General features: G+C 47.1%; 50 protein-coding genes, 1 tRNA gene and 3 pseudogenes. 17 read left to right on the top strand and 37 right to left on the bottom strand.

Going from position 1 to position 86174, the window contains the following annotated elements; translation table 11 throughout:
* Window positions 1-498 precede the first annotated feature (498 nt).
* Complete coding sequence (locus QUB56_RS03915; protein ID WP_332953335.1) at window positions 499-2862, top strand: transglutaminaseTgpA domain-containing protein; 2364 nt, start codon at window positions 499-501, stop codon at window positions 2860-2862.
* Window positions 2863-3301: 439 nt separating this feature from the next.
* Here QUB56_RS03915 and QUB56_RS03910 read toward each other — a convergent pair whose 3' ends face one another.
* Entirely contained in the window at window positions 3302-6784 is a 3483-nt protein-coding gene (locus QUB56_RS03910) for a leucine-rich repeat domain-containing protein (protein WP_332953333.1), read from the bottom strand.
* 645 nt (window positions 6785-7429) lie between these two features.
* Here QUB56_RS03910 and QUB56_RS03905 point away from each other — a divergent pair.
* Both QUB56_RS03905 and QUB56_RS03900 read left to right on the top strand, forming a co-directional pair.
* Window positions 7430-7555: a hypothetical protein gene (locus QUB56_RS03905; RefSeq protein ID WP_332953332.1), complete on the top strand. Its 126-nt coding sequence runs from the start codon at window positions 7430-7432 to the stop codon at window positions 7553-7555.
* Window positions 7530-7676 carry a hypothetical protein gene (locus tag QUB56_RS03900; protein ID WP_332953330.1) on the top strand — a complete coding sequence of 49 codons (147 nt, stop codon included), beginning with the start codon at window positions 7530-7532 and terminating at the stop codon, window positions 7674-7676. The genes QUB56_RS03905 and QUB56_RS03900 overlap by 26 nt, the downstream gene beginning before the upstream one ends.
* 101 nt (window positions 7677-7777) lie before the next feature.
* Here the strand turns inward: QUB56_RS03900 and QUB56_RS03895 are convergent.
* Together QUB56_RS03895 and QUB56_RS03890 are read right to left on the bottom strand one after the other, a co-directional pair.
* A tRNA-Leu gene (locus tag QUB56_RS03895) sits at window positions 7778-7859 on the bottom strand.
* 425 nt (window positions 7860-8284) lie between these two features.
* Complete coding sequence (locus QUB56_RS03890) at window positions 8285-8995, bottom strand: peptidoglycan-binding protein (RefSeq protein ID WP_332953329.1); 711 nt, start codon at window positions 8993-8995, stop codon at window positions 8285-8287.
* A gap of 209 nt (window positions 8996-9204) precedes the next feature.
* Here QUB56_RS03890 and QUB56_RS03885 point away from each other — a divergent pair, with 209 nt between their 5' ends.
* A complete protein-coding gene (locus QUB56_RS03885; RefSeq protein WP_332953327.1) occupies window positions 9205-9366 on the top strand; it encodes a hypothetical protein in 162 nt (53 codons plus the stop codon).
* A gap of 425 nt (window positions 9367-9791) precedes the next feature.
* Here QUB56_RS03885 and QUB56_RS03880 read toward each other — a convergent pair whose 3' ends face one another.
* From QUB56_RS03880 to QUB56_RS03810, 15 genes and pseudogenes are all read right to left on the bottom strand, one after another.
* The gene (locus QUB56_RS03880) at window positions 9792-12212 is read right to left on the bottom strand and encodes a sucrose synthase (protein WP_332953325.1); all 2421 of its coding nucleotides are present in this window, start codon (window positions 12210-12212) and stop codon (window positions 9792-9794) included.
* A 132-nt stretch (window positions 12213-12344) separates the two neighbouring features.
* Entirely contained in the window at window positions 12345-13868 is a 1524-nt protein-coding gene (locus QUB56_RS03875; RefSeq protein ID WP_332953323.1) for a carboxypeptidase M32, read from the bottom strand.
* Between the two features lie 78 nt (window positions 13869-13946).
* Window positions 13947-15149: a tetratricopeptide repeat protein gene (locus QUB56_RS03870; RefSeq protein WP_332953322.1), complete on the bottom strand. Its 1203-nt coding sequence runs from the start codon at window positions 15147-15149 to the stop codon at window positions 13947-13949.
* Between the two features lie 433 nt (window positions 15150-15582).
* Window positions 15583-16143: a tetratricopeptide repeat protein gene (locus QUB56_RS03865; protein WP_332953320.1), complete on the bottom strand. Its 561-nt coding sequence runs from the start codon at window positions 16141-16143 to the stop codon at window positions 15583-15585.
* A 51-nt stretch (window positions 16144-16194) separates the two neighbouring features.
* Window positions 16195-16290, bottom strand: a pseudogene (locus QUB56_RS03860) (tetratricopeptide repeat protein); the annotation flags it as partial.
* A 49-nt stretch (window positions 16291-16339) separates the two neighbouring features.
* Window positions 16340-17875, bottom strand: a complete 1536-nt coding sequence (locus tag QUB56_RS03855; RefSeq protein ID WP_332953319.1) for a tetratricopeptide repeat protein — start codon at window positions 17873-17875, stop codon at window positions 16340-16342.
* Window positions 17872-19203 carry an ATP-binding protein gene (locus QUB56_RS03850; RefSeq protein WP_332953318.1) on the bottom strand — a complete coding sequence of 444 codons (1332 nt, stop codon included), beginning with the start codon at window positions 19201-19203 and terminating at the stop codon, window positions 17872-17874. The genes QUB56_RS03855 and QUB56_RS03850 overlap by 4 nt, the downstream gene beginning before the upstream one ends.
* Before the next feature lie 176 nt (window positions 19204-19379).
* Window positions 19380-19898, bottom strand: coding sequence for a Ycf51 family protein (locus tag QUB56_RS03845; protein ID WP_332953316.1), 519 nt, complete (start codon window positions 19896-19898; stop codon window positions 19380-19382).
* A complete protein-coding gene (locus tag QUB56_RS03840; protein WP_332953314.1) occupies window positions 19895-20068 on the bottom strand; it encodes a hypothetical protein in 174 nt (57 codons plus the stop codon). The genes QUB56_RS03845 and QUB56_RS03840 overlap by 4 nt, the downstream gene beginning before the upstream one ends.
* A gap of 14 nt (window positions 20069-20082) precedes the next feature.
* On the bottom strand, window positions 20083-21141 hold the full coding sequence (locus QUB56_RS03835) for an adenylate/guanylate cyclase domain-containing protein (protein ID WP_332953313.1): 1059 nt from the start codon (window positions 21139-21141) through the stop codon (window positions 20083-20085).
* Complete coding sequence (locus tag QUB56_RS03830; RefSeq protein ID WP_332953312.1) at window positions 21138-21512, bottom strand: response regulator; 375 nt, start codon at window positions 21510-21512, stop codon at window positions 21138-21140. Before QUB56_RS03830 ends, QUB56_RS03835 begins: the two co-directional genes overlap by 4 nt.
* Window positions 21505-25242, bottom strand: a complete 3738-nt coding sequence (locus QUB56_RS03825; protein WP_332953310.1) for a response regulator — start codon at window positions 25240-25242, stop codon at window positions 21505-21507. The genes QUB56_RS03830 and QUB56_RS03825 overlap by 8 nt, the downstream gene beginning before the upstream one ends.
* 1296 nt (window positions 25243-26538) lie before the next feature.
* Window positions 26539-28686, bottom strand: coding sequence for an MASE1 domain-containing protein (locus tag QUB56_RS03820; protein WP_332953309.1), 2148 nt, complete (start codon window positions 28684-28686; stop codon window positions 26539-26541).
* An 816-nt stretch (window positions 28687-29502) separates the two neighbouring features.
* Window positions 29503-30843 carry an ABC transporter substrate-binding protein gene (locus tag QUB56_RS03815; protein WP_332953307.1) on the bottom strand — a complete coding sequence of 447 codons (1341 nt, stop codon included), beginning with the start codon at window positions 30841-30843 and terminating at the stop codon, window positions 29503-29505.
* 65 nt (window positions 30844-30908) lie between these two features.
* Window positions 30909-31859 carry an RsmB/NOP family class I SAM-dependent RNA methyltransferase gene (locus tag QUB56_RS03810; RefSeq protein WP_332953304.1) on the bottom strand — a complete coding sequence of 317 codons (951 nt, stop codon included), beginning with the start codon at window positions 31857-31859 and terminating at the stop codon, window positions 30909-30911.
* A gap of 414 nt (window positions 31860-32273) precedes the next feature.
* Between QUB56_RS03810 and fmt the strand changes: the two genes are divergently transcribed.
* Window positions 32274-33272 carry a methionyl-tRNA formyltransferase gene (gene fmt, locus QUB56_RS03805; protein WP_332953303.1) on the top strand — a complete coding sequence of 333 codons (999 nt, stop codon included), beginning with the start codon at window positions 32274-32276 and terminating at the stop codon, window positions 33270-33272.
* Between the two features lie 200 nt (window positions 33273-33472).
* On the opposite strand, the gene QUB56_RS03800 is transcribed toward fmt, so the two are convergent.
* The 4 genes from QUB56_RS03800 to QUB56_RS03785 form a co-directional block, all read right to left on the bottom strand.
* The gene (locus QUB56_RS03800; RefSeq protein ID WP_332953300.1) at window positions 33473-34714 is read right to left on the bottom strand and encodes an exonuclease SbcCD subunit D; all 1242 of its coding nucleotides are present in this window, start codon (window positions 34712-34714) and stop codon (window positions 33473-33475) included.
* A 73-nt stretch (window positions 34715-34787) separates the two neighbouring features.
* The gene (locus QUB56_RS03795; RefSeq protein WP_332953298.1) at window positions 34788-35426 is read right to left on the bottom strand and encodes an SMI1/KNR4 family protein; all 639 of its coding nucleotides are present in this window, start codon (window positions 35424-35426) and stop codon (window positions 34788-34790) included.
* 3 nt (window positions 35427-35429) lie between these two features.
* The gene (locus QUB56_RS03790) at window positions 35430-36005 is read right to left on the bottom strand and encodes a Uma2 family endonuclease (protein WP_332953295.1); all 576 of its coding nucleotides are present in this window, start codon (window positions 36003-36005) and stop codon (window positions 35430-35432) included.
* Between the two features lie 967 nt (window positions 36006-36972).
* A complete protein-coding gene (locus tag QUB56_RS03785) occupies window positions 36973-38250 on the bottom strand; it encodes an ATP-dependent DNA ligase (RefSeq protein WP_332953292.1) in 1278 nt (425 codons plus the stop codon).
* Window positions 38251-38838: 588 nt separating this feature from the next.
* Between QUB56_RS03785 and QUB56_RS03780 the strand changes: the two genes are divergently transcribed.
* The 3 genes from QUB56_RS03780 to QUB56_RS03770 all read left to right on the top strand — a co-directional run bounded on the left by QUB56_RS03780 (window position 38839) and on the right by QUB56_RS03770 (window position 46688).
* A complete protein-coding gene (locus QUB56_RS03780) occupies window positions 38839-39144 on the top strand; it encodes a glutaredoxin family protein (protein WP_332953353.1) in 306 nt (101 codons plus the stop codon).
* A gap of 200 nt (window positions 39145-39344) precedes the next feature.
* Window positions 39345-40868, top strand: coding sequence for a UDP-N-acetylmuramoyl-L-alanyl-D-glutamate--2,6-diaminopimelate ligase (locus tag QUB56_RS03775; protein WP_332953290.1), 1524 nt, complete (start codon window positions 39345-39347; stop codon window positions 40866-40868).
* Window positions 40869-41297: 429 nt separating this feature from the next.
* On the top strand, window positions 41298-46688 hold the full coding sequence (locus QUB56_RS03770; protein ID WP_332953288.1) for an AAA family ATPase: 5391 nt from the start codon (window positions 41298-41300) through the stop codon (window positions 46686-46688).
* Between the two features lie 541 nt (window positions 46689-47229).
* On the opposite strand, the gene QUB56_RS03765 is transcribed toward QUB56_RS03770, so the two are convergent.
* Window positions 47230-48846, bottom strand: a complete 1617-nt coding sequence (locus QUB56_RS03765) for a HAMP domain-containing sensor histidine kinase (RefSeq protein WP_332953287.1) — start codon at window positions 48844-48846, stop codon at window positions 47230-47232.
* Window positions 48847-48873: 27 nt separating this feature from the next.
* Between QUB56_RS03765 and QUB56_RS03760 the strand changes: the two genes are divergently transcribed.
* Window positions 48874-49029, top strand: a complete 156-nt coding sequence (locus tag QUB56_RS03760; RefSeq protein ID WP_332953286.1) for a hypothetical protein — start codon at window positions 48874-48876, stop codon at window positions 49027-49029.
* A gap of 88 nt (window positions 49030-49117) precedes the next feature.
* Entirely contained in the window at window positions 49118-50524 is a 1407-nt protein-coding gene (locus tag QUB56_RS03755; protein ID WP_332953352.1) for a TldD/PmbA family protein, read from the top strand.
* Window positions 50525-50955: 431 nt separating this feature from the next.
* Here QUB56_RS03755 and patX read toward each other — a convergent pair whose 3' ends face one another.
* Both patX and coaE read right to left on the bottom strand, forming a co-directional pair.
* On the bottom strand, window positions 50956-51192 hold the full coding sequence (gene patX / locus QUB56_RS03750) for a heterocyst-inhibiting protein PatX (protein WP_332953284.1): 237 nt from the start codon (window positions 51190-51192) through the stop codon (window positions 50956-50958).
* Between the two features lie 865 nt (window positions 51193-52057).
* Window positions 52058-52795 carry a dephospho-CoA kinase gene (gene coaE / locus QUB56_RS03745; protein ID WP_332953282.1) on the bottom strand — a complete coding sequence of 246 codons (738 nt, stop codon included), beginning with the start codon at window positions 52793-52795 and terminating at the stop codon, window positions 52058-52060.
* A 205-nt stretch (window positions 52796-53000) separates the two neighbouring features.
* Between coaE and QUB56_RS03740 the strand changes: the two genes are divergently transcribed.
* Window positions 53001-58151: a CHAT domain-containing protein gene (locus QUB56_RS03740; protein ID WP_332953279.1), complete on the top strand. Its 5151-nt coding sequence runs from the start codon at window positions 53001-53003 to the stop codon at window positions 58149-58151.
* An 80-nt stretch (window positions 58152-58231) separates the two neighbouring features.
* On the opposite strand, the gene QUB56_RS03735 is transcribed toward QUB56_RS03740, so the two are convergent.
* The 7 genes and pseudogenes from QUB56_RS03735 to cobA all read right to left on the bottom strand — a co-directional run bounded on the left by QUB56_RS03735 (window position 58232) and on the right by cobA (window position 64403).
* Window positions 58232-58864, bottom strand: a complete 633-nt coding sequence (locus tag QUB56_RS03735; protein WP_332953278.1) for a restriction endonuclease subunit R — start codon at window positions 58862-58864, stop codon at window positions 58232-58234.
* Window positions 58865-59064: 200 nt separating this feature from the next.
* Window positions 59065-59647: pseudogene (locus QUB56_RS03730) on the bottom strand (Uma2 family endonuclease).
* A gap of 39 nt (window positions 59648-59686) precedes the next feature.
* Window positions 59687-60265, bottom strand: coding sequence for a Uma2 family endonuclease (locus QUB56_RS03725; RefSeq protein WP_332953277.1), 579 nt, complete (start codon window positions 60263-60265; stop codon window positions 59687-59689).
* 87 nt (window positions 60266-60352) lie between these two features.
* The gene (locus QUB56_RS03720; RefSeq protein WP_332953274.1) at window positions 60353-61543 is read right to left on the bottom strand and encodes a tetratricopeptide repeat-containing serine protease family protein; all 1191 of its coding nucleotides are present in this window, start codon (window positions 61541-61543) and stop codon (window positions 60353-60355) included.
* A 227-nt stretch (window positions 61544-61770) separates the two neighbouring features.
* Window positions 61771-62133 carry a type II toxin-antitoxin system death-on-curing family toxin gene (locus QUB56_RS03715; RefSeq protein WP_332953271.1) on the bottom strand — a complete coding sequence of 121 codons (363 nt, stop codon included), beginning with the start codon at window positions 62131-62133 and terminating at the stop codon, window positions 61771-61773.
* A 16-nt stretch (window positions 62134-62149) separates the two neighbouring features.
* A complete protein-coding gene (locus tag QUB56_RS03710; RefSeq protein ID WP_332953269.1) occupies window positions 62150-62623 on the bottom strand; it encodes a hypothetical protein in 474 nt (157 codons plus the stop codon).
* A 187-nt stretch (window positions 62624-62810) separates the two neighbouring features.
* The gene (cobA, locus tag QUB56_RS03705; RefSeq protein ID WP_332953267.1) at window positions 62811-64403 is read right to left on the bottom strand and encodes a uroporphyrinogen-III C-methyltransferase; all 1593 of its coding nucleotides are present in this window, start codon (window positions 64401-64403) and stop codon (window positions 62811-62813) included.
* A gap of 190 nt (window positions 64404-64593) precedes the next feature.
* Between cobA and QUB56_RS03700 the strand changes: the two genes are divergently transcribed.
* A complete protein-coding gene (locus tag QUB56_RS03700) occupies window positions 64594-67032 on the top strand; it encodes a TylF/MycF/NovP-related O-methyltransferase (RefSeq protein WP_332953264.1) in 2439 nt (812 codons plus the stop codon).
* Between the two features lie 130 nt (window positions 67033-67162).
* Here the strand turns inward: QUB56_RS03700 and QUB56_RS03695 are convergent, their stop codons facing one another.
* From QUB56_RS03695 to QUB56_RS03685, 3 genes are all read right to left on the bottom strand, one after another.
* Window positions 67163-76987 carry a tetratricopeptide repeat protein gene (locus QUB56_RS03695; RefSeq protein ID WP_332953262.1) on the bottom strand — a complete coding sequence of 3275 codons (9825 nt, stop codon included), beginning with the start codon at window positions 76985-76987 and terminating at the stop codon, window positions 67163-67165.
* Window positions 76988-77141: 154 nt separating this feature from the next.
* Window positions 77142-78137, bottom strand: a complete 996-nt coding sequence (locus QUB56_RS03690; RefSeq protein WP_332953261.1) for a homogentisate phytyltransferase — start codon at window positions 78135-78137, stop codon at window positions 77142-77144.
* 332 nt (window positions 78138-78469) lie between these two features.
* Window positions 78470-79423 carry a methyltransferase domain-containing protein gene (locus QUB56_RS03685; protein WP_332953260.1) on the bottom strand — a complete coding sequence of 318 codons (954 nt, stop codon included), beginning with the start codon at window positions 79421-79423 and terminating at the stop codon, window positions 78470-78472.
* A 185-nt stretch (window positions 79424-79608) separates the two neighbouring features.
* Here QUB56_RS03685 and QUB56_RS03680 point away from each other — a divergent pair, with 185 nt between their 5' ends.
* On the top strand, window positions 79609-80943 hold the full coding sequence (locus QUB56_RS03680) for a TrkH family potassium uptake protein (RefSeq protein WP_332953259.1): 1335 nt from the start codon (window positions 79609-79611) through the stop codon (window positions 80941-80943).
* Window positions 80944-81083: 140 nt separating this feature from the next.
* On the top strand, window positions 81084-81779 hold the full coding sequence (locus tag QUB56_RS03675; protein WP_332953257.1) for a TrkA family potassium uptake protein: 696 nt from the start codon (window positions 81084-81086) through the stop codon (window positions 81777-81779).
* A 148-nt stretch (window positions 81780-81927) separates the two neighbouring features.
* Here the strand turns inward: QUB56_RS03675 and QUB56_RS03670 are convergent, their stop codons facing one another.
* Window positions 81928-82161: a hypothetical protein gene (locus QUB56_RS03670; protein WP_332953255.1), complete on the bottom strand. Its 234-nt coding sequence runs from the start codon at window positions 82159-82161 to the stop codon at window positions 81928-81930.
* A 311-nt stretch (window positions 82162-82472) separates the two neighbouring features.
* On the opposite strand from QUB56_RS03670, the gene QUB56_RS03665 reads away from it, so the two are divergent.
* From QUB56_RS03665 to QUB56_RS03655, 3 genes are all read left to right on the top strand, one after another.
* Window positions 82473-83072, top strand: a complete 600-nt coding sequence (locus QUB56_RS03665; protein ID WP_332953254.1) for a sulfite oxidase-like oxidoreductase — start codon at window positions 82473-82475, stop codon at window positions 83070-83072.
* A gap of 623 nt (window positions 83073-83695) precedes the next feature.
* Window positions 83696-84406, top strand: coding sequence for a PEP-CTERM sorting domain-containing protein (locus QUB56_RS03660; RefSeq protein WP_332953253.1), 711 nt, complete (start codon window positions 83696-83698; stop codon window positions 84404-84406).
* Between the two features lie 203 nt (window positions 84407-84609).
* Complete coding sequence (locus tag QUB56_RS03655) at window positions 84610-85311, top strand: PEP-CTERM sorting domain-containing protein (protein ID WP_332953252.1); 702 nt, start codon at window positions 84610-84612, stop codon at window positions 85309-85311.
* Window positions 85312-85884: 573 nt separating this feature from the next.
* Here QUB56_RS03655 and QUB56_RS03650 read toward each other — a convergent pair.
* A pseudogene (locus QUB56_RS03650) lies at window positions 85885-86174 on the bottom strand (hypothetical protein); the annotation flags it as partial.

The raw sequence follows: 86174 nt of genomic DNA, 5'->3' as shown, positions 1-86174 counted from the left end.
AAGATTTAGATATTAGTGAAAACCCAGATTTATCTGTGGATAAAATCTAAAATCTAAAATCTAAAATCGTTTGACAGAGAAAGAAGATTTAGATATTAGTGAAAACCCAGATTTATCTGTGGATAAAATCTAAAATCTAAAATCTAAAATCGTTTGACAGGAAAAGAAGATTTAGATATTAGTGAAAACCCAGATTTATCTGTGGATAAAATCTAAAATCGTTTGACAGGAAAAGAAGATTTAGATATTAGTGAAAACCCAGATTTATCTGTGGATAAAATCTAAAATCTAAAATCTAAAATCTAAAATTGTTTGACAGGGAAAGAAGATTTAGATATTAGTGAAAACCCAGATTTATCTGTGGATAAAATCTAAAATCTAAAATCTAAAATTGTTTGACAGGGAAAGAAGATTTAGATATTAGTGAGAACCCAGATTTATCTGTGGGTAAAATCTAAAATCTAAAATCTAAAATCTAAAATCGTTGGATGGGTGCACATGACAACTGATAACCTGCGAAATGTACCTGTTTTGGGTAAACTGTGGCAGCAGATCGAGGCGATGCCTCCGCCGGTGGTTGAGGATTCTTTACTGCTGCGAATCCTAGTTCAGTTGTTGGTAATTGTGGGAATTGTAGCTACTGACGTTGCTGCTGAAGAACCCCTGAACCTGTGGGCTGTGCCTGTTAGTATTGTGGGAGCAACTTGGAGTTGGTACCGCCGCCGCGATCGCAATGTAGCTGCTAAGTTCTGCATAGCTATTGGAATGCTGGTGGCACTGTTCGGTTTTTTTAGTCGCTTAGTGGGAGAATTGAATGATACGCGGTTAGTTTTGGCGCAACTGTTAATCCAACTTCAAGTGCTGCACAGCTTCGATTTGCCCCGCCGCAAGGATTTGGGCTATTCGATAGTCATCGGGCTGATTCTGTTGAGCGTAGCAGCGACTCTCAGTCAAACCTTGACTTTTGGGCCGCTGCTGTTGGTGTTTTTGGCTTTAGTGCTTCCGACTTTGGTGTTGGATTATCGATCGCGCTTGGGACTCTCAAAGGTAGAAGATAGAAAGTATTCGGTAGAAGGTAAAGAGAAAAACAAGAACTGGTCGTTATTTAGGGCTACTTTGTCTCCTAAGTATTTTGGTTTTCTGCTGCTGATAACTGTCGGGTTGGGGCTGACTATTTTTGCGTTTTTGCCGCGCCTCCCTGGCTATCAGTTGCGGACTTTTCCGGTGAGTGCTCCTATTGAATATCAGGGGGAGTTTGACTCCCGCAGCATTCTGAATCCGGGGTATGTGAGAGGGGGAAATGAAAAAGGAACTGGCGGAGGAAGGGGGAGAAACCCAGACAAAGGGCCAGGAGAGGTGGACCCTACTTTTTATTACGGTTTCAACCAGCGCATCAATCAAAATTTGCGGGGGGAAATGAAACCTCAAGTGGTGATGCGGGTGCGATCGCAGGCTGCGGGTTTTTGGCGGGTGTTGGGCTTTGATAAATACACCGGTCAGGGTTGGGAAATTTCTCGCAACGAACAAGCTCAAAAGCTGACCCGACCTAGGTGGTCTTATCAATTTTATCTGAATCCTTTTCCCAATGCGCCTCGGACTCAAGAGGTGATTCAAACTTATAATATTGTTGCTCCAATGCCGAATTTGATTCCGGCTTTAAACAAGCCGAAGGAGCTTTATTTTCCGAGTCCAGAGGTGGCAATTGATGCGGAGGGGGGTTTGCGAGCGCCTACGGAATTGGGGGACGGGGTGACTTATACGGTGATTTCTAATGTGCCTTTTCGCGATCGCTCTTTGTTGGGAAAAGCTGGTACTAAGTACCCGAAAAATATTCGCAACTTCTATTTGGAGGTGCCGCCGGAAATTGCCCAGAAGGTGCGAGAAAAAACTGAAGAAATCTTGGCGGCAAGAACTAGAGTATCTCAGTCGGACAGACCGATCGATTCTCCCTACGAAAAAGCTTTGTATTTGGCCCAATATTTAAAGCAAAATCCGAATTACAAAATAGAAAAAGCTTTGCCTTACTTAGAAGAAGGTGAAGATTTAGTCCAGGCTTTTCTGTTTGGCTACAAAAACACCCAGGCGGTCAAAAAAGTTACAGGTGGATATCCCGACCACTTTTCGACGGTATTGACAATTATGCTGAGGTCGATCGGGATTCCGGCGCGGCTGGTGGGCGGTTTCGATACGGGAGAATTCAACCCGTTTACAGGTTACTATGTTGTGAAAAATACCGACGCTTTTTTGATGACGGAGGTATATTTTCCCAATAATGGCTGGTTTGCTTTTAATCCGATTCCCGGTTATCCGCTGATTCCGGCTTCGGTGGAAGACAACCAGACTTTTAGTGCGCTGGAATCGTTTTGGAAGTGGATCGCGGGTTGGTTACCGACTCCTGTCAGAAGCGGGCTCGATTCAGTTATAGGTTTTCTAATTAGCTGGATAAGTTTGATTGTGGGCTGGTTTCTGGGACAGTTTGCTAAGGGTTGGGTGGGGTTATTTACTGGTTTGATTGCTGCGATCGCCTTTGGTTTTATTGGCTGGTTAATTTGGCAAGTCTGGCGCAAGTGGCGCCTCCGCCGCTGGCTGGCGAAGTTGCCGCCGGTGGAGGGGGTTTATCAGGAAATGCTGAAGGATTTGGCGAGTAGGGGTTTTGCCAAGCAGAAAGCTCAAACGCCTTTGGAGTATGCTGAGGCTATGCGCGGGAATCATCCCACTGATGAAGCTGAGGTGATTGATGAGGTTTCGCAAGCTTACGTGCGCTGGAAGTATGGCGGCGAAGCGGGTAATTTGAGTCAGTTGCGGCGGTTGGTGGAAAATTTGAGGCGATCGCACTTGAAGAAACTCAAAAAGTTAAGATAAAAATCGGCGATCGAAATCGCTTCTACACAAGTAGGAGTTACGGATAAAAACCTTCATAACCGGGTTTTTTGCGCCGTTAAAGGCCTGCATGGCGTCTTCAGGGCAAAAACTCGGTTTCTGCGCTCCCATGCGTAATATCAATTCCGGTGGCATCGGAATTGATACAGCATTTTTTAGGTAAGTGAGGTACATAGCTTTCGATAGAGGACACGGCAGTGCCGTTTCCCTACAGCTTGCGCTTGACGGGTGTAATTTATCAACGTGGAATCTGCTGTATTACCCACAGTCAAGACACCGCGCCAGGCCGTTTCCCGAAAATTAATCGGGCGATGGTTACATCTCTCATCGAGGGCTATCGATTATTTTCGGGTAGGGAAACGGCATTGCCGTGTCCAGACTTGCTAAAGAAGTTGGGTATATAAGTATTCTGTTTTTTTATTTACTGTACCCAGTGAATCGGGATTTCGACACCGACTTTTTGAGCTAAATCGGTGACATTGTTGGTAAAATCTGCCATGTTTGCGATCGGAGAAGCAATAGTCCCCGCGATCGCTAAAATAGCCCCCAATTTTTTCGCAATGAGTTTCAGATTGCGCTTTTCTTCGGGTTTGTTTAGTTGTTCTTCCACGTTGCCAATTTCCATCAACACTTCTTCGCGTTCGTCTTCGGGGAATTGTGCCGCGGTTTCACGCATCGATGAAATCAGTTTCAGAAGTTCGGCGGTATTGGCGTTATTGGTTTGATTGAATGTATTGTTGCTAACTTCTAGGGCGCTGTCTGTTACTTCCTTAGCGAAGCTGCCGATTTGTGAGCCTTCAAAGTGGTTTTTTTGGGAATAATCTTGAGTCATTTTCTTAATAAAGGTTAAGGAAAGGTTTTGGGGAAAACTGGGATGCTCTCTAGAATAATCTACCGCATCCGATCGCTCCATTCCAGGCACTTTCTCTTGGGAATAGTCGGGAAAATCCTCGATTAAGCGCCGCACCTGGACCTCTTCATAGGATGGCGGTTTGCCACATTCCACTGTGTACTTGCGATTTGCCAAACGGTCGCGCAAAGCCTCAAAGTCATAGGAATAGGGATTTTGGCTACCTTTGCATTGGGAACAATTGCAGGGAATTAATTCTTCGTATTTGAGGCGCTTATCGTAATCATCATGAATTTCCCAGAGTTTGTGACGAATCCTATTTAGGAGATAGTTTTTCTGGGTTCCAGATACGCGGATGCTGATTTTTCGTTGATCATAATTCTCGATGACTTCGGCTTTGGCGTAGTTGTCGGCGAGGAGAACGCCCTCACGCCAGACAATATCCCCACTAGCGGCACCTGAAGAGGGAGCGAAATTCGGGCGGCAAATCAAGCCGTGCATCTCTACAATCAGCCTGGTGATGATGCCTTTGGGCATAAACAACTTATATTCGTAGCGCACAATCAGGTTGTCGGTGTCGTCCCAGTCGTAGTCTGGTGCTTCCCGGGGGAGCAGTTGCGGGGCGATGTAGTGTCCCCGTGGGCCGGGGATTCGGTAGCAAATTTTGAAGTTTTCCATGAGCTCAAGTAGCTCATCGTGGAGGCCTTGGTATTGTCTATCGATCCAGATTTCGCTGAGGTTTTCGTCGGTGAAGTATCCACAATTGGCGATGACTTGTTCGTTATCGGTGACTTTGTAGACGGCGTTGGTTGCCCATTCGGGACGCAGGATGACCCAGTTGAAGAGGATAGATTTTTTTTTGTCAGCATTTGTTTGGAAGTGGAGGATAATACCCAAGTCGTGCAAATACTTGCTCAGACTCAGCATGGCCTGTTTGTCGGATTTGTCGAAGCCGTGGGTGGCGCAGATGTCGTAGAACTCAGAGACTTCGATGTGGGTTTTGCGTCGGGCGTAGTTTTCCAGGACGTGGCGGACGTTTGCCGAGCGTTTGGGGATTCCGGTACTGATGTGATCGAGGGTGGTGATGCGGTGTTGTAGGGCGCGCTGGAGGGTTTCGAGTCCGCGATTGTCGGCGAGGTTGGTGGTGAGGCGTTTTTCTAGGTTTTCAAAGTCACCGCGCAGTTGGAAAAAGTTGATTTCGCAGCGGCGGTCTTGTTTTTCGTTCTGGACGAGGAAGACGGGACTGCTGTTGCTGAGGAGTTCGATGATGTTCAACCAGTAGCAGAGGTTGGGGTTTTCGCGGCGGTTATCGACGAGGAGGATATAGAGGGAACGTTCGGTGAGGAAAAATTGGTGCGTGGCGTGGTATATTTCCTGTCCGCCGAAGTCCCAGATGTGGACGCGGAATGGTTTGCCGTTGGCTTGTGTGAATTCCCAGCGGATGACATCGATGCCTTCGGTGCTGGGTTCTTGTTCTTTGAGTTCGTAGTCGGGGTTGAGGAGTTTGTTTGCTAGGGTAGTTTTTCCCGATCCGCCTTCGCCGACAATCAAAAGTTTGGCTTCGTTGAGTTCTTCGGTAGCGTCGGGGTCGCGGGTTTGGAAGTAGAAATCGAGAATGGCACGCAAATCGCCAGGTTGAGATGATTGTTTTCCGCCCAATATTTCCAGGGGAATTGGTATCGGATTACCTCGCAAATCCAGTTTTTCCAGCTTTTCCATGCTACGGATGGCTTCTGGGATAGATGTAATCTGATTGTTAATCAGGTCAAGGTGTGTCAGATTGGACAGTTGGCAGATCGCCTCTGGGATTTGGGTAATCTGATTTCTTCTAAGATCAAGGTGTGTCAGATTGGACAGTTGGCAGATCGCCTCTGGGATTTGGGCGATCTGATTGCTTCTGAAGTCAAGGTGTGTCAAATTGGACAGTTGGCAGATCGCATCTGATATTTGGGCGATCTGATTGTTAAAGAGGTAAAGCTGTGTCAGATGAGATAGTTGACCGATCGCATCTGGGAGTTGGGCAATCTGATTGCTGCGGAGGTAAAGCTGTGTCAGATTGGATAGTTTGCCGAGCGCTTCTGGAATTTCGGCGATCTGATTGTTATGGAGGACAAGTTGTGTCAGATTCGAGAGTTTGCCGAGCGCCTCTGGAATTTGTGTTATTTGATTGTGACTGAGGTTAAGCTCTGTCAGATTCGACAGTTGACCGAGCGCCTCTGGGATTTGTGTTATTTGATTGTGATTGAGGACAAGCTCTGTCAGATTCGACAGTTGACCGAGCGCCTCTGGGATTTGTGTTATTTGATTGTGACTGAGGACAAGCTCTTTCAGATTCGACAGTTGGGCGAGCGCTTCTGGGATTTGGGTAATCTGATTGTGCCAGAGGTGAAGCACTGTCAGATTCGATAGTTGGGCGAGCGCTTCTGGGATTTGGGTAATCTGATTGTGCCAGAGGTGAAGCACTGTCAGATTCGATAGCTGGGCGAGCGCTTTGGGGATTTGGGCAATCTGATTGCTGCTGAGGTAAAGCTCTGTCAGATTGGATAATTGAGCGAGCGCTTGTGGGATTTGAGCGATCTGATTGTTAAAGAGGTGAAGCACTGTCAGGTTCGACAGTTGGCCAAGCACTTCTGGGATTTGTATTATTTGATTGTAACGGAAATTAAGCTCTGTAAGATTGGACAGTTGGCCGATCTCTTTTGGAATTTCTTTTAAACCAATGCTGTTTAAATTTAAACTCTCTAATTGCTTAATTTCCAGCAGCAATTCTGGTATTTTTCCGAATGGATTGCCGCTGAGGTCGATCGAGCGCAAATTTACGAGCGATCGTAATTCCTCTGGCAGTGCGCTTAAGTGATTGGTGATTAATTTCGGAGTCAAGTTACCATCAACCCATTCCCCTTTCTCCAACTTCCCCAACACCAACGTCTCAAGCTGCGTGCACTTGCCAATCTCCGGCGGCAATTCCTCCAACCCCAACCCCGACAAATCCAGTTGGGTCAAATTTTCCTCGGCTGCCCGGTGAATTCGCCGCACTGCTTCCTCTCGCGTCATGCCCTTTGTCTCTCGGTAGGATTCATTTTATTGTGACAGGACTTTTTGTTGGGTGGGGGGGAATCACGACACGGCAGTGACCAAGGCGTGACAACTTAAGCTGTGAGTCCACCGAGCCTTCTGGCCCACCCGAGAGTCCGCCAGGGAATCAATTCCCTGTCTAATAGCGAAAGTCCTCTCCAAGAGGACTGAAAAACTCATTAGTCCTCTTTGAGAGGACTTTCGCTTTGAGGCAGGGGTTTCAACCCCTGCCGGATTGCTGTGAGTCCACCGAGCCTTCTGGCCCACCCGACAGTGCGCCAGGGAATCAATTCCCTAGTCCTCTTTAAGAGGACTTTCGCTTTGAGGCAGGGGTTGAAACCCCTGCCGGATTGCTGTGAGTCCACCGAGCCTTCTGGCCCACCCGAGAGTCCGCCAGGGAATCAATTCCCTGTCTAATAGGGAAAGTCCTCTCAAAGAGGACTGAAAAACTCATTAGTCCTCTTTGAGAGGACTTTCGCTTTGAGGCAGGGGTTTCAACCCCTGCCGGATTGCTGGAATGAGGGAAATATCCTGTTTGAGGAAAAAGGCTACGCAAACAATCGATCGTAACGAGCGCCAAATTTTCACTCTTAATAAAGCCTCACCCTTTCAATCATCCGCTTGATGAGCAACAATCAGGCGATCGATTTCTTGGTAGTGGCGATCGTAATAACGCCAAACATTCTCTCTTCTCGAAATCAGGCACAAGAAGCACTAGCTGACAGTGAAGCCGAAGGATTTGGACTGTGAAAAGATTGCTGAGAGCGAGGAAGTGCGAGGGATAAACTTTGAATTGCTGTTGTGCTGCATTAATCTGGTCGATCGTGTTGATGCTATCAAAACTTTTCAGCAAGCACTCAAGAACGATTAAAAAAAGTAAGGCTTTTCAACTCAGATTGAGTATCAACCCACATAAAATACACAACCCCGACCCTAGGCTGGGGTTGTGTATTTTACTATAAAAATTTTAAGTGCGGATAAAAGGACTTGAACCTTCACTCCTCTCGGAACCAGAACCTAAATCTGGCGCGTCTGCCAATTCCGCCATATCCGCATTTTGAGATTTAAACACTATAGCACACCACAGAGCGATCGGTCAATCGATTTTAGATTTTAGATTTTAGATTTTAGATTGAATTCGGCGACCTACCGATAAATCCGCAGGCTTAAGACCACATAGCTCGATCGAGCGATTTTAGATTTTAGATTTTAGATTTTAGATTGAATACGGCGACCCAGTGATCGATCAGGGGGATTTTACCCAGCCTGCTTTCCGTCAACAGTCAACACTCAACAGTCAACAGTCAACCGATTTTAGATTTTAGATTTTAGATTGAAGAAAGCGACCCACTGATAATTCCGCAGGCTGATGACTCAATTGCTCGATCGCTCAACATCGAGAAACCCGGTCATTTTTGGACACCGGGTTCAATGATGAGTTATAGCCACAACAATTTTCCGTATTTTTTCACTCGTCACTTACTTTTGGCCCAGGACTTTCCAGGTTGTTGCGTCCACCATACCGTTAGCAGTTAAACCCTTATCCTGCTGAAAGCTCTTGACAGCCGTAGCAGTGCGAGCGCCAAAAATACCGTCGATCGGGCCCGGATCGTAACCCTGTATGTCCAAACGCACCTGTAGCGTCTTCACCTTGGAACCGACAGCGCCTTTATTTAAAACAGTTGGAGGATTCGCCGGAACACCAGCATTGCTCACAATTGGAGCATTGCTCTGCACAGTTTCAGAAGCAGGCGCCGGATCTGCTGCCAAAGCTGTCCAAGTTTCTTTGTCCACAATGCCGTCTGGCTTCAACCCCTTAGACTGCTGAAAGGCACTCACAGCCGATGCGGTACGAGCTCCATAGGTACCGTCGATCGTCCCCACATTGAAACTGTGCACCTGCAAGCGCTGCTGTATCGCCGCAACTTCTGGCCCGTCAGCTCCCGCCGAGATAGTTTTTTCTTTTTTCACTGGCGCCTGCTCGCCCGCGTAAAAAGGCTTGTTAAACATATCTCCTTGGGAATTTCCCTCGGGCGATACTGACGCACCCGGATCGGCGGGATTCGTAAAGTCTCTGCGGTACTGTTCCTGCACAAAGGGTTTCGACTCGAAAGCAGCAGTTGCCTTTTTGGTCAACGCAGGAACGAGCAAAGCGATCAAGCTGAAAATCGTCACAGTAGTCACACGCATAAATTTCATCCGGTTAGTGAAGTTTGACAAGGTTTCCCTCTTTTCAAGTTTCTAAATCTTATTGTATTACCCGGACTGCTTTCTGAAACATATAGCAGAAGAAGAAAGTTCGGCAACGGATTCGCTCCACGGATGTAACGGATGTAACGGATGTCAGGAAGAAGGAAGTTCGGCAACGATCAATGTACGGGATTTAACGGATGTAACAGATGTCAGGAAGAAGGAATAAGGAAGAAGGAATAAAGCCCTTCGACGAAGCCGATCGGGTAACAAGAAGTCTGAGGGAAGAAGGAAGAAGCCGATCGGGTAACAAGAAGTCCGAGGGAAGGGGTAATAGACCGAATTGGTTTGGGCCATTAAGAACGTCCTAACCGTCTGGCGCGGTTGCTATATCTGCTGCTGCTTCTAGAAGTTCGGCAATGAGGACCGCCTCAGTCAGGAGTTGCGAGTTGGAAGTTACGAGTTAGATGAAGGGCCGGTTCGCACTATTTCTCCGAAATGCGGTTTTTTCCGAGATGTTTCGTTGCCAAAGCCAATTTTTTTGTAGAAACCGCGTTTTTTATCCTCAGTCCTATGGTACAAAACCTGCTGTCATTCACAAATCTTTACGGCCGGGTTTTGTACAAAGTTGATCCATGATGTCAATTCCGGTTGCATTGGAATTATTAAACCGCAGAGTACGCAGAGAACGCTGAGGAAGAGAACAGAGAGATGGATAATTCCGATGAAGGGCGGATTTGATATGAGAGCCCAAGTTTTTTCCTTCGACCCGCCCGTAAAAAGCCAAACTCGCCTTTTATCGATTTCCGTGTTCTGCCAATAAAGCCTTTGCTCTTGGCTTGTAAATCAGATAAAACAGCGCTTCTATGTAGCGGAGCATATCTTCGCGGTTTTCCTGGGACGAGTAGTTCCAGAAACCGTAAGTTCGGGCCAGCGTCAGCAGCTTGGTAGTGTGAATTTTCCAGGTATAGGTGCTGTAAACTCGGTCAATCCCTCGCGCTGAAATTTCCTGCCAATAGTTGGGATTTTGTTCGCATTCAGATAAAAAATTTAGAAGTTTTTGGGCTGTTTCCGGGTGGTTTGTCGGGTTGATATAAAACCCATTTACCCCATCTTGAATGATTTCCAGCGGGCCGCCAAACTGCGTGCCGAAAGTCGGAATGCCGGTAATCATTGCTTCGAGAATTGTCAAGCCGAAAGCTTCAAATAATGCTGGCTGCACAAATATACCTTGGCTGTCGCCGATTACCCGGTAGATTTCCCCGGACAGGCTTTTGGAAAGCCTCACTCCCAGCCAGCGAATTTTACCGTGGAGGTTGTATTGGTCGATAATTGCGTAGAGCTTTTTAATTTCTTCTGCTTCTTCGTAGTCGTCGGTTTCTTCGACCAGCAGCTTGCCAGCTACTAGAATTAAGTTGCATTTTTCTTGCAGTTCCTGGCTTTTTCCAAACAATTCTGCTAAGCCTGTCAGGTTTTTAATGCGATCGAGCCTGGCCATGGAAAACAAAGGGCGCTTTTGCGGGTCGTCGAGTTTTCCAAAGACTTGTTCCGGGTCTTCTAGGGTAAACAGCAGTTCCTTGAGCCGATCGCGATCGTCTTGCACCCGGTCTTCTATCCGCGTGTAGGGAAAGTACACGCTTTCGTTGACTCCCGGTGGCACGACGTTGAATTTAGGGCTGAACAGTTCAATCCCATTCACAACGTGGTACAAATCCGGCATCGTAAAACAATTGTAAGATTCGTACTGACCAAAACTATCGGGTTGACCGACAATCTCTTGATAGGTGCTGGTGACAATACAATTAGCTGCATTCATGGCAATGATATCTGCCGTAAATTGCAGCGCAAAATGGTATTTTTCCTCGGATTCTTGCCAGTAAAGATTGCTCAATAAATATTTAGACTTTTCCAGCGCATGGGCAATATTGCACTGAGTAGCTTTGAGTTTGCGAGACAGCAAAAACGCTACCAAGTTGCCGTCCGAATAGTTGCCGACAATTAAATCTGGCTTGCCCTGAAACTCAGCCAGCAATTCTTTTTCTGCATCGATCGCGTAAGTTTCCAAATAAGGCCAAATCTCGAATCTCGAAATCCAATTTTGAGTCAGTTTGGGATTGAACTCCCGGAAGGGAACCCGCAAAATCCAAGCATTTTCTGTGTCGTAAACTTTTTCTAAACGTTGGTTGCAGCGCGTACCATCGCTGTTAGGAATTAACCTGGTGAGAATAATTACTTTAGGTTTTACGCCTAAACTATCGAGACCGGCAAGATGAATGTCTTCTTGCAGTTGTTTCTCTAAACTCTTGGCTTGATCGAGGACATAAACTACCTGACCTCCCGTATCCGGTCGCCCCAAAACTCCTTCTTGGCCGAACCAGCCGTGAGGAGAAACTAGGACAATGTTGAAAATCATCGGGATGCGAGAAATAAATTGTTCTAGGGTTTGCGGCTCGGGGGCATCAATTAATTCGTCAAGAAGTCCTAGGGTTTCACGCACGCGGGCCGCAGTATTTCCCCAACCTGCCTCCAAACCCATCTTTTGCAGAACTAATCGAAATCTTTCGTAGGGTTCTTGTTCAGAAAGTTCGCTGACAAAGGTGAGGGCTTTTTTGACTTGTTCTGAAAGTTGTGCTTGGGATTTTATGCGATCGTTAATTAGTAATTGTACGCCGTTGCAGCGGTGAATGCCCAAGAAATTAAATAGTGTTTCCTGCGATTGTCTGGGGTTTTGAAACAGTTGGCCCGACAGGTATCGGTTGAGGAATTGCACTCCTTTGCCGATGTTTTTGGGGTCGCGAATTATGGGGGAATAGTCGTAAAACGGGCCGAAATCTAGTTCGAGGATGTCGCCTTCTTGGGGGTGAAAGTGGTTGACGAAGCGATCGCCCGCGTCCAGCAATTCTTGCACTGTCATCTGCTGGACCCTCAAGTCGTCTCCAAGTCGCACTATTTCTATACTAGCAATTTTTGGCCGCAGCAGGATGCAAAGGCTGTCATCTTCGAGAATAATTTCCTGAACGCAGTAAATCAGTTTGCTCAAATGAGAAGATTGATGGAACTGTTCCGGCTTTTCGTATTTGGTGCAGTAGGCGGCAAAAGCGTTAACTATGTCGTTTCTTAGCAAATATTTGTTGCCCAAAACCCGCAAATCGCTGACAAACTGACGCAAATCGGTTTGTTCGTCGCTAGCGATAACAGCCTGAAAGAGTTCAGACATAGATACTCCGTTATGTATGATTTTTGATTTTCCCTGTAAAAAAAGGGCGATACTTTTTGAGTATCGCCCTTTTTTTTAGGGGGCTACTTTTTTTACGTCATTTTAAAGTCTGCAATGTGAACTTGCTCTCCCTCAAATGACATAAAATTCTCCGTATTTGTGGCGGATGTAGCGGACAAAAGGATCGATAGTTAAAGGTGAACCAGTAACGCGATCGATCAATTCGACGGCGGTGTATTTGCGGCCGTGCTGGTAGATGTTTTGTTTTAGCCACTCGTGGAGTACAGTAAAATTGCCCCGTTCTATTTGTACGGGAATTTCAGGATTGATTTTTACTGCTGTTTCGTAGAATTGAGCGGCCATCAAGTTGCCGAGGGTGTAACCTTGGAACATTCCGCCGATCGTACCAACATACCAGTGAACATCTTGCATGGCGCCTTCGCCGTCGTTGGCGGGGACAACGCCGAGGTCGGTGTGATAGCGTTCGTTCCAGGCTTCGGGGAGGTCTCGCACTGCTAATTTTCCCTCTAGCATTGCCAATTCTAGGTCAAAACGGATGGCGACGTGGAGGTTGTAGGTTACTTCGTCGGCGTCGGTGCGGATGAGCGATCGCGAGACTTTGTTAATTGCCCGGTAAAATGCGTCAGTGGATACCTGTGCCAACTGTCGCAAAAATACGCCTTGGAGTTGTGGGTAGAAACATTCCCAAAAACCGCGGCTGCGCCCGACCATATTTTCCCACAGTCGCGACTGACTTTCGTGCAACCCGGAGGAGACGCCGCCTGCCAGAAGCGTGCCTTCAAATTCCGGCGAATTTCCGAGTTCGTAGAGGGCGTGTCCGGCTTCGTGGATGCTGCTGAAAAGTGCTTGATCCAGGTGGTCTTCATAGACGCGGGTGGTGATACGCACGTCGTCTATTGAGAAATTGGTCATGAATGGGTGCAGGGTGGTGTCTTGCCGTCCCCGCTGGAAGTCGAACCCCATGCGTTCTACGATTGTGCGGGTGAATTCTAGTTGCTGGGATTCGGGGAAGTTTTGGTGCAAGCAGGAGTCGTCGGCCGGAGGTTGGGAGGTGATGGCTTCGACTATCGGCACTAATTCTTGACGCAGTTTGGCGAAAAGCGGGCGCAGCAGGGATACTTTCATCCCGTAGTCGCTACGATCGATCAAAGGATCGGCGATGTGTTCGTATCCGGGGAAAAAGTCGGCGTACTGCCTGCTTAATTCTAGGGTTTTTTCGAGATAGGGCTCGACGGCTGCGAAGTTGTTGGCTGCTTTGGCTGTTGCCCAAGCTTCGTAGCAGTCGGCTTGGTGGCGGCAGAGTGCGGACATGAAGGCTGCAGGGACTCTGGCGGCGTGTTCGTAGTCTCTGCGGGCGATGCGAATCAGGCTGGCTGGGAGGGAGTCGTAGGGGAGGGTTTGTTCGTAGAAACGCAAGTCTTCTAGGAGTTCGCCTATTTTGGGGTCGGTAAATTTTTCATGGGATATTTGTTTGAGGGTGGCCAACTGGCGGGATCTGGCATTGGCACCTTTGGCGGGCATATAGGTTGCTTGATCCCAGTGCAGTAGCGACGAGGCTGATTCGATGTCGTTAACTTCTCTGAGGTGGGCTGCCAATTGAGCGAATTTTGCTTGAGTTTTGTTTAGGGTTTGCATGATTGGGTTTATGGTGATGTTGTGCCTACAAAGGTTGCAGTGCGGCATAGGTATCCATCAATCATTGCTACCCTGAAATCAAGCTAAAAACCGCACTTCTTCTCGTATTGTACGCAATTTTGAGTCATTTTTGTACAGTTTTCGGTATTTTTTCGGATTTAGTTCGATCGCTTTTGACAAGTTTTCGATCGCTTTGGCTGTGCTGGCGGTCACAAGTTCCTGGTTGTTTGTGAGCTCGCCTATTTCTTTTTCTAGGACGTAAAGGCAAGCTTTTTGATAGTAGAGGTTTGGATCGTCTGGTTTGAGTGCGATGATTTTATCGTAGGAGGCGATGGCTTCGGTAAATCGTTGAATTTTTTTGAGGGCGACGGCGCGGTTGTACCAGGCTTCGGTGTTTTCTGGCTGCAACTCTAGGGTTTTGTCCCAAGAGGCGACTGCTTCTTCAAAGCGTTCTAAGTTAGCCAAGGCTAAGCCGCGGTTGTACCAGGTTTCGCTGTTGTCTGGCTTCAGTGCCAGGGCTTTGTCCCAGGATGCGATCGCTGCTTCAAATTGTCCCATTTGTGCCAGCGCTGTGCCGCGTTTGTTCCAGGCTTCGGCGGACTTCGGCCACAGTTCCAGGGTTTTGTCGAAAGAGGCGACGGCTTCCGGGTAGAGTTTTTCATCCGTTAGGGCTAACCCGCGGTTGTACCAGGCTTGATGCAAGTCTGGTTTGAGTTCGATCGCTTTGTCGTAGCAGGCGATCGCGGCTTTATTTTCGTTGCATTTGCTGAGGGTAAATGCTTTGTTGTACCAAGCTTCGCAGTAGTCTGGTTTGAGTTCGATCGCTTTGTCGTAGGATGCGATCGCTTCTGATAATTTTTCTAAGCTGACGAGGGTGTTGCCGCGGTTCGTCCAAGCTTCGTGGTAGTCTGGCTTGAAATTTATCGCCTGTTCGTAGGAGGCGATCGCTTCTGAGAGTCTGTTGACTTTCCGCAAAACGTTGCCCCTATTATACCAAGCTTCTGGATTATTTGGTTTGATTTTTAGGGATTTGTTGTAGGCTGTCACAGCTTCTTCTAGCTGTCCCACTTTTCTGAGGGCTACGCCTTGGTTGTACCACGCTTCATAAAATTGTGGTTCTAGTTCGATCGCTTTTTCCCAAGATTCGATCGCTGCTGACAACCGTCCCATTGCTTCTAGGGCGTTGCCCCGATCGTACAATGTTTGAGCTTTTTGGGTGTTCTCTGCTGTGGATTTTTCCCCAAAGTCGATCGGCTTTTCTATGCTGGCTAATTTTTGCAAGGGGTCTCACCTCTTTATTTTCTATCTAATTGATACTTTTCTTTTTTTGATTATTTTTACCTTTGAGTGCTTTGGAGCGCTACTCTTTGGTTATTTATCGCCATTTTACTGGATTTTCGGATCTTTTTCAATATAACCCTCGATGGGGATTTGTATGTATAGATTTATACTACTTTTTTTAGATGACTGTGTATAACAGACAAAAAGGCAATCGCACTGAGGTGTGACAAGCCTCACCCAAGATATAATTTTTACCTAAGCCTCTGGATATATCGGCGGTTGAAACCGCGTCTTGTCAAGGGAAGTACGTCTTTAAGAGACTAAGAAATAATCCGAGTGTTTTTGATGCTGTAGGGGCGGGTTTTACCAACAATAATTGCCTAAAACCGACAATCTCATAAACCCGCCCCGCTCCCGCTTGGGCGGCAAATCCCTATTCTTGAATCAAGGCTTGAAACCGAGTATGCGATCGAATGCTGTCAAAATCCGAGTCACTTTTTGCCATTTCTCGGTATTCGTCAGGGTTCAGATCGATCGCTTGCTGCAAATTCTGAATCGCTTGGTCAATCTGACCGTTTAACGCATAGCTGCAAGCCTGATTATAAAATGTTGCGTCATCATCTGGTTTGATTTCTAAGGCTTTGTCGTAGGATGCGATCGCTGCTTCTAATCTTCCTAATTTACCAAGTGCCTTGCCCCGATTGTACCAGGCAACGTGATAATCTGGTTTGATTTTTAAGGCTTTGTCGTAGGAGGCGATCGCTTCTTCCCCTCTTCCTAAATCATCCAGTGCCTTGCCCCGATTGTACCAGGTAACGTGATAATCTGGTTTAATTTTTAAGGCTTTGTCGTAGGAGGCGATCGCTTCTTCCCCTCTTCCTAAATCATCCAGTGCCTTGCCCCGATTGTTCCAGGCAACGTGATAATCTGGTTTGATTTCTAAGGCTTTGTCGTAGGAGGCGATCGCTTCTTTCCCTCTTTCTAAATTACGCAATGCAGTGCCCCGATTGTTCCAGGCAACGTGATAATCTGGTTTGATTTCTAAGGCTTTGTCGTAGGAGGCGATCGCTTCTTCCCCTCTTCCTAAATTACGCAGTGCATTGCCCCGATTGTACCAGGCAACGTGATAATCTGGTTTGATTTCTAAGGCTTTGTCGTAGGAGGCGATCGCTTCTTCCCCTCTTTCTAAATTACAGTGCCAGGCCCCGATTGTACCAGGCTTCGTGATAATCTGGTTGGAATTCTAAGGCTTTGTCGAAGGAGGCTATCGCTTCTTCCCATCTTCCTAAATTACCCAGTGCAATGCCTCGATTGTTCCAGGCTGCGTCATCATCTGGTTGGAATTCTAAGGCTTTGTCGAAGGAGGCTATCGCTTCTTCCCATCTTCCTAAATTACCCAGTGCAATGCCCCGATTGTACCAGGCTTCGTATGAATCTGCTTTGAATTCTAAGGCTTTGTCGTAAGAGGCTATCGCTGCTTCCAATCTTCCTAAATTACCCAGTGCAATGCCCCGATTGTTCCAGGGTTCGTATGAATCTGCTTTGAATTCTAAGGCTTTGTCGTAAGAGGCTATCGCTGCTTCCAATCTTCCTAAATTACCCAGTGCAATGCCCCGATTGTTCCAGGCTTCGTGATAATCTGCTTTGAATTCTAAGGCTTTCTCGAAGGAGGCTATCGCTGCTTCCAATCTTCCTAAATTACCCAGTGCAATGCCCCGATTGTTCCAGGCTTCGTGATAATCGGGTTTGAATTCTAAGGCTTTCTCGAAGGAGGTGACCGCATCTTCCAATCTTCCTAAATTATACAGTGCATTGCCCCGATTGTTCCAGGCTTCGTGATAATCTGCTTTGAATTCTAAGGCTTTGTCGTAGGAGGCGATCGCATCTTCTAATCTTCCTAAATTACCCAGTGCATAGCCCCTATTTTTCCAGGCTGCGGGATAATCGGGTTTGAATTCTAAGGCTTTGTCGTAGGAGGCGATCGCCTTTGCATATTCTTCAGTATAGCCATACAATAAACCTTGTTCATAAAACAATTCTGCTTGTTGTTCGGGTGTTTGCCCATCCTCATGAATTAAAGATTGAATCCTCACCAATTCCCGTTTCCGTTCTTGGGGAGTCAAAGCTAGATAATCTTCTCGCTTCCATCTTTCGGAACAAGCCTGCCTTGATTCTAGTTGCAGCAGTTCTTTATCAATTGACAACTTAAATAAACTCGATCGCCAATCAAAGAAATCCGGAGCCCGCTGGATAAAATAATTAACTGCAAAACGAGGCAAAATGAACACAAAACACATCTTAAAATCATCTCTAAACCTTTCCCGCTGCTGGTTTAAATTAATTAAAACAGGCGGCACACCCCGCCAACTATAAGAATAAATATCCTTGCTTTCCCATCCTATCTCTTTTTTTTCTTTCTCATATTCATAAAGTGAATATTCTAAGCCTTTCACAAACAGAATATTAATTGCATCTCTGTCTGCCAAATTTTTAATTATGTTATAAAAATTATAAACCGACTCATCCAGCGACAACACCTCAATCTTTTTCTGCGGCACATCTGCTTGAACTTTCGCAATCAAGCGTTCCCCTACCGCCGGCGAGCACTCAACAAACAACAACTGGAAACCATCTGTCCGTTTGAGAGTTCGTACCATAGTTTGATATTCTTCCTCTGGTTCTGCTGGCGGTAAATCGGCATCCCAATCAATTATTTCTGCTGTCATGGCTGAAGTTGTGCAAGACAATCTTTAAATTGCTTAATTCCTTTAATCAGCGGGTGAACATCATACCAAGGCTGCATTTCTCCTTCTTCATCATAGAATCGGTATTCCAAAATACAGCGGCTAAACAATAAATTGCGGTGCTGTTCATCGTTCAGTATGCGCTGAGTTTGGGAGACTTTAGCTAAAATTTGCCATTCGCCTTCTTCAGGAGTTCTGCGGTAGACATCCCGCGCTTGAGTAATTGCCCTTTGCGCTGCTTTTGCAGTAATTGGCAAATCTTCGGTACGAGTTATTGCTTCTTGCATCATCAACAGCAAATTTCTGACGTGACCCCCACTCATCAAACACAGGCGTTCTAGAGTTTCTCGACTCTCAAACACTCCTGTTTCTAAACATTGATTCGGATTGACTTGTTTTACCCGCTTTTCAATCAACTCTTTGATTTTAGCCAGTCCCGCTTCGTTGGTGCTGCCGTCTGGATTCTGCACCATAATCATCGGCAACACTTGCGGGTCGTTATAATTATTGATTAACTCAGTAGCGCGGTTAGAATACACCATAGAAATCGGTATGGTGTAAATGACATGACAATCTAAAGCTTTGAGTTGTTCGGTGCGGTCTAAAAAGATTTCGTCGAGATTGCTGCGTTTCCCGTCCGGGGAAAACGGCACAATTCGGTCTAAATTATCGGCAATCACTGCAAGTTGCGAAGATTTATCCGGCAAGTTTTTTTTAGCATCAACAATAAACTCATTCAGCGCATCCATCAGCGTCGTCGTGTGGGGATTAATTTTATCTCGAATTTGTTGGCGCAGACTCGGTACGGTTCTGACATTCGCGGTCAGTTTGGCAAACTGAGCAATTTGCGACTCTAAGCTCAATGTTTCAAAAGACACTTCGGTTAGGGCTAAATCTTTCACATCTTCCCACCTATCTCGCATCCAATCGCGTAAAGGTTTAGAGTTAGCATTTCTAAGTGATTCTAACAAATGTCTGGTGCAAGCTAGCAAAATATCAGTATATTCAGTATCTTCGGGATTAATATCTTCGTCGTCAGCCGCGAAATAGACTACAAAGCAGCCTTGATTTTGCAAATATTCCTGAAGTCGCAGCAATTCTGTTGACTTTCCCGCACCGCGATGTCCAGCATACAACTGACAAGTCATTCGCTGCGATAGCTTAATCTTTCTGCCCAAATCTTCGATAATATCGCCATCTCCTCGCACTTCCCGACAGTCAACATACTGCGGATCTCCTGCTGGTAAAGGATAGAATGGGTCAAAAGCATTGTAGAGGTTTGTTAGTAATTTTTCTGACTCTTGAGTCATAATTTTATATTATTTTTTTTAAGTTAAAATAAAATTATTTTTTTAGAACTTACGCACTACCACCAAAGAAACCGGGTTTTTTACCGAATCTGCCCGTTACAACGAATAATTTTCGTAAAAAACCCGGTTTCTGGACTCCCATGCCTAAGTCCTAAGAATGCTGCTGCACCCTACTTTTAGGCTTGATACTTTTTCAGAATTGCAACTTTTTCGGGGAAGATTTCGATCGCCATTTTGTCATCATAACGAGTCGCGAGCGATCGCCTCACCTCGCCCAAAAACAGCGGCTGCGACACTCCCGGCTCTGGATGTACAATTGTACGAACCCGGATTGTCATGTAGTCTCTGCCCGGTCCCGATCGCCCTGGAGAGTACAAATCCGCAGCCGCTTGCTGCATCGTTGCTTCTAATTCCGATTCGGTGATCGAAGGCGGCACAGTAACTACTGTTTGAGCGCCGCCAGTATCGTAAACTAAAGAATACCGCACCGCACCAGGAATTTCTGTACGGGAAAACAGTCCTAAACCCAGACCGAATATACCCGCAGCAATTACGCCCATAAAGCTTGTCACTCCTACCAATCGGAAGCGAAAACCCCATTTGAAGATAAATGCTATAACTGTTAAAATAGCTAAAGCTACAGTCAGAATTCCCGCCCATTGGGCGTACATTAAAAGGCTAGAATTTACGTTCATTTGATAATTTGTTGACTGTTGACTGTTGACTGTTGACTGTTGACTGTTGACTGTTGACTGTTGACTGTTGACTGTTGACTGTTAACTGTTGACTGTTGACTGTTGACTGTTGACTGTTGACTGTTGATATTAGTTACCGATACCCGATGCCCAATGCCCTGTTTGCCCAATGCCCAATGATTAATTAAGCGTTTCGGCCCACAAGCAGATAAGTCATCATATCGCCTTTGCCTTTCACCGGAATCACGCCCCGCTCCTGAAAAACGTACTTATCCCGCAGGCGCTCGTAGGTAGCAACTGTCACCTGAATGGCGCCGGAGACGCCTTGAGATTCCATCCGGGAAGCTGTATTTACCGTATCTCCCCACAAATCGTAAGTAAATTTTTTAGTACCGATTACCCCAGCTTCCACCGGGCCTGTGTGGATGCCGATGCGGATGCTGAGCGGCTGGCCTCCCTTGGTATGTATCTTAGTCATGGCTGCTTGAATGTCCAGCGCCATTTCGGCGATCGAGTCGGCGTGGTTGTCGCAGGGCGTCGGCAAACCGCCCACTACCATATAAGCATCGCCGATCGTCTTAATTTTCTCAAGTCCGTAGCGATCGGCCAACTCGTCAAAAGCCGAAAAAATCTCGTTGAGCAACTCCACCAACTGGGCAGGCAACAAATGAGCCGAAAGCTTTGTAAAACCGACCAAATCGGCAAACATCACTGTTACCTCAGCGAAACTGTCTGCGATCGTACTTTCCCCCTGTTTGAGGCGCTGCGCGATCGCCTTCGGTAAAATATTTAACAGCAAACGCTCGGACTTTTCCTTTTCCAGGCCCAACTCCTGTAAATAGGCCTGCTCCTTATCCCGCAGCCGCTTCTTTTCCAGACAAGCGCTAATCCGAGCCTTGAGCAATACCGGATTGAACGGTTTAGAAAGATAATCCTCTGCCCCCAACTCTATACACCGGACGACACTATCGATATCGTCTACCGCCGAAATCATCACCACCGGGATATGGCGCAACTTTTCGTCCGCCTTCAGATTTTCCAGCACTTGATAGCCGTTCATTTGCGGCATCATAATGTCTAGGAGAACCAAATCAAAAGGATCTCTTCGCAACATTTCCAGAGCTTGGAGACCATCTTCAGCAACAGTCACGAGGTGCCCTTGACGCTGAAGTCGGCGGGCGAGCAAATCGCGGTTTACCTCATTGTCGTCAACAACCAGTACGCTGCCCTCGTCAGCTTTCATGTCATAGCCTCTTTCAGAAGCATTTCAATTTTACCCAAAAGTCGGGGAAACTCGACCGGTTTGGTGTCGTAGTCGTTGCAGCCGGCGGCCAAACATTTTTCGCGGTCGCCCGCCATGGCGTGAGCCGTCAGCGCAATCACCGGAATCCTGCTAGTTTCAGGAGTCGCCTTAATTTGCTGGGTTGCTTGCCACCCGTCTAGCACTGGCAGACTCATATCCATCAGAATCAAATCTGGTACTTTGGCGAGCGCCATCGACACTCCCTCAGCACCGTCAACAGCAATAAATACCTCGTGTCCCTTGCGGGCCAGACGCCTAGAAAGCATATCCCTATTCATTTCGTTATCTTCGACCAACAGGATTTTAGCCATTGGTTTTCTCCTTGCCTTTCGAGTCGTACCTGCGATCGAACCTGTCATTCACTATAGAGCGAACATCGCGCAACAAAGTATCGCAACTGTAGACTCCCTTTTGTAGTACCCGAGCGACGTAGCCGTTTAGCTGCTGGCTTTCGGCTGAAGTTAGGTCTTTACCCGTGATCGCTACTATGGGTATAGGATCTCGAGAATGCGATTTGCGAAGTTCGCCGATCAACTCAAAGCCATCCATGTCTGGTAGCATCAAATCCAGCAGAATCAAATGTGGCCGGGCAATTTCTAGCTTCTCGAGAGCAGTGCGCCCACTATCAGCTTCCGTTACTGCCCAGCCTTGTTTTTCTAGTATGCGTCGCAGTATTTTGCGGGTGGCAACGTCGTCTTCCACAATTAAAATCTGACCGGTCAACTTCTTACTTGCAACGCCGTCTTGGTCGCGTCGGTACTTGTTCAACAAAGCAGCCAGCCGTTTGCCGTCCACTGGTTTGGTGAGGTAGTCCGAGGCGCCCAATGCAAAGCCGAGGCTTTTGTTGCCCACAAAGGATAGCAGGATTACCGGAATCGAGGCAAGCTCAGGATCTGCCTTCAGGGCCGAGAGCACAGTCCAGCCGTCCATTCCCGGCATGATCACGTCGAGGGTAATGACATCAGGCCGCAGTTGTTTAGCGAGTCTGAGGGCTTGCTCGCCGCCGTCGGCGACTTCTATGTGCAGTCCTTGACGAGAGAGGGCGCGCTCGATCAAATCCCGCGAGAGTGGGTCGTCGTCAACTACCAGCACCGTGCCGACAGTGGGGGCCCCCGGAGAACTCCTAGCGCTGTCGCTGACTTTGTTGGCGATTTCCGGCTGTTGGATGGCCCTGGGCAAGAGTACGGTGAAGGTGCTGCCGGAGCCCAAGGTGCTGCTGGCCTCAATGGTGCCGCCCATCATCTGACAGAAGCGCTGGCTGATAGCTAGTCCCAAACCGGTGCCGCCGTACTTGCGGGTAGTCGAGGCGTCAGCTTGGGTGAAAGGTTGGAAAACTCGCTGCAATTGCTCTTTTGTCATGCCAATACCGGTGTCGGCGACGCGGAAACTTAAAAACTCGGAGTTGGAAATTAAAATTTGGGAAGATTCCTCTTGATTTATCATTTTTAATTGTTCATTTTTAATTCTTTCCACTCCGATCGCAATTTTCCCATTGTGCGTAAACTTGGCAGCGTTGCTGAGCAGGTTCAGCAGCACTTGCCGGACTTTGGTCATGTCGGCGTGCATGGTGTCGAGGTTGTCTGGACAGTTCACTTCTACGGTGTTGCCGTTTTTCTCGACCAGCGGCCTCGCCGTGGCGACAGCGCTTTCTATTAAGGCATGGATGTCGAAGGTTTCTAAGTAGAGATCCATTCGACCTGCTTCAATTTTAGAGATATCTAGGATGTCGTCGATCATCGACAGCAGGTGTTTGCCGGCGCTGCGGATTTTTTCGAGGTCCGGGACGAAAGCTTCATCGCCCAATTCTTCGGCTTCTTCTGTGAGCATTTCGCTGTAGCCGATAATGGCGTTGAGGGGTGTGCGCAGTTCGTGGCTCATGTTGGCCAGAAATGTGCTTTTTGCCCGGTTGGCTGATTCTGCTGCTTCTAGAGCCTGATGCAAGGCGGATTCTGCAAGTTTGCCAGCGGTGATGTCTTGGACTGTGCCTTCGTAGTACAAAACCCTGCCGCTTTCGTCGCAGATGCTGCGGGCGTTTTCAGAAATCCAGATCGTGCTGCCGTCTCGGCGGTATACTTGGGATTCAAATTTTGACACTTGGCGAACCGCGCCCAATTGGGCCATAAACTCGGCGCGGCGATTGGGGTCAACGTAAATTTGGCGGTTGATATCTGTGACTTCGGCTAGCATTTGGGCAGAGGATTCGTAGCCGTAAATCTCGGCTAGTGCGCGATTGGCGCGGAGGTACCGGCCTGAAGGCGTTGTCTGGAATATGCCTTCGACTGCGTTTTCAAAGATGCTGCGGTAGCTTGATTTCTCTTGGAGCGAGGCAATTTCTGCTCGCTTGCGCTCTAGGGCATTGGCGAGCATTTCTCCTACCATTTTTAGCTGTGTGGATATTTCGGGCGATTGACCTGCGTTTTGCTTTAAGGCATCGAATCCGAGAAATCCTACTAAAATTTTACTCCAAATTAGGGGAATTATTATCAGCGATTGGATATTTTCTTGCGGTTTTTTTGATTCTACATTATTGACGGAATCGCCAATCGAAGGTATGGAGGGGATTGCTGTTTGATTGGCTGTTTGGGATGGGGAGTCTGTCTGGAATTCTGCTGGATTTTGACCGCTCAAATAGGCAACTTCGGCGATTGCTGGGGGTGTGAGTTTGCTGATTTCTGGAATATAGATGCATTCGCCGCGATCGAGTTTTTCTGCGATCCAAGGGATTTGTGCGATGTCTATTTGTTTGTGGGTGCTGTTTTTTATTGCCGGAATGCCGGCGGCGCACCACTCGTAGGTTTTGTCGGCGCGGGTTTTGTCTAAAGATAACAGGTAGATGTAACTGCGGTCAAACTCGATCGAGGTGGCGACCGCTTCCAGAGTTCGAGCGATGCCTTTGTCTATTTCTGATAATGACCCGCTGATGAAATGAGTTGACAAGCTGGCAATCAACTGAGCTAATTCTACTCTATACTGCAATGATTGTTCTACTTTTTTGCGCTCGGTAACGTCTCGAAATATCCAGACTCTCCCGACTCTGTTCGAGCCGACTTTTTTTGATGGTAACGAATTTAATTCGATAATTTTTCCGTCTTTAAATTCTAATAATTCGCTGATTTTAGTATCTGGATCTGCCGACACTTCCAGCACGTTTTCGATAAATCTTTGGGGGTCTTTTAATTGTTCCCGGGCGAAGGGTAATTCTGTGAAGATAGTTTTTTTGATACGGTCGAAGGTCGATCTGCTCAAGTTTCCTTGGCTGGCGGACAAACCCCACATCTCGATAAATTTCTGATTAAAATTGCATATATTGCCGTTGCTGTCAACCGCCATAATTCTCGCATCTGTAGATTCTAGAACTGCTTGCAGCATCGAGAGCAATTGCTTGTTTTCTCTAATAATGTTAATGTCAAAAATGTCAAAAAACACCAAGAATGAGATTTCGCCGCCTTCAACAGCAGGATAAAAAAAATAGGAAACTGGTAAAATCTTGCCGTCGCGGCTTTGAAACAGATCCTCCCAATTGCTGCTTGGTTGACCGGAGGCTCTCGCCTCTTGTAAACCTAGTGTAGGTGCGATCGCTGCATCTTCACTTTTGCTTGGCGACTGTTTCGGAGCCGTCACAACTTGGGATTTCTTGCTGTGATTTTGCTGACTGGCGATGCCTTCTAGCAGGGAAACACCTGCCTGTTCCGACTCTCCAAACCCGAGCAAGCCTTCGACCTCTGGATTCACCGATATGACAAACCCCTTCGCGTCAATGATACACAATCGGGCCCCCAAACTGTTGACAGTCGCCCGCAGTCGATCGATGGATGAAGCTGTTGGAGAGTCTTGAGGCGACTGGGGCGAGGGGGCAATATCCTGTAGCGCCACCGGCTCGGAGAGCAAACAAACCTGCAGCAGCGGTTTCTGCTGGCTCCCTGCGCAGTCATAGCTACAACTTACCTGCTCTAACAATAGCTGCCACTGCTCGGCAGTGGGAGGGGGGGACTCGCCGACTAAACCGAGCTGTTCGAGTTGGCGCTGGAGGTGGGGGTGCATAATTTCTGGCGCTTTGTAGGCAACTTTCTACAGTATATCTTTTTAATTAATATTATATATACCCAGCTATACAGTTAGTGCAAAGGTACGCGAGTCGCGAGCAAATCATAGGTTTTATGGAGAAGCCGATCGACCATCTCTGCTATCGACAATCTTTCAAACTGCGCTGATTATATTTATAGCAAAAGGAAGAAGACCCGGCAGCACCCTTAGGCTTCGTTCGCTGGCTTGTCGCGAGCGGGTAACAAGAAGCAACACATAAAGAAAAAACAATCGAACGCAAGAATTTTAGCAATTAAGAACGTCCTCACCCTGTTGGTGGTTGGTATATTCTCAACAATTTTTCGATTGTCAACAAACTAATGCTCTGAATGTAGATTGCACCCTGACAAAGGATATCATCTTATGATACTGAACTTACGCTCAAAAACCCGGTTTCTGCCAAAATTCGCTTTTTTGACTGCCCGACTGAGGTGAAGAAACCGGGTGTCGGGAGCGAGAGTGCTGAGCGTCATGACAAAATTAGTGGACGGTTTTAGCTGGGTTTTGACAGTCGAACTCCCGATGGGCCCTGTTGCTTGATTAAGCTGGGATCTCGACACTCAGCATGAGAGTACCTGCTTTATTGTTACCGATAGGTCGCTTGGAGAGTACGCGCGTGCGTAGCTATCCCGTAGGGAATCGCACTTTTTTAAGACGCGCTTCAAAAAAGAATGCAACTGTAGACCCCTGCTGCCAACCCATATCCAGTCAGTCATTCCCAATTCTTTAATCTACAATCCTTCGAGCGATCGCTCGCGCCGAAGTCTAAAATCAAAAATGGTATAACTTATTTTAACTAATTTTCCAGCCATCAACCAGGGAATCCGAATGATATCGTGTGGGAGCATCTCTGTTGTGCTTTTTACTCGGAGCAGAGATGCTCACGATCGTGTTCGGTAAAATAACCTATTTTATTGTTACCGTTCCCAGACAATAGAGGAATCTGCGTCCCCTGGGAGAAACTATTTTATTAGCGCCGTTCGCGCCCCAACCATATATTTTCTAACTTTTTATTAAGGACTAAAGCGCTATTTCTCTCTCGATAACTTAGGATTTCGTAGTTACTGCGAAGTTAATTAGGTTAGATAACTAAATATCCTATTATACATCGAGAATACCCAAACAACCACAAATCAATCAGTTGAGCCAATCGATAAATTATGTTGAAAATCTTTCTAGATGCTAGGGAAAAAATCAGCAAATTGCCGAGGCTAATAAAATTGCCAGCGAGCGAAAGTAACTGTCAACAAATTATTATTTATCAGACTTTTCGGTTGATTGCGAAAAGTCGTTCAAAATAGCTGGCAGCCGAATTGTAAAAGTAGAACCTTTGTCCAACTCGCTGCAGGCGGTAATGTCTCCGCCCATCATGGAGCAGAATTCCTTAGTAATAGTCAGACCCAAACCAGTGCCGCCGTACTTTTTAGTACTTGAGGAATCGACTTGCATGAAAGGCTCGAAGATTCTGGCTAACTGTTCGGGACTCATGCCAATGCCGGTATCTTTGATTGTAAAAACGATCCATTCTTGAGAGGAAGACAAGAGAGACAAGGTATTTTCAGCTTGGCCATCTCCTCTATATCCTCCCAGTCTTTTGCCTCCCTTAGCAACCTCGGAGGGGGTTTCGAGGGAGCGGCTAACGGCGAAAGTAATCGTGCCCTGGTAAGTAAACTTAGAGGCATTGCTCAGGAGGTTGACCAGAGACTGCCGGAGTTTAGTTTTGTCGGTGTGCATCGAGCCAATATCCTCAGGGCATTGTATTTCTAGGATATTCTTTTTTCTTTCTGCGATCGGCTCGATCGTGGCGACTACTTCCTCAACCACATTTAAAATGGTGAAGGTTTCCAGGCGTAATTCGATGTCGCCTGCTTCAATGTTAGTCAAGTCGAGAATACCTTTAATCAGGGTTAGTAAGTCCAGGCCGGCCGTGTTAATAGCCTTGAGGTCGTCTATTAACTCTTCGGCACCGAGGTCTCGGGCCTCCTCTTGCAGGATCTGACTGAAGCCGATAATGTGGTTCAGGGGGGTTCTGAGTTCGTGACTCATGTTGGCGAGAAAAATGCTTTTCGATCGATTTGCAGCTTCGGCTACTAATGCGGCCCGGCGGAATTCTTCGGAACGCAAGCGTTCGGTGATGTCGCTGGTCATGATTAAAACACACTCAGTGCTGCCGAGGTCGATGAGTTCCTCTGACAGCAGCCAGTCGCGCACTTCGCCGGCGTGGGTGCGAATTTTGATTTCTTGGTTGCCTATCGAATTTTGTGCTTGCAAAATCTGGGCGAGCCGCGGCTCGTCTTCTGAATTGACCCACATTCCTAAGTCCCTGGCGGTGCGGCCGATAAATTCGTGCCGCTCCCAGCCTAATGAGCGCAAAAAGCTTTCGTTGGCATCGAGGAAGCATCCGTCTGTGAGGGTGCAGATGCTGATGCCTACCGGGGAGGCGTGAAAGGCCTTGGAAAATCTTTCTTCAGAAGAACGCAGGGCGGCTTCGGCTTGGTGGCGTTCGGCGACGGTGGCGGCTAAGACTAAGCCGGTGACGGCGATGACTGCGATGAAGGCTTGCAGGGATAACAGTGCTTGGGGGATGCTGCTGGCGTGTTTGAGAAAGGGACCGCTGCCTCGGGCTATGCCCCAGATGGCGAAGCCGCAGAGGACGAAGTTGGAGAGGGCCGTGTAACGCTGGCCGAATCGAAAGGCAGCCCAAACTACTAGGGGAAATGGTAAGTATTCGAGGGGATAGCGGGCGTAGGCGGCGCGGGTGCGGGAGCAGAAGACGAGCCAGCCGACTGCTAGCAGCAGCAGCAGCCAAATCGCTCGTTCAGCTATCTTTTTGCGATGGGTGGGGACTTTGGGCAATTGTTGCCACGTCAGCAGCAGCGGGGCGACGAGCAAAATTCCCATAGCGTCTCCCACCCACCAAGTCCCCCAAATCCTGACAAAATTGCTCCAGTTAGATAAATCGGTCAGGCATACGACGATGCTGCCGATGGTGGAGTTGATCAGGCTAGATCCCAAGGCTGCTAGTCCGACTATTCCTAAAACGTCTTTGAGCCTATCGAACGTGGCGCTAAAGTTAATGCGCTGCAGAAGATAAGTTCCCGTCCACGCTTGCAGGGTTCTGGCGGCCGCCGAGATCAATGCCGTGGCGATGTTGGCCGACGGTACGCTCATGCTGAACAGAAAGCCTCCGATGGCGATTCCCGGCCACAGTTGCCGCCCGAACACCAGCAGGGCGGCTTGGGCAATTCCTGCTGCCGGCCACATGGGGTAGATTTCTGAACTCAGGGTGAGGGTGGAAATTGCGAATTGCGACGCCGAATAGTAGGTCAGGGCGATTGTGCCTACGGCGAGGAAGTACCGCCAGGAATGCCCTTTGATGGCATTAAGGAACTTTGTCTGCATTGTCGTTGGGGGAAAAGGTGGACGGTTGTTAAGGTTTTAGTAGATGGCACGGGACGGACACAGGGTAGTGAAAATGTTTCTATTAAGTGATGGTAGGTCATGGGTGGTAGGTAGGGAGAGAACATTTTGACCTAACTTTTTGTAGCGCCGTTGAAGGTTCGGTTTTTTTTGCTGTTCCCTCGACGAATCTACACATAAATTTCGGGAGGACCAATTTTTTGCCAATATATAGCGGTTCTCAAGCGTGGTGAGGTATGGGGGCAAGTCCTATGCCCATGCCCTATGCCCGTCGGCCCTATGCCCGTGGGCCCTATGCTCGCGAGAGCACCTCATGTTACTGAGAAAGGCTATATCTCTAATGCCTAACCATTTGATTTGTAAATTTTTGGTTTTTGTTAATAATTTATTACCGAGCGACAGCGGGCATCTTTTCGTGCCGGGCGATCGCAACTCGATTTAACCTAAAATCTTGCACCCTTCTCAATAATATCATTTCGGGTTACACCGTCCGTGATGTTGACGGTTGACGGTTGACGGTTGGCTGTTCACGGCGTCAACAGTCAACAGTCAACCGTCAACTCGAATTTACTATTCCGATGCTAACGGATTTGATATAATACCTAAGGAACCCATAACAGCGACACAAAATATGAGCTTTCAGGTAAGCCCGGGGCAAAAAAACTCGGTTTCTGACTAGAATTGCTGGCAGAATTGATTTTCACTCTCATTTTAAACCCATTAATGGAGGCTTCAAGTCTTTCGATCGAATACAGTAGAAGTGGATAATTTACAGCACAAAAAAATATTTTCTCTTCTCTATTTGATTTTCGCTGTTGCAATATCTAAGGTTAGTCTCAGACGCTCTTGAGATTCTTTAAGGGCGTCTTGGGGGTTGCGGCCCAGAAGGGTTGCCTCTATGGCGCGACCGAGGTTTTCTGACAGGCGGGAGTAACCTGAAATAATGGGTCGCGCTCTGGCTGAGTTCATTTGCTCTAAAAATACTCGCAAAACAGGGTTTTTTTCCACAAAGCTTTGATAAGTTTGGCTCTGTCTCGATTTTAAGTTAATTGGCAAGTAACCTGTCCCCAATGCCCATGCTGTTTGGAATTCTTCACCTATAACGTATTCTAAGAATACTAGGGCTGCTCGCTCTCGTTCTGGCGACGTTTTCATTAAAAATAGGTTTTCACCCCCTACGACGGCTGCGGGGCGTTTGAGGAGCGGTAAAGGCATGGCTGCGTAGTCGATACCGCTTTGCTGCAACTGTGCTAGCGTCCACGGACCGGTGATTTGCATGGCGACTTTGCCTGCAATGAAGTTGTCGATCTCGTAACCGCGTTCGGGTGCTGACAGTATTGCTGAACCTTCTTTTAACAAGTCTCTCCACAATTCTAAGGCGGCGCGAGAGCCCGGATTGTCTATTTGGGGTACGGAAGTTTGAGGTGTTTCGGGCATAAGTTCGCCGCCTGCGCTGAACATGAATGGCAGCCAAGTAAATACTGTCCATTCTCCTTTGCCTAGGGAGAGCACTATGCCGTGTTGGTCTGTGCGGCCGTCTCCGTTGGTGTCTCGCGTGAGCGATCGGGCTACTTGCTTTAATTGCGCCCAATTCTGCGGCACTTTTTTGATTCCTGCTGCTGCAAATAAGCTGGGACGGTAAAATATGGCGGCGTTATTTGTGGCTAGGGGAACTGACCAAGTGTGTCCCCCGAGTTCCATTGACTCGAAGAGTGCCTGGTAGATTTCGGCTTTCCGGGGCGATTTGTCGAGCCAGTTTTCTAAGGGGACAATTGCGTTGAGTTCTGCTAGTTTTCCGGAAATTGTGGCAATATTCCACAGCAAATCCGGCGGTGCATTTCCCACTATTGCTGTTAGTATTTTTGGTAGTTGTTGGTCTGGCTGGCCGATGTAAATTGGTTTAATCTGGATGTTGGGATGTGTTTTGTTGAATTTGTCTGTGAGGGTTTGAAATACGTCGCGATTTGGCGGGGGATTGATGCCGTGCCACAGTGTGAGTTCGATCGGTTCGCCGTTTTTGGATGCGGGTGTTGTGCTGTTTTGGCAGCCGCTTAATATTAGCAGATTTAAGGTAAGTAAAATGCCGACAGCTAGTTTGAGTGGCTTTTTAATTGCTTTTGATAATTGGGAGGAAATCATTTTTTAGTTATGTTCTGGAAAGAAGATTTTTTTAACCGCAGATGAACGCGGATGGACGCGGATAGTTAGAGGGTGGTAAAACGAGCTAAATCTAGAAAATCTGCTGGTAGCTGGTTTGTCTCTCCATCCGAGGTGTTTTGAAACAAAACGGTGAAAGCTCCTGCTCCTAGTCTATCTTGCGGCCACATCCGATAGCAAGGAATTTCTGTCAGGTGCGATCGATATTTTTCTAAATGAGGAACAGTGACTGGCCGAAATTCGGGGAATTTGCTTAACAGCCATTCGCTGACTTGTTCGTTTTCTGCGGTTGAATAAGTGCAGGTCATGTATGCAAGATAACCTTGCGGCCCTACAATTTGAGCAGAATTGGCTAATATTCTTTTTTGGCGGTTGGCATTGCTGTTGATGGTGACATGATGAAAGCAGCCGGGTGCTTTGTCTCCTTTTGCTAAGAGTGATTGACCGCTACAAGGAGCATCTACTATTACTAAATTAGCAGTTTGTGGTATTTTTTCGGCAAGTATTTTTGAATCGACGTTAGCGGCGGCGGATGGTTGAATCTGGCAGCGTCTTAAATTCGAGATCAGCATTCCCATGCGTTTGCCTATGGCTTCGTTGCACAACAGCAATTCTGGGTTTAAGGTTTTCCAGGAAAATACACTTTTACCTCCCGGGGCGGCGCACATATCTAAGATTAGTTTGATGGGCTGCGGTATTGTTAATAAGGTGGAGGCGGCGAAGATTGAGGAAAAGTCGAGACAGTAGTAATGTCCTGCTTGATGTAAGGGATGTTTTCCCGGCTTGGATTCTAAGGCCAGTCTATCTACAAATTCCGGTTGCCAAGAGATGGGAATTTCGACAGTAAATGGGTTTTCTGTGGGTTTGGGTTGCAGCCACAAGATGGCAGGATTAAAAGCTTGGGGATTGATAACTGCCTGAATAAATTTTTCTTGTTCGGCGGTGTCTGCAAATAAGCTGCGGCTGAGTTTAAGCAGGAGATTCGACGATTTTTCCATGTCCGGGGAGATATGATAAGATTGAGATTAGCAGTAACCAAGGTAAATGGGATGATAATTCCTAGTGTAGAACAGTTAGAGTTAAGTTGGAAAGAAGGGAGGCAAATGTTGTTGCTTCTATCAAACCCATTGCTTTTGAGCGTTTGAGTCGGGCTGCACCTGAGTGTGAATCGAGATCCTTTTTGCCGATCGCACAACTCGGAACTCTTATCGAAGTGTATAATCTAGGAGCAAACTACCATTATTTGAGCTGACAAATAAAGATTGCATGAGTCCGGCTCGTGAAAATACTCATAAACTCGCTTGTCTCATAACTCCTACCCGTTTAAGAGTCTCTACAATATACTATGGTTTTTTGCTATTACCTACTTGATGACTGATGACAGATAACTACTTACTAATAACGAACAATCTATGAAAATTGTGTTTTTTGGCACTCCCGATTTTGCTGTTCCTACTTTATCCAGTTTGCTAAGTCACCCAGAATTTGAGGTGGTGGGTGTGGTGACTCAGCCGGACAAACGCCGGGGAAGGGGCAATAAATTGATGCCTCCACCTGTAAAAGAAGTGGCTTTAAATCACAGTCTCCCGGTTTGGCAGCCGCCCCGAATTAAGAAGGATGCGGAAACGCTTGCTAAGTTGCGGGAAGCCGAGGCGGATGTGTTTGTGGTGGTGGCTTACGGCCAAATTCTTTCTCAAGAAATTCTGGATATTCCTAGTTTGGCTTGCGTTAACGTTCACGGTTCAATTTTGCCGAAGTATCGCGGTGCGGCGCCGATTCAGCGCTGTCTTTTTGACGGGGAAAAGACAACAGGAATTACTACTATGCTGATGGATGCTGGGATGGATACTGGGGCGATGCTGTTGAAGGCTTTTGCTGGTATTTCGCTGTTGGATAATGCTGATTCTTTGGCGGATAGGTTGGCGGAAATTGGGGCGGATTTGTTGGTGGAAACTTTGGTAAAATTGAGGGACGATCAGCTTAAACCTGTTGTTCAAGATGATGCTGAGGCGACTTACGCGCCGATGATTAAGAGTGCCGATTATGTGCTGGATTGGTCGAAAAGTGCGAGATCCCTTCACAATCAAGTTAGGGGCTTTTTCCCGGATTGCACGACTACTTTTCGCGGCAATTCTTTGAAGGTGATGGCGACAGTACCCGTCGGGCCGGAATATTGGCTGCAATTACCGCCGGATTTGAGAGTTTTGGAACGCGAATGGCCTGTTTTGTCGGAGTTATCGGGCGCAAATGGGGAAGTTGTTAAGGTTGTGAAGGGCTTGGGGGCGATCGTCCAAACCGGTGATGGTTTATTATTGTTGCGGGAGGTGCAGTTACCGGGGAAAAAGGTGCAGTCTGGGGTGGATTTTGCCAATGGAACTCGGTTGGCTGCGGGTGAGGTTTTTGGGGGTTAAATTGTATAACCGGTTGTAGATTTAAATTGCATATTTCGGGTGGCATCGGAGCAACAGTCCATTCCTGGTTGGATTATTTATTGACACACAATTTAAATGCTGAGCGAGCTTATTTACGTTGTATGTTTAGGCCGTGCAGGATGCCCACCCACCATATTTGGAAGCAAAATCATCCTATAATTAGATGGGCGACTGTTGACCTAAAATTCTACTAAAACTTCCTCGGCGCCGCCCAACAAACCCTGCGCCGCCTCCAACATACTCTCTGCAACATCTTTCAAATCTTCGCGACTTGCTAAATAAGTTTTCAAAGCTTCTAAGGGTTCTATACTATTATTAGTATTCAATTCTGGCAACCGCGGCCTCGCTAGCTGACTGACTAATTCCGGTTGGATTGTGTAGCTGTGCGCTGCGCCGAGAAGTGCGTGCAATTCTCCGTTGTCGATTAAATCTAATTGTTCCGATCGCAATTGGTAAATTAATCTCACCACCGCGTCTTGGATTTCCTTCTTGCCAATAGCTTTAACTAACTCTGCTTGCGGGTTTTCCGATTCGGAAACATTCACTTTAATAGTCTGAAACACCCGCACGGGCAAAGGACAAAATTCCCACTCAGCTTTCCCCCGTTCCAAATTAACTAACACAAAACCTTTATCTTCTTTCTCTTCGCTAAAATCAACTCGTTCGATACTTCCGGGATAAATTACGGGCGGATTGTTGGAAGCGTTGAGATTTTGGTGTTTGTGCACGTGCCCGAGAGCAACGTAATCAAAACAAGGGCGAGTTAGCATCGAAACGGGTATGTTAAAACCTTTACCAACTGCTAAAAAACGCTCGGCACCCAGACTTGCTTTATCTGCCATTAAGTGCGCTAAAAGTACGGTTGGTATGTCGGGGTTGAGGCGGCGAATTTCCCCTTCCATGGCGATCGTCAGTTTTTCGGTTAATAATTGGTTAACATCGCCCATAGACAGGCTTTCAGTCTCGGATCGCGTCATTAAGGTCGATCGAGTCAACCAAGGCAATGTTACCACCTGCACGGGCCCGCTGCGGGTTTGAATGAGGTGAGTGTCCAGGCGATCGCCTACAATAAACTTAGGTATCCCCAAAGTCCGGTAAATTCCCAAACTCGCGCCGCCTTGTCCCTGAGAATGTTGGTCGTGATTTCCTACTAGCAAAACCGTCGGAATTTGCGCGTCAACCAAGCGGCTGAATTGGCGAGCAAAAGCCTCTTTCACAAACGGTGGAGGCGTCGAATCCGGGAAAGCATCGCCGCCGAATATGACTAAATCTACGGGTTCAGAAATTGCTCTATCCATACATTTACTCAGCGTCGCCGCGAAGTCTTCCAGCCGCGTATTTAAACCGGTTTCTGGATTAATGCGGCCGTGAGAAAAGCCGCTTCCCATGTGAATGTCTGAAAGGTGAAGAATTTTAATCATTGTTCTTTTTTTGGTGAGTTGTTATACCTGAACATCTGTACCGACACGGCAAAGCGCTGTCCGTAGCCGTGCCTCAACGTAGTGCTAATTCGACGCTGCGCCGATTGGGATTGATGCGTTTCTCGATCGCAAATATTTGCTTCTCTTCCTCAAAGCCGAGTTCGTTAAACTCTTTAAATAAACATTCTACCTCAATTTTTGCAATAACAGTTTCCAGCCACTTATCAAATGAATCGCATTCAATACTTCTCAAAGGTTCGCTTTTGCAGTCGAAACTGATAATTTGTCCCGGAATACCGCCGAAACAGCCTTTTGTATCCACAACCCGCAGCCACACATCATCTACTTTCATAAACGGAATCCATGCTTCGTTCCAATATTCTCCTTGCTGCCATTCTTGAAAATAAATTTTGCTCTGGGCGTCCCAAAAATCTTTCTCCTTCGCAATAGATTCCAAAGGTAAAATACTCCTGCCGTGTTCAAAAGGAAACAGCCAGTTATCCTCTAAACTCTCATAAGCCGAACCGTTACACCAGCGATAAAAATCATAAAATGTTTCTGGAAGCGATTGTTTGTAACGATTTTTGAATAAATTTATTTCCGGTTCGGCTACACCGGGATTGAGCAAATTTAGAGCGTCAGGATAGCAGCGTTCTAAGGTTTGGGCGAAGGTGCGGACGAGAGGAGTTAGGGGGTGAGAGTGTAGTTTCATACATCACAAGATAAGGCCGGGGACTTTTTGATAAACTTGTGCGATCGGGCAGCGAAAGTCTATACTCATTAACTCTAATTCATCTCCTTGTCGGTAAGTTTGAGAAACCCAATTTCCTTCAGTATTCACTCGAAAACATTCAATTTTGCTTTCGGATTGAGTGATGAGTACGTATTCCTGCAAACTCGGAGAAGTTTGGTAATCGGCAAATTTATTGCCTCTGTCGAAAGCTGCTGTTGAGGGCGACAATACCTCAACTACTAAAGATGGATAGAGAATGAAATCTTCATTAGAACCTGTATCCCTTTCGTCGCAAGTCACCGCTACATCAGGGTAGTAATAACAATTAGCCTCTTCCAGTCGGACTTTTATATCTGAGGAAAGAACTAAGCATGGCGTATTCAGAAGATGATTTCCCAGCAGCATAACTAAATTACTACCAATAATAATGTGAGGCTTTTTGGCCCCAGTCATTGCATAAACGTGTCCGCGCCTGTACTCGTGTTTGATGGGGCTTACTCGTTCGCCTTCTAGGTAATCTTCTGGGGAGATGTAGAAATTGTTTTTGCTGACAAACATTGATGTTTCCTCCGCTGATTTTATCTGATACTATTTGAAAGTAGCATATTTGGGTAGGAAACGGGACTGCCCATTGGTGTCAACTTAAGTTGTTAGCCCGCCCACCCGTTAGTCCGCCATTCCGCCAGGGGTTGAAACCCCTGTCTAATAGCTAAAGTCCTCTAAAGAGGACTCAGAAGAAGAATTTTTGACGTTGCTGATTCACGGTAGGAATCAACTTTTATCGAAAGTTACAAAACTCACCATACTTGTTTTATAGCAATTGGGAAATCTGAATTCCTACCTGTATTCAGCAACGCCCAGCAACGCCGAATTTTTCAACTCATTAGTCCTCATAGCGAGGACTTTAGCTATAAGCCCCGTGGAATTCATTCCCTGTCGGACTGTCGGACTGTCGGACTGTCGGACTATTGGACTATCGGACAATCGGACTGTCGGACTGTCGGACTATCGGACTGTCGGACTGTCGGACTGTCGGACTACCGATTAAACGTTAAGTTGACACCAATGGGGACTGCCGTTTCCCTCCACCCGTTAGTCCGCCATTCCGCCAGGGGTTGAAACCCCTGTCTAATAGCTAAAGTCCTCTAAAGAGGACTCAGAAGAAGAATTTTTGACGTTGCTGATTCACGGTAGGAATCAACTTTTATCGAAAGTTACAAAACTCACCATACTTGTTTTATAGCAATTGGGAAATCTGAATTCCTACCTGTATTCAGCAACGCCCAGCAACGCCGAATTTTTCAACTCATTAGTCCTCATAGCGAGGACTTTAGCTATAAGCCCCGTGGAATTCATTCCCTGTCGGACTGTCGGACTGTCGGACTGTCGGACTATTGGACTATCGGACAATCGGACTGTCGGACTGTCGGACTATCGGACTGTCGGATTATTGGACTATCGGACTGTCGGACTACCGATTAAACGTTAAGTTGACACCAATGGGGACTGCCGTTTCCCTACAGATTCAACCAAGTTCCAAAAATCGGGCGTGCCACAATTTGCCACTTTCTGTCAAACCCTGCGATCGCACTTTAATTTTGACTCCCCGAGGGTTAGCCTCGTAGAGTCGGGCAATTTCCTGCATTTCCCCGCTGCTAAAACCCGTTCCCACTGTTCCTACTGGCACTAATTTGCCCTCAATTTCTTGCGCGACTTCGATCGCGCTGAAAGGCCGCCCCGCAACTTTTGTCGGCGTCAGCCCAACAATAAACAAATCGTTTTCCTGACAGTATTTAGTCCTCACCATCGGGTATTTCTTAATATCTTTGCCGCCGACATAGCGGCAGTCGTGCAGTACCCAAACTTCTCCTTCTCTGTTTTCAGCTTCCTGCTTCTGCGCTAGTAAAAGTTTTTCTGCTGCGGTGCGATAGGTAGGTATAATTTCAAATTCTTCCGACAAAAGAGCCAGCATTTCGCCAACGGCTGCTCCCCCTGCAATGCGTTCTGATTCTGCGATTTGAGTGAGGTCTTTGCCGTGGCAAAACAAACATTTAAAAATGCCATAAACTGCGGTTGGCTGGGTTGTCGGAAAACCGCTTTCAATATTAACTGTAGCAGCTTGGGCCCCGGTGCGGTGTTCGCTGCCCGTACAGCTTTTGTAATACAGTTCGCCGTCTAAAACAAAGGTGCCAATTTTAGCGGCTGTGTCGATTAATGCGCGATCGATCTCAACCGATGCCTGTTGCCGCAGGTTAGTCGATCGCGATTGGTAGTATACTTTATCTGGCGTGGCAATGACAACTACTCGATTGCCGTCGCGTTTTGGCTGTCCCCAATAATCTGGATTTTCGATGTAATAAGAACGTTCACTCGGCGCGTCCACTGGCTGCATCGTGACAATCTTTCCCGGCTGCAAATGCGGTGGTAATTCGGGAACAATCGGAGTGTAAACAGTCTCTATTTTGGTAGCCGTCGTTGATTTTGCAGCAGGAGCAAGATTGGTGCTAGATTTGTGTGGAGGATTCAGGGCGATCGGCTTTTCTCCGGTTTCCAATTCAAACGCTCTTTTCCAAAAGCCGATCGCCATTTCGGGGTATCCTTCCGACTCCGCGCACAGTGCAAAACCAATAACTTTGGCCGTACCGATGCCGCGGCCGTAATCAGCTAAATACTGCACGGCCCCCGCTTCACCCATCAAGTGCAATCCTCGCGTGATGATGCGATTGTTCCAGCGTTCTCGAATGTCGGCGCTAATTTTCTTAGCTGCTTTTCGCTTTGCGTCGGCGTATTCGGTGCAGTCCATACTGCCTCCTTGCTATAGGGCTATTTTGATAATATACTTTAACTTGATTTATTAGTCAAGTTAATTAAAACTAAGTTTACAACTAGGGGTTGTGCATAAATTTACATATTTCATTTGTGAAGTAGATTTAGTTTTTTACCGCAGAGGCGCAGAGGACACAGAGGAAGAGAAGAAAGAGATTAATCTCAAATCTCTAATTCCCAATCTTAAATTGATACCACTTCGCCAAAGAAAATTCTATTGTAGGTAAGAGCCAAACCATGAGAGTCATCCCTTCCCCATCTAACATCTAAAATCTAAAATCTAACTAGGTGGTTGTGCATAAACCTAAATATTTCATTTGTGAACTAGATTTATTTTTTTACCGCAAAGGCGCAGAGGACGCAGAGGAAGAGAAGAAAGAGAGGAACCGGGTTGTAGTGGTGTTTTGATGGGCAAGCGCAGTAATCTGTTCGCCGCAAATGCTAAGATAACCTCGATCGCGCGTTGAGGTCAATTATGCCACGGCTTGCTTCTTGCGAAGTCTGGTTCGCTAACTTGCGATCGCACGTTCGAGAATTTAAGATCGAGTTTAATCTTACTGTTATGATGCGATTGATTTTGTACAGCAAACCCGGATGCCACTTGTGCCAAGGGTTGCAAGAAAAACTCGAACAGATTGAAAGCCTCAAGTTTCAACTCGAAGTCAGAGATATTACCGAACGCGATGACTGGTTTCAAGCTTATCAGTACGAAGTTCCAGTTTTGTTTAAAGTGCAGCCCCAGCCAATAAATTCTGCTGGCGAAGCTGCATTCTCCCCTGAAGAACTTTTACCCCGCCCTTCCCCCCGCTGCAGTGTCGCCCAATTGGAGCAAATGTTACAGAAATATTTGCAAATCGATCCGTCACAATAATACGATTTACGCAAAAACTCAGGTCTTAATCCTGGTTTCGGGGTGCGCGGCGCGCACTTTACTCTAGGGCCTGCGGGTGCGCACCGCGCACAGCAAAACCCATAGGGTTTGCACCGCGCACAGCAAAGACTTGTAGATGGCGGCTCAAACAATGTGTTGCGCCAGTCATATTCAAGACATCCAAGTGAGGAGTTTTTTAGATGAAATTGAGAGAATTATTAGCAGCAGTTCCCAGCATTTCCTTTGACGCCAAACATCCCGCCCTCGATGCCGAAGTCAAGGGTTTATCCACTAATTCCCACGCTTGTAAGTCGGGGGATTTATTTTTGGGAATGCCGGGAACGCGGGTAGACGGCGGAGATTTTTGGCAAAGTGCGATCGAATCTGGTGCAGTTGCCGCCATAATTTCCACCCAAGCAGCCGAGAAAACACCCGCCCAACCCCCCCTTAGCAAGGGGCTAGAAGAGGTTCCCTGCGTCATCGCAGCAGCCGATATGGCTCAAGTTTGCGGTCAGATAGCAACCGCATTTTACGACAATCCAGCTAGCAAATTAAAACTTGTCGGCGTTACCGGGACTAACGGCAAAACTACCACAACTCATTTAATCGAATTTCTGCTCAATCAAATGCAGTTGCCCACGGCGATTTTCGGCACGCTTTATACTCGCTGGCCGGGCTTCCAACAAACTGCACTTTACACCACACCTTTTGCGATTGACCTGCAAAAGCAATTAGCAGACGCTGTAGTCGCCGGATGCAAATATGGCGTGATGGAAGTCAGTTCCCACGCATTAGCACAGCAGCGAGTTTTGGGCTGTAATTTTGAAGTGGCTGTCTTTACGAATTTGACTCAAGACCATCTCGATTATCACCGCGATATGGAAGATTATTTTGAGGCAAAATCGCTTTTGTTCGGTTCGGATTACCTCCAAAATCGTGCTGTAATTAATATTGACGACCCCTACGGGCAGCGGATAGTTGAAACTTTAAATCCCGACCGAGTTTGGAGTTACAGCACTGTTCTGACAACGGCAGATTTGTATGCTTTTGATTTGGAGTATCAGCCTAATGGAGTTAAGGGAATGCTGCACACCCCGAAGGGCGAAACAGCTTTTTCTTTGCCTTTAGTCGGTCAGTTCAATTTATCAAATATGTTGGCTGCTGTCGGTGCTGTTTTAGGATTGGGTTTAGATTTGTCCGCAATTGTGGAGAAATTATCTCAGTTTTCGGGAGTTCCGGGACGCATGGAACGGGTGCAAATTAGTCCCGACCAAGATATTAGCGTCATTGTCGATTACGCCCACACTCCAGATAGTTTGGAGAACTTGTTGAAGGCGTCGCGGCCGTTTATTCCGGGTCAGATGATTTGCGTGTTTGGCTGCGGCGGCGATCGCGATCGCACTAAGCGCCCGATCATGGGTAAAATCGTTGCAGAATTAGCCGATTTAACTGTTGTTACTTCCGACAATCCGCGCACGGAAAATCCCGATCGCATTTTGGACGACATTTTAGCAGGAATTCCCCCTGCTGTAAAGCCGATCGTGATGTGCGATCGAGCCGCTGCAATTCGCGCTGCTATTATGGACGCTAAACCGGGAGATGGCGTGCTGATTGCCGGAAAGGGACACGAAGATTATCAAATTTTGGGCACCGAAAAAGTCCATTTTGACGATCGAGAACAAGCGCGAGATGCCTTGAAAGCCAGAATGAATTCTGTTAACTGAATTCGGTTAACTGTTAACGGTTAACCAAATTCGGTTAACTGTTAACGGTTAGCTGTTCGCGGGCTGCGATTTTTGCGGTATTTTTAAGTATTTATACCGGGTACAATCGGATTTGCACCCTTGTAAAGCGCCGCGAAAAAACAATAATATATTTTAGGGGTGGATCGATCGGGAATCTCTACTAGCAGCCAGTTTCTTACTGTAAAACCCGCCCGACCCTTAACTTTATTTCCACCTCCCTACTTAGATTCTAATAGTAATAGAAAATAAATTAATAAATAAATAACTATCGCGATGATAGAACTAAATGGCTATGAAATTATCGAGCGAATTTACTCCGGTACTCGCACTATATTCGAGCGCGGAATTCGCTCTTAGATTATAATAGTAATAGCAAATAAATTAATAAATAAATAAATAACTATCGCGATGATAGAACTAAATGGCTATGAAATTATCGAGCGAATTTACTCAGGAACTCGCACTATAGTCGATCGCGGAATTCGCCTGTGCGACCAAAAACCTGTCGCCATCAAAGTCTTGCGGAACGAGTATCCCAGCTTCAGCGAACTTGTGCAATTTCGCAATCAGTACACGATCGTCAAAAACCTGAATTTGCCCGGAATCCTCCAAACCTACAGCTTGGAAGCTTACCGGAATGGCTATGCGCTGATTGTTGAAGACTTCGGGGGAATTTCTCTCCTGGAATGGACGGGGAAAGGGAAAACCGTTCCCTCTCTGGTTGAGTTTTTCCAAATTGCGATCGACCTAAGCAATACATTAGATATGCTTTACCGCCACCGCATCATTCACAAAGACATTAAACCCGCCAACATTCTGATTAATCCTGAGACGAAACAAGTCAAACTCATTGACTTTAGTATTGCATCTTTGCTGCCGCGAGAAACTCAAACCCTGATGAGTCCCAACGTGCTCGAAGGGACACTAAGCTATTTGTCTCCCGAACAAACGGGAAGGATGAATCGCGGCATTGACTACCGCACTGATTTTTATTCTCTTGGTGTCACCTTTTACGAGTTGCTGACGGGAGAATTGCCGTTTCAGTCTAACGATCCGATGGAATTGGTATACTCTCATATTGCCAAACAACCGCCGCTGCTTGGCGAAAACAGAAGCGAAGAACTTCCCCACGTTCTGTGCGACATCGTGATGAAATTGATGGCGAAAAATGCCGAAAACCGTTATCAGAGTGCCTTAGGGCTGAAATTTGATTTAGAATTTTGTTGGCGTCAACTAAAAGAAAGCGGTAAAATAGAAAGCTTTGCGATCGCGCGGCGGGATGTGTGCGATCGGTTCATCATACCAGAAAAACTCTACGGCAGAGAAACCGAAGTTGCCCAATTATTGGCAGCGTTCGATCGCATCTCTGGTTCCGAGACTCTTGCGGGGAATGAGGGAAGACGCGAGTTAATGTTGGTGGCGGGTTTTTCCGGTATTGGCAAAACTGCCATTGTTAACGAAATTCACAAACCCATTGTTCGCCAGCGCGGCTACTTCATCAAAGGCAAATTTGACCAATTTAATCGCAATATTCCATTCTCAGCTTTTGTGCAAGCATTTCGAGAATTCATGGGGCAATTGCTGAGTGAAAGCGAGGCTCAATTAGCAACTTGGAAAACCAAAATTTTAGCTGCGCTTGGTGACAGCGCGCAAGTAATTATTGAAGTAATTCCTGAACTCGAGCAAATTATCTCCCAACAGCCAACCGCAGCAGAACTGTCTGGGACGGCGGCACAGAACCGCTTTAATTTACTATTTCAAAAATTTCTGCAAGTATTCACCACAAAAGAACATCCCTTAGTAATTTTTCTCGATGATTTGCAGTGGGCAGATTCGGCATCTTTGAAATTGATGCAGTTGCTGATGAGCGAGTCAGACGGCAGATATCTATTATTAATTGGAGCTTATCGCGACAATGAAGTCTCCGCCGCTCATCCTTTGATATTGGCGCTAGAGGAGATTGGGAAAGCACAAGCTGCAATCACAACGATTACATTAGCCGCCCTGACTGAAACGAGTTTAAATCAACTCGTTGCCGATACTCTTAGCTGTTCGCCCGAAATCGCACAACCATTAACTCAACTAATTTATCAAAAAACCCAAGGCAATCCATTTTTTAGCGTGCAATTCCTGAAAATGCTGCACGATGATGGGCTGATTCAGTTTGACTTTGATGGGGGCAATTGGCACTGCGACCTTGCCAAAGTAAAAGCATTAGCAGTGACGGATGATATCGTTGAGTTTATGGCGTGGCAGTTGCAGAAATTGCCCGAAAGCACCCAATATCAGTTAAAATTAGCAGCCTGTATTGGCAACTATTTTGACTTAGAAACATTGGCGACAGTCACCGAGGAATCGCCAATAGAAACAGCAATAAATTTGTGGAAAGCATTGCAAGAAGGCTTAATTTTGCCGACGAGTGAAGTGTACAAGTTCTATGTCGGGCGACCAACAGAAGATGCGGCGCTGACTTCGGAAATTGTCAGCTACAAATTTCTCCACGATCGCGTCCAGCAAGCTGCCTATTCATTGATTCCCGAAAACCAGAAACAAGGCACTCACCTCAACATCGGTCAACTATTGCTGAAGCAAACCTCACCTGAACACCTTGATGAAAAAATCTTTGCCATTGTCAGCCAGTTCAACCAGGCCACAGAACAAATTTCATCGCCAGAACAGCGAGACCAAATTGCCCATCTCAACCTGATTGCGGCTCGCAAGGCTCGGCTTTCGGCAGCCTATGCCGCAGCGGCACAGTATTGTGAAACAGGGTTGCACCTCGCGGAGGATATATGGTCTCGACAACCTGCTTTCGCCTTATCACTATACGTTGAAGCTGCGAATTCAGCCTGTCTAATTGGCGCCTTCGATCGAGTAGATACCTATGTTGAATCCGTGTTGAAGCATACATCCCGCCCATTGGATCGTGTCAACGCCTTAGACGTGCAGATTCAGTCGTTGATTGCTCGCAATCAATTATCCGAGGCGATTCAGGTGGCGCAGAAAATTCTCAAGCCCTTGGGAGTGGAGTTGCCAGAGCATCCCACCACAGAAATGATGCTTCCAGCCCAGGAGTCCATCCGCCAAAAACTCTCGGAAATTGAGGGTGTGACTAATTTACCGCTCATGAGCGATCCTGAAAAACTGGCGGCGATGAATATTCTCAGCACTATGGCTTCGGCAGCTTATATTGGTTTGCCAGCACTCTATCCGTTAATTGTGCTCAAGCAAATTGAACTTTCGCTGCAGTTTGGAAATGCTATCGAAACGCCCTATGCCTATTCCACCTATGGACTGATTCTTTGTGCTTTTGGTGGCGAAATTGCTGCGGGCAATCGATCGGCTGATATTGCATTCACGTTATTGGAAAAGCTCCAAGCCTTCCGCTTTAAGGCAAAAATCCTCAACCTGGTATATCCCTTTATCCGCATCTGGCAAGAACCTATTGGCAATACACTGGCACCTTTAACAGAAGGATATCAAGCAGGTCTGGAGTCGGGAGATTTAGAGTTTGCCGCCTACTGCGCCTACAATCGTTGTAAGCTTGCCTATGCCTCAGGCGCGGAACTTATGCAACTACGCACTGAGATGCAAATCTACGGAGATGCGATCGCCCAACTCAAACAAACCACAGCACTAAACTTTCATCAAATTGGACAACAGGCTGTCTTAAATTGGCTGGGTGAAACAGAAAATCCTCAAGATTTGATCGGAGCAGCCTATGATGAAACAATCCGCTTATCTCAGCATCAAGCAGCAGGAGATGTGTACTCGATCGGCACGTTTTATGCCCACAAACTAATCCTGACTTATCATTTTGGGCAATCACAAGATGCACTGGCGATCGCGCACAAGGCCGAGCCCGCGATCGGTGGCATCATTGGGACTGTCTTCTATGCCATCTTTTACTTTTACCATGCGCTCACACTACTGGCGAACTGCCCTCAGATCGAGCATGGCAGAGACGGAATTCCAGAAGCAGTGACAACGGATCTCGATCGCCTGACGAATTGGGCAACCCACGCGCCCATGAACTTTGCCCACAAATGCGATTTAATTCGAGCCGAACAGCAGCGAGTTTTAGGAAACAAAGCAGACGCAATAGACCTCTACGATAGCGCCATCTCCCTCGCCAAAGAGAACGAATACCTGCAAGAAGCAGCCTTAGCAAACGAACTGGCCGCTAAATTCTACCTCGACTGGGGCAGAGAAAAAGTCGCCGCAGACTATATGCAGGAAGCCTACTATTGTTACGCCCGCTGGGGAGCAAAAGCGAAAACCGATGACCTAGAAAAACGTTATCCCGATCTGCTCGGCCCCATCTTACAACAGGCAGACCAACCCCTCACTATTTTAGAAACCCTATCCACGCTCACCAATCTCACCTACTCGATTCATTCGAGCACTCACCACACTACCTCAAGCACCTCCATCAACCATGCTCTAGATTTTTTGACCCTGCTGCAAATTTCTCAAGTCATCTCCAGCACGATCGACCTCGATGAGTTGCTGCAAATTCTGACCCAAACCATGCTACAAAACTCTGGAGCCGATCGCTGTGTACTGATGCTCTGCCAAGATGAACAATGGCAAGTGCGGGCGATGGCTACCGGAGAACACATTAGCCTGCAAACAGAACCCCTAGAGAACAATCCCACGGTTCCGGTTAAATTAATCCAGTATGTCAAAAACACCCTAGCAGCAGTTGTCATCGATCGCCTCAAAACCGATCTGCCTGTGATTGACGATTATTTAGAGTACCACCAACCGGAGAGTTTGCTGGGTTTGCCCATTCTAAATCAGGGGAAGTTGGTCGGTATTTTGTATCTAGAAAATCGGCTCACGAGTGGGGTGTTTAATCGCCATCGCCTCCTAGTGCTGATTTTTCTCTCTAGTCAAGCGGCGATCGCTCTGGAGAATGCCCGCCTCTATCACCAACTGCAGCAGACTTTTAATGAACTGCAGCAAGCTCAGATGCAAATGATCCAAAGTGAAAAGATGTCAGCATTAGGTAATCTAGTGGCAGGGGTTGCCCATGAAATCAACAACCCCGTGGGTTTTATTGCCGGGAACCTTAGTGAAGCTAATGCTGGAGTCCAAGATTTAATTGATTATTTGCGCCTCTATCAAGAAAAGTTTCCTCAACCGGGAGCAGAATTGATTGAGAAAGCAGAGGAAATAGATTTAGATTATCTAGTAGAAGATTTACCCAAGATGTTGACCTCCATGAAAATAGGGTGCGATCGCATCAAAAACATCAGCACCTCCCTCCGCACTTTCTCCCGCGCCGATACGGCAAATAAAGTTGAGGCCAATATCCACGAAGGACTCAACAGCACTTTGATGATTTTACGCCATCGCCTGAAAGCTAACGAAAAGCATCCTGAAATTCAAATCATAAAAGAGTACGGCAAAATTCCTAAAGTAAAATGTTATTTGGGACAATTAAACCAGGTATTTATGAATCTGCTAGCGAATGCGATCGATGCCTTAGAAGAATCCAATCAAGGACGAAATTTTGCCGAGATTTTCGCCCATCCCAATCAAATCACTATTCGCACGAAACTGGAAGGTAAAAAAGTAAAAATTGCCATCGCCGATAACGGAAACGGAATGTCGGAAGAGGTGAAAAATAGGATTTTTGACCATCTCTTTACAACTAAAGACGTGGGCAAAGGGACTGGGTTGGGACTGGCGATCGCGCGTCAAATTGTAGAAGAAAAACACGGCGGCAAACTGAGTTGTATTTCTGCAGTGGGAGAAGGAACGGAGTTTGTCATTGAAATTTTCATTGATTAATGCGATCGGGCTGTAGGGGCGGGTTTTACCAACAATATTTGAGGCTCACAAACAATCTATAAAAACCGGCCCCCACCCCACTAATAACCCAGATTAACATGAAGTTCGATGCCATTCAAAAAATATCAATTCGGATTTGCAGCCCAAGCTGGAGCGGGTTTATTATATTGTTCGTTTCTAACATATAGAGGTTCTCAAGCGTGGTGCCCCATGCCCCATGCCCCATGCCCCATGCCCCATGCCCCATGCTCACAGTCAGGACACGGCAATGCCGTGTCCCTACAATTAATGGGGGTAGGGACACGGCAGTGCCGTGTCCTCTATATCATTTCGATGCAACCGGAAACAATATTACTGAGAAAGGCTATAGATGGTTGGTTAAACCTGCCACAGATTTTGCCAATAATTAGGATCGCGAATTAAATAACTTACAATTTTAATGGTTATTGTGGGATGGGCGTCCCGCCCGTCCAAAAAGGACGGGCGAGACGCCCATCCCACTTTCAAGAGTGGAAGTTATTTAATTCTCATTCCTTAATAACTATTGCAGCGGCAAAAATACTGTCATCACCTCGCCCTTTTGGGGCCGCTGGCGAATTACCAACTTCCCGCCAGCAGCCCGAAATAAATTCTTAGTGACGCTCAAATTTAAACTCAAACTTCCCGTCTCCGGCTGCACCATCAACAAAGGCCCGATCGATCGCAAAGGACCATTCGCCTTAGCTGCAAAAGTCGATGGGCCATTACCTTCCGGTAGGTGTTCCGATTCCAACTGCAATTTTAACTGATCGCCTGCCAATGTCACTTCTACCTGAATGCGACTCCCCGAGGGCAAAGTTCGAGTAAAATTCTCAATCAAATTAGTTAAAACCTGATCCAACATCGTCGGATCGCTGACTACTGCAGGCAATTTTTTCGGCACAATAACTTCCAAAGTGTGGTTGCGCACACCCGCCTGTTTTTGCCAGCGGGGAATGCTATTTTGCAGCACTTCGCCGAGAGACATGGCTGTTAGCTGCACCCCGGAATTTTTAGCTTGCGACATTTCCAATTCTACAGCGCGGAAAATTAAACCGAAGCGATCGATCTGAGCGGTACACTCAGCATCAATCATTTCCAAACGCTTGACCACCACCGGATCGAGTTTGGGACGTTTCAGCAACAATCGAGTCAGGGTGCGAATGGTAGCCAAAGGTGTGCGGACTTCGTGGGCGATCGCCTGTAGCAATTCCACCTCTTTAGTAGCCAGAGGAATTGGAGATTTGCAGTTGATATCTGTAGCTGATAACTTTTGATGCTTCTGGTTCAAACCATCATCAATTCTTTCATCTTTCACGCGAGCGGATTCCTCGCTCCTGAGCGGCAAATTATGCAACAGCAAGCGGCTGAACTGCATCACTGTTTGATAGTTGGGAGCCACAGGCGAAAACTGCTGGAACAGCGCGTCTAATTTAGTAGAATTATTAGTTAATTGGCTAACGGGCAAATTGAAGCCGCCGTCAGAATTTGCAAGCAAACAGTCGCTTTCAGTCACCCGGCGCCGCAAAACTTCCCAAGCTTTGGCGACTACTTGCGGGTCGAAAGAAAATAGAAAAGCCGGAATTCCTGCCGAATTTTCACCCAAAACCATCACCAGGCTAAAATTAGCAGTTAAAACCAAACAAAACTGCTCGTTCGCCAAAGGATCGCCGATCGCCAAAGCCAAAGCCGGGACCGCCGCAGGCGCTGATGCTTGCACCTGGGCCGCCGGCAGTAAAGCTAAAGTTTGTCTAGCACGAAAAGACCACAAAGCTGCATCATTGTCGGGAATACTGGTAAAAATCCAATTGGCAAAGCCGTTGGCTAAAGCAGGGTCAGTCAAAACTGAAGATGGGCCCGACAACACCAATCCCTGACAGGAATTGGGGATTGTCGATCGACAATTTGCTCGCTCGGCATCTGTTTTTTGTCCGCGTTTTTGCCGGTCGAGCATTTGATTCAAAGTTGCGATCGCCCCGTACCATTCCTGTTCAGCTTTCAGCCGAGAAGCCCCACGGCTCCCAGGGCACCTCGGGCGGTTGTTTTCTCCGGCCAACTTAGCATCAAAGAGACTGAGGTCATTTTCTTGGCCTTCGGAGGCTAAAATGTCGCTTATTGTCGGTAGAAAGTAAGTATTCATAGTAGTTATAAACCCACCTTCACAGCCATGAAGGATGAAGTATTTATGTATAGGAAAGTTCAGGAGTTAGGAGTCAAGCACCGCCAAGATGAAAAAATCCCGCATAATTTCTTGCGCCTTCCTGCTAACTCACAGGATATCCACATTTGTCAACTAACGATATTGGCAGAACCGTACCAATAAGTCGCAATCTCCGCGCTTGGGGCGATATTTTACACGATCGCCCTGACAAAAGTGCAAAATGAAGTCAGTTAAACACCGTGCTTTCCTTATGCCTACCTCGATCGCCGACTCGAAAAATCTGCTGTCAGACTTAATGGCACGCTATCGCAACCAAGTAGATTATCTGGCAATTCGACTCGAAGAAGCCGAAGGCACCGACATCCTGCTGCGAGGCGAAAAAATTGAAACCCTCAGCGAAGGAGTCTCAATTGGTGGCCAAGTCCGAGCTTGTCACAAAGGCGGCTGGGGCTTTGCCAGCTTTAACCGACTTTCCACCCTCGCCGAAAGAATCGAAGAAGCCATCGCCGCGGCTAAACTCATTGGCGAAGAAGAAACGATTCTGGCACCTGTTACCCCAGTACAAGACATTTGCTTGCTGCCGCTGACAGGAACGGACCCGCGTCTGGTTCCCCTAATTGACAAAAAGCAATTGTGCGATCGCTACGCGGCCATTCTCCGCAGCATTGACCCCCGCATCGCCACCATCTCCGTGCGCTACGGCGACAGCACCCAGCGCATCATCCTCGCCACCTCCGAAGGCACCATGCTCGAACAAGGTTGGGCAGACATGGAAATGCGCTTTGCGGCGACAGCCCGCAGCGGAGAAACCGTACAAACCGGCCGCGAAACCACCGGTTCGCGCAAAGCCTACGAAGACTTAACCGAGCTCGATGTTCAAGTTCGCAGCGCCGCCCAGCGCGCCGTAGATTCCTTAGCCTTACCCCCCGTCCAAGGAAACACCTACACCGTCGTCATCGACCCAATTCTGACCGGATTGTTCGTCCACGAAGCCTTCGGGCATCTTTCCGAAGCCGACATGGCCTACGAAAATCCCGACATTTTGGAAATTATGACCCTCGGCCGCCAGTTCGGCCCAGAAAACTTGCAAATTTTCGACGGTGCAGCGCCCGAGGGACACCGGGGCAGTTATTTCTACGACGACGAAGGTACTCCCGCGACTACTACTCAGTTAATTAAAGACGGCGCTTTAGTCGGGCGGCTGCACTCGCGGGAAACTGCGGGCAAATTGGGAGAAACGCCTACTGGCAATGCTCGCTGTTTGAATTATCACTATCCGCCCATTGTCCGCATGACGAATACTTGGATCGAACGGGGTGACACGCCAGTTGCTGACCTATTTTCTGGTATCAAAGAAGGAGTTTATGCGCGCAATTGGCAAGGCGGCATGACTAACGGCGAAATGTTTACTTTCAGTGCCGGCGAAGCTTGGATGATCCGCGACGGAAAACTAGACAATCCCGTGCGGGATGTTACTCTTTCGGGTAATGTTTTCAGCACTTTAGCCGATATTGAGGCGATCGGCGACGATTTCTACTGGGATGAATCCGGCGGCTGTGGCAAGGCAGGACAAAGCGGTTTGCCCGTGGGCTGTGGCGGCCCGAGTTTGCGGATTCGCGATGTCGTTGTTGGCGGTGAAGCTGCGGAAGAAGATTAAAGCTGCAAAAGTTTAAAAAATCAAGGTAAAGCGCTAGATTCCTACTCGCGCTTTACCTTGATTTTTTGAGTGCAACATAGAGCGCCCGTTGGTGGCATCTGATATCAAATCCCTTAGCATCGGAATAGTAAATTCGAGTTCACTGTTGGCTGTTGACGGTTGACGGTTGACTGTTCACGGCGTCAACCGTCAACCGTCAACATCACGGACGGTGTAACCGGAAACGATCTGATATCTTGAGGACCTTTGGCAAAAAAACTCCAATAGCCAAAAATTATGTGTTGAGTCGTCCCATACCGCTAAAAAATCGGTTTTTTGGTACGAAGTACATAAGTCCCCCATTAATGGATCGAAATCTTCAATTTTTCTCCTCCTATCACCATTTTGGATTTTTCCATTCTCCCACCCTCCCCCTAATTCGCAACAGACAACTATCGATTTTTTAGGCTTAATCTTCCGCTACCTCGTTCTGGCGCTGTATCTTTATCTTTATCTTGCTCTTTATCGTTATCTGCGTACAAGCTCTGAGTGTCAGCTAGAACTGTTAAAAATTCTGGATTAGGGTTGTCTCGAGCAAAAAATGTCGATCGAGTTTCTAAGCTTTGAGTGTTAACTGCGGTGGCGCTCAGTAACAGGCTTGACATCAGGAGAGAAGAGTAAACGCGCATAATAAAATTTGGTGTTTGTATTTTCCACTTCTTGATACGCAGCCTGTACTCTGCTATCCGGGTAAAAAAAAATGAATTGCGGCCAAAACACCAATTACTAATTGATGGCATCGGCAATTTTTTTGAGTTTTCGTTAAAAGCGAATAAAACCCCTCATTTAGCTCGCCCGTTCGCTTGTAAGCTCGAGTTGCCTGCTGCTTGCGGGCAACCAGCAGAATTCAACCGCTGGCATTTTCTTGAAACACTCTTCAAACAAGGAAACTAAAACCGCAAATTGTAAATTTTTACTACTTTTATGATTGACTTCATAATTTATTCATCTGAAGCTGCAACCCAGGGATTAAAGACTAATTAGGAGAGTACCCAGGCGCGCCATCAGCACCCTACATATAAATATCTGGGTGAATGAGATTCCTTAAGGCGGACGATGCCTAATTTTTTACATTAACTTTATAAATAGTGGCTATTATATTTTTAAATGAATTGTGATTTTTTTATCTTTTCTTTGCTTCTCTTATTTTTTATTCTCTTGGTTGATGACAAGAGCGCTGACGCCCCACTTTGAAGGACGAGTCGAAAGCGGTTCGTTAAAAAAAAGCTCCTTCACCAATCCGAAAAGGTTGCTATAGGGTGTTTTTGAATGAAATGTGAACGTATATTTTGTAGTCTAAGCGGTGCGCGAGCCAGGGTTTAAGAAACCCTATGGGTGACATAAGTTCATCGCCGCACCTCACACACCCTACAAAAAGAAACCGGGTTTTTAAACCGATATGGCGGAGTCCATCTCATATCAATTCCGGTGGCACCGTCCGTTATTGTTGACGGTTGACTATAATTCCGGTGCAACCGGAATTGATATCAAATCTCAAATCTCAAATCGACTGACTTGCGCATCTACCTGTAAGAACAGCGAGTCGAGGGTTGACGAGTTGTCCAAAACAACATCAGCTTGTTGACACTTTTGAGCTAGCGATAACTGGGCCCTAATGCGGGCATTAGCTCGATCGAAACTCAGCCCGTCTCGCTGCATCAGCCGTTCTAACTGCACTCGGGGCGAACAGTACACCACCCAAATTTCGGTACACAAGTCAGTCATGTTAGCTTCAAACAGCAGCGGCACTACCAAAACCAAAGTCAAGGTGTCACCCCTGGCGCAGAAACTGGCTTTTTTTTCAACAATACTTCGTTCTAGCTTTTGATGACGGTGAAAAAAACCGGTTTCTTGAGTCTTTGTACCTAAATCCTCTGTGCCTTGGGATACCGGACTCAATGCAGCAATGCAGCTTTGAGTTTCCTCAACTAATCGGCGGCGGACGTAAGGGTGAATCTGTTGTTCTAACCACTGCCGTTCGAGAGCGTTACAAAAAATAATATTTCCCAACTCTGCCCGATTTAAATTGCCGTCGGGGAGCACAATACCAGCGCCGTATCGTTCTACAATAGACTCGAGTATTGGCGAACCTGGATGCACAGCTTCGCGGGCGTAAATATCGGCATCTAAAATCGGAAATCCACAGGCATCTGCCAGATAATTAGATATAGCGGTTTTACCGGTGGCGATGCCCCCAGTTAAACCGATCAGACGGATAATTCGATCGCTCATAATTTTCTCTGTTTAAACTTCTTGTGTTTCGACACTTAGTGTCAGTCTTTGCTATGTTGGTCACACAATCAAAATTAGACTGAAAATTTGAAATTTGCGATCGAGAGTTGGCGTTAGGAAGTATGAGCATTGGGGTGCGATCGACTGTTTTTTACGCAAAATCTCCATTTTTCACTCGAATCAAGGTCTAGACCGAGGCAAACTTATGAATGCTCAACGTGCTGTGCGATCGATTCTGGCAGCAATTCCCCTTGCTGGATTTTTGATATTAGATTTTTTCCCCAACCTGGTTTTCCTCAAAGAAAATAGCAGCGGATGGGTGATTGTGGCAATTTATCCCCAATCTCAAATTGCTGCTGCAGAACCTATTCCAGCATCAGACGGCACGGGAACCTCGGTCATCACTCCCGCCCAGGGTACAGGGTCGCCCACTCGCTACGACATTACAGGCGGCACACCCTCCAGAGACGGAGCAAATGTATTCCACAGTTTTACTCGATTCGGTCTGAATTCTGGCGAAACTGCCAATTTCATCTCCAACCCAACCATAAAAAATATCCTCGGCCGCGTTGTCGGGGGCGACGCTTCCTTAATTAACGGTCTAATTCAAGTTAGTGGCGGCAATTCTAACTTGTTGCTGATGAATCCCGCAGGCATCATCTTTGGAACGAATGCCCGACTCGATGTGTCCGGGTCTTTTTTGGCTACCACCGCTAGCGGTATCGGTTTTGACAACGGCTGGTTCAACGGGACAGGGGCGAACGACTACCCGGCCCTAGTCGGAGCGCCGAATGTTTTTGCTTTTGGCGCACAGCCGGGGAATATTGTCAATGCCGGTAACTTGGTTGTCGGCACGGGGCAAAATTTGACTTTGCTCGGCGGTACGGTCATCAGTACAGGGCAACTTTCTGCCCCGGGCGGTCAAATTACTGTGGCGGCTGTTCCGGGGGAAAATCTGGTGCGGTTGAGTCAAGAGGGACTTTTGCTGAATTTAGAAGTTTCCCCAGCAGCCGGAGTGTCGGGTTCGCAAGTTCTTCCCTTCTCTGCGCTGACTTTACCTCGGCTGCTCTCGGGCCCTGGTGCTGCTGAGGCTACGGGTATAACTACGAACGATCGCGGTGAAGTCGTGCTCGCGGGCGGGCAAACAGTGCCTGCAGGTGCTGGAACTGCTCTGGTATCGGGTGCTGCGGACGTGTCTGCCAGGAGGGGCGCGGGAGGAAGCGTGAATGTGTTGGGCGACAAGGTAGGGCTATTGTCCGCGAAGATTGAGGCTTCCGGGCCCGGCGGCGGAGGAACTGTGCGGCTCGGGGGAGATTACCGAGGCGAGGGAACTGTGCCGAATGCAACAATGACTTACGTGGATGGCAACAGCTCGATCGCTGCCAACGCAACTGCCTCCGGCAACGGTGGCAGAGTTTTTGTCTGGGCGGACAACACAACAGCATTTTTGGGCAGCATCAGCGCCAAAGGCGTTTCTGCAACTGACACCGCAGGTGTTGGCGGGTTTGTAGAAGTTTCGGGCAAGCAAAGATTGATTTTTAAGGGTACTGTCGAGACGGACGGGACAAACGGTTTGGGGACTTTGCTGTTAGATCCAGAGAATATCTTAATTACAGATTCTGCAGAAGGTACGGGCGATGCGGCAATTATTGCCAACAATAATATTTTGGCCACAGGAACGCTACCAGGACAGCCAAATAATTCTGAGCCTTCGCTGACAATTTCGGCTAGAGCTTTGGAAAGTATTTCGGCTAGGTCAAATGTGGTTCTCGAAGCGCTCAATAATATTACAATTGCTGATTTGGCGGACAATCAGTTGAGCTTTCAAGCAACTACTGGATCGGTGACATTGAGAGCAGATGCCGATCGCAGTGGGGCGGGCGTTTTTTCGATGAATGCGGTCGATACAATTAGCACGGCTGGCGGCTCGATCGCCATTTCAGGAAATCAAATTACTGCGGGCAATTTGTCGAGCAACGGCGGAAATATTAGTTTGATTAGTCCGGGTTCGACCGTTGCTAACAATATTTCTTCATCCAATCCTAAGACTGGCAGCAGCGGAAATATTTTGCTCGAAGGCCTGAACGTAACGGCCCAAAGACTTGATGCCAGCGGCCCGGAAGCGGCGGGAAATGTAACTGTGACGGCTCAGAATGTTCTGGGAGTGAGCTCGATCGCAGGGGGCTCGGGAAACATTACTTTGACTGGTAATGAAATAAATTTTAAAGGCGACAAAAATTCAGTCAGCGGCACTGGCTTTTTGGTACTACAACCTTGGAGTCCAGGTCAAAATATTGCGATCGGCGGTTCTGGAGATGTCGGCACTAATATTTATTTGAATCTCACGGCAAAGGACCTCGGAAGTTTGCAAAATGGGTTTGCTGGAATTACGATCGGTCGCAGCAACGGTATGGGTTCGATTCTGATTGCCAACGATTTCACATTTTATGACTCGCTAATTATTCAATCGCCGGCGGGTTTGGGAACAATCACTACCACAAGTTCCTTGACAGGGGCCGACAATGCCTCAATTACTCTCAAAGCTGACGGGAATATCAGAACCGGCAATATTTCTACCAACGGTGAGGAAATTCGCCTCGCCAGCACAACGGGCAATGTCACAACTGGTCAGCTACTTACTGTTGGAACCCGCACCATCAACACGAATGTCAATTCTTCCCAAGAGATGCGCAATTCGGCGGGAGATGTGACCGTTACCGCAGAGGGCACGGTGACTGTGGGTGCGATCGACACTAGGGGCGATCGCGCGGGGAATGTGACGCTGACCGGACCCAAGGTCGTCACTGCGGGGGCGATCGAATCTAGTGGCTCGAAAACACCGGGAAATATTACTTTAACCGGCAGCGAGATTGACTTGACGGGTGACAAAAATTCGATCGCCAGCAATGGCAATTTGGTGCTGCAACCGGCCGATCCAAGTCAAAATATTATAATTGCAGGCTCGAGCGATACAAAAGCTCTGAACTTGACTGCGGCTGACTTGAACACTTTTCGGAATGGGTTTGCTTCGATCGCGATCGGACGTTCTGACGGTAGCGGTGCGATCTCGATTGCTTCTGGAGGGCCAAATTCAACGCCGAATTCAACGCCAGTGCCGGTGATATTTCAAGACCCGACGACGATTCAATCGCCCAATGGCACCGGCGCGATCGTGGGAACGCGTGCGATCGTCGGAACTGATAACGCCACGATCGCTCTGTTCGGCGGTACTGTAACTGTTGGGGACGTTACCTCGAAAGCGGGGATTAATATCATTAGCAATCAAGGCAATGTGACTGCTGGTACGGTTTCATCTCGATCGGCTTCCGGGACAGCGGGCCCTATCAACATCCGCAGCGCCGGTGCGGTACAAACGGGCAACATCGATGCTTTCGGTTCCATCCGCGGGGGAGATATTTCGATTGCAGCGCCGGGGCGGATCGTTACAGGGGTGATCAATTCGAGTTCGCAGCTGGGAAGTGCCGGTTCGAGCAAGATTACCGGCCAGAAAGATGTTGAAGTTGTTTCGATCAAAGCTCGCGGCAATACGGGCGGCGATGTGGAAATCGAGGCTGGGGGAGCGTTTCGGGCTCCGGGAACAGGAACGGCCCCCGAGCGCGCCGAGGTCAGCATTTCTACAGACGGGCTGGCTCGATCGGGTTCACAGACTCTGCTGCAAAGCACTTGCTCGTCGGGAACCTGTACGGCGGCGACTGTTGGAACGGGAAACTCCAAGTCGAACACTGCCACTTCCTCAACTGCTATCGGGGCGCTGGCGATCGTGCCGACTCCGGCACCAACTAGCAGCGTGGCACTAGAAACTACAGGCAATTCTCCACAAATTGTGACTCAGGTGAGTCTCGTCCCCGCAGCGCCGGTGCCAAAGAGCAGTAACGCCAATGTCTCGCCAGAACCCGCTGCTGCGCCTGTTGAGGCGGCATCGAACGAGACGGAGGGTGGCTCGGTACTGCTGTCGCCGTCGGTGTTAAAAGACAATTTGGCTGCGCCGGAGAGGACAGAAAACGGCAGCTTGCAGGCAAGTGCACAGAAGCCGGCAAGTGCGGTAACAGCAAAAAGTATCGGGAATGTGAGGGTTCCAGAGAGTTCTCGATCGAGTTCGATCGGGCAAATAAATCCGATCGACGCAGTGCAGCAAAGGGATATAACTCAGGGCCGGGAATTTGAACGTTACTTTGGCGGCAATCTGGGTCAAAAGTCTGTCACCCAGCAAAGTATTCGAGATACTCTCAGCAGCGTCAATCGGCTGACTGGGGTTAAGCCCGCTATCCTTTACGTGTGGGCGAAAGACAAACATTTAGAACTTGTGTTGTTATTGCCCGACGGCAAAAATGTTTTTAAAAGCGTGCCTGCAAGCCGCGAGACAGTGCTGCAAGTTGCTAAAGAATTCACTAATGCTATCAGAACTCCCAGGAGATTTAATGCTGCTGATTACAAGCAACCTGCCGAGGAACTTTACGAGTGGCTAATTGCACCCCTGCAACCGGAATTGGATGCTAACAAGATTGACACCTTGGTGTTTTCGATGGATGCCGGTTTGCGAACTTTGCCTTTGGCTGCTCTTTACGACGGCAAGCAGTTTTTGGTAGAAAAGTACAGTTTGGGGCTGATTCCGAGTTTGAGTTTAACTGATACTCGCTATGCCGATGTTAAGGCTTCTGAAGTTTTAGCGATGGGTGCGTCGAATTTTCCTGCCAAATACGACCAAAATCCTTTGCCTGCGGTGCCGCTGGAAATATCGACAATTGTGGGCAAGATTTGGCCCGGTTCGTCTTTTCTCAATGAAGCTTTTACTTTGGCAAATTTGAAGGGTAAGCGCAATCAACCGCAATACAAAATTATTCATTTAGCTACTCACGGCGATTTTCAGCCTGGGGGGGCCGAAAATTCTTACATTCAGTTTTGGGATACTAAGTTGCGGTTGAATCAGTTGGAGGAGTTGAAGTTATCTAACCCGCAGGTGGAGTTGTTGGTTTTGAGTGCTTGTACTACGGCGGTGGGAGACGAACAAGCTGAGTTGGGGTTTGCGGGGTTGGCGGTACACGCGGGGGTAAAATCGGCTTTGGCGAGTTTGTGGTATGTCAGCGATGTCGGTACTTTAGGGCTGATGACTGAGTTTTACCAGCAGTTGCGTACAGCGCCGATTAAGGCTGAGGCTTTGCGGCAAGCGCAGTTGGCGATGTTGCGGGGAGAAGTGCGGTTGCAAGATGGTTATTTGGTGCGATCGGGCAACAATCAAGCTCTGCCTTTACCGTCGGAGTTGGCCGCCAGGGGCGATCGAAATTTGTCGCATCCTTATTATTGGGCTGCTTTTACAATGATCGGTTCGCCGTGGTAATTCTGAAGGAAGAAGGAAGAAGGAAGAAGGAAGAAGGAAGATTAATGCCCTGTTTGGCCAATGCCCTGTTTGGCCAATAACTACTGACTAATCACTATTTGACTCAAGCGTTTGAGGATGCGGAGTACATCGTGTAAATTATTGGTGCGATTGCTAATTCCCCATAAATCAGATGTGCTATACCGAGGTGATTCTCCTTTCACTAATTTAACAAAGATGAAACTGCCGCCTGTAGCAATCATGCCGTAACTAGGTTTGTCCGGGTTGGGATTTGCCAGCATATAAGCTAAGATTTGCGCCAATCCCGCTTCGATCGAAAATGAAACTCGTTTCGATTCTATTACCATCAGCCACAACTGCTCTTTTAAAACTAAAGTATCAAGGCTGCCTTTGATGATAACCCCTTCATCTTCTTCGGAAATTTCGACGGATTTTTCGGGTTTAATGTAGAAAGGATGCAGATAAAACTCGCCTGCAAATAACAGGGGAGAGACGATCGACAAACTAATGGTTTTTTCCAGCATCGGCGGATACTCTAACAAGTTGAAGTAACCCGCTTTAATCTGATCTAGCTGTCGTTTTTGAAAGTCGGTAATTTCTGGCAACTCGTCTTGCCATTCTCTGAAAAATTGGTCGTCTGTGACAAGTTGAAGGTTAAAAAGTGTTTTTAATTCTTCTAATGTGACATTTTTAGCTTGAATTGTTTGAACCATAATTCTAGCCTGTTAATTTTATGGTAATTACAATTTTATCAAATTTCCAGCTAATATTATGTCCCCTCGAAAGATTATAACAAAATTGGTTTGTAGTGAAGACCCAGAGTCCTAATCGAACTCGCTCGGACTTGCATTCCTCACTACGAACTGGTAACGCTTATTTTACCGAAGATGATATAAGTCAAAATTCAACTCTGCTAATTCCAAATTTTTTGTAAATTGAGAACAAATCCCGGCAAAACATTTTCCCCAGAAAGAGTGAGAGGAGATTGTAAAACTTCCACATCTTGACCGGGGCGATCAATTTCAACTTCCAGTTTTTTGCGGTTAATCAGCCAACCCAAACGGCAGCCATTTTCCATATATTCTTGCATTTTTTCCTGAGTCTTTTTCAGGCTGTCGCTGGGCGAAACTAATTCAATGACAAAATCGGGACAAAGCGGGATGAATTTTTCTCTTTGTTCGGGCGTCAAAGCTGACCATCGTGATTTTTCTACCCAGGAGACATCAGGAGAGCGATCGGCTTTATTGGGCAGAGTAAACCCTGTGGAGGAATCAAACACTTCGCCGAGTTCGGTTTGTTCGTTCCACGTCCAGATTTGAGCATTCGCTGTTGATTGAGTTGCTTTTGCCCGTTCCTCCTCCGGTTGGCGGCATGACAATTAATTCTCCGTTGGCGTTGCGTTCTAGTTTCAAGTCCGGGTTTTCTTCGCACAGTTGATAAAACTGTTCGGAAGTTAGTTTAATTATGGAGTTGAGGTTTAAGGTTATAGCTGTCATAGCAGTTTTTTTAAATTTAAAAACAATTGATAACTCAAATTAATTCCAAATTTTTTGCAAATTGAGAACAAATCCCGGTAAAACATTTTCCCCAAAAAGGGTGAGAGGAGATTGTAAAACTTCCACATCTTGACCGGGGCGATAAATTTCAACTTCCCGTTTTTTGCGGTTAATCAGCCAACCCAAACGGCAGCCATTTTCCATATATTCTTGCATTTTTTCCTGACATTTTTTCAAACTGTCGCTGGGCGAGACTAATTCAATGACAAAATCGGGACAAAGCGGGATGAATTTTTCTCTTTGTTCGGGCGTCAAAGCTGACCAGCGGGATTTTTCTACCCAAGAAGCATCGGGAGATCGATCGGCTTTATTGGGCAGAGTAAACCCTGTGGAGGAATCAAACACTTCTCCGAGTTCGGTTTGTTCGTTCCACAGATCCAATTGTGTAGTCACTTTGACATTGCGTTTCCCTGTTTCTCCTCCGGTTGGCGCCATGACAATTAATTCTCCGTTGGCGTTCCGTTCAAGTTTCAAGTCCGGGTTTTCTTCGCACAGTTGGTAAAACTGTTCGGAAGTTAGTTTGATAATGGAATCGAGGTTTAAGGTGATAGCAGTCATTGTTATTTACCTGCTGTTTGTATAAAGTTGATTAAGAATTAAAAATGAATAATCCCATTTTTAATTCTTAATTCTTAACTTCTAATTCTACTGCAATTGTTTGATTCTGTTGAGCGCGTCTTGATAGGCACTCGTTCTGCCGCCTTGCTTGTAAAGTTCTGCTGCTTTTTGAAAGTCGGCAATTGCTTTTGGTTGGTCTTTGTTGTCCAGGTAAGCTAAAGCTCGGTTGTAGTAAGCGTCGGCAAAACCGGGATTGGCTTCGATCGCCAGCGTGTATGCTTGAATAGCACTGGAACCGCGTGTGGGTTCGAGTGGGGGCAAGCCGGCGGTCATGAAAGTGCGGGCATTACCGATATTAAAATACAATTCAGGGGTATATTTGGGCTTGAAAGCAAGCGATCTGTTGAAATCCGCGATCGCCTCCCAAGCATCTCCTCGATCTAACAGCGAAAGTCCTCGAAAATAATAAGCTTGGGCGTCTTGCGGATTGGCGGTGGATACCGGGCCGCTGGTTGGGGGAGTATTGTCTACTTTCAACTCGGATTTGTTTATTCCCGCCGCCACCAGCTTGGCGATAAATGTATTGATTGGAACTGCTGCATTAAATCCGGTTTTAATCGGGGCGACTTCGCCGGAACTGGTTTGTGCAAAACCGAATTCCCCTTGTCCGTGTAAACCGATGACTCGGGCTTCGGAGTCAAAAACAGGACCGCCACTCATACCACTCCAAGTTACCGCTTGATACCGCAAAGTGTAACCTTCTGGGCGGTTGCGCGGGCGGCTGGTAACGAGTCCGGGAGAGAGTTCGGGTTCTCGTTCGGCGCCGAAAAGTCCGCCGGTAGCGGGATAGCCGTAAACGAAGATTTGAGTGCCGATGACGGCCAAATCGGAATCTGCGATCGTCGCGACTGGATATTCTTCGGGGCTTTCAAATTTGACTACGGCTAAATCTGGGTCAGTTTCGGCGGTTTGCAAACGGGTGACGGAGGTTGCTTGATAGTTTTTGCCGATCGACGTGCGAACGGTGTATTTCACGTCTGCTTTTTCTACGACGTGATTGACTGTTAAAACTGTGTAAGTTTTGCCTTTTTTGGCAATAATTACGCCAGAACCGTCTCCGAGGGAACTGTTAATTTGTACTGTCAGCGGCCCGGCAATGCTGGCGACTTCTTGGGGGGTTTTGGCGATCGCGGGTTGGTTGATGACTATGGTTAAGGCTGCGGTAGTTCCTGCTAGCAGGGTGGTTAAGGTGTCGTAACGAGAAAAATTTATATTCATGGCTATTGCTAATTTGTAGTTGGGTAGCGGGATTTGCGGGAAAAAGGGCGATCGGTCGTTGGTACTTTTTTTTTTAGTTTTATTGGTGATTTGACGCCAAGGAGCTCGGCTTTGTTCTTTAGTGATGATAATTTTACTCGCTTTTTTGTTCCGCGATTCCCTATTTCACTGTAGGGTGCCCACTGCGTACCTTAATTAATCTCCCTGCAGGCTGCCCAACTTACTTATTAAAACTCAACAATACATGACTCGAACTCCGTGCTTAATTCTTCCTTAGTCATCGTTCCCCGTGCAACTCGCATGACTAAATCATAGGCTCGATCGTCGGTCAAATTCAGAGCGCAACCATTCAAACGCAAAAAGGTATCCATCACCGCAAAAGCCGTTCGTTTATTGCCGTCAATAAAGGGATGATTCATCGCTATGTGGTAGAGATAGGCTGCAGCTTGTTCGCTAATTGTTGGATGCAAAAATTGACCGCCAAAAGTTGCTTGCGGTTGAGCCAAAGCGGACTCCAACAAGCCTTCATCTCTAACGCCGGGAGTGCCACCCAATCTCTCTATCTGTCTGGCGTGGATCCTTAAAACCATACTTTTGCTGACAAAATTAGGAGTTGGCAAGGCGACGGTAAACCTCCTTTCTTTCGCGTTCTGAATCTAGATATGCCTGCCATGCTTTGGCTTCTAGATCACTTTTTTCTGCTTTTACAGGCTGTATTGGCTTCAGGGCTAGTATAAACTCCAGCACTTCTTTCAACCTAGGTTTTGGTACACGGTCAACCTCCTCTCGTTCTTTTTTAGAGACTAGGTAAGCGTTCCAAACATCACTTTTTTCGGCTTTTACAGGCTGTTTTGTCTTCAGGTATAGTACAAACTCCAGCACTTCTTTCAACATAGGTTCTGGTACAGGGTCAACGTCCTCTAGTTCTTTTTTAGATGCTAGGTAAGCGTTCCAAACATCACTTTTTTCTGATTTTACAGGCTGTTTTGCATTCAGGGCTAGTACAAACACCAGCACTTCTTTCAACATAGGTTCTGGTACTTGGTCTAGTTCTTGAAGAAGTTGGTCTTTGGCGGTCATATTTCCTCCTAGTTATCTTACAACTATTTTATCCTAATTCATAAAAGTTTTGCAACTGAGAGATTGTACGCGAGCATCTGTAGGGACACGGCACTGCCGTGTCCTTACTTACCCGGATTTTTTTAAATTGGTATTATAACCCTTTTACAACCTACAGTTTAGATAATTAACGGCTGTTCGATCGCACTTACAAATTTTGATATTCTGCAACCCATTCAACGATCGCCTCAGTCAACCCGTCTAACGTATATTCTTTGGCTTCCACATCCAACTTACCCAATAAATTCTGACAGCTTTTGGAAGTTTCCGGCCCGATGGATGCGATGCAAACGTTTTCCAACCAATCCTTAGACAAGGATAATTCAGGGCTTTTTTCTAGGAGGTGACAAAAGTTATGGACGGTTTTGGAACTGGCAAATGTTATGATATCTACGGCTTGATTTTGGAGTGCGGATAGGGCGATCGGATCGATTGTTTCGGGACAGCAAGATTGGTAAGCTGGCACTTCTATTACTTGCGCTCCTTTGGCGGTGAATTCTTTTACTAAAACTTCTCTGCCGCCGCTTTCTACTCTCGGAAATAGGATTTTGCAATTTGTAGGGGCGGTGCCCCCGTGCCCGCCCTGCCAGGGGAAGTTCTCGACTAGGGAATCGGCGATAAAATTGGGGGGAATAAAGTCTGGCTGTAGAGAGTGCGATCGCAAACTTTCTGCTGTTTTTTTCCCGACAACTGCGATTTTAATACCAAACAAGCTGCGGGCGTCTTTGCCTTTTGCTTGTAATCGTTGAAAAAAGCAGTCTACAGCGTTGTGGGAAGTGAGAATTAACCAGTGAAAGCTTGACAATTGTGCGATCGCACTGTCTAATGGTTCCCAAGTGGACGGCGGTCCAATTACCAAGGCGGGCATTTCGATAACGCGGGCTCCTTGTTGCTGGAGTCGATCGCTAAATTCAGCAGACTGAGAAACCGATCGCGTGACTAAAATGGTTTTTCCTGCTAGCGGCAATTGACTGTTATTAGAGGTGACTGGTGTATCGATCATATTTGTGCTTTCTGGCTGGATTAAATATTCGCGCAATCTGACTACTTCCCCAATTACCATCACGCAAGGCGATAGAGATTGACCTGCTGTTTGCTGTACAATGTTGGAGAGAGTGCCCAGCCAAATGTGCTGTTCGGGGCGGGCGCAATCTCGGATAATAGCGATCGGAGTTTCGGGCGATCGTCCGTGATGAAGCAATTGCCAGACTATCTCGCTCAAATTTCGCCCTCCCATCAATATTACCAAAGTTTCTATCTGCACTAAAGCTTCCCATTCCAGAGCATCCGGTTCGTGGGCGCTCATCACTGCAAAACAGCGACTCATCACCGGATCTGTGAGGGGAATTCCTGCTAGTAAAGGTGCGGATAGGGCGGAAGAAATTCCGGGTATTACTTCAAAGTCGCAGCCCGCTGTGATTAATGCTTGTATTTCCGAACTGGAGCGACCAAAAATAAACGGATCGCCGCTTTTTAGCCGCACCACTTGTTTGCCTAACTTGCAATGTTCTACCAGCAAACGGTTAATTTCTTGCTGCTGGGTGGAAGGTTTGCCGCCGCGTTTGCCGACTTCTATTTTCCGACAAGTTGCTGGGATTAATTCGAGTTGCGGGATGTCGATTAGAGCGTCGTAGATTAAAACTTCGGCTTGGGATAGCAGTTTGTGCGATCGCACTGTCATCAAGTTACAATCTCCCGGCCCCGCACCGACTAGATAAACTTTCCCTTTTTGGTTTTTCACAATTCCTCCTCGATCGTCTCCATAGTATAGTTTTATGAATATTGCGGTGCTGCGGCGCACCCTACCCTACCCTATAATTTAATCAGACTTTTCAAGCAGCCTGTAGGGGCGGGTTCACCCCTTCCCCTCAACGGTGCAAACAGGTTAAATAAACCCGCCCCCACCCAACGAGATGCACCCGTTACTATTTATGCAGATTATCATCATCACAGCCGCCGATGCAAATTACTTTGAATTGGTGCAAGGTACTATTTTATCGGTGCGGGAAAAACCCGAGGGCGAAAATGTGGCGATCGGCTTTTTCGATCTCGGCTGCACTCCCGAACAGTTGCAGTGGTTAAAAACACAAGTTAATATCATTCAAAAGCCCGATTGGAACTTTGACTTTCCCGGCAAAAATGAAGCCCCTCACTATCTCAAAGGACTTTTAGCCCGTCCGTTTCTCCGTCGATATTTTCCCAATTTTGATATCTACCTTTGGATAGATGCCGATGCTTGGGTGCAAGATTGGCAAGCCGTTGAACTGTTAGTTAAAGGCGCGGCTAAACGGGGCTTAGCAGTTGTTCCAGAACTCGACCGAGGTTATTATTTAGCTTACGGCAAACTGCCTTGGTACTGGCAATTTGTTTACCGCGATTATCAAGCAGCTTTTGGCGAAGAAGTCGCCCAAAAATTGCACAGCTATCCAACCATAAATGCAGGTATTTTCGCGCTGCAACAAGACGCCCCCCATTGGGAAATTTGGGCAGAATACCTAGAACAGGGATTGCAGCAGCACGTTTCTTTAATGAGCGACCAAATAGCTTTAAATCGGTTAGTTTACGGCACGGAAATGTTTGACAAAACAGAGATGCTGCCGGCTCGCTGCAACTGGAGTTGCAACTTTGGTTTGCCCGTCTGGGACAAGCACCAAGCCTGTTTTGTGGAGCCGTATCTGCCACAGGAGGCGATCGGCATTCTGCACATCACTGGCCACAAACACGACTTGGTAAAATTAGCAACAACGGACGGAAATCAAATAGAAATTAGTCTCCGCTACCAACCGAAAAGAAAGCCAAACTCTCCTAATTTATTACCAGAAAAAAAGACATTACCGCCCTTATCAGAAATCACAAACAATACTTTGCTACCCGCCGGAGATTACGTATCTCCAGGATTGAAAGTTATTCTCCCAGACGCGTACTTTCCCAACATGATTGTTGGGGATACTCAGACTTGTTCGTGGCCTTATTTGCGCCGGGAAATCAAGCACAATTGGTATGTCGATCGCCGTGCTAATTTAGTCGGATTTCTCAGTCGCGACGAAGCACACATTCTTTACAATACAGCCATACAATTTAAAGGTAAAAAAGCATTAGAAATAGGCTGCTGGCTAGGGTGGTCTGCCTGTCACTTAGCCCTGGCAGGAGTTGAGTTAGATGTCGTCGATCCGCTGTTAGAAAGAGAAGATATCAGACAAAGCGTAATCGATTCAATTCAAGGTGCTCTAAATGCGTCTGGCGTTCAAACTTCCGTGACGCTAGTACCCGGTTATAGCCCTCAGAGAGTAGAGGAGTTAGCAAATCAATTTAACCGCAAATGGTCGTTAATTTTTATTGACGGGGAACACGAAAATGAAGGCCCGTTAAATGATGCCATTGCCTGTGAAAAATTGGCTGAAGAAGATGCGATAATTTTATTTCACGATTTAGCGGCTCCAGATGTTGCTAAAGGTTTAGATTACTTGAAGCAAAGGGGATGGCAAACGGTAGTATATCAAACAATGCAAATTATGGGGGCTGCTTGGCGGGGCAATGTCGAGCCAGTAAAACATCAACCAGACCCTAATATTTCTTGGCAGTTGCCAGCACATTTGCAGGATTATTCAGTCAGCGGTATTTCAGTTAGCAAAGAGTTGCCAAAACAGAAATTGCCAACGCTAGAACAGCGAAATGGGCAGACAATTCTTCAAAGCAGCCAATCGTCACTGCAAACTTCTCCTGCAAACTTTAAAAATATTTTGTCAACTGTTCGCCCCTATACCTTGCTTAGCGAATCGAGACTGTTTTCTCTTTATTGTTTGGCAAAGCAAATATGTGTGGAAGATTTGCCGGGAAATTTTGTAGAATGCGGAACTTGCAAAGGAGGCTCAGCAGCATTGATAGCATTTGTAATCAAACATTACAGCCGCCGTCCGAGAGTGCTGTATGCTTTTGATACGTTTGAAGGAATGCCCCCACCTACGGAGATTGATAAACATCAGGGAATACCTGCAAATCTCACCAATTTTGGCGAAGGAACTCTCAAAGCTGCAATTAGTGAAAATTTGGATAAAATCTGTAAATTACTGCAAGTTAGAGATATTGTTGTACCGATTAAGGGATTATTCGCCGAGACTTTACCCAAATACAAGTCAGCAATAGGAAGTATTGCGTTTCTGCACGCTGATGGAGATTGGTACGAGTCAACAATGGATATATTTAATACGCTTTATGACAGCGTTATTTCTAACGGTTTAATTCAGGTTGATGATTACGGTCACTGGGAGGGGTGCCAGCAAGCAGTACACGATTTTGAGAGGATGAAAGGCGAGTCATTTTCTCTGCATACGATTGATGAAACAGGAGTGTGGTTTCAAAAGTTGAAATAATATTAAGTGCGGCAACTTAGCTGTAATAATACCCTATTTTGGCTTGTTACCCCCTTTATTCTTTAGTCTCTTAGACAGAAACCTCGTGTGTGTAGTAGCCCTCTCAACTGCCGACTCTTATCAAAAGGTTTTATCTCAGATTTAGTATAACATCAAGAAAGCGCTTAACCTGTTTTTCCCAAGTCCAATTGAGCATAAAATTAGCCGCAGCTAAACCGCGACTTTTTGATTCTTCGCGATTAGTATAAATTTGCTCCAAAGCCTCAACAACTTCTGCAACCTCAGACTCTCCCCAACCTTCTACACCGGAAAAATGAGCAGTCGGTTTAACTCGTCCCTGATTCGATAAAGGATAGCAAATGTTATGGTAAATTAAGTCTAAATGACCAGTATTTGCTGATAAAATAGTCGGAATTCCGCAGGCCATACTTTCCATCGCGACTAAATTAGTGCCGCCTTCGCAGCGGTTGGTGAAAACAGCGCAGTCCGCTTCTCGCAAAATTTGTCCGGCGAGGTGATTGGGAATTAAGCCGATGTCGATAAAAGAGTCAACCGGCAAACCGTTAGCCGCTAACCATTGGGAAATTCCTAAACTTCCGTCGCGGTTGATATTGGGAAGTCCCGCAACGTTTCCGGTTTGTTCGATTCCTAACATATACTGAGGCCAGAAGTTGTGCCATGTTGTTAGTAACAAAGCCTCTGGATGTTGGGCGCGAAATCGTTTGAAAGCGGCAATTACAATATCTTGACCTTTGCGATATTCCAGTTTGCCGCCAGAGAAGATGACGAAGCGATCGCCAAATAGATTAGATTTGGGTGCAGGATGGAAAATTGTTGGGTCAATTCCTTGATGTACCATCGCCACATTATTCAAGCCGCAGCTTCTCAAAACATCGGCATTCCAGTTGGAACCGGCGACAATCGCGCTATATTTTTTAGCTGTTTCTAGTGCTTCTGTTGTGATTCGCGTGTCTTCAAAAAAGATGACTCCTACTGGAGAAGCGCTGGTAATTTGATTCTCAACTCCAAAGGATGCTAAATTATTGCCGAGACCGTAAAGTACGGGAAAATTACAACTGATTTGTTTGTCGGAATTGGCTGCTACTAATTCCTGAAAATTTTTTTGCTTTTCAATTACAGGTAATAACAGCGATTTATGCAGCGGATTGAGCGATTCTGAGGTGATTGATGGCGGTGCTAAAAGTGCAACTTCCCAGGCAGGATTTTGCAGCAGTTGTAGTGTTAAATTCAGGCCGTAAATTCCCCAGCCGCTGGTAATGCTGATCGGCCAACTAATGCCAATTCCTGTAATTTGCGGGGGTGTTTGTGGGGGGGAGTTTCGAGGCGGATCGTAAGAAGCTGCGTTAGCAGGCTGAGCCTGGGAAGGAGTAGATTGTAGGGGCGGTGCCCCCGTGCCGGCCCTCTCTAGCAAGGCTGCTTTTATGCGATCGCAAACTCCATCCCAATCACCGGCTTTTTGCTGGCGAAACAGACGCACAGTGGGATACCAAGGGCTATCTTCGCGTTCCAGCATCCAGCGCCAATCGGGAACAAAAGACAGCAAAATCCAGACTGGTTTGCCCAAAGCACCGGCCAAGTGGGCCACAGCAGTGTCAACGCAAATTACTAAATCGAGTTGCGAAATAATTGCTGCGGTATCGGCAAAATCGACGCAATATTCGCTCAAATCTTCAATTTGCTGTTGATTTAATAAAGCGATCTCGCCTGCTGACATATCTTTCTGAAGGCTGTAAAAACTCGCCCCCGGAACATCTAAAAATTTCACAAAATCGCTCAATTTACACGATCGCTGATGATTGTTGCGGTTCAGCGGGCCGCCCGCCCACACAATACCTACTTTTAGTTGATTGTTCGGTTTTAGAGAAAATTTAAAATCCTGTGGCGGGGCTAAATAAGGAATATTCGCCGGTATATTTTCCAAAGTTGTTCCCAGAATTCGCGGCAAACTTAGCAGCGGGGCTTGCACTTGAAAATCTACCAAATCGCTCGGGCGCACTCCTACTAGATCGACTCCTGCAATTCCTTCAAATAGACGCTTCAGCAACACATGACAAGCAACAAAAACTTTCCCACCTTTTTGCTTAACTAAAGGCGCGTAGCGGATGAACTGTATCGTATCGCCAAAACCTTGTTCTGGGTGCAATAAAATGGTTTTTCCCTGCAAATCAGAGCCGTCCCAAAGTGGTTGGGCAAAATGTCTGGGGTCCATTTCTTGAGTTTGCCAGCGCGATTCGTACTCCGCAAAACCCGGCTTCAAATCTCCCGTTAAGAGCAAAGCGAAGGCTAGTTTCAAGCGCCAATTGGGCGAGTTTGGACGTAGTTTAATTGCTTTATTGTAGAAGTCGATCGCCTCTGCGACTTGTCCCTGTTCTGCGAGGACCGCACCCAGGTATAAGTTAGTTTCAGCCTGGTTGGGATTGATTTGTAGCGATTTTTGGTAATGAGCAATAGCCTCGGCTATTTGCCCGTTTTCCTGTTTGAGATAACCTAAATAACTGTGGGCTTCTGCGTGGCGGGGTGAGGCGGCAATTACTTGTTCGTAGCGAGCGGCTGCGTCTGCTTTTTTCCCTTGTTTTTGTAAGGCATTTGCTAGGTGAAATTGTACCTGTGCGGGCGATAAGGAAAATCGAGGCGCAGCATCGGGAACTGCGTTACCAGGCTCTTCCTGGGAACGAGTAGAGATTAGGTGTTTTAAGGCTATTTTTACCCGATGGAATACTTCCTCCCAATCGCCCGCTGTTTGCTGGCGAAACAGCCGCGCCGTCGGATACCAAGGGCTGTCTTCGCGTTCCAACATCCACCGCCAATCCGGCATAAAACACAGCAAAATCCATATGGGTTTACCCAAAGCACCGGCTAAGTGTGCGACAGCACTATCCACACAAATTACTAAATCCAGTTGCGATATCACTGCCGCAGTATCGGCCAAATCGTTCAAATTGTCGCTCAAATCTATCACGGGAGTTTGAGCTAACAAAGTACGCTCGCCCGCCGATAATTTTTTTTGTAGACTGTAAAAACTTACACCGGGAATATCTAACAATTGCAGAAAATAGCTTAAATCGCTCGAGCGCTGAAAATCCTTCAAATGTTCCGAACTTCCCGCCCACACAATCCCAACTTTGAAATTTGGTTCAGAATTTAGCGAAAATTGCCAATTCGGCGGCGGCGCTAAATAAGGAACATTTGCCGGTATATTTTCTAAATTTGTTCCCAGAATATGCGGCAAACTCATCAGCGGTGCTTGCACTTGGAAATCCGGCAATTCATTGAGCCGAACCGCCACTTGTTCGAGACCAGGAATCTGCTTAAATAAACGCTTCAGTTCTTGATAGCAAGAAATGATTACTTTGCCACCTTTTTGCTGTACAATTGCCACGTATCGCACACATTGAATCGCATCGCCCAAACCTTGTTCGCATCGGAGCAAAATAGTTTGCCCGTTCAAATCTGAACCGTCCCAAATCGGTTGGTCAAAATTCAACCGTTGCAGTTTTCTCGCCTGTTCTGTTTGCCAGCGCCACTCGTATTCTGCTAAGCCGCGCGGCAAGTCCCCGCTCAACAGCAATACCAAGCTTAAATTGAAGTGAGCTTTAACACAATTTGCATCAATTTCTAGAGCTTTACTGTAACACCAAATTGCTCGATTTACGTCTCCTAATTCTTCGACAGCACTGCCTAAATTTGTGAGAGCTTCTATATAATTTTGGTTCAAAGATATCGCTTTTTCTAAGCTAGAGATTGCCTGTTCTATTTTGCCGGCACCCAAGTATAAAGTTCCCAAGTGATAGTGTCCTTTAGGATTGTTTGGTTCTGCTTCAATTGCACGCTCGTAAAGGCGTTCTGCGTCGGCTAGCTGAGATTTCGCTTGCATCGCCACACCCAAATTTACCAGCGCTGGCACGTAATTGGAATTGACAGAAAGTGCTTGATGAAAACAGGCGATCGCAGTCGGCAACTCGCCCTGCTGCTGGAGTATGGCGCCGAGATTGTTGAGAGCTTTGAGGTAAATCGGATTCAGGGCGATCGCCTTTTGAAAGCAAGATACAGCAGCGGCTATATTGCCTTGAGCTTGCAGCAAAATACCCAAGTTATTGTGCGATTGAGCGCAGTTCGGATCGATTTCGAGCGCGCGCTGATAATAGGCTGCTGCTTCGGCAAAATCGCCTGTTTGGTGCAGCGTCACTGCCAAATTAGTTGCGGCTTCTATCAAATCTGGCTGCAAAACTAAAGCATTCTTAAAATAAGCGATCGCCTCGGAGAATCTACCTTGCGCTTTCAGAATATTTCCCCTATTGAACTGTTTTTTAGCTAATTCAAGATTGGGCTGAGCTTCTATTAGTGGTTGAGCTTCCTGATGCTGGAAAATTATTTCTCTGAGCGCGAAACCCGCTTGTTCTAAAACTCCTTCCCAATCTCCCGCTGTTGACTGGCGAAACAGCCGCGCCGTGGGATACCAAGGACTATCTTCGCGTTGCAACATCCACCGCCAATCCGGCACAAAACACAGAAAGATCCAGACTGGTTTGCCCAAAGCACCGGCCAAGTGCGCCACAGAAGTATCTACAGAAATCACTAAATCCAAAGCCGAGATTGCCGCCGCAGTATCGGCAAAGTCGTGCAAATAAGAGCTTAAATCGGTTACGGGCATTTGCTCTAACAAAGCGATCTCGTCTGTTGTCATTTCCTTTTGCAAACTGTAAAAATCTGCTCCCGGAATATCTAACAGTTTAGTTAACAAATTTAGCGGGAGCGATCGCACATTATTTGTGGAATTTTTAGGATTTCCTGACCACACAATTCCCACTTTCAAATTAGGAGTGTTCGGAAGAGAATATTCCCAACCCGGCGGGGGAGCTAAATAAGGAACGTTGGCTGGTACAGTTTCTAAAGTTGTTCCCAGTAGGTGTGGCAAACTCATTAGCTGCGCGCGCACTTGAAAATCCGGCGCATCCTCTGGATTAACTATTAGCCCATCGATTGCCGAAACTTGTGCAAACAAGCGCTGCAACTGCGGCAAACACCAAACAATTACGCGACCGCCTTTTTGCTTGACTAAATCTGCGTATCTGATAAACTGAATTGCATCGCCTAAACCCTGTTCCGGACACAGCAAAATAGTTTTTCCCTGCAAATCTTTGCCATCCCAAACTGGCTGTTGAAAGTTGTGGCGCGGGAACTGTTTTTGTTGCACCAGCAGTCGCCATTCGTACTCGCAAAAACCGCGCTGAAAGTCTCCCGCCAGCAGCAAAGCTAAACCTAAATTTAGGTGAGATTCAGGATTGCCGACATTGAATTTAACTGCTTGGCTGTAGCAGGTGACAGCATCTGCAAAGAAGCCGCGATCGTGCAAAGCACTTGCCAAACTGTTGAGGGGATTGAGATAACCGGGTTTGAGTTCGATCGCCCGACGGTAACAGTCCATCGCCTCTGCCATTTTTCCCGCTTCCTCAAAAGCTTTGCCGAGATTGTTGAAAGCTTCAGGAAAGTCGGGTTTCAGGCTCAAAGCTTGCTGATAGCAGGCGATCGCATCTTCAATTTTGCCCTGTTTTTGCAGGACAATTCCCAGATTGCAGCGAGCTTGTGCACTGGCTGGCAATTTCTGAATCGCTTGCTGGCAAAAAGCTAGAGCCTCATCTAACTTATCTTGCTCAGACAGCCAACTCCCCAAAGCGAGATCGGTTTGGGGCAAATCCGGTTGCAGCGCCAGAGCTCGATCGTAGTATGCGATCGCCGAAGCAACTCGGCCCTGTCGCAGCGAGGCGTATGCTAAGTTGTGCAAGGCATCGAAATAATTTGGCTCGATCGCGATCGCCCGTTCGTAATTCGCGATCGCCCGTTCGTAATTCGCGCCCGCTTCCCCTTCCTCCCCTTGTTCCTCCAAAGCAATTGCCAAATTCAAATAAGCCTCCGCGCAATGAGGATTGACTTGAATCGCTTGCTCGTACAAGCTTACAGCCTCCGCCACATCCCCTTGCTCTTCTCGCAACAGCCCCAAATTAATCAGCGCTTCCGCGCAATTCGGGTTCAAAGAAAGCGCCCGCTCGTATTCTGCGATCGCCTCTTCATTCTCCCCTGCTTCCGCGAGGGCGCTGCCCAAATTGCTCGCAGTTTCCGCCAAATTCCGGTCGATTGCTAGGGCTTGTCGGTAGTGCGCGATCGCCTCTGTTAGCCGGCCGATTTGCTGTTTGACAACGCCTAAATTGCTGTAGGCGGCCGCGTAATTAGGATCGATCGCGATCGCTCGCTCATAACATTCGATCGCACCGCCAAAGTCGGTTTGCTGCTGCTTCTGGTGGCCCAACCGAAACTCTGCCTCCGCCGCATCCGACGGCCCGGATGCAGCAGCAACCGCGCCTAGAGCTTGCGCCACCCGAGCGAAAACACCCTCCCAGTCGCCCCGCTGATGCTGGCGAAACAGCCTTGCACTTGGATACCAAGGACTGTCTTCGCGCTCCAAGAGCCACCGCCAATCCGGCGAAAACGCCAGCAAAATCCACACCGGTTTACCCAAAGCGCCCGCCAAATGGGCGACAGCGGTATCGACGCTAATCACTAAATCCAGTTGGGCGATCGCAGCAGCAGTATCGGCAAAATCGCCAAAATGCGGGCTCAAATCTACGATCGACCTTTGATCCAACAGCGTGCGTTCTGCCTCGGAAAGCTCTTTCTGCAAGCTGTAAAAACTTACCCCCGAAACGTCCAAAAGCGTTAGAAACTGACTTAAACTGCAAGAACGCTGCTTGTTTTTGCGGTGTTTTGGATTCCCCGCCCAGACAATCCCAACTTTCAAATTGCGATCGGGCAATAGCGTAAATTCTGCACCCGCAGGCGGAGATAAATAAGGAGTATTTGCCGGTATTGTTTCCAGCTTTGTACCGAGAGCATAGGGCAAACTCAACATCGGCACTTGCACGTCAAATTCCGGCTGCAGCTCACCTTTAACTATTAGCAAATCAATGCCCTCAACCGTTCCAAACAAACGGTGCAACTGCCGATCGCAGACCACAATTACCCTACCGCCTTTATTTTTGACTAGCTCCGCGTAGCGAATAAACTGAAGCGAATCGCCTAAACCTTGTTCAGCGTGCAGCAAAATAGTCTTTCCCTGCAACTCAGAACCATCCCACAGCGGCCCGTATTCTCTCGCCGAAACTGTATTTCCCGCCCCCGCTATAACACAGGAATGCCCTGTTTTAAATTCTTTAATTTCCCAGCGCCACTCATATTCGGCGAGACCATTTTCCAAATCTCCCACCAACAGCAAAGCCAAGGACAAATTCAGGTGAGCGCTCGCATGATTTGGACTTAAATGAATCGCTCGTCTGTAGCAGGCGATCGCATCTTCTACCGCGCCTTTTTCCAGAAACGTCCTGCCTAAATTGTTAAGAGCTTCCACAAAATCTGGCAGCAATTCTAGAGCTTTGTGATAATACTCCAGCGCCTCTTCTAAATTGCCCTGTTCTTGCAACACTGTTGCTAGATTGTTGTAAGCTTCCCAGCTATGCGGATGAATTTCCAGCGCTCGCCGGTACAGCTCGATCGCCCTTAAAAGTTCGCCTTTTTCTTGCAGCGCCACGGCTAAATTAATCAGTGCGGGCACGAAATCCGGTTCAGCGACAAGAGCTTGCTCGTAATGTGCGATAGCCTCGGACACTTGACCTTGTTCCTCAAAAATCTTTGCCAAGTTGTAAGCTGTTTGAGGAATATGGGGATTGAGCGCTAAAGCTTCTCGGTAATGCGGGATAGCTGCGTCCAATTCGCCCTTTTCTTGCTTGAGAAAACCAAAATTAATCCGCGCTTGGACGCAAGTTGGGTCAACAGATATTATCTCTTCGTAAAGGGCGATCGCCTCTTCCTTATCGCCTGTTTCCATTAAATGCTCTGCTTGCCGCAATAAATCCTCTAAAAAAACCGGATTCTCGCCACCCGTTTCAATCGCAACAGATGTCTCAATCCCCTGCGATTGGTTAGCTGCGTAGTTTTCCGCCAGCCCTTCGTTCCCAATCACAAATATTTCTTTACTCTCTTCAACCAGGCTTGGACCTGTCATTGTGAGTGCCACACAATCGAGGTCAGGCTGATTATTACCAGTCATTGCGAGCGAAACGAAGTCAAGCTGCTTGTGGGCAGAATCCTCGGAATAACTACCACTAGTGGCGATCGCAAAAGAACTCAAAGCCGCCTGTACATCTTCAAACAATTCTTGCCAACTTTCCGGCTGACTTTGCCGGAAAAGCCTTGCAGTTGGATACCAAGGATTGTCTTCGCGCTGCAGCAGCCAGCGCCAGTCAGGAGCAAAAGAAAGCAGTACCCAAACCGGTTTTCCTAAAGCACCGGCTAAGTGCGCCACAGCCGTATCGACACTAATCACTAAATCCAGTTGAGATATTGCAGAAGCGGTATCAGCAAAGTCGCTCAAATGCGGACTCAAATCCGGCACTAAGCGCTGGTTCAACAAAGTGCGATCGCTCGGGGACAAGTTTTTTTGTAAACTATAAAAAGCGATGCCCGGAACATCCAAAAATCGAAGAAAATCGCTCAAGCTGCAAGAACGCTGATTGTCTTTCCGGCGCTGCGGACTCCCCGCCCAAACAATCCCTACCTTCAATTTTGCCTCAGAAGAAAGCGCAAACTTGCACTCAGCAGGGGGAGCTAAATAAGGAACATTTGCCGGTATTGTTTCCAGAGTTGTGCCCACAATTCGCGGCAAACTCATCAGCGGCGCGTGAACGTCAAATTCTGGCAAACCCTCAAAACTAGCTGATAAATATTCAATGCCGGCAACACTCGCAAACAACCGCATCAGTTCTGGATAGCAAGCCACCATAACTTTAGCGCCTCGGCTGCGAAGAATCGGCGCGTAGCGAATAAACTGAATAGAATCGCCGAAGCCTTGCTCGACGTGGAGCAAAATAGTTTTCCCCTGCAAATCCGAACCATCCCAAACCGGCTGTTTAAATTGCCTCGGTTGTAGTTGCGGAGTGCGCCACCGCCACTCATATTCAGCAAAACCGCGCTGAAAATCTCCGAACAATAGCAAAGTTAAACCTAATTCCAGGTGTGCGGTAGCGTTGTCTGGCTGCAATTCCAAGGCTCGACTGTGACAATAAAAAGCCTCTTGAAATTCTCCTACATCGACCAAAGCGTGTCCGAGATTGTTAATAGCATCCACGAAGTCTGGCTTTAATTTTAAGGCTTGTCTGTAGTGGGGTATTGCTGCTTTTGCATGGCCTTGTTGGTGGTAAAATGCTCCTACATTGTTGTGAGCTTCGGGATTGTTTGGTTCAAGTTTTACAGCTTGCTGGTAGCAGTTAAAAGCTTCTGCTAATTTACCTTGCTGCTGCCAAACTGTTCCCAAGCCCATCAGAGAATATGTCAAGTTGGGATTGATTTGTAAAGCGTTCAGGTAACAGGCTATCGCCTCGTTAAATTGATTTTTGTCTTTAAATAAATGTGCTAAGTTGTGCGCTGTTTCGTACAGGTTGGGAGCGAGTTGCAGCGCTGTTTGGTAATATAAAATTGCCGAGTCAATTTCGCCGAGTTGCTGTTTGAGCCAGCCCAAATTATTGTAGGCTAGTGCGGAATTTGGCTGCCTTTTGATGACTTGTTCGTAACAGGCGATCGCCCTTTCATATTCCCCTACATCCAGCAAAGCATTAGCCTTATTTAAATGTGCTTCTACCAAATCGGGGTTGTGGGCGATCGCCTGTTCGTAAAAGTCGAGCGCTTCGGCAATTTTTCCCTGCTGTCTCGCCGCTATTCCCAACAAACACAAAACGTTTGCTGATTCCGGCTGCACTTCTATGATTTGCCGGTACAATTTCTCAGCTTCTAACAAACGTCCCGCTTGGTGATGTTCCCAAGCTATTTTCAAAGAGTCTTCTGCACCCAATTTGCAGGCTGATTTTCGCGATTTTTTTTGAGAACCCATAGTTGTCTTTGTTGTTTAGGAGTTCGCTAACTTGTAATTGTCAAGTTGTTCTAATTTGTTAACTCTTCCTTCCTTATTCCCCCTTCAAGCAGGACTCTTCTTCCCCCTTTTTACCCGCTCGGCTTCGCCTTATAGCCTTCTTGACGCTTGACTTCTACCCCAACAAACAAGCTGCGGGAAAAATCAGATATTCTAAGAAAAACAACTTCCAGATAAACTGATAAAATGCAGCAATTTCTATTTTATCGTCCAAATTAACTTTTGCGCTCCAAAACCACATCAAACCCAAAGCCGCCAAATGAGAAACTGCCAGAAACACTAAATTAACATTAGACAATACGATCGCTCCCGCCAAAGTCGCGCCCAAATAACAAACCGTCAACACCCAGCGAGATAAATTAAAGACGGCCGGCTTGCCCAGCTCAATCGTAAACGTAGTAATATTGTATTGCTTGTCGCCTTCCATGTCCGGGATATCTTTAAAAATGGCGATCGCAAACGTAAACACCACAACAAAAACCGTCAGCACCCAAACTTCCGCAGGAATCTCAAAAGACACACTCTCCAAACTCCAGCCAGAAAAAGCGCTTTTCGCCCTTCCCAAACCCAACACCCAATTAAAGTGCAAAAATAACCCTAAATTTACGATCGCGCCCCGCACCGTAAAAATGCACAGCGCCGCCCAAAAAGGAAACCGCTTCAGCCGAATTGGCGGCAGAGAATAAGCAGTCCCAATCGCCAAACTAACACCAACAGTAGCCAGCAAAAACGGACCTTGTAAAACCGCCGTCAAAATTGCTATAATTCCCGTTGCAATTACAATTAATTCCCCGGTTTTCCGAGAAAACACTCCCGAGGCGATCGGCAAATACGGCTTATTTATTTTATCAATTTCAACATCTTCTAACTGGTTCAACCCCACAATATAAATATTGCCGCAAATGCAAGCCAACCAAGCAAAAGCTAGGGGCCAAAATACAGGATTCACAAACAGCCGCGCGCTTTGAGCGATCGCGTACAAAGCCAATACACTCAAGCTAGTGCCCACAATTGTGTGCGGTCGAGAAAACTCCCAAAATGCCCTCACCCAGCTTGGCGGACCCGAGCCATTTTGATCGATCCAAGACTTGCCAATCGCATCATTACTCATAAATATAAAATGCCCCCTAAATATTTTTTTTTCAACAGTATCAACTTCTGACTGAAACCATCATAAATCTCGTTTTTAGTCGAGTCTATATCTTCCTCGCATCCCCCAAAACATCGGGAAAAGAGTCCTCTTGTTCCACCCCCTACTCCCCGGACGCGGGGAGTAGGGGGGATCGAGACCTCGATACAAACAAGAGAGACGGTTGGTTTAACGTTAAATTATCATTAATGGACTTTGCCCGATCGCCAGTTAAATAATTAATCCGTGTATCGGCGCCAAAATCCGTGTCGTGTTTTTAGCCGCTCGCCAAGTCGAAGGGCCTTCCTTCAACTTTATTTTACAGCACAAATCAGCCCGAAACGAATCAATCCGCTCTGATATCCGCGGCTCATCAATCCGAGAGCAAGTGCAGCTTGAATAGTCGTCCAACCGCTCGTGAGCAAACCCCAAATCGCCCTCGGAGTCAAAGCAGAATCGATCACCACATCCCAAAAAGGAGCAACAGCTTTTGACCAATCAGCAGTGCGAATACTTGTCAAAGGCAAACTGCGGACAATTTCCTCGTATTCCGGCAAAGAAATCACATAAGGCAAAGCATAAACCCGGTAAATTTCTGCCAATTCCTTTCTCTCTTCATCAGTTAATTCTCCCGCCTTTTCTCCCACCGGGCGGTGACACCAAGTTGCCAAAATCAAAGTTCCTCCCGGCTTGAGCACGCGGCAGCATTCCTGCAAAAACTTAATTTTGTCGGGCATATGTTCGCCGCTTTCTAGCGACCAAACCAAGTCGAATGACTCGTCAGGAAAAGGCATATTCAAAGCATCGGCTACCAAAAAATTCACATTGCTTTGAGCATCCGCAATTTTAGCGCGTTCGGTCGCTCTGTTGGCTTGTACCGGACTCAGAGTAATTCCGGTAGCTGTAACGCTAGCGCCCGTTTTATTTTGTGCGGGCGATCGGCTAAAATCACGATCGGTCCCCGCATCCGACTTTAAATTATTTTCAGCGATCGAACTAAACTTTTGAGTCAAATAAAGCGTGCTGCCGCCGATCCCACAACCGACATCGAGAATGCGGTAAGATTCACAGAGTGCTTTCTCTGACGGTACTCCAGCCCAGCCCAGGAGTTCTTCTATCAAATCTATCTGAGCCTGTCGGCGCTCTTTTTTCAAATTGCCATCCGGGCCGTAGTAACCGTGGTGCATATGTTCGCCCCACACCTGCTCCCACAAACCGCTAGAAGCGTCGTAGAGTTGCTGAATTTGCTGGTAAAGTGTTGATGTCATCGCCGGATCGCAAGTTATTAAAGGAATTCTACCGTTATTTTCCCAATGTTGTCATCAAATTGTGCGATTTGAGTTCGATCGGTCCCAGGCATTCCCCAGACACAGATGTCCTGATTTCAAGGCCGAGGATCGATTTGTGGGTTCCCTCTAAAATCTAAAATCTCCAATCTAAAATCTTAAATCGAATGACTGTCTCGCGAACCATTGCTTTGGGCTTTCTCGCCGTCATCACCGCAGGTGCTCTATTACTGATGATGCCCTTTTCCAAAATTGATGGAACTTGGAGCGATCCAATAACAGCACTGTTTATGTCTACTTCCGCTGTCTGCGTCACCGGCTTGGCCGTTGTCGATGTCGGAAAATATTACTCTTTTTGGGGGCAACTGTTCCTAGTTTTACTGGTGCAAATAGGAGGCTTGGGCTACATGACAGCCACGACTTTCTTGCTGCTGTTATTGGGCCGCCGCTTTGGCTTAAAAGACAAAGTTGCCCTGCAACAATCTCTCGACAAACCCGGGCTAGCCGGCGTAGTGCAACTCGTGCAGTCAATTCTAGCAACCACCCTTTTGTTTGAATTAACTGGAGTGTTTTTGCTGATGTCGGTTTTCGTTCCCAAATACGGATTTAAAAACGGTGTGTGGTCTGCTATATTTCACAGCGTTAATTCCTTTAACAACGCTGGTTTTAGCCTGTATACCGATAATTTGATCGGCTACGTCACTTCGCCTATGGTTAACTTCACTGTCGGCGGTTTAATCATATTTGGGGGAATCGGGTATCAAGTAATTATGGAAATGTACCTCTGGCTGCGCGATCGCTTCAAGAAAAGCCCTATCTGCACAGTTTTTTCCCTCAACTTCAAAGTAGTTACCAGTACAACGGCTGTCCTTTTAATTTTAGGAACGCTAGCCTTTTTGGTGCTGGAATACAACAACCCAGCAACTTTCGGTCCTCTAAATTTTCCTCAAAAGGTGATGGCAGCTTGGTTTCAATCTGTTACTCCCCGCACGGCGGGATTCAATACAATTGAGATAGGCCAAATGAGCGAAGCCGGGCTATTTCTGACCGTCGCGCTGATGTTTATCGGCGCCAGCCCTGGCAGCACCGGCGGCGGAATCAAAACCACAACTTTTAGGATATTGTTTTGCTGTAGCACAGCAGTTCTCGAAGGCCAGGAAGAGGTGGAGTGCTATCGGCGTCAAATCCCGCCAGCACTGATTCTGAAAACCATTAGCGTACTCTTTGGTTCCCTGTTGGTCGCGTTCACATCTGCAATTTTAATCGAGCTGACCAATCCCCAAGTAGAATTTATCGAAGCGCTGTTTGAAGCAGTTTCAGCTTTTGGCACGGTCGGTCTTTCCACAGGGATTACAGCCAAGATTTCAGCGATCGGTAAGTTGATTTTGATTGCTACAATGTATGTAGGTCGGGTTGGCGTGCTGCTGCTGATGAGTGCTGCCTTTGGCGACCCAACACCCAGGTCTTTTAAGTATGCTGAGGAAAGTTTGTTAGTTGGATAACAAAATCCGACCTTGTTGCTGATAATCTAAACAAAGGGTGACAACCCAAATCAACTTTTACTACTTACCCAAAAATCAAAAGGAGGCGGCGCTGTCTCTGCTAAAATTTAAACAGCAAGACGCTCAGCGCTGGAGATTCAGTGAACCTGTCATCTTTGAAATTTTTTCGCAGTTTGCGCACCGAAAACAAGCAGTTTGCAGTTATTGGTTTGGGACGCTTCGGCAAAGCTGTGTGCTCCACTCTGCACGGCTTGGGTTACGAAGTCCTGGGAGTTGACTCGGACGAAACAAAAGTAACTCAAGCTTTGACCGATCGTATTTCTTCTCACGTTTTGCAGTTAGATTCTACTGAGCCTAGCGCTCTGGCGGAAGCGGGTATATTTGAATTTGAAACAGTGATTGTGGCGATCGGCAATTACCTAGCAGAAAGCATTACCACCACCCTAAACCTTAAGGAAGGCGGGGTAACTTACGTAATAGCCAAAGCTTCTTCGGAAACTCACTTAAAACTGTTGAAAAAAGTCGGCGCCGATCATGTAGTTTTTCCCGAACGAGAAATGGGCTGCTCATTGGCCCGGATTCTTACAAGACCAAGCATTTTAGAACGCTTTGACCTCGACCCAGATCACAGTATCGTTGAGTTGCTCGTTCCTGAAAAGTTTGACGGCAAAACCATCTCGGATTTGGAGCTCCGGCACAGGTACGGTTTGAACTTGCTAGCAGTCAGTCGCGCCGACAAGTTCGAGATCAATCCGCAGCCAAACGAACGCTTGAGAAGGGGCGAGGTAATGGTAGTAATTGGTTCTAATAAAGATATCAATCGCTTGCCAATTTAACAGCTCGCCATTTTACGAACCCCTAGGAGCAAGGTGCGCCCGCGCACCCTGCAAACTTGGAAAATTTCTCAAATGATACTCTCTAAAAAAATAAGATAGGCACCCCGATCGCGGTTCCGCAAATTTCTTAAGCGCAAGCTTGGAAAATTCAGCCGACGTTCAAGATTTTTTGCAGGTAAGCCTTGCCCCAAACTAGCACCGCCAAGACGAGAGCGAGTTCAACAGGCCAAGGACACACGGCCACCAACCAAATTAACGAAAACACTCCAATAATTGCAGCTATGGGAGCCGGAATCCCGTCTAGCGTTCTGTTGTCAGTCCCGGCAGTCACCCACCAAGCAATCAAGCAGACCGTCAACGGAATCAAGCAACTTGCGATCATGATTTTTACCCCGTCAATTTTTTTTTACATCTGGCATCTGAGCATATTGTTACAATACATCAAAAATTCGGAAATGCACCATTAATTGCGATACAATTTAAGGTTAGGTAATTCATACCATGGGGCGATATATTTTGTAATTTTTAGCTTCGCATCTATCCGAAGGCAGAAGTAGGTTGGCATCAGGCAGGATTTTGGGATTTTTATTTCTGCCGAAGGGCTTTTGCTTTCTACCTTGAGATGGATTGCAATGCACCGAGCTCTGCAAGTTATACTGAGGATTGCAGTCAGTTACTGTAGAGGGTGCATCAATGCTGGGCAAATTTTTTCGCAAGCCAGAATTAGAAAACAGCGATCGCGTCCCCCCTGGTCAATACCTCGCCAACGGCTTTCCCGTGCTGACCTACGGCGATACACCCTCGGTCAGCATTGAGAGTTGGGAATTTAAAGTCTGGGGATTGGCAAAACCAAAAACCTTCACTTGGTCGGACTTCCAGGCCATGCCCCAAACTAACTTTACTGCGGATTTTCACTGCGTCACCCGCTGGTCAAAACTCGACGTGCAGTGGACGGGAGTCAAAGTCACAGATTTTATGAAATACATAGAAGTCGATCCAAAAGCTGTGCACGTGCTGGAACACTGCTACGGCGGCTACACCACTAACATTGCGATCGCGGACTTACAGAGAGAAGAAAACTTTTTCGCCCACACCCTCTTCGGCGAACCCCTATCCCCAGACCACGGCGGCCCAATGCGGCTGGTAGTTCCCCACTTGTACGCGTGGAAAAGCGCTAAATGGATTAACGGGCTGGAGTTTACAGAAACCGAAGAACTCGGTTTTTGGGAACGCAACGGCTACCACCGGCGGGGCGAACCTTGGGCCGAGGAACGCTACAGCGGTATGTTTTGATGCGATCGCGAGCAAGGACTTGCCCAGAGCTTCTATAAACGGTATTTGTTGAGAGCAAATCCGGTCTTTTAGCGATGCAATTTTCTCCCATTTCATCTAGTCGATCGCATCCTTGGGAACTCTCACGGCGCGGGATATATTTAATTTAACCAAAAGGCGTAAACCCAACGATCGCAGTTGGTACGTAATTTATCCCATCGCTAAATTTCTTTAATTACAATACGCAACTCCAAAAAAACAAATATTTCCAGTTTGCGGTTAATATAAAACTCCTGTAACTGTGAGTGGGCAAGGGTTTCACTGAATTTTTACTTAAATGTTGGCTGTTGAGGGTTTTGACTTGACAATCAAATAAAAATTAGCCTAAGCCCGAGCCAAATCAGTTTGGCTGGTTCGCGCTCCCAGACCCGCGAATTCAAGGTTTTAAGCCACAATCTTTATAATTATTTAGTGTGTATTTTTATGGGGCGATCGCCGTGCAAGCTGATTCGAGCGACAGCATTTGTGAAGGACGTGTAAAGGCTTGATAAAGAATCTGTAAAAATTGACATAAAGTCCAAAAAATACCAAGAAAGTATTGCATAATAAAATCAATAAAGACCACCTCCCAAACCGAACAGATTATGAATACCAAATTCTTATCCGCCCTAACAGCTACCGCAGCCGCCACAGCTCTGTTTGGCGCCGCAGCTCCAGCTCATGCCTTCTCCTTTGGTACCAACACCATCCAATTCGAGAATGATACACAGGTCATCTTTAACTTCAGACAATCTTACGGTATGTTCCAGTCCTCTTTGGGAATCTACGGTGTCAGTGGCGGGACTCCCACTTTCTTGAAAACCCTGTTTAGCGAAGTTAAATCCTCAGACAGCGGCGCGAACAACAACTGGAAAGGAACTCTGGGCAATACAGTCTTGGGTAGTGGCATTGCAACATACACATTCCTGGCAAATCAAGTTTACACTTTGGGACTCTCAAGCGTGTGGCTCGACGGCAGCACCCAGCCCACTGTCTACTCGAGCTCAGGCTTGAACAGCGGCGGCAGTCAGCAAGCCGTGTTTGGCGATCCTAATGTACTGCTGCCTCTAGTCATCCCGGCAGGAGACGGGGCGGCCTTCGCAGGAAATGCCGCAAACTTCTCCTCAGGAAGTTCTCTGTTTAATGGAGGCGTGGCAATCTCCTTCGACGATCGCGGTAACGGCGCCGACGCAGACTTCCAAGACTTCACAGTGACCGCAGAAGCAGTTCCCGAACCAATGACGATGACTGGTTTGGCTCTCGGTTTGGGTGGCTTGGTTGCAGCGCGCCGCCGCCGCGGTAGCAAAACGGCTTAATAATTTTTTCAACCAGAATAATTGGCTCAATTACGTTTGACCAAAAAGCCAGACGCAAGCCCCTAGCTTTAGACAGGGGCATAATTCGCTAGGGACTTAAAAGTCCGGTGAAACGATCTTTTTGCTAAAACCACTAGGGTAAAATAGGCATAAACAATACTGCAAAGTAAGAATAACCTTCAACCTCACAAACGGAACAGATTATGAATACCAAATTCTTATCCGCCTTAACAGCTACCGCAGCCGCCACAGCTCTGTTTGGCGCCGCTGCTCCAGCTCATGCCTTCTCCTTTGGTACCAACACCATCCAATTCGAGAATGATACACAGGTCATCTTTAACTTCAGACAATCTTACGGTATGTTCCAGTCCTCTTTGGGAATCTACGGTGTCAGTGGCGGGACTCCCACTTTCTTGAAAACCCTGTTTAGCGAAGTTAAATCCTCAGACAGCGGCGCGAACAACAACTGGAAAGGAACTCTGGGCAATACAGTCTTGGGTAGTGGCATTGCAACATACACATTCCTGGCAAATCAAGTTTACACTTTGGGACTCAACAGCGGCTCCAACGGCACTGTCTACTCGACCTCAGCCTTGAACAGCGGCGGCACTCAGCAAGCCTTGTTTTTCAATCCTAATGGAATGCTGCCTACAATCATCAACGCAGCAGACGGGGCGGCCTTCGCAGGAAATCCCGCAGACTTCTCCTCAGGAAGTTCTCTGTTTAATGGAGGCGTGGCAATCTCCTTCGACGATCGCGGTAACGGCAACGACGCAGACTTCCAAGACTTCACAGTGACCGCGACCGCAGAACCAGTTCCCGAACCAATGACGATGACTGGTTTGGCTCTCGGTTTGGGTGGCTTGGTTGCAGCGCGCCGCCGCCGCGGTAGCAAAACGGCTTAATAATTTTTTCAACCAGAACAATAGGCTCAATTACGTTTGACCAAAAAGCCAAACGCAAGCCCCTAGCTTTAGGCATGGGGAGAAGTCGGTAGGGACTTTTAAGTCCGGTGAAACTATCGTGTTGCTGCTAAAACCACGGTGGTATAATAGCCATAAGCAATTCTGCAAAGTAATAATAACCTTCAACGCACTGAAATATCCTAGAGGGCGAGCAACCCCGCCAACGGACACATCCGATTGATTCGGAATAGTTAAAGGGCACATAATGGCAGGAGAGGGCTCGTTCAACCTTAAAAACATGAAGGAGTCAGAAGTATGCGCCAATCAGAACGAGAGTTCTTTGAGTGAGTAGAGGGATATTTGAATTTCCCCTTGTCGTCTTGAAGGTGGGCAAGAATCCCCCCGTTTTAGACCAGGGGAGTTTCAAAAAATATAATACTATTTGCAGGCGCGCTAATCGGAAATTGGCTCGCCTTTTGCTTGATTTGAAAAGTCAGAAGCAAGAAGTCAATCGATTTTAGATTTGAGATTTGAGATTAAAGAATTGAAGCATTGACCCCACGGATAAATACGTTAGGCAAGTTTCATCGGATACAGGTTTTTTATTTCTCGGTCCTGAGTCTGCTTTCGGAATGAATCCGGGGGCTTGTATCCTGGATGCTTTCGGTCAGACGGAGGTTCGGCCACGCAGCAGTGTACGGGATTTAACGGATTTAACGGATGGATGTTGAGGGAAGAAGTCAAGAGTGAAGAAGTCCGAGGGGAAAAAGAGGATTTTTCCCACTCTCCCACTCTCCCACTCTCCCACTCTCCCACTCTCCCACTCTCCCACTCTCCCACTCTCCCACTCTCCCACTCTCCCA

The sequence above is a fragment of the Microcoleus sp. AR_TQ3_B6 genome, assembly GCF_036702785.1.
Taxonomy (GTDB): Bacteria; Cyanobacteriota; Cyanobacteriia; order Cyanobacteriales; family Microcoleaceae; genus Microcoleus.
Note: the sequence above shows the minus strand (reverse complement) of the source record. Positions and strands in the feature narration are given on the sequence as shown.

Excerpts from the sequence above, each read along its gene's own strand:
- QUB56_RS03915 (WP_332953335.1), top strand. The coding sequence starts at position 499 with ATGACAACTGATAACCTGCGAAATGTACCTGTTTTGGGTAAACTGTGG.
- QUB56_RS03910 (WP_332953333.1), bottom strand. The coding sequence starts at position 6,784 with ATGACGCGAGAGGAAGCAGTGCGGCGAATTCACCGGGCAGCCGAGGAA.
- QUB56_RS03905 (WP_332953332.1), top strand. The coding sequence starts at position 7,430 with ATGAGCAACAATCAGGCGATCGATTTCTTGGTAGTGGCGATCGTAATA.
- QUB56_RS03890 (WP_332953329.1), bottom strand. The coding sequence starts at position 8,995 with ATGCGTGTGACTACTGTGACGATTTTCAGCTTGATCGCTTTGCTCGTT.
- QUB56_RS03885 (WP_332953327.1), top strand. The coding sequence starts at position 9,205 with ATGTCAGGAAGAAGGAATAAGGAAGAAGGAATAAAGCCCTTCGACGAA.
- QUB56_RS03880 (WP_332953325.1), bottom strand. The coding sequence starts at position 12,212 with ATGTCTGAACTCTTTCAGGCTGTTATCGCTAGCGACGAACAAACCGAT.
- QUB56_RS03875 (WP_332953323.1), bottom strand. The coding sequence starts at position 13,868 with ATGCAAACCCTAAACAAAACTCAAGCAAAATTCGCTCAATTGGCAGCC.
- QUB56_RS03855 (WP_332953319.1), bottom strand. The coding sequence starts at position 17,875 with ATGACAGCAGAAATAATTGATTGGGATGCCGATTTACCGCCAGCAGAA.
- QUB56_RS03850 (WP_332953318.1), bottom strand. The coding sequence starts at position 19,203 with ATGACTCAAGAGTCAGAAAAATTACTAACAAACCTCTACAATGCTTTT.
- QUB56_RS03845 (WP_332953316.1), bottom strand. The coding sequence starts at position 19,898 with ATGAACGTAAATTCTAGCCTTTTAATGTACGCCCAATGGGCGGGAATT.
- QUB56_RS03835 (WP_332953313.1), bottom strand. The coding sequence starts at position 21,141 with ATGAAAGCTGACGAGGGCAGCGTACTGGTTGTTGACGACAATGAGGTA.
- QUB56_RS03830 (WP_332953312.1), bottom strand. The coding sequence starts at position 21,512 with ATGGCTAAAATCCTGTTGGTCGAAGATAACGAAATGAATAGGGATATG.
- QUB56_RS03825 (WP_332953310.1), bottom strand. The coding sequence starts at position 25,242 with ATGCACCCCCACCTCCAGCGCCAACTCGAACAGCTCGGTTTAGTCGGC.
- QUB56_RS03820 (WP_332953309.1), bottom strand. The coding sequence starts at position 28,686 with ATGCAGACAAAGTTCCTTAATGCCATCAAAGGGCATTCCTGGCGGTAC.
- QUB56_RS03815 (WP_332953307.1), bottom strand. The coding sequence starts at position 30,843 with ATGATTTCCTCCCAATTATCAAAAGCAATTAAAAAGCCACTCAAACTA.
- QUB56_RS03810 (WP_332953304.1), bottom strand. The coding sequence starts at position 31,859 with ATGGAAAAATCGTCGAATCTCCTGCTTAAACTCAGCCGCAGCTTATTT.
- fmt (WP_332953303.1), top strand. The coding sequence starts at position 32,274 with ATGAAAATTGTGTTTTTTGGCACTCCCGATTTTGCTGTTCCTACTTTA.
- QUB56_RS03800 (WP_332953300.1), bottom strand. The coding sequence starts at position 34,714 with ATGATTAAAATTCTTCACCTTTCAGACATTCACATGGGAAGCGGCTTT.
- QUB56_RS03795 (WP_332953298.1), bottom strand. The coding sequence starts at position 35,426 with ATGAAACTACACTCTCACCCCCTAACTCCTCTCGTCCGCACCTTCGCC.
- QUB56_RS03790 (WP_332953295.1), bottom strand. The coding sequence starts at position 36,005 with ATGTTTGTCAGCAAAAACAATTTCTACATCTCCCCAGAAGATTACCTA.
- QUB56_RS03785 (WP_332953292.1), bottom strand. The coding sequence starts at position 38,250 with ATGGACTGCACCGAATACGCCGACGCAAAGCGAAAAGCAGCTAAGAAA.
- QUB56_RS03780 (WP_332953353.1), top strand. The coding sequence starts at position 38,839 with ATGCGATTGATTTTGTACAGCAAACCCGGATGCCACTTGTGCCAAGGG.
- QUB56_RS03775 (WP_332953290.1), top strand. The coding sequence starts at position 39,345 with ATGAAATTGAGAGAATTATTAGCAGCAGTTCCCAGCATTTCCTTTGAC.
- QUB56_RS03770 (WP_332953288.1), top strand. The coding sequence starts at position 41,298 with ATGATAGAACTAAATGGCTATGAAATTATCGAGCGAATTTACTCAGGA.
- QUB56_RS03765 (WP_332953287.1), bottom strand. The coding sequence starts at position 48,846 with ATGAATACTTACTTTCTACCGACAATAAGCGACATTTTAGCCTCCGAA.
- QUB56_RS03760 (WP_332953286.1), top strand. The coding sequence starts at position 48,874 with ATGAAGGATGAAGTATTTATGTATAGGAAAGTTCAGGAGTTAGGAGTC.
- QUB56_RS03755 (WP_332953352.1), top strand. The coding sequence starts at position 49,118 with ATGCCTACCTCGATCGCCGACTCGAAAAATCTGCTGTCAGACTTAATG.
- patX (WP_332953284.1), bottom strand. The coding sequence starts at position 51,192 with ATGCGCGTTTACTCTTCTCTCCTGATGTCAAGCCTGTTACTGAGCGCC.
- coaE (WP_332953282.1), bottom strand. The coding sequence starts at position 52,795 with ATGAGCGATCGAATTATCCGTCTGATCGGTTTAACTGGGGGCATCGCC.
- QUB56_RS03740 (WP_332953279.1), top strand. The coding sequence starts at position 53,001 with ATGAATGCTCAACGTGCTGTGCGATCGATTCTGGCAGCAATTCCCCTT.
- QUB56_RS03735 (WP_332953278.1), bottom strand. The coding sequence starts at position 58,864 with ATGGTTCAAACAATTCAAGCTAAAAATGTCACATTAGAAGAATTAAAA.
- QUB56_RS03725 (WP_332953277.1), bottom strand. The coding sequence starts at position 60,265 with ATGACTGCTATCACCTTAAACCTCGATTCCATTATCAAACTAACTTCC.
- QUB56_RS03720 (WP_332953274.1), bottom strand. The coding sequence starts at position 61,543 with ATGAATATAAATTTTTCTCGTTACGACACCTTAACCACCCTGCTAGCA.
- QUB56_RS03715 (WP_332953271.1), bottom strand. The coding sequence starts at position 62,133 with ATGGTTTTAAGGATCCACGCCAGACAGATAGAGAGATTGGGTGGCACT.
- QUB56_RS03710 (WP_332953269.1), bottom strand. The coding sequence starts at position 62,623 with ATGACCGCCAAAGACCAACTTCTTCAAGAACTAGACCAAGTACCAGAA.
- QUB56_RS03700 (WP_332953264.1), top strand. The coding sequence starts at position 64,594 with ATGCAGATTATCATCATCACAGCCGCCGATGCAAATTACTTTGAATTG.
- QUB56_RS03695 (WP_332953262.1), bottom strand. The coding sequence starts at position 76,987 with ATGGGTTCTCAAAAAAAATCGCGAAAATCAGCCTGCAAATTGGGTGCA.
- QUB56_RS03690 (WP_332953261.1), bottom strand. The coding sequence starts at position 78,137 with ATGAGTAATGATGCGATTGGCAAGTCTTGGATCGATCAAAATGGCTCG.
- QUB56_RS03685 (WP_332953260.1), bottom strand. The coding sequence starts at position 79,423 with ATGACATCAACACTTTACCAGCAAATTCAGCAACTCTACGACGCTTCT.
- QUB56_RS03680 (WP_332953259.1), top strand. The coding sequence starts at position 79,609 with ATGACTGTCTCGCGAACCATTGCTTTGGGCTTTCTCGCCGTCATCACC.
- QUB56_RS03670 (WP_332953255.1), bottom strand. The coding sequence starts at position 82,161 with ATGATCGCAAGTTGCTTGATTCCGTTGACGGTCTGCTTGATTGCTTGG.
- QUB56_RS03665 (WP_332953254.1), top strand. The coding sequence starts at position 82,473 with ATGCTGGGCAAATTTTTTCGCAAGCCAGAATTAGAAAACAGCGATCGC.
- QUB56_RS03660 (WP_332953253.1), top strand. The coding sequence starts at position 83,696 with ATGAATACCAAATTCTTATCCGCCCTAACAGCTACCGCAGCCGCCACA.
- QUB56_RS03655 (WP_332953252.1), top strand. The coding sequence starts at position 84,610 with ATGAATACCAAATTCTTATCCGCCTTAACAGCTACCGCAGCCGCCACA.